The sequence below is a fragment of the Rhodococcus jostii NBRC 16295 genome (assembly GCF_001894825.1).
Lineage (GTDB): Bacteria > Actinomycetota > Actinomycetes > Mycobacteriales > Mycobacteriaceae > Rhodococcus_F > Rhodococcus_F jostii.
Window position 1 is genome coordinate 172,168 of record NZ_BCWY01000003.1, and the last position, 100,516, is coordinate 272,683.

A 100,516-nucleotide genomic window follows, 5' to 3' on the forward strand; every position below is an offset into this window, starting at 1 on the left:
TCGATGCTCCACCGGAACGAACCTGCAGTGTGGGGTAGGCCCGCGGACGGGCCCTTCGATTCGACGGCCCTCGCCGGACACGAATCCCGCGGCTACACGATCATCGAGGACGTACTGGACGCGGGCGAGGTGATGTCCTGCCGGGAGGAACTCGACCGGCTGTCCCGGGATCCGGGGATGCGCGAGAGCGGGCGCGTCATCACCGAACGCGGCACCGACGAGGTTCGATCCGTCTTCGACGTGCACCGGCGTAGCGCCGCGGTCGCCGAGCTGATCCGCGACGGCCGGATTCTCGACCGCGCGCGCCAACTGCTCGGCTCCGACGTCTACATCCACCAGAGCCGGATCAACTCGATGCCCGGTTTCAAGGGCACCGGCTTCTACTGGCACTCGGACTTCGAGACGTGGCACGCCGAGGACGGTCTGCCTGTCCCGCGCACCGTCAGCTGCTCGATCACGCTCACCGAGAACTACCCGTTCAACGGCTCGCTGATGGTGATGCCCGGTTCGCACAAGCGATTCGTCCAGTGCGTGGGTGCCACCCCCGACGACAACTACACGTCGTCTCTCGTCGCGCAGGAGGTCGGGGTTCCGCGTCGGGAGGACGTGACCCGGATGGCCGCGGAGTTCGGGATCGACCAGTTCACCGGCGCGGCGGGCACCGCGCTGTGGTTCGACTCCAACGTGATGCACGGGTCGGGCAACAACATCACGCCCTACCCGCGGTCGAATCTCTTCCTCGTGTTCAACAGTGTCGAGAACACTCTCGTCGAGCCGTTCGCGGCGGCACGTCCGCGGCCGGAGTACATCGCGTCGCGCGACTTCACACCCCTGTCCTGACGTGAGTGGCAAGGCGTGCTCCGGCACGCCTTGTCACTCACCTATGCGGGGAGCTCGTGCAGGGTGCGGGCGAGGTGGGCGAGCTCGGGCACCTCGGCGGCCCGGTCGAGTGCGGCTTCCAGGGTGGCGTCGTGGGTGGGGCGGGCCTCGTCCAGCGCCGCCCGACCCGCGGGTGTGAGCTCGGTGTAGATGCCGCGACGGTCGTCGTCGCAGAGAATGCGCGTGAGCAGTCCGCGGTTCTCGAGACGGTTCACCAGCCTGGTGGTGGCGCTGCTGCTCAGCGCCGCCGCGCGGGCGAGCTGGGCCATGCGCATGTGCCAGCCGTCCTGGCGGCTCAGCGCGTCGAGCACCGTGTACTCGACCACCGACAGGTCGTGGCCGCGCTGCAGAGCGCGTTCGAGTTCTGCCTCGAGCAGTCCGTGCAGGGCTGCGAGTGTGCGCCATCCCTGCGACCGGATCTCGACGGCGTCATCAGCGACTGCCACGGGCCACCTCCTGTGAATACGACTGCCTGGTCAGAATACCAGCTTGCGCACATAGCAGGCGTGTGCAACTATTTATGACGCGTCTGCAACTACTGCAAGCGCGGTATTCGAGCTAGCGCTCTTATCTCCAGTCTGTCTGAAAGGAGTGGCTGCGATGCCACTGGGTCTGCTCGCCCTCGCAATGGGCGGCTTCGGGATCGGTCTCACCGAATTCGTCATCATGGGACTGCTGCCGGAAGTGTCGGCCGACTTCCAGGTGAGCGAGTCGGTGGCCGGCTACCTCATCTCCGGCTACGCGCTCTCCGTTGCCGTCGGCGCGATCGTCATCACCGCGGCGGTCACCCGCTTCGACCGCAAACGCGTCCTCGAGTCGCTGATGGTGTTGTTCATCGGCGGCAACCTGTTGTCGGCGCTGGCCCCGACCTACGAGGTCATGATGGGCGGACGCGTCCTCGCGGCCCTGTGCCACGGCGCGTTCTTCGGTATCGGTTCGGTGCTCGCCGCCGACCTCGTGCCCGCGAGCAAGCGGGCCGGCGCGATCGCGACGATGTTCGCGGGGCTCACCATCGCCAACGTGCTCGGCGTCCCGTTCGGCACGTTCCTCGGTCAGCAGTTCGGATGGCGCTCCACGTTCTGGGCCATCACCGTCATCGGTGTCGTGGCGTTGATCGGTATCGCGACGCTCGTGCCGTCGGTGTCCCGCCCGGAGGATGCACCGGAATCCGGCGGTCTGCGTGGCGAACTGCGGGCCTTCCGGTCTCCGCAGGTGTGGTTCTCGATCGCCGTCACGATCCTCGGATTCGGCGGCATGTTCGGCGCTTTCACCTACATCGCCTTCACTCTCACCGAGGTCGGCGGATTCGCGTCGAGCAGCGTCCCGTGGCTCCTCGTACTCTTCGGCGCCGGCCTGTTCGTCGGCAACTTCCTCGGTGGACGCGCCGCCGACAAGGCGCTCACCCGCACCCTCACCGCGATCCTCGCCGTGCTCACCGTCGTACTCGTGGTGTTCGCACTCACAGCGGGCAGCAAGCCGATGACGATCGTCGCCCTGTTCCTCATGGGCGCGTTCGGTTTCGCGACCGTCCCCGGACTGCAGATGCGCATCATGAACTACGCGGCGCAGGCTCCGACCATGGCGTCCGGTGCGAATATCGCCGCGTTCAACGTGGGCAACGCGCTCGGAGCGTGGCTCGGTGGCATCACCATCGCCGCCGGACTCGGCTTCACGTCCCCGATCTGGATGGGTGCGGCACTGACCGTGGCCGCGCTCGCCGTTCTCGTCGTCGCCACCGCGCTCGATCGGCGGTCGGAAGATCGGTCGGTGGAGGAGGATCCGGCCGTGGTGTCGGTCTAGCGGCAGGACATTTCACTGGGTCCGCGAATCCGGGACTGCGCACCACCGAATGTGATGCCTGCCACTATCGGCCAGGTTTTCCCACGTCGCTGTGTCGCAGGACACGAGTACGCACACTCTTAGGCCAGGCATGCCTTATCTTTCTGCGGGTGACAACTCAGAGCTTCTCCCGCCTTCGCGGCCCCAGTGTCGACTATGCCGTCGCGGCTTTCCGCGTGGTTATCGGCTTCCTCTTCTTCTGCCACGGAACGTCGACGTTGTTCGCGTGGCCGACCGCACCTCACGGCGGGCATACCGCAGCCGTGGGCGCCTGGCCGAGCTGGTGGGGCGCGGTCATCCAACTCGTCTGCGGCGCAGCACTGTTCCTGGGCCTGGGCACGCGTGTCGCGGCCTTTGTTGCATCCGGTTCGATGGCATACGCCTACTTCTGGAGCCATCAGCCGGACGGCGCCCTTCCCATTCAGAACAACGGCGAACTCTCCGCCATCTTCTGCTGGGCGCTGTTCCTGATGATCTTCCTCGGCGGCGGGGCGCTCTCGCTCGATCGCCTCATCGTTCGCAGTCGGCGCACGGAACAGCCGAGCGACGACCACGAGGCCGCCGGCGATCTGTCCGAAGCGAAAGCATGACCACCACCTCGTAAATCCGGGGGCGCACTCGAATGGCCCCACGAACCGCGTGTGACGACCCCGGGCGACGTCGGTGACGCAACCGCTCCGGGCCCATCAGCGTCTACACAGATCTCATACTGCCTGGACGGCAGAGATGCATGTGTGTCACGGCCACGGCCACCCGCATCACCGTGCGGCGGTGCGGGTCGGACCGTGTCCCATACCGACGCTTGCGATGCAGGAACATGTCTGTTCGAATTCGTGCCCGGCTGGTGAGACGAGAGCGTGTGACGAGCTGCGTCGTACTCCCCGGGCGTAACCCGATGGACGTATTCGACCGACTCAGTCGGGGGCGCCAAAGCTCTTGTGGCCGGGTCGAATCGATCCGAGATCGATGCGATCGCGGCGTCGCGGCGTCGCGGTGTCAGGTAGTCAGCTGACTACGTCGTCCTCGGCGACGACATCCGTCGGCAGGTCGATGCGTCGTGGAGCGCCGGCTTCGTCGCAGATCACGGTGACGAACACGGGAAACACTATCCGCCAGGACCCGGCGACGGGCGACAGCGCGCTCGCGGCGAAGTCGGCCCACTGATCCGGCAGCAGGGTCACCGGTCCGTTCAAGTGCCATTGCGGCGTCGGAATGCGGCGGTTCTGTTCCTCCTCCGGGTCGATCACGAACCGAACGTTCGTCGCCGGTCCGGTTCCGACATTGCGGAGCCGGAACCGGTCGACCGGTCCGCGGATGCGCTGAACGTGGAAGTCGACGTTCTGCGGGACGGCCGCCCGGGCGGCCTCGACGAGCTGCGTCAGCGCCGCGACTTGCTCCAGTGCCGCATCGCGCTCGGCTTCCACCTGGAGCCTCGCCTGATCGGCACGGTTCGCCCGCCGCCACGCAGCGGCAGCGACTGCGCCGGACAGCACCGCAGTCCCGGCACTCACCCACGATGCGGCTCTCATGCGCGGAAACTTACCCGACCACCGCCGGGGCGCTCGGTGCGGACGTCCGGGCCGCCGCTCAGTCCCGATAGACGGCCGGGGGTGGGCCCGCGATCGGACCGAGTGGAGCGGCGAGCCATCGGTCGTAGAGCCGCATCCACGTGCCGTCGGCGCGCATGCGGTCGAGGGTGCCGTTGACGAACCGCACCAGGTCTTCCCTGGCCTTGTTGACGCCGACTCCCCAGTGCTCCTCCTCCAGTTGGGGTCCCACGATCTGAAAATTCAGGTCCTGGGTGGCGAGCCCGGCGAGGAGCGAGTCGGAGGTGCTGACGGCGTCGGCCTGCCTTTTCTGCATGGTGACGAGGCAGTCGTCCCAATCGGGGACCGCGATGATCGTGGCGTCCGGCGCGACCCGTTGGACGGTGGCGAGCGACGTGGTGTCGAGGAAGGTGCAGACCCGCTTTCCGGCGAGGTCCGCCGGTCCGGTGATGTCGGATCCGTGCGGGACGAGAATGCGTTGAAAGGCGCGGAAGTACTCGGTGGAGAATCCGACACGCTGTGCGCGTTCGCACGTCATCGAGGTGGCATGGACGACGACGTCGACGCCGTTGTTCTCGAGTGCCGAGAACCGGCCGGCGGAGGTGAGCAGCCGGAACTCGACTTTTGTCGGGTCGCCGAAGATGTCCCGGGCGATCTCCTTCGCCACGTCGATGTCGAACCCGTGCAGGGTGCCCGTGCTCGGGTCCCGGAAGCTGAACAGGTTGGTGTTCTGGTCGACGCCGACGATCAACCGGCCGCGCGAGGCGATCTCGGCGAGTGACCCACCGGGCGGCATCCGACCGGGCGGGGGTTGCGGGCCGGGTCGCAGGCTCGCGAGTGCCCCGCACGACTCGGGGAGCGGTGGCTCAGGCGGTGGATTGTTCGTCGGCGGGATGATCTGGGCGCCGTTTGTCATCGGTCGTGTGGTGTACGTGCCCGCGACGGTCGGGGTGAGAGGGTCGGGCGCGGCGCAGCCGGCGAGGACGGCGAGGACGGCGACGGCGAGTATTCCGACGAGGTGCCGGGCACGCGGTCTCAGCCCCGGTCCGAAAAGCCTCATCTGTGTCATCAGTGGTACTCGTTCAGTCGCGGCCAGATACCCCCGCCGACGGCGAATCCGCAGGACACGCCGATAACCATGCTACCGATGGCCAGTGCCGACATCGATCTGTAAACGTCCGTCACGGCGTTGGCCTCGTCGTCGCGAAGTCGGTCGATCGCGTTCCGGAGAGACTCGTCGAGGGCGGCGAACCGCGCCGCCGACGTGCCGGAGCCGGATCCCGCGGCGATCGCCGCGGCTGTCGGGTAGTCGCCGCGTTCGAGGGCGATCTCGATATCCCGGTGCGCGGCCAGCCAGCCGTCGCGGGCCGTCACGGCGTCGGCGAGGTAGGGCGCGGCGTCGCGACCGTGCGAACTGTCCAGCTGTCGGGTGAGCTCGTCGGACAACGCCTGGGAGTGCCGCGCGTAGTCGATCTCCGACTGGGTGTCGGACCCGCGTTGCAGAAGCGCGAGGGTCTCGTCGGCGCGGGCCTGCTGCGCCAGGATGCGAGCGCGAGCAACGGTGTTGATGGGTTGCGTCCCTTCGGTTCTCGCGTGTTCGCTTGCCGACGTCGACACCAGGCTCGCGGCGGTCAGCCACACCAGGAGTCCGGCCATGAGCAGGGTGGCGACAGCGAGGCCGGGGTTGAACCGGCGCCTGCTCTTCCGTACGAGGTACAGCTGAGCGAGGACGAGCGCGACGAGCGCGGCCGCGGTCGCCGCGAAGGCGGTCGCGGGCAGTTGGGCCGTGTGCGTCTGGGTCTCGGCGACCGCCTCGGCCTGGAGAACGTAGAGTCGCTCGGCCAGCGGGAGGATTGTGTCCTGCATGAGCGCGGACGCGTCGGCCAGATACGCCACCCCGACCGGATTGCCGGCCCGGTCGTTCGCCTGAGCCGTGGCGACGAGGTTGAAGTACTCGGCGAGGTTGCGCACGACGTCCGACAACAGCGCCAGCGATTCGGCGTCCTGCGACGACACCCCGTTGGTCGCCGTGACCAGCGCGTTCGACGCGTCCCCGATCGCCTGGGTGAACTGCTCCGCACCGGTACTCGCGTCGACGCCACCGCCACCGGAGATGAACGACGTGGTCGCGGCGGCGTCGGCGATCGACAGCGAGCTGTAGAGGGCCTGGGCGGCGTTCGCCAGCGGCTCGGTGTGGGTGCGCAGGGTCTCGACGCGCTGTTGCCGCGCCCCGACTGCCGCCGACGTGATCGCGCCCGCCGCGATGACCGCAGCGATGAGCGCGATCCCCAGCACGGTCAGCCGTCCGGGCGTGGACGTGAAGAATTCGACCCACGGGCGGCGGGCAGCGGGCTCGACGAGCAGATCCTCGTCGAGCGTCGGGCCTTCGGTGACGACATGGTCGCCGCGGTGGAACATCCGATCCTCCTGCACCGCCGACGCGGGTCCAGTAGGAGCACCGACCCCGGCCGCGTGGCTGAGTTCAGTGTGCGCCGCCAGGGTCGAGTCCGGCACGTCTTCTCGACGGCCTGGCGCTCGGAACGCCGGCCTACTGACCGAAGGAGTACCGGAGGTGGGCGTTGATCAGCTGGTTCAGACGTTTGCGGAGATGACCGAGCAGGGAGGGGTCTGGCCCGGGCTCGTCGACGAGGAGTGTCCAGCGGAGGTCGGTGCCCGCTCGGCCGTCGCAGGGGAGGTCGAATCGCAGCCGGGCGTCGGGTCGGGTGGTCCAGATCGAGGACCAGACCACCAGGTCCGGACTCCGGGCCTCGATCACGGTCGGTTCGATCTCGTCGTCCAGGAGAATCAACCACGGTCGAGTGGGATCACGGTGAGGGTTGGTGAGGGCCTCGAAGATGATGTGCGGCGGCGCCGGCTGGTTGCGTGCACGTGTGCCGACTTCGAGCATGAGCCGACCTTACCGTCGGCCGGCACGCGTGGTCGGTGCCGCGCGGTTGTTGCCGAATGCGAGGCGTCGTGTCATTCGTGTGGAGTATTGACCTGAGGCGTTGATACCCAACATCTTTGCTGCGCGCACGAGGGTCGTGTTTGTCTGCTATGTATTGGCCATGACTGCAGCACCGCCACCGCCCGGTTGGCATCCCGATCCGGACGGCCGCCCTCAGCTTCGTTGGTGGGACGGGTCCGATGGACATCGGCGACGCAGCCGATGGTCACCTCACCCGCTGATCAGTCGTCGCGCCCGGCGGCCGGTGGGCCGGCTCCGTCGGTGCGTCCGGTGTCAGTGTTCAACGCCAAGAAGCGGGCCCAAGAACTGCAGGTCGAGGTAGACCGGCTGCAGCGCCTGATCGACAGCATGGGACTGGGCGGGGTCGCCACCCTCGACGCCGAGACCACGCGGTTGTCCAACGAGGTCACCCGGCTCCGGACCGAGCACACCACGCTGACCGAGCAGATCAATGCCGGTCGCCTCGAACTCGTCGAGACACAAGCCCAACAGGAACTGCAAGCGGTCGGTCTGTATCGATACCACCACCCGGCTGAGTCGTCTGTGCGGCTCAAGGATGAACTTCTGAGGGTTCAGTCGGCGATCAAGCAGGCGGTGCGGGAGAATACTGCAATCACCGCGACCGCGAACTTCACCTTCAACGGTTCCACCGTCGAAGGTCGCAAGTTCGTCTCCGACATGTCCCGGATCATGCTGCGCGCGTACAACGCCGAGGCGGAGAATTGCGTGAAGACGGTCAAAGCGGGCAACCTACCGGCCGCGAGTCTGCGCCTGTTCAAGGCCGCCGATCAGATCGCCAAGCAGGGGCAGATGATCAGCCTGCGGGTGACCGACTACTACCACCGGTTGAGGTTGACTGAACTCGAATTGGCCGCCGACTTTCACATGAAGGTGCAAGAAGAGAAAGACGCCGAACGCGAACGCCGCGAGGAACTGCGTGAACAACGTAAGGCCGAACAGGAACTGCAGGCCGAGAAGGCGAAGCTGGAGAAGGAACTGGCTCACTACCGCAATGCGCTGAACGCGCTCGAGAGCAGCGGCGACACCGCGGGTGCGGAACGGTTGCGCGACAAGCTCGGTGACGTGCAGCGAGCTCTGGACGACGTCGACTACCGGGCCACGAACATTCGGGCCGACTTTGTCTACGTCATCTCCAACATGGGTGCGTTCGGAATCAACATGGTCAAGATCGGGATGACCCGGCGTCTCGAGCCGATGGACCGGGTGCGTGAACTCGGGGATGCGTCGGTGCCGTTCCGGTTCGACGTGCATGCGTTGTTCTTCGCCGACGACGCGGTCACGGTGGAGAACAAACTGCACCAGGCGTTCGCCGACCGCCGAGTGAACAAGGTCAACCCCCGACGGGAGTTCTTCTACGCCACCCCCGCCCAAGTCCTCGGCGTCCTCACACAGCACGTCGGTGAGGTCATCTCCTTCACAAACGCGGCGCCGGCGTTGAGGCCGAGGAGAAGAACCCGAAGCCGACGAGTATCTCGTCAGCATCGGCAAGAAGGACCCCACTTTCTAGCTGCACCGCCCAGTGCGGTTCGGCATCGTCCTGGCACCGACTATCCGGCGCGTTGTGCCGAGGTTCGCGGGCCGCGTGGCCGTGGACCGGGGGAGACCCCGAGTGCGGCGAGGGGGGCGCGCTCCTCGTCCGACAAGGCGTCGGCCCTCCATTTCTTCACCGCCCGGTAGAGCCACTGGCCCAGCTGTTCGCCGTCTGCGGTCACATAGTTCGCGGGAACGAGTGCGTCGCCGTGCTCTTCGCGATAGGCGGCGATGGCGGTCAGCATCCGGCGTCGCTTGCTGTCGGCCCGTGACACGGCAGGAAGTGGGACGTCGTCGTCGCTCCATACGAACCCGATGGCGTCGAGCTGCTCAATGCGTTGGGGCGGCAGGGTGCCGAGCATGCGGGCGACACGCTGGCGATCCTGCCAACGTCCCAGCCGGAAACCGCCTTCGGTGACGTAGTCGGCGGGAATCGCAGTTCGGGGGTGTCGCTGGCGGAAGGCGCGGTAGAGCTGCAGGGCGGAGGCTGTGGACCGGTTCTCTCGCATCGAGATCGCATCCTTGTGAAAGCCGTCTAACGTTGTCCGGATAGTCATTGACTCAAGTATGTCAACCTGTTTGACGTTCTGTCACGCAACTCGACTCGTGTCGGTGCGTAAATTGCAGGCAGATGCGGTGGTGATCGGTGCGCGAGGGGAGGAGAACGGATGGGTTCGGGGTGGAAGATGCGACGCGTCTGTCTGGCGGCTGCGGTGGGTTCCACCGCTGCCGGGCTGGCGGTATTTCCCGGCTCGGGTGTGGCAGCGGCGCAGTTGCCGTCGCAATGCGCTCAGTCCGGCAAGGCGGTGACCTGCACTTACACGGACAACAGCGGGGCAGTGTCCGATCCGGGAGGGGTGCAGGGTGTGCCGTTGACGATTCCGGACGGCGTCTGGAATGTGCACATCGAGGCGACCGGTGGCCGCGGCGGTGACAGCTGTTGCAGCACGGCCGCTCCCGGAGGCCCGGGAGCGGTGGCCGGTGGTGACGTGTGGCTCGTTCCGGGATCGACGGTGTACATCAGGGTCGGCGAGAACGGTCACGGCGGCGGCTCTGACGCGCTGACGCAGGTGGAGGGCGGGGGAGGTAGCGGAGGCACCACCGATTGGCGACGCAACACCACCCCACCGAACGTCAACGGCGGTGACGGGGGTGGCCTTTCAGAGGTCGTTCTCGATACCGGAAGGTCGAGCGTGCTGGTGCCGCACCGTATCGCATTGCCGCTGGTGATCGCAGCGGGAGGGGGCGGGGGTGCGTCGACGTCGAGCGGACTTCTTTCGCCGGGTGGCGATGCGGGACGGCCGGGTGCCGGCGCGCGCGGCGGCGGAACACCGGCCGGCTACGGCGCGTTCGGAGACGGCGGCGGGCAGGCGGTGTTCGGGTCCGACGGGTCCAGTCCGGCAGGTCTTGCCGGTGGGCCCGGATACGGCGGCAGTGCAGGAAGTTCCGGGGCCACGTTCCCGGTTGCCGTCGGCGACGGGATCGGGGGTGGGGGCGGCGGCGGAGCCGGCTGGTACGGCGGTGGTGGCGGCGCCGCTGGTGGGCGGATCGGCGGCCCGGGTGAGGCGAACGAGCCGCCGGGCGGTGGTGGCGGCGGTCTGTCCCTCGTACCGTCGGGCGGCACGATCGGACTGTCGTCGTCCGACTCGGCACCCTCCGTAGTCGTGACGTTCACGCCGGCGTAGCCGAGGTTCGGCCGCCCGCCTCCGACCTCTGCCGGGTCTTCTGCGCCAGCTCTCCCAGGCGGCGGGCACGCGCGATCTCGGCAGGCGTGAACGGCTCGTCCGCGGGCCGGACGAAGACGAGCGGTGCGTCGTCACCCGACGGGATCTCGACGCACGCCGCCGCGGTGGGATGATCGCCTACGCGCGAATCGACGTACTGGGCACCGAGGAGTTCCGCGATCGACAGGGGCAGTTCGGACGGATCGGCCGCCACCCGGGCCGCCAACGTGAGCGCCTTGGTCTGGCCGTCGATCAGGGCGAGCGCCGACGCGGGCCAGATGCCGACGCTGTGGCCGCCCCCGGCCCTGACGGCTTTCGACAGAGCGTCCGGCGACGTTTCCCGGCACGCTCCGACGATCAACTCGTCGAGAGAACCGCCGTCGAGGTGATGGACGTGCACGGTCAGGATGTTCGCGTCCAGCTCCGCCAGGTGGTGGGCCAGCGACTCGAGCTGTCCGGGGCGGTCGCTCACCCGGGCGCGGATGCGCCACAACGATTGCCCGGTCGTGAGGGGGCCGTGCTCCCCACCCGGCGGACCGTGCAGCCACCCGCCGAGCAGCCGCATCGCGGACGGCTCGACCACCCAGATCACCAGCACCGTCGTGGTGACCGTGAGGACCGTGACGGTGAGCAGATACGACGCGTGGAAATGGATGACCAAGGCGTGGAGCAACAGTTCGACGGGAAACACGGCACACAGCTTCGCCAGCGCCAGGCGGACGCGTCGGGGATGCGGAAGCCGGCCGCACGCCTCGCACGCGTTGACATGAACTCCGGGTTCTCTCACGGCATCGGTCATGCACCCACTGTCGCCCCGCCGTATTGCGAAGTGGTTTCCTCGCACGGTCGGTGGTGTGACGGGTCGACGTGAAATGCATTGGAGCGCAATGTGAATGTGGTGGGGGACACGGCGACGGCGGTGTGAGCGGGGGCACGTGCCCGAGGTCGATGTGTGCGCGGACATGGTTGCGCCGCTGCCGCCGGGGACTGACGCCCGGCAGCAGCGGCGTGTTCGGGGTGAGCTCAGCGCAGTGACGCGGCGTCGCTCAGATCCGTTCCCCGGGTTTCCGGGGCCATGAGGAAGCTGACGAGTGCGCCCACTCCGGCGATGCCTGCGGCGATGTACATCGTTGCGGAGAGGCCGAGGTTGGACAGCGCCCACGGGGTGGCGAACGTGCCGATGGCCGCGCCGATCCGGCTGATCCCCGTGCAGAGGCCGACGGCAGTGGCTCGCACCTCGGTGGGGAACAGTTCGTTGGGGTAGATCCATTCGAGGATGGAGGGTCCGCCGTTGAAGAGCGCGTAGATGGCGAACGCGAACGCGATCACCCACAGGCCTGCGTCCGGCTTGATCGCGAGGAAGAGCAATCCGAGACCGGACAGGACGAATCCCCAGATCAGGATCGGTCGCCGCCCGAGCCGATCGACGAGCAGCAGTGCGACGACGTTACCGATGAGGAAGAACAGGTTGATGAGGCCGTATCCGATGTGGGCAAGATTTCCGGAGCCGAGGTTGAAGAGCTCGAGGATCTGCGGACCGAACGCGTAGATGGCAAAGAGCGTCACGATCGTGCACGTCCAGAAGATCGAGATGAACACGACCCGCCGCAAGTACCCTCCGTGCATCAATCCGCGAATGGACGTGCTTCCTTCCTCGTCGGGCAGATCGTCCAGCGTTGCATCCTCCCCGATCGTCTTTCGCAACACCGTCAGTGCCTCGTCGGAACGTCCCTTGCTCAGCAGCCAGCGGGGCGACTCGGGGATGCTCGTGCGAGCGATGACGATCAGGGTGGCGGGAACCGCGGAGGAGAGCAGCATCCACTTCCAGCCGTCGGGATTGCTGAGCAGGAGGTAGCCCACGAACGCGGCGGCGGTTGCGCCAACGAACCACATGGCGTTGAGGCCGCCGACGAGTTTGGCGCGCCACGCCTTCGGTGCGAACTCCGTCACCAGCGCCGTCGCGATCGGGTAGTCGGCGCCGACTGCGATACCGATGATCAAGCGCAGGATGAACAGTTGCATTTCGTCCGCCGCGAAGAATTGCAGCACCGAGCAGACGATGATCACGATCAGATCGATGGTGTACATCAACTTGCGACCGATCCGATCGGTCACCGCGCCGAACACTGCACCACCGAGGAAGACCCCGATGAGAGCGGAGGATCCGATGAGGCCGGCCCACAGCGCGCTCATGTCCCATTGTGCCTGGATCTGCACCATCGCGATGCCGATGATGCTGAGGATGTAGCCGTCGAGGAAGGGGCCGCCAGACGAGAAGAGGGCGAGTTTGGCGTGAAAGCCGTTGAGCTTGGCACTGTCCAGTGTGACGCCCGATCGGGCGGTGACGGTGGTGTCGAGGTTCATCTGAGGAATCCCATCGGAGGTGTGGGCTTGAGGGTTGGTCCCCACGTGATGTGGTTGCTGCCACATTAGGAAGTGAATCGGCTTCGCGGAATTACCAATCTCCTACCAATTCATGCCCGGTGCTTATCAATTCGAGGGTCGACGGCGGCAATCCCGTCGATCTCGATCCGTTTGTCGCCGCGGAATCGCGCGACCTCGACAGTCGTTCGTGGAGGCAGCGGAATGCCTTCCAAGCGCTCGAGATAGGCGTCGTTGTATTCGTCGAACTCCGAGAGGTCGGCCAGGTACACCGTGGCCTTCAGGAGTGTGTGCAACCCGCCGCCCGATGCCTGGAGCGTGGCTTCCAGGTTGTCGAGTGCGACCCGGACCTGATCGCCGATCGCGGTCGGGGTCTGCCCGTCCGCCGTGGTGGGTATCTGCCCGCAGGCCCAGATGGTGTCGGCGAACACCGCAGCCCTCGCGTACGGTCTCGCGGTGCCGGCCGGGTGCGGGACGAGTTCACGCTGATCAGTCATGAGTTGCCTCCGGGACGAGGAATCGCCTGCCGAGTTCGTACGCCCGCGACCACGTCGCGGTGTCGACGAACAGTCCGTAGGAGACGGCGTGGCGATACCGCGTCTCCCGTTCGGCGGCGGTGTGGACGGGACGGGTGGTGTGCGCGGCGAGCGGCGCCGTCCGGACGAGTGTGCCTCCGCCGTACTCACCGTCGGTCGTTGCGCCGGCTGGGAGTGCCGCGGGGGAAACGCTGCGGTACATGTCGCCCGCGCCGGTCACGACAGTGGCGTCCGCCGGTTGCCCGCGGTCGTCGAGCGTGATCAGCCACAGTGTCGCACCGGACCGGGCGGCGGCGTGGAGGGCATACCAGGCGACGGCCTCGTGATCGACGATCCGAGGCAGGAGGACCGGACGCGATTGCGCCAGTGCCAGATCGACGGCCAGCGGGCCCATCAACAGGGCACTCCTTGGTGAGCGCTCGACGATGTCGGCTCCCGGCCCCCTGGTCAGGGTGGCGTCGGCGGGAGGCGAATCGAGTTCGGCGATCGTGTGCAGGAGCGTGTCGATACCGCTTCGGGCGTGGAGTTGCATCGAGGTCACGGTTTCGGCCGCGGCGCCGGCTTCGCCCGCGTCGACTCCCGCGGCGTACAGGGCGCGGAACGCGGTCTCGCGAACCTCACGCACTGCCAACCTGATTCGGTTTCCCGCAGGGGGTACGGTGTCGTGCTCGAGTTCGTGGGTGAGCATGTCGGTCATCGGCGTTCCTGTGTGTCGTGCAGTCCGGGGAAGACGTCGTCGAAGATCCGCAGCCAGTTCTCGCCGAGAATCTTCGCGACGGTCTCGTCGTCGAGGCCGACCTTCTGCAGGCATTCGGTCAGTACCGGGAAGTCAGACGGCCCCGAGAACCAGTTCGGCCACATCGGCCACTCGGGTTCGACGGGGTTCTGACTGGGCGGTCGCCAGCGCCCGTTGCGCAACCAGGCGACGTAGTCCTCCGACCAGTTGCGCGTGCAGTCACTCCCGATCGCGACGTGGTCAGGGCCGATCTGGTCGACGAGTCGCGCGACCATGACCGCGAAATCCGAACTGGAGGTGGCTTCGCCGCCCAGTACGTTGGGGTAGAGGCAGCAGCCGATCACGCCGCCACGCGCGGCCAGCGCGTTTATGACCTCGTCCGGCTTGTTGCGGGGACTGTCGACGAACCACGTCGGGTTCGAATGGGTGATCGCGACGGGCGTTCGGGAGGCCTCGATCGCGTCCAGGCAGGTGCGGTTCCCGACATGGGAGAGATCGACGAGCATGCCCACCCGATTCATCTCGGCGATCATGATGCGCCCGAACGCCGTGAGTCCCGAGTCGTGTTCGTCGTAGCAGGCGCCACCCGCCAGGTTCTGAATGTTGTAGGTGAGCTGGGCGACACGAACGCCCAGTCGGTGGAAGATCTCCACCATCCGGTAGTCGTCGCCGAACGGGGAGGAATTCTGAAACCCGAGGAGCACGGCGATTCGGTTGTCCCGCTTCGCGGTGCGGATGTCCTCGGAAGTTTCCGCGAGGGTGACGATGTCGTCGTTGTGGGCGGTGAGCTGATACCACTGTGCGACGGCGCCGAGCGTGTCGGCGGGGCCGTCCCACACCGCGCAGGTGGCGTTCACCCCGGTGACGCCGCCGGCCCGCAGTTCCTCGAGGACTTTCCGATCCCAGTTGTTGATCTGAAGTCCGTCCACCACCAGCAGGTCGGAGTGTGTGAGCGTGTGCACTAGGAGTCCTTTCGCGGCTTGCGGGTGAAGATCCAGTCGTCGTCCACCCCGGCGGCGACGTCGTCGGCCCGTGGGGCTCCCGAGTAGAGGGTCACCCGGAGCCAGTCGGTCGATTGCGGGCTGTAGTTGTCCATTCCGTACATCGCGAGTTGGAACCGCTGCAGATTCAGGGGGAGGAAGTTCCGGGCGAGCAGGTTGTCGCGCGCCTCCGCGTACGGGACGTCGGCGAGCGTCTGGACGCGGGCGACGATGCCGCGGTGCCGAGGATGCCCGACGAGAAAGGCGGCGACCGTGGCGTCGTCCGGAGCAGCCGCCAGATCGTGTTCCAGGGCGGCGACGGATCGGGCGACGTCGATCGGATGCTCGACGTTCTCGCCCGGATCGACTCCTCTGCGTCCGCGGCGCGGCTCCTCGTTGTTCTCGGAGGAGAACCAGAAATGGGCCTGCTCGTCGGGGTCGTCGAAATCGAAACTATGCACCCACGCATAGCCGTCCCGGAGGACGGCGCGGAGCTCGGCGCAGGTCTGCGCGGGTTCGACGGCCTGTCGCTGGTCGCAGTGCAGCAATTCCTCGACCTCGGTGTCGAGTTCCGGATGTACTTCGACGATCACGGAGTCCATCACGCCGCGGGCCTCCACCCCGATCGATGCGGCTCGGTCGTGCAGCGCCTTCCAGGCATGGGTGGTTCGCGTGCCTCCGATCGTCCCCGTGCCGATGTACTCGGACAGCTCGTCCCGGAGCAGGTCGAGGTGGGAGGAGAGCTCGCCACAGGTGACGAAGGGTGCCGTCGACAGGGCCGCTCGTTCGGCGAAGTAGTGCGTGGCCCGGTCGAGCAGGTCGCGGGCGGTGCGGATGCGCGGGTCGCGGGGTGCGGTCGTCTGCGCGAGTGCGTGCGCGAGCGGGAGTTCGCGTGTGGCGCACCAGGCGTCGAGTACCTGCGGATGGTTGACGACGTAGGGCACCATCCCGAGACCGGTTGCGTTGCCCAGCCCGAGGTAGCGTCGCCAGTCTCCGGACAACCGCGCCGACCGGGGGTTCCGGGATCGGGCACAGTGCTCGACCAGGTCGTAGCTGAGTTCACGCAGCAGCCAGGCGGTCAGCATGTGAGCCCGGTAGGGCAGTCGCAGGGGATGGTCGGCATCGAGCCGATCGAAATCCGCGAGCCCGAACTTGCCGTTGCTGTAGAACGCGGTGCTCCGCAGGATGTAGGCGGCGTCGCCCATCGTCGTGATGTCCGGTTGACTGCCCGCGGCCAGCCGGTCGACGACGTAGTCGAAGAAGCGGGCGCTGCGGTTTGCCCGGGTCCAGATGAGCGTTCCGTCGTCGGCCCGGCCCTCTTCCTGGCGCGGTACCTGCAATCGCAGTGCGCTCGAACGACTCTCGGTGAGCGGGCCCTCGATCAGGGCGCCGGTGACGTCCCACGCCTTTGCGATGACCCGGTCGGTGCGATCACTCTCGGCGAGGGTCGTCGAGAACACGACGAATCTCACCTCGCGCCTGCCGATGACGACGCGGTACACGACCTCGCCGCGACCGTCGGCGTCGACGTCCCACCGCTCGCGTTCGACCTGCCAGTTCTGCGCGGCCGCGGTCCGGAGGAACGAGCGGGCGAAGCTGTGACGGGTGTAGCGGGCGGCTCCCATGTCTGCCGGGTCCAGGACCTGCTCGGGTGAGCGGGCCGAGATCTGCGTCCGGCGGAGCAGTTCCGTCGGTCTCATGCCTCGCTCCTCGGTGTTCCGGTGCGGGCGTAGGCGATCTTGCTCCACGTGAAGAACTCGGCGCTCGTCGCCGCATTCTGCTCACGGGGTGCGGGGAAGGAGGAATCCTTGAGTCCGCCGAAGGGAGCGTGCAATTCGGAGCCGGTGTTGGGCGCGTTGACCTTGATCAGGCCGGCGTCGAGGTCTCGAATGCAGCGCCGCGCGGCCCGCTCGTCGCAGGTGAAGACTGCGGCGGTGAGACCGAACGGCGTCGCGTTCGCGATGTCGATGGCCTCGTCGAGGTCGTGGGCGCGCAGGATCGTGGTGACCGGTCCGAACACCTCCTCCCGGCTGATGGTCAGTGCGGTGGTGCCGGCGAGCAGGGTGGGGGCCACGAATGCCGCCCCCGAGGTGGGAAGTGACGCACGCGCCAGCAGTTCGGCGCCCTCGGACAACGCCTGTTCGATCGCCGCCGTCACTTCCTTTGCCGCGCGAGGCGAGACGAGCGGACCGACCTGGGACCCGGAGGCCAGCCCGTCGCCGACCACCAGTTCCTCGACGCGCGCGACGAGCTCGGGAACGAGGTCGTCGTAGGCGTCGCCGACAGCGATGATCCTTCTCGTCGCCGTGCATTTCTGGCCGGTGCTTCCCATGGCACCGGCAATCAGGACGGCTGCCGCCTCGCTCGGATCGACGTCGGGGAGCACTATTGCCGCGTTGTGCCCGCCGAGCTCCATCTGAACCTTTGCGCCGCGCGGGACCGCGGCCGCCTGGATCGACCTGCCCACCGGAACCGAACCGGTGAAGGTGACTCCCGAGATCTCCTCCCGGGCCACCAGTTCGGCGCCGATCGGGCCCGGGCCCAGGATCATGTTGACGACACCCGCCGGGACACCTGCTGCGGCAAGGACTTCGGCGAAGGCGGCGGCAACGGCCACCGTGTCGCTGGCGGGTTTCCACACCACCGTGTTGCCCCACAGCAGTGCCGGTGCCAGCTTCCACGCGGGAATCTGCAGCGGGAAGTTCCACGGGGTGATGGCGGCGACCACACCGAGCGGTCGGCGAACCGTGCGGATCACCTCGTCGGGATGCGAGGAGGGGAAGGTGGCGCCGTCGGCGTTCCGTGCCTGGGCTGCGTGGTAATACAGGGTCTCGACGGTGGCGCCCACCTCGGCTCGCGATTCGGGGAGCGTCTTGCCCTGCTCGCGGGTCATCAGAGTCGCGACGGCCTCCGCACGATCGGCGAGGATCTCGGCTGCCCGGCGGAGGACGAGTCCGCGCGCGATGATCCCGCGGTCGTCCCACTCGCGGCGTGCCGACAGAGCAGCAGCGACTGCCGCGTCGAGAAGATGTGTGTCGGCTTGGTGGTACTCCGCGACGACGGTCTCGTCGGACGGGTTGGTCGTCGCGGTGACCGGACCGTCGCCGTCCACCCATTGACCGCCGATCAGGTGGCGGAGACGATTGTCCGTGTCTGGTGCGGTGAGGTGGTGCTGCACTGCTGACTCCTCGAAGGCCTGGTAATTCGGTGCCCTCAACGCTAGGCCCGGCGAACACCGTGCAGAAGTACCTATTGTCAACCGACTGATAAGTTGCAAGTATCAATCGCGTGGAACTGCGGCAGCTTCGATACTTCGTGACGGTGGCCGAGGAGATGAACTTCAGGCGCGCCGCGGAACGCCTGCACATCGCGCAGCCCGCGCTCAGCCAGCAGATCAGCAAGTTCGAGAAGGAACTGCGCACCACCCTGTTCGAGCGCACGACGCGACGTGTCGAACTGACCGACGCAGGCCGGGTGCTCCTCGACGAGGGGCGGCGTGTCCTGGCGGAAGCCGATCACGCGCTCGCCGCGGTGGAACAGGTCGCGCACGGTGAGGTGGGGCTGCTGCGGATCGGCTTCGTCAGTTCCGCGGCGTTGAGGATCGTCCCCGCGACAGTCCTGGCCCTGCAGAAGGAGTGGCCCGGGGTTCAGGTGGAACTGTCCGAGTCGACCACCGACCGCCAGCTGTCCGCGATCGCGGACGGGACTCTCGACATCGGACTGGTCCGTGAAGTCGACCGTGCAGAGGGCATCGTGGTCCGGCCGCTGACCCGCGAGCCGTTACTGGTGGCGATGCACTCGTCGCATCCCTTCGCCGCCCGCGCATCGGTGCGGCTCGTGGAATTGCGCGACGAGCGGTTCCTCACGTTTCCCCGTGGTCAGGTGTCGCGACTGTACGACCACATCGCGGCCCTCTGCCATCACGCGGGATTCCGGTTGGAGGCCGCGCAGGAAGCCGTCCAATTTCCCACCCTCCTCGGGTTGGTCGCCGCCAATACCGGAGTCACCATCGTTCCGGCGAGTCTCCGTGCCCTGCACCTCCCGGACCTGCGGTACGTCGCACTCTCCGACCCGCAGGCGGCGTCGACGGTGTCGGTCGCGTATCGCGCCGACAGGCAACAGATCTCGGCGATCCGGCATTTCCTCGACGTGGCATCGTCCCTCGACCTGACGGACGAGATCCCGTAGGCGGCTATCCGACCTCGAATTCGTTCGACGTCCCGGTGAAGGCGGTGATCGCTCCGCCCGCGTCCCGGCTGTCTCCGTCGTGCTGCACGCGGTACTGTCCGGCGGGCGTGTCGTCCGGGATGTCCCACGTGATGCGCGCGACCGATTGGTGGGGCTCGGTGCGCGTCCAGTGGTACTTGGTCGACCAGTCGCCGTCGTCGGCGTGACGCAGCCAGTGGTCGCCGCTCCGGCGCTGGATCTCGAAGAACGTTCCACGACGGCGGGGGTTGTTCCCGGGATGTCCGGTGACGAATTCGACGGCGATCTGGTGGCCCGTCAGGGTTTTCGCTTCCGGCTGGGTCAGTACATCCCCGAAGGCACGGCCGGTGGGGGATTCGTCGCGGTCGATGCCCGGGCCGACGTACGGCTGGAACTGTGACAGGTCGCGTGGCGCCGGGCCGCGCGGGATTTCGCTGCCGGTGCGCAACGCGTCGGCGAGTGTCGCGAACCCCTGCTGGTATGCGGGCAGCGTGTATCGGCCGAACAGGGTCGACCCGCCCTCGTACTGCTGCGCGTCGTACTCCTGCGGGGTGGTGCAGTAACTCGCATACGAATTGGCGTAACCCTGAAAGATCACGTTCTCCAGCGGGACGCCGAGTCGGTCGGCGACGGTGCGGCGGATCCGCAGGCCGGACACGATCGTGAACTCCGCGGGGCCGCCCACGACGAACAGTCCGCCGATGCGGAGGATCTGAATCTTCAGGACGTGCGGAACCCAGCCGTCCGGGGGCAGCAGGCCGACGGCTACCAGCACGAGTTTCGGTGCCTGCGCGTCCTGCAACCACTGGGGGATCGGGGCATCCATCCCGCCGAGCGCGTCGACGAGCGGGTTGGTGGTGCCCTCCGGGAAGATCGGGATGGCCGGACCGTCCTCGGTGCTGCCCGCGCTCATGGCGGCACCGACACACGCGGGCGAGGTCCGGTACGTGCGGCCGTCGGGAGTGAACTCGCCGCCGACCTCCTGATTTGCCATGTCGAGGTACATGATTCGGCTGTCCAGGCTGCCGGTCAGGTTCTCCGATGCCGAGTCCCACGCGGCGCGCGCGGCCTCGACCTGCCGCTGCCCGATGATGCGGGTGTTCTCGAACTCGTCGTCGGTGGGCCCGTGGCCGGGCCGGAGGTCGAGGTTGGGGGACATGTCGCCGGTGTTCGTCTGCGGGAACGCGGCGACGAACTGCGGCGCGCCGTCGAGGTAGCGGACGCCTTCCCGGTCGTGCTCCCAGAAGTATGCGGCCGCTCCCTTGTTGTCGCCGGAGATCAGATGGTTCGTGTTGGTCAGCGACGCACCGTGGGTCGGGAACCAGTTGATCGCGCCGACGTCACTGCCGCCCTGCGTGATTCGCAGGACCCGCATCGACGTGTCGATGCCGAGGGGGTAGTAGTCCCTGTCCTCGGCGGGGTTGCGGTCGAACGCGATCCGCGATCGGTTGACGCTGGCATCGGTGAGTTCGCTGCGACCGTACGACAGTGAACCAGGGGCGAGGGAGTCGTGCGCGGCGGTGATCGCCTCGACGATGCCGCCGACCTCGGCGTCGAACACCTGACGATTGTGGCCGAGCACGGCGAGGTTGTAGGCGTAGTCGTGGGACGCGCCGCCGCACGCCGCGTGCGAGTGCACGGCCGTGAGCATCACGTTGCGCTCGGTGTACAGGTCGCCGTAGAGCTGCGCGAGTCGGGCGAGCACGGCGTCGTGCACGGACTGGAAGATCATGCAGACGTCGACGCACACGTAGATCACGCGCTGCGTCCCGCCCGACTCGGCGAACGCGAATGCCCGCGCACGGGTGCGCTGATGCAATCCCTCCGCGCGCTGTTCGAAGCTGGAATACCCCATCATCCCGACCTCGGCGACCGGGCCGGTGGCGTCGGAAATGCCGACGCCGACCAGGAATTCGCCGCCGTTATCGGGCCTCGCGGCCGCCGTCCCCGAACCGAGGGCGGCGACCGCCGGAGTCAGGGCCGCCCCCGCGAGCACGCTGCGTCGTCTGATCTGCACTACCGATCGTCCTTTCGGCGGCGAGCCCTCCGGGGTGCCACGAATTGGTCAAGCGTCCAGAACTGTAGCCGGTATTGGACCCCAGTTTGCTGGGCGACGCAACCCACCCCACGTGAGTGACAATGCGTGCCCGCGCACACATCGCCACTCACGTGCGGTCAGACGGGCTGCGCGTCCCCGAACGTCATCTTCAGATCGGGAATCGACGACGTGACGAGAGCCCGCTTCGGAAGTCCCAGCGACCGCAGTTCGTCGGCGATCGGATGGCTGCCCAGTTTCAGCTCCGCGCCACCCGGCCGGGTGCGGACCCCGCTGGGCTTCATGTCCCACGTGGTGAATCGGGTGAGTCCGTCGAGATGCGAGTAGGCGGCGAGCGACGTGCTCGCACCCGATCCCGGCACCGAAATGCCCGGTTTGACGCTCAACTGGACGATCAGCCGACCGTCCCGGCTCACCGACCCGCGTTTGATCGACCCGGCGTGGTCGACGTCGAAATCTGCGAGGACCTTCGGGAAACCCCAGATGCCGCGGCCGGCGGCCAGCGTGAAGTCGCCGTCGACCGGCAGGTGGTGGATCAGCGCACCCGCCCGGCCCCGGGCCAGCGCCTTCAGATCCTGCGGGACGGAGGTGCCGTCGGCCCGGTGATCTCGGACGAGGAACGACACCCCGAACTCGTTGTACGGGCCGAGGTCGCCGTCCACGTAGTCGACGAACACGAGGACGCAGATGCCGCGTCCCGGCCGGAACTGCAGGATCTCCAGGCCGGTGTAGTCGATCAGCGACTGCGCGGCGGCGGTCGGCACCGAATACATCGCCGTGAACGCCGACGCCGACCGGATCTCCACGGGCATGTCGACCTGCCTGCCCAGAACCTGGTGTGACGTCACGGCGCGACCACCCCGCGGAGGCCGTCGGCGCCGAACATGGGCTCGAACATCGACGTGAAGTCGGGGCCGCGACGCAGCATCTGACCGCCGTCGACGTTGATGATCTGCCCGGTGATCCACGTGGAGTCGGGGCCGAGGAGGAACTTGGCGAGCGCGGCGATGTCGGTGACCTCACCGACCCGAGCGATCGGGGTGTTCGCCATGTAGTCGTCCAGGACCGGGCCGCCGTCGGTGATGAGTGCGACGAGGTCGGTGCGGGTCAGTCCGGGCCGGATGCAGTTGACGCGCACGTTGCTGGCCCCGAGTTCGTCGGCGGCGAGTCGCGTCAGATTGTCGACACCCGCCTTGGACGGGCCGTACGCGCCGAACCAGCGGTGCGTGTTGCTGCTCGCGATCGAGGAGATGGTGACGATGGAACCGCCGCCCCCGGCGACGAGCGCCCGGGCGGAATGCTTGATCGTCAGCATGGTGCCGGTGACATTGAGGTCGACGGTTCTGCGCCAGGCGTCGACGTCGAGCTGGGTCACCGGGCCCACGGTTTCATTGCCGCCCGCGCACGCCACCGCGCCGTCGAGCCGGCCGGTGCGCTCGCTCGCCTTCGCGACCGCGCGGATGACGTCGTCCTCGTCGGTGACGTCGGCGACGACCGTGTCGACCGTGCCGGCGGGACCGTCGGTGGTGATCAGCTCTACCGCGCGCGCCAGCTTCTGCTCGTTGCGACCACAGATCGTGACGTGGACGCCCTCGGCGGCCAGGGCGGTGGCGACGCCCAATCCGATGCCACTGCCGCCGCCGGTGACGAGTACCGATGTCTTCGCGAGCCCGCTGTTGCCGTCGTTGGTGACCACGTACACCTCCAGGTGATAGAACTCGTGTCAATTCTTGAGTCGAAGATCTGTGGAAACTTGCCGCTATACCACTGCGTCATAGTAAGAACACGTTCTATTATCGGGGCACGATCGGCGGGATTCAACTGAGGAGCGTCTCGATGAAGGACAGGCCGGAATTCGATCTGATCGACGGACGGTTCTACTCGGGCGAACTGGGCGACCCGCGGCAGGCCTACGCGTGGATGCGGGCGCACGAGCCGGTGTATCGCGCCGACGGAATCCTCGGCGCCGCGTCGTACGAGGCCGTGCTCGCGGCCGAACGCGACCCCGAGTTGTTCTCCAATGCGGGTGGAATCCGGCCCGGGGTGGGACCGCTGCCGCAGATGATCGACATGGACGACCCGCAGCACCTGCAGCATCGGCGCCTCGTCAACGCGGGTTTCACCCGCAAGCAGGTGGAGGCGAAGATCGGCCGGATCCGGGAGATCTGCGATCAGCTCATCGACGCCGTGCTCGACAAGGACGAAGTGGACTTCGTCCGCGATCTGGCGGCGCCGCTGCCCATGGCGGTGGTCGGCGACATGCTCGGCGTCCGCCCCGAGGAACGCGCCACGTTCCTGCAGTGGTCCGACGACCTGATGAACGCCCTCGGCAGCAACGCCACGGACGAGGAACTGCTGGCGCAGGCGAACGCCTACGTGGCGTTCAACGAGTTCACGCTCCGCACCATCGAGGAGCGGCGGAAGAACCCGACCGAAGATCTCACCAGCATCCTCGTGCACAGCGAGATCGACGGGCACCGGCTGAGCGACGAGGACATCGTCGGCGAAACCCTGCTGATCCTCATCGGTGGTGACGAGACCACCCGGCACGTCCTGAGCGGCGGCATGGAACAACTGATGCGCCACCCCGCACAGCAGGCGCGTCTCGCGAGCGACCCCGACGGAATTCCGGCGGCGGTCGAGGAGATGCTGCGCTGGTCGTCGCCGATCAAGAACATGTGCCGCACCGTCACCCGCGACGTCGAATTCTTCGGAACCGACCTGCGTGAGGGCGAGAAGATGATGCTGCTGTTCGAATCCGCCAACTTCGACGAGGCAGTATTCGAGAATCCCGACGTCTTCGACATCGAGCGGTCGCCGAACCCGCACGTCGCGTTCGGTTTCGGCACCCACTTCTGCCTCGGCAACCAACTCGCCCGGCTCGAAGCGAAGATCATGTTCGAGCAACTGCTCTCGCGGCTGCCCGACATGATGCTCGTCGACGACGGCCCGCTGCGGCGGCGTCCCGCCAACTTCGTGTCCGGGCTCGAGGAGATGCCGGTGAAAGTGGCGTAGGCGTTCCGCCGCCCGTGCGTGGTGAAGGAGTCTCTGGACTCGTCAACCACGCACGGGCGGCGGAGCCGCCTACTCCGGTGCGCCGATGTTCAGCTCATCCGGGTGCGCGCCGACGCGGGTGCCGTCGTCCATCGTCTCGATCTCGCTGAGGTCCTGCTCGCTCAGTTCGAAATCGAACACGTCGATGTTTTCGCGGATCCGCGATTCGTGGACCGACTTGGGGATGACGATCAGCCCGCTCTGCAGATGCCAGCGGATCAGCACCTGCGCCGCGCTCTTGCTGTGCCGGTCACCGATGCGGGTGATGATCGGATCGGTGAGCAGGGTGTTCGGCTTGGACGCGTCGCCCCAGCCGGAGTTGCTGGTGCCGCCGAGCGGGCTCCACGACTCGACCGCGATGCCGTGCTCGACGGCGAACTCGCGGATCGGCTGCTGCGCCAGGTGCGGATGCAACTCCACCTGGTCGACCGCCGGGACGACGCCGCCCCGGTCGATCAGCAACTGCAGGTGGCGGGGCTCGAAATTGCACACACCGATCGCCTTGGCGCGACCCGACTCGGCGATCTTCTCCAGCGCGTCCCACGTGCGGAGGATGCGGTCGTCGTCCTGCAGCGGCCAATGGATCAGGTACAGGTCGACGTAGTCCACGCCGAGACGTCCGAGGCTCGCGTCGAACGCTTTCAACGCCGGCTCGTAGCCCTGGTCCGCGTTCCACAACTTGGTGGTGAGGAACACGTCCTCACGCGGGACTCCGGACGTCGCGATGCCGCGCCCGACGCCTTCTTCGTTGCCGTACGCGGAGGCGGTGTCGATGTGCCGGTAGCCCGCCTCGTCCAGGGCGAACCGGACCGCGTGTTCGGTCTCGTCGTTGCCTGCCTGCCACACTCCCAGGCCGAGCTGCGGGACGATGGTTCCGGAATTCAGCACGATGCTGGGTACTCGAGGACTCATGCTGTCCAGGCTATCGACTGCGGTGGCGTCGCGAGGGGTTCATGCGCAGCCTGGCATCATGCGGAGGTGACCCGAATTCGGCTATTGGCGACGGACCTCGACGGCACCCTGCTGCGGTCGGACCGCACGATCTCCCCGCGCACCGCACAGGCGATGGCGGACGCGCGCCAGTCGGGGGTCGAGGTGGTGTGGGCCACGGCCCGAGCCCGGCACTCCGTGCACGCGTTGGCGCAGTCGTGCGGGTTCCGCGGGAAGGCGATCTGCGCGAACGGTGCCGTGGTCCTCGACCTGTCCGACGGAACCCCGGTGATCACGGCGACGACGACGATCGCGATGGCGTCGGCTGCTGCGGCGATGGACCGGGTGCGGACGCTGATGCCGGGTGTCGTGTTCGCGAACGTCGGCCCGACGCGTTTCGTCGCCGAACCCGCGTACGCCGCGCTGTGCGAGTTCGCAGACCATCACCGGCACCCGCACGAGATGACGCTGTCGGAACTGCTGCCCGACATGGACGAGCCGATGGTGAAGATCGTCGCCCGGCACCCCGAGGTGCCCAGCGCGGACCTGTACCGGGCGGCCGTCGCTGCGGGCGTCGACGGCGTCGAACTGACGCATTCCGGTGCACCGTATGTGGAGATGGCGGCGTCCGGGGTGTCCAAGGCGAGCGCCCTGGCGCAGCTGTGCGCGGTCGACGGGATCTCGACGGCAGAGGTCGCTGTCGCGGGAGACGCCATCAACGACGTCCCGATGCTCACGTGGGCGGGGACGGCGCTCTGCCCGTCCAACGCGCTGCCGGAAGTCCTCGCCCTCGCCGATCGGGTGTTGCCGAGCAACGACGAGGACGGGGTCGCGAGCTACCTGGAGGGGCTGGTGGGCGCTCCGCGCCCGTGAGCACTTAGCGAGTCCAGAGACTCGTCAACCACGCACGGGCGGCGGAGCCGCCTACAGCCCGGCGGCGGTGGCGAGCTCGGCCAGGTACTCCCGCGGCTGCCCGAAGAGCTGCGCGCTCCCGTGCGCACGCTTGAAGTACAGCTGCGCGTCGTGTTCCCACGTGATCGCGATGCCGCCGTGCAACTGGATGGCCTCGGCCGCGACCTGTTGCAGTGCCTCCGAGCAGTACACCTTCGCGATGACGGCGTCCTCGTGCGTCCCCGACAGCGCCGCCGCGTACGACATCGACCGGGCCGTCTCGACGAGGGCGTACATGTCGGCCATGCGGTGCTTCAGCGCCTGGAACGATCCGATGGCCCGCCCGAACTGCTTGCGCGACTTCGCGTACTCGACCGTCTGCTCCAGCGCCGCTGACGCCGCACCCACCTGCTCCGCCGACAACGCGACCAACGCGACGGCGCGGATCTGCTCGGTGAGGTCGGTGGGGGAGACGAGCCGGCGCGCCGCGACCCCGTCGAACACGACCTCCGACAGTGGACGTGTCGGGTCCATCGCCGGGACGCGACGACGCGTCACGCCCTCGGCCGACGGGTCGACCTCGAACAGGCCCTCGGACGTGAGAACCAGCAGCACGTCCGCGACGTCACCGCCGAGCACGTACGACGCCGTCCCCGACAGCGCCTCGCCCGAAAAAGTGACCCCGAAGTCACGCCACCCGGACGGACCGGCCCAGCACAGCGCGGCCACCGACCCCGCCGCGATGCCGGGGAGGAGGCGGGCGCACGCGTCGTCGTCCCCCGACAGCACCAGCGCCTGCGCCGCGAGCACGGCGCTGCCCAGCATCGGCGACGGCGTCAGCGTGCGGCCCAGCTCTTCCTGCACTACATGGACTTCCAGCAGCGATGCGCCGACGCCGTCGTACTTCTCCGGCACGGCGAGCGCGGCGACACCGATCTGCTCGCACAACTTGGACCACAGCGCGTCGTCGTAACCGTGATCCGCGGTCGTCGCCCGGCGGACGGCGGCGGAGTCGGAATGCTTGCCCAGCAGGTCGCGGACGGATTCCCGCAGCGCGGCCCGTTCGTCGTTGTCGAAACTCACGACACACCTACCAGTGAATCGACGACGCGGCCGCGGTGGAACGCCGGCGTGCCCCAGGCCGTGACCAGCGCCCGGACCTTCGTCAACCACAGCGACAGGTCGTGCTCCTGGGTGTACCCGATGGCGCCGTGCACCTGCAGCGCGACCCGCGCGGCCCGGTACGCGGCGTCCCCGCACGCCACCTTGGCGGCCGAGACGTCGCGGGAACTGTCGGCCGACCCGTCCCGCACGGACAGCGCGGCGCCGTGCAGCAGCGGCCGTGACATCTCCAGACCGACGGCCACCTCGGCGAGGTGATGCTTGATGGCCTGGAACTGTCCGATCACCTTGCCGAACTGCTTGCGCTGCTTGGCGTAGTCGGTGGTGACGTCGAGCAGGGTCTGCCCGAGGCCCTGCAACTGTGCTGCGGTGGCGAGGGCGCCGAGGTCGAACGCGGGCGAAAAGTCCGCGTCGCCGAGCGCATCGGTCGCCGTCAGCGGGAACAACCGTCGCGACTGGTCGACCGAGTTCTGCACCGCACCGGGCGCGCCGACGTTCACCGTCGACTCGTCGACGAGCAGGACCAGATCGACTGCGTCGGCATCGACCGCGAACGGCACGTGCGGCGCGGCGGCCACGGTGGCAAGTGATCCGGATGCCAACGCGGACAGCCGGTCCGGTTCCGCCTGCGCGAGCAGGGCCGGTGCGACGGCGACGGTTTCGGCCACCGGGCCGGGTACGGCATGGCGTCCGAGTTGTTCGACGGCCACGACGAGGTCGACGGCGTCGGCGCCCAGACCGTCGTGCTCGTCGGCGATGAGCAGACCGTTGACGCCGGTCTCGGCGAGGCGCTGCCACACCTTCAGGCCGGGCCCGGTATCGCCGGTGTTCCACGACCGGATCACCGACGGCATGTCGGATTTTGACAGCAGCGCGTCGATGCTGGACGCGAAGTCCTGGTGGGAGGAGTCGAGTGTGAATCTCATCGATCCGCCTTCGGTAGGCCGAGCAGCCGCTCGGCGATCACGTTCTTCTGAATCTCGTTGGTGCCGGCGTAGATCGGACCGGACAGGGAGAACAGGTAGCCGTCCATCCAGTTGTCCGCGAATTCCGCCGAGGCGCCCTGCAATTCGAGTGCGGTCTCGTGTGTGGCGATGTCCCACTCTGACCAGAACACCTTGTTGATGGACGATTCGGCGCCCAGTTGCCCGCCGTCGGCGAGCCGGGTGACGGTGCCGAACGTGTTCAGCTGGTACGCGCGGGCGCCGATCCAGGCGTCGGCGACCCGGTTGCGCAGGGCGGTGTCGTCGGTGCGTCCCGTGGTCTCGAACAGTTCCACCAGCCGATCGACCGTCGCCAGGAACCGGCCCGGACTGCGCAGCGACAGCCCGCGTTCATTGGATGCCGTGCTCATCGCGACCCGCCAGCCCTCGTTGACGCCGCCGATCACTCCGGACTCGCCGGGGTTCGCGGGGTCGTCCGGGACGAAGACGTCCTCGAGGAAGATCTCCGCGAAACCTGGCTCGCCGTCCAACTGGTCGATCGGCCGGACCGTGACGCCCTTCGACCGCAGGTCGAACATGAAGTACGTGATTCCCTTGTGCCGCTGCGCGTCCGGATCGGACCGGAACAGCCCGAAACCCCAATCCGCGAAGCTCGCGCGGGAACTCCACGTCTTCTGCCCGTTCAGCACCCAGCCGCCGTCGACGCGCCGGGCCGTGGAGCGGAGCGAGGCGAGGTCGCTCCCCGACTCCGGCTCCGACCACGCCTGCGCCCAGATGTCGTCGGCGCGGGCCATCCGCGGCATGATGCGGGCGAGCTGGTCGGCGTTCGCGTGCTCGAACAGCGTCGGGGCGAGCAGGAAGATGCCGTTCTGACTGACGCGTCCGGGTGCGCCGGAGCGGTAGTACTCCTCCTCGAACACCACCCATTCCAGCAGCGACGCATCGCGTCCACCCAGTTCCTCCGGCCACGACACGACCGACAACCGGGCGTCCGCGAGAGTGCGTTCCCACTCGCGGTGCGCCTCGAAACCCTCGGCGGTGTCCATCGACGGCAGCGGCTCGGCCGGCACGTTGTCCTTCAGGAACGCTCGTACCTCGTCGCGGAACGCGAGAGTGGCGTCGTCGTACTCCAGATCCACTTACTTGGCCCCGTTCTCCGAGTTACGTGCGCTCTCCGCCATCGACTTGGCGTTCATGCCGCCGAGCGGATCGGTGTCGATCTCGGCGTTGTGCGCGTGCGCGAAGTGGTGCAGTCCGAAGACGGAGTCCATCCCGTTCCGCATGCCCATCTGGTCCTCGCACTGGTTGACGGCCTTCTTGGTGAGCGCGAGACCGAACCGCGGCATCGCCGAGATCCGGCCGGCGATCGCGAGTGTTTCCTTCTCCAGGTCCTCGCGGGGCACGACGCGGTTGACCATGCCCACCTCGTAGGCGCGCTGAGCCGTGAAACGGTCACCGGTGTACAGGATTTCCTTCGCGAACCGCGGTCCGAGCATCCAGGGGTGCGCGAAGTACTCGACACCGGGAATGCCCATACGTACGACCGGATCGGAGAAGAACGCGTCGTCCGACGCCACGATGAGGTCGCACACCCACGCCAGCATCAGGCCGCCGGCGATGCACGCGCCCTGCACCATCGCGATGGTCGGCTTCGGGATCTCCCGCCAGCGGCGGCACATCCCGAGGTACACCTCCATCTCGCGCGCGAACCGCTGGTCGCCGCCCGGCTTGTCGACGTGGTCCCACCACATCACGGCCTTGTTGTCGTACTGCACGTGATGGTCGCGGCCGGGGGTCCCGATGTCGTGTCCGGCGCTGAAATGCTTGCCGTTGCCGGCGAGGACGATCACCTTCACGTCGTCGTCCTCGACCGCACGCTCGAACGCGGCGTCGAGGGCATACGTCATCACCGAGTTCTGGGCGTTGCGGTAGTCGGGGCGGTTGAGCGTCACGAATGCCACGCCGTCGCGCACCTCGTAGGTGACGACGTCACCCTCGTCCGGAACCGTCATTTCTTCTCCTCACGCAGAACGTTTTTCATGACCTTCCCGGAGGGGTTCCGGGGGAGGGAGTCGACGAAGCGCACCGATCGGGGCACCTTGAAGTTGGCGAGGTGCTCCTTGCAGTACGCGATCACCTCGTCCTCGGTGACCGCGGTCTTGGTCACGATGTACGCGCGCCCGACCTCGCCCATCCGCTCGTCGGGCACACCGATGACTGCAGACTCGGCGACGCCGTCGAGTCGGGCAAGAGCGTTCTCCACCTCAGCGGGATACACGTTGAAACCGCCGGAGATGTACATGTCCTTGAGACGGTCGGTGATGTCGACGTACCCGCGGTCGTCGAGGGTGCCGACGTCGCCGGTGTGCAGCCAGCCGTCCGCGTCGACGGTCTTGGCGGTGGCCTCCGGATCGTCGAGGTAGCCGAGCATCACGTTCTCGCCGCGGACGAGGATCTCGCCCTGGTCGCCGATGCGGACCTCCATGCCGGGGATCGCCCGGCCCGACGTCGTCGAAACGGTCACCGGGTCGTCGTCGGTGCGGCACATGGTGACCACCACCGCCTCGGTCTGCCCGTAGGCGGTGAGGACGGCGTCGAAACTCAGTTCCGACTGCATGCGTTCGACGAGCGCCACCGGGACCGCAGCTGCGCCGGTGACGGCGACCCGCAGGCTGGACAGGTCGTACTTCGGGCGGTCGGGGTGATCGAGGATCGACTGGAAGATGGTCGGTGCGCCGGGCAGCACGGTGATCTGCTCGTCGTGCACCGTCGCCATCACCTTCGGGACGTCGAACACCGCCATCGGCACCACGGTTGCGCCGTTCAGGAGGCAGACCAGGAATCCGGCCTTGTATCCGAACGTGTGGAAGAAGGGATTGATGATGAGGTAGTTGTCCTCGTCGGTCACCTCCGCGCACTCACCCCATGCCCCGGCGATGCCGACCGTCTGCCGGTGCGCCGACATCACGCCCTTGCTGCGTCCCGTGGTGCCCGACGTGAACATGACGTCCGAGACGTCGTCGGGGGAGACGGCCTCGGCGCGTGCGTCCGCCTCGGCCCGGGTCTCCTCGTCGGCGAGGGCGAGGAAGTCGTCGTAGTCGTACACGCCCGGTGTTTGGACGTCGCCGCCGTCGACGGGTACGCGGACGACGGTCGGCACGTCGAGGGTGCTCGACGCATCCCGTAGTGCGGCGTAGCGGTCGGCGCCGAGGAACATGCCCGCGACGACCAGCGCGGTGGCCTTGGTGCGCTCGAGCAGGTCGGCCGCCTCGGTCGGTGTGTAGCGGGTGTTGATCGGCACCAGCGTCGCACCGGCGTAGTGGATGCCGAGTGCCGCGACAACCCAGTGGTACGTGTTGGGCGACCAGACGGCGACGTGCGCGCCGGGCTGCACACCCTGGGAACAGAGTGCGGCGGCGAAATCGCGGACACGGTCGTGCAGTTGTGTGAAGGTCAGACGGACGTCGCCGTCCGCCACGGCTGTGAGCTCGCCGAATTCACGTGCGGCCCGTTTCAGGGCGGACGGGGTGGTTGTCGGTTGTTCGGTCACTGGGCTCCCTACCTACCTAGCAAGTGCTTGGTAGGTTATCTTACAGACGTGGACCAGAGCGAGAGCCCGGACGGGCTGATCACCGACGACGACTTTGCGCAGACCGTCAGGACCTGGCTGGCAGACAACCTGACCGGGGACTTCGCGCGACTCAAAGGCAAGGGCGGACCCGGCAGCGAGCACGAGTTCTTCGAAGAACGCCTCGCCTGGGACCGTCACCTCGCCGCCGCGGGATGGACCTGCCTCGGCTGGCCGAAGGAACACGGCGGCCGCGGAGCCACGCTCGCCCAGCAAGTGGTCTTCCATCAGGAGTACGCCGAGTCGGGCGCGCCGGCCCGGGTCAGTCACGTCGGCGAGGAACTGCTCGGTCCGACGCTCATCGCGTTCGGCACCGAGGAACAGAAGCGTCGCTTCCTGCCCGGAATCAATACCGTGACGGAACTGTGGGCGCAGGGCTACTCCGAGCCGGGCGCCGGTTCCGACCTCGCGAACGTCTCGACCACCGCGCGCCGGGACGGCGACAAATGGGTGATCAACGGGCAGAAGGTATGGACGTCGCTCGCGCACGTCGCGCAATGGGCGTTCGTGCTGTGCCGCACCGAGCCGGGCTCGAAGCGGCATCAGGGCCTGAGCTTCCTGCTCGTCCCGCTCGACCAGCCCGGCGTCACCGTCCGGCCCATCCAGCAACTCACCGGCACGTCCGAGTTCAACGAGGTGTTCTTCGACGACGCCGTCACCGACGCGGATCTGGTGGTCGGGGACCCCGGCGACGGCTGGCGGGTCGCGATGGGACTGCTCACCTTCGAACGCGGCGTGTCCACGCTCGGACAGCAGATCGGTTTCGCCCGCGAACTGCAGGGCGTCGTCGACCTCGCGAAAGCCAACGGTGCCGCCGCCGATCCGAACATCCGCGAGAAGATCGCCCGCGCCTGGGTGGGACTGCGAGTGATGCGGGCGCACGCGCTGCGCACCCTCGAAGCGGTCGACGCCGGGACGTCCGGTTCGGAGGCGTCCGTCGCGAAACTGTTGTGGGCCAACTGGCACCGCGACCTCGGACAGCTCGCCATGGAGGTGCAGGGCGCGGCGTCGCTGCTCGCCCCGGTCGGGGCGTCGTCCGACATCACGGACCCCGAACATCTCGAACTGGGCGAATGGCAGCGGCTGTTCCTGTTCACCCGCGCCGACACGATCTACGGCGGATCCAACGAGATCCAGCGCAACATCATCTCCGAGCGCGTGCTCGGACTTCCCCGAGAGGCCCGTTCATGACCACTACTCCACTCGCCACCGCGCCCGTCGAGACCCCGGGCCACGACCTGCTGAAGGGCAAGAAGGTCGTCGTCACCGCGGCCGCCGGCACCGGCATCGGGTTCGCGTCCGCGCGACGTGCCCTGCTCGAGGGCGCCGACGTGCTGGTGTCCGACTGGCACGAACGCCGCCTGCTCGAGACCAAGGAGAAGCTGGCCGCCGAGTTCCCGGGGCAGGCGGTCGAGGCGCTGACGTGCGACGTGTCCAGCACCGAGCAGGTGGACGCGCTGATTTCCGGGGCCGCCGGCGCGCTGGGCCGGATCGACGTCCTCGTCAACAATGCCGGGCTCGGCGGCGAGACACCTCTCGTCGACATGACGGACGAGGAGTGGGACCGCGTCCTCGACATCACGTTGAACGGAACGTTCCGGGCCACCCGCGCCGCGCTGCGCTACTTCAAGGGGGTGGAGCACAACGGGGTGCTCGTCAACAACGCGTCCGTCCTCGGCTGGCGGGCCCAGCATTCGCAGGCGCACTACGCGGCGGCGAAGGCCGGGGTCATGGCGCTGACCCGGTGCAGCGCCATCGAGGCCGCCGAATACGGGGTCCGGATCAACGCCGTCGCACCGTCCATCGCGCGGCACGCGTTCCTCGCGAAGGTGACCAGTGAGGAACTCCTCGACAAACTGGCGTCCGGCGAGGCGTTCGGCCGCGCCGCCGAGGTGTGGGAGATCGCCGCCACCATCGCCATGCTCGCCAGCGACTACACCACCTACCTCACCGGCGAGGTCGTGTCGATCTCGTCGCAGAGGGCGTAGGCGGCTCCGCCGCCCGTGCGTGGTTGACGAGTGTCTGGACTCCTTGACCGCGCACAGGGCCGAAGGCCCTAACAAGCGCTTGGTTGATAGGATGGCACGATGACTCCACCCCAGGGCACCGACGATTCGGCAAACAAGTCCGGACGCAGGGCCGAACTCCTCGACATCGCGGCCACCCTGTTCGCGGAACGCGGCCTGCGGGCCACCACCGTCCGCGACATCGCCGACGCCGCAGGCATCCTGTCGGGCAGCCTGTACCACCACTTCGATTCCAAGGAATCGATGGTCGACGAGATCCTACGGGGCTTCCTCGACGACCTGTTCGGCAAGTACCGCGAGATCGTCGCGTCCGGACTCGACTGTCGCGCGACCCTCGAAGCGCTGGTCACCACGTCGTACGAGGCGATCGACGCGTCGCATTCGGCGGTCGCGATCTATCAGGACGAGGTGAAGCACCTCGTCGCCAACGAGCGGTTCGCGTACCTGTCCGAACTGAACACCGAGTTCCGGGAGCTGTGGATGGGTGTGCTCGAGGCGGGTGTGAAGGACGGCACCTTCCGGGCAGACATCGACGTCGAGCTCGCCTTCCGGTTCCTCCGCGACACCGCCTGGGTCGCCGTCCGCTGGTACCGGCCCGGCGGCTCGGTCACGGTCGACACCGTGGCCAAGCAGTACCTCTCGATCGTCCTGGACGGACTTGCGAGTCCCCACAACTGACTAGGAGTTTCACATGACCGAGGCCTACATCGTCGATGCCGTTCGCACCCCGATCGGCAAGAAGAACGGTGGCCTGTCCGGCGTGCATCCCGCAGACCTGGGTGCGCACGTCATCAAGGCGATCGTCGAGCGCACGGGCATCGACCCCGCCGGTGTCGACGACGTCGTCTTCGGTTGCGTCGACGCGATCGGCGGGCAGGCCGGCAACATCGCCCGCACCGCGTGGCTCGCCGCCGGCTACCCGGAGGAGGTCCCCGGTGTCACCGTCGACCGGCAGTGCGGGTCGAGTCAGCAGGCCGTGCACTTCGGGGCGCAGGCGATCCTGAGCGGCACCGCCGACCTGATCGTCGCCGGCGGTGTGCAGAACATGAGCCAGATCCCGATCGCGTCGGCGATGGTGGTCGGTCAGCAGTACGGATTCGACACCCCGTTCGGCGGGTCGACGGGCTGGACGGAACGCTACGGCGACCAGGAGGTGTCGCAGTTCAACGGCGCCGAACTGATCGCGGACAAGTGGGACATCAGCCGCGAGGAACTCGAGCGCTGGGCCCTGCAGAGCCACGAGCGGGCGAGGACGGCCATCGCCGAAGGTCGCTTCGACCGCGAGATCGTCCCGTTCGGTGACGTGACGACGGACGAGGGTCCCCGCGAGACCAGCCTCGAGAAGATGGCCGCACTGAAGACCCTCACCGAGGGCGGGCGTCTCACGGCGGCGGTCGCGAGCCAGATCTCCGACGGCGCGAGCGCGGTGCTGCTGGCCTCACCGGAAGCGGTCGAGAGGTACGGACTGACGCCCCGCGCCCGCATCCACCACCTCAGTGCCCGCGGCGCCGACCCCATCTTCATGCTCAGCGCCCCGATCCCGGCCACGCGCTACGCGCTGGAGAAGACGGGCCTCGGCATCGACGACATCGACCTGGTCGAGATCAACGAGGCGTTCGCGCCGGTGGTCCTCGCGTGGATCAAGGAGATCGGGGCCGACCCGGCGAAGGTCAACGTCAACGGCGGCGCCATCGCCCTCGGCCACCCGCTCGGCGCGACGGGTACCAAGTTGATGGCGACGCTCCTCAACGAACTCGAGCGCACCGGCGGCCGCTACGGTCTGCAGACCATCTGCGAGGGCGGCGGCACCGCGAACGCCACCATCATCGAACGCCTGTGAGTACTTGTTAACCGCGGGCGGTTAACAAGTACTCACAGGCTCAGGTGCGGGCATGACCGGCGATGTCCTCGGTGAACGCCTGCATCATCTCGGAGGTGAGAGTGGGACGCACCGTGCCGATCACGTCGAGGTAGTCCTGGGTGCCGGCATGGCAGCGTCCGCCCGAATCGACGCTGCACTCGAAGGTCGCCTGCGCAACGGTCCGCGCCGCATGCGCAACATCGGCGGGGGTGTAGCCCTCGGTCGCGCCGACGAGGGCAGACACGTCGACCTGTTCGTTGCCGAGATACCGCTCCCAGAGGGAGTACCGGGCCTCCGCGTCGGGGGCCCCGATCGGCAGCACGTAGTCGAAACGTCCGTGGCGCAGGAACGCATCATCCAGTGCGCGAACAGAATTGGTGGCGCAAACCAGTAGGCGTCCGCCGCGTTCGCGGAAGTTGACGATCGACTTCAGCAGTTCGTTCACGACCCCGACGGACTGCGATCCGGGCCGGCGACGTGCTGCCACCTCCTCGACCTCGTCGATGAACACGACGACGTGTTCGAGTTCGTCCATCGACGTGAATGCCTCTCCGAGGCCGGCGGCCAGACCGTTCTCGCTCGACGCGAGCCGTGACGGGAACAGTTCGACGAACGGCCAGCCGAGCCGGCTGGCGATGGCACGCGCGAAAGTCGTTTTCCCGGTGCCGGGCGGCCCGAACAGCACCACGGCGCGGGGTGCTGCGACTCCGTGGTCGGCCGCCAGCGACGGCCTCGACAGCGGGAGCACAATCTTGCGTTCTATCAGCGACTTCTCCCGGGTCATGCCGGCCACCTGTTTCCACAGTCCGGCGGGCGGCACCGCACCGCCGAGCGTCGCCAGGACCCCGGCGGTGCGGGGCGAGACCGTCTCCAGCTTCTCGTAGTACGTGACTCCGGTGCGGGCCGCGAATCCGGAATTGGTCAGAGCGGTCGCACCGGTCTCGCCATCGGGGAGGAGGGCCGTCACCCGCCGCACTCCTCTGGCCAGGAGCCGGTGCTCGAGCTGCGACAGCAGTTCGCTGCCGAGCCCTCTTCCTCGCCATTCGGGGTCGAGGGAGATGCGCATGATCCAGGCACGGTCTTCGTCGACGCGACTGACTGCCGTACCCACGATGCTCCCGTCCTTCACCGCGACGACGGCCGGATGACGGTTCAGCAAGCTCCCGACCACGTCCGACAACGCGAACAGGGGTGGTTGGTCCGTGGTGGTGGAACTGCTGTCCATGCGCACGACGGCCTCGAGATCCTCGGGTTCGAAGTCGCGGATATTCCAGGCGTCCACGCGCCCTCCCTGAAGTGGATGGCGGAAATCCTCAGCGTACGTCCCCTGTGAGTACTTATTAACCGCCCGCGGTTAACAAGTACTCACAGGCGCGAAGCGCTACGCTCGAATCGACAGGTGACGAGTCCTGAACGGGGCCGTGATGCACGAGTTGGCAATCACCCAGAGCGTCGTCGACGCCGTCTGCGAAACCGCCGCGGGACGGACGGTCCACAGCGTGCGCGTGCAGGTGGGTGCGTTGACAGCCGTGGTCGCCGATTCGATGCAGTTCTGTTTCGAGCTGGTCACCGAAGGGACCGTCGCGCACGGAGCCCGCCTCGACATCGACCACACCCCGGGCGGCGCGCACTGCCGAGAGTGCGGTGACGACTTCGTGCTCACCGACCTGGTGTTGCTGTGCCCGTGCGGAAGTGCGGACGTGGAGGTCACGTCGGGGCGGGAACTACGAATCCTCTCGATGGAAGTGAGTTGACGCATATGTGTGCCACCTGTGGATGCGGAGACGAGACCGGCACCAGGATCACGGTGCCCCACGACCACGAGCACCCCCACGACCACGACCACGAGCACCCGCACGACCACGAGCACACCCACGAACATCCGCACGAGCACGAGCACGAACATCCGCACGAGCACGAGCACACCACCGAGACGGTCACGCTCGAGCAGAAGGTGCTGGCGAAGAACGACGTCGCGGCGGAACGCAACCGGGGCTGGCTCGCGGGACGCGGGGTGCTCGCGCTCAATGTGATGAGCTCGCCGGGTTCGGGGAAGACGACGCTGCTCGAGCGGACGATCGCCGACATCGGCGGGCAGCGACGGGTCTCGGTGGTCGAAGGAGACCAGGAGACGATGCTCGACGCGAATCGCATCAAGGCGACGGGTTGTGCTGTGGTGCAGGTGAACACGGGCGCCGGTTGTCACCTCGACGCGGAGATGATGCGGGACGCGCTGACCGCCCTCGACCCCGAATCGGACTCGCTGCTGTTCATCGAGAACGTGGGCAATCTGGTCTGTCCCGCACTGTTCGACCTCGGTGAGAAGAGCAGGGTGGTGGTGATCTCGGTGACCGAGGGGACGGACAAGCCGCTCAAGTATCCGCACATGTTCGCGGCGGCGAACCTGGTGATCGTGAACAAGGCGGACCTGTTGCCGTACGTGGATTTCGACGTCGACCTCTGCGGAAAGTACGCCCGGTCGGTGAACCCCGACCTGCAGATGATCACGCTGTCGGCGACCACCGGTCAGGGCATTCAGCAGTGGTACGACTGGATCGCGACGCAATGAGGCCCTTACACGACCAGCCGGCCGCGCGCGTCACGACGCGCCGGGGACCGTTGACATCCGCTCGGCGGCGGAGCTAAATAAATATCAGCGCCACACAGGTGGGCCGACGGTCGACTCCGGTGGCGACAGGAGTTGTGTTCACTCCGGAAAGCGACCTGCTATGCCGACACAGGAAGCAATCAACGCCGAGGACACCCTGATTCACGTGCTGTGGATCAATGCGGGACTCAGTTGCGACGGCGATTCGGTGGCCTTGACAGCGGCGACGCAGCCCAGCGTCGAGGAGATTGCCCTGGGGGCCCTGCCGGGCCTACCTAAAGTGGCCGTGCACTGGCCGCTGATCGACTTCGAGAACGGCCCGGAGGGCGGCGCCGACGACTTCCTGGAGTGGTTCTGGAAGGCGGACCGCGGCGAGCTCGAACCCTTCGTCCTGGTGGTGGAGGGCTCGATCCCCAACGAGCAACTTCACGACGAGGGTTACTGGTGCGGTTTCGGCAACAATCCCGAGACGGGCCAGCCGGTGACGACGAGCGAATGGCTCGATCGTCTCGCTCCGAAGGCGACGGCGATAGTCGCGGCGGGAACGTGCGCCACGTACGGCGGAATCCACGCGATGGCCGGTAATCCGACCGGTGCGATGGGCGTTCCCGATTATCTCGGCTGGGACTGGAAGTCGAAGGCCGGCATCCCGATCGTCTGCGTACCCGGATGCCCGATCCAGCCGGACAATCTGTCGGAGACGCTGACGTATCTCCTCTACATGGCCACCGATCAGGCGCCGATGATTCCGCTCGACGACGCATTGCGTCCGCAGTGGTTGTTCGGGGCCACGGTGCACGAGGGCTGCGACCGCGCCGGCTACTACGAGCAGGGCGATTTCGCGACCGAGTACGGTTCGCCGAAATGCATCGTGAAGCTGGGGTGCTGGGGTCCCGTCGTCAAGTGCAACGTCCCGAAGCGGGGCTGGATCAACGGTGTCGGTGGGTGCCCGAATGTGGGCGGTATCTGCATCGGGTGCACGATGCCGGGCTTCCCGGACAAGTTCATGCCGTTCATGGACGAGCCGCCGGGCGGCAAGCTGTCCACGGTCGCATCCGGGCTGTACGGGTCGGCTATCCGGAGCCTGCGCAAGATCACCAAGCACACGTTGGACCAGGAACCGCACTGGCGCAGTCGCGGTACGAAACTGACCACGGGCGCCACACGCACCTGGTAGTCCCGCTCGGGGGCTCGGGCGGTAGTCCGCCGGCCTCGAACACTGAGAGGTACGTCGATGACAACGATCATTCCGGAACCTTCGCACAAGTCGGAATCCGACGGCCTGGTCGAGATGGCGTGGGATCCGATCACGCGCATCGTGGGCAGCCTGGGTATCTACACGAAGATCGACTTCAAGCAGAAGGAAGTCGTGGAGTGCCACAGCACCTCGTCGATCTTCCGCGGCTATTCGATCTTCATGAAAGGTAAGGATCCCCGCGACGCCCATTTCATCACGAGCCGTATCTGCGGCATCTGTGGTGACAACCATGCGACGTGTTCGTGTTACACCCAGAACATGGCGTACGGTGTGCAGCCCCCGCACATCGCTGAGTGGATCGTCAACCTCGGCGAGGCTGCGGAATACATGTTCGACCACAACATTTTTCAGGAGAACCTCGTCGGCGTGGACTTCTGCGAGAAGATGGTCTCCGAGACCAATCCCGGGGTGCTGGCGCAGGCGGAGAAGACCGAGGCGCCGCACGCGGGCGAGCACGGCTACAAGACCATCGCCGACATCATGCGCTCGCTCAACCCGTTCACCGGTGAGTTCTATCGCGAGGCGCTGCAGGTCAGCCGGTGGACGCGAGAGATGTTCTGTCTCATGGAAGGTCGGCACGTGCACCCGTCCACCCTGTATCCGGGTGGGGTCGGCACGGTGGCGACGATCCAGCTGATGACCGACTACACGACGCGTCTGATGCGGTACGTGGAGTTCATGAAGAAGGTCGTGCCCATGCACGACGATCTGTTCGACTTCTTCTACGAGGCGATGCCCGGGTACGAGAAGGTCGGCCTGCGCCGCACTCTGCTCGGTTGCTGGGGGTCGTTCCAGGATCCGGCGGTCTGCAACTTCTCCTACAAGGACATGGAGAAGTGGGGCCGGGCCATGTTCGTGACGCCCGGCATCGTGGTGGACGGCAAACTGATCACGACGTCCCTCGTCGACATCAACCTCGGTATCCGAATCCTTCTGGGCAGTTCGTATTACGACGACTGGACCGATCAGGAAATGTTCGTGAAGAACGATCCGCTCGGAAACCCGATCGATCGCCGGCATCCGTGGAACCAGCACACCAACCCGCACCCGCAGAAGCGCGACATGGAGGACAAGTACAGCTGGGTGATGTCGCCGCGGTGGTTCGACGGCACCGACCACCTCGCGCTGGACACCGGCGGCGGGCCGCTGGCGCGGCTGTGGAGCACCGCCCTCGCGGGGCTCGTCGACATCGGGTACGTGCAGTCGACCGGGCACAGCGTGAAGATCAACCTGCCGAAGACCGCCCTGAAGGGGCCGGTCGAGTTCGAATGGAAGATCCCGCAGTACGGCAGCAACACGATCGAGCGGGACCGGGCGCGCACCTACTTCCAGGCGTACGCGGCGGCGTGTGCACTGCACTTCGCGGAGAAGGCGCTCGCCGAGATCCGGGCCGGGCACACGAAGACGTGGGAGAAGTTCGAGGTTCCCGACGAGGGCATCGGCTGCGGCTTCACGGAGGCGGTGCGCGGAGTCCTGTCGCACCACATGGTGATTCGCGACGGCAAGATCGCGAACTACCACCCGTACCCGCCGACACCGTGGAACGCGAACCCGCGTGACAGCTTCGGGACACCGGGGCCGTACGAGGACGCGGTGCAGGGTCAGCCGATCTTCGAGGAGAACGACCGGGAGCACTTCAAGGGCATCGACATCATGCGGACGGTCCGCAGTTTCGATCCCTGCCTGCCGTGTGGCGTGCACATGTACCTCGGTGAGGGAAAGACACTGGAGAAGCTGCATTCGCCCACCCAGTCCGTGACCGGCGAGTGACGAGGGACGCATGGAAAGTGCTGGATCGGAGACGTGGGGGAGTGACGCAGTAGAGGAAGCCCCCGATCGGTGGCGGACAGCCGGCGAGCGAATCGACAGTCTGTTGGACGCGAGTTCGACAGGCGGGTCGGTGGCACGTGAGCGCGCGGAACAACTGGTCCGGGAGGTCGTAGAGCTGTACGGGGCCGGGTTGCAGCGGGTCCTCGAGATCATCGGCGACCGCGACGACGACCTCGTCGACAGGCTGGCCGCCGACGAACTCGTGGCCAGCCTGCTGCTGGTCAACGGGCTCCACCCGCACGGCGTCGAGACGCGGGTGGCCACCGCGCTCGACAGTGTCCGCCCCTACCTGGGCTCCCACGGCGGTGACGTCGAACTGCTCGGCGTGGTGGACGGGGTGGTGCGGCTGCGGCTGACCGGAAGTTGTCAGAGCTGCCCGTCGTCGGCGGTGACGTTGGAACTCGCCGTCAAGGACGCGGTCCTCAGCGCGGCCCCGGAAACCGTGGACATCGAGGTGGTGGGTGCGACGCCCGCGGCCGGGTCCGGACTGATAGCCGCGGAATCGCTATTCTCCCATGTGCATTCGGACGGATCGGACGGGTCGAGCGCTACCGGGACGTGGGTGTCGGTGCCCGAACTCGAGGAACTCACGCCGGGTGAGGTCGCCGGGTTCTCCGTGGCCGGGCTGCCGATCCTGGTGTGCCGGATCGGGGAGCAGCTGTTCGCCTACCGGGACCGGTGCGCCGCCTGCACCAATTCGCTGGCCGGCGCCACCCTGCAGCGGAAGGCGGGCGGGCAGGTCGGTGACGCGGTGCTGCGCTGTCCGTCGTGCCGGGCGCACTTCGACCCTCGCCGGGCAGGCCTGCGCCTGGACGGCGACGCCGACGCCGAAACGCTGGCGCCGCTTCCGGTGCTCGTGCGTGAGGGCGTCGTCTCCGTCGCGGTACCCGCCGCGGAGGTGGCGTGATGAGCACGTCGGGCAACGGGCTGCGGATTCTGCAGCGCATCGCGTCCGAGCGGCCGAAACCGGTGGTCGGGGAACGGTGCGACATGTGCGCCGAACCGATCGCCGCCGCGCACCAGCACGTGGTGAACGTGCAGGACCGGCAGCTCATGTGCGTGTGCCGCGGGTGCTATCTGCTGTTCACCGACGAGAGCGCCGAACTGCGCTTCCGGGCCGTCCCGGAACGCTACCTGTCGTTTCCCCGCTTCGAACTCGCACCGGGACGCTGGGACGAATTGGAGATCCCCGTCGGGCTCGCATTCGTGTTCCGGAACTCGTTGCTGGCCAAGACTGTCGCGTTCTATCCCGGACCGGCCGGGGCCACCGAATCGGAGCTACCGCTCGACGCCTGGGACGGGGTACTCGCCGCCAACCCGGCGCTCGGGCAGCTCGCCGCCGACACGGAAGCCCTGCTACTGCGGGTCCCGGAGCACGGTGAGGGCGACCCCGAATGCTATCTGGTCCCCATCGATGCCTGCTACCAGCTCGTGGGTGAATTGCGGCAGGTGTGGCGGGGATTCGACGGCGGCCAGGACGCGCGCCGGGTCATCGACACGTTCTTCGAGACGGTGCGTGCGCGTAGCCGCGTCGCGAAGGAGCCGACGTGACCGAGTTGTCGTTCCACGTGGAGGACGTGTTCCCGGAGCCGTTCGCGGTTGCGCCGAATCTCACTGCGCGCGTGGCGGTGACCGAGTCGACGGGTGCCGTGGTGCACGCGATGGCCGTCCGGTGCCAGGTGCGCATCGACCCCCAGCGCCGCCGGTACACGGACGGTGAAGGGGAGGGGCTCCTCGACCTGTTCGGTCCCCGCGAGCGGTGGACGTCGACGCTCAAACCCTTCCAGTGGATGCAGACCAGCACGGTTGCCCAGGGGTTCACGGAGTCGAGCGTGCTCGAGTTGCCGCTGCCGTGTACGTACGACTTCGAGGTGACGGCCTCGAAGTACCTGCACGCCCTGGACGAGGCCGGGTCGACGGTTCCGCTGGTGTTCCTGTTCAGCGGAACGGTGTTCACCCGGGGCGTCGCGGGATTCGGGGTGGAGCGGATCCCGTGGGACCGGGAATCGACTTTCGATCTGCCGGTCGCGGTGTGGCGCCAACTCGTCCAGGCGCACTACCCGAACACGGGGTGGGTGCGCCTCGACCACGACACCCTCGCCGCGCTGGCGCGGTACAAGGCGGCGCACGGGCTGATCGGCCTGGACGTCGCCATCGCAGACCTGCTGCAGGGAGCCGGGGAGGTGATCGCGTGATCTCCCCGGCGTCCCTGCAGCGAGTACGTGCCGTGGCCGACGCGGTGCTCTACGAGGGTTACCTGCTGTACCCCTACCGTGCGAGCTCGTCGAAGAATCAGTCGCGGTGGCAGTTCGGGGTGCTCGGACCGCCCGGGGCGGCGGAGTCGGGGGTCGGTGAGGACCCGCGGATGTCCTGCCAGACGCTGATGCGGCCCGGTGACCGTGCGGGGGTGAACGTCACCGTGCGATTCCTGCAGTTGCAGGTGCGCAGCATCGAACGTGCGGTCGACGGATCGCCGGACTTCGTTCCCGTCGACGAACTGACCGTCGCGGGGACGAGCTGGCTCAGCTGGGACGAGGCGGTGGAGCGCGAATTCGATCTCGGTCCCCAGCACCCCGGTGAGTGGACGGGCGAATACCGCCTCGACGTCCGGATCGAAGGCGGCACGGAGATCGAGGAACTCCGGGGCGGGGACGGATCGCTCGCCGGCCGCGCCGTCCGCACCCGCTGGCCCGCCCACGCGGTCGTGACGGTGGCGTGCGAGAGCATCGACGGGTTGAGCCGGGTGCAAGTGTCGGTCGAGAACGTGACCACCGCGCAGGACGCCGCCGACTGGGGCACCGAACCGCGGGACGCGGGAGTCTGGGGCAAGGACTCGGCGATCCGGCAGTCGCTGATCGGCGCCCACCTGATCCTGGCGGCCGAGAACAGCGAATTCGTCTCGCTCCTCGAACCTCCGGCCGGGGCGGAGCACGCCGCGGGCACGTGTGCGCAGGAGCGGTGCTACCCCGTGCTCGCCGGCCTGCCGGGGGAGACGGACCTCGTGCTGGTGTCGCCGATCATTCTGTACGACCACCCCGAAATCGCCGAGCAGAGCGACGGTGCTCTGTTCGACGCCACCGAGATCGACGAGATCCTCACCCTCCGGGTCATGACCCTCACCGAGGAGGAGAAGCGGCAGGCCCGCGCCACCGACCCGCTGGCCGCCCAGATCATCGACCGCTGCGAGCAGATGTCGCCGACCACCCTCGCCCAGATGCACGGCGTCCTCCGAAACCCGCACCTCCCCGACCCGCACCTGCAGGACCCGGGCCTCCCCGACATGGGGCTCGTCCCGGAATTGACCGACGACGTGCCGTGGTGGGATCCGGACGCCGACACCGCCGTGCGACCCGACGTCGACGGCGTCATCGTGAACGGGGTCCGGGTGGCGAAGGGCACCGTGGTGCGGATCCACCCGTCGCGCCGAGCCGACGCCCAGGACCTGTTCTTCGCCGGACAATTGGCTCGCGTGGTGACCGTGCACGCCGATGTGGACGGTGGCACACACGTCGGCGTCGTCATGATCGACGACCCGGCCTCGGAATTGCATGAGTGGTACGGACGGTATCTGTACTTCGCCCCGGACGAGGTGGAGCCCGTATCGGCAGACACCGGAAAGGAAGAACAGCCATGAAGATCCTTGGAGAGATGACCACTGCGGCGCTCGCGTTGGTTGCCGTCGCAGGCGTTGCGATCGCAGTCATCGCGATTCCCGACATCAGGCGGTATCTGCGTATTCGACAGATGTGAGCTGCACGTGACGGTGGACAGGCGGGTGCTGGTTGCCGGTGTGGGCAACATCTTCTTCGGTGACGACGGTTTCGGACCCGAGGTGCTGCGTGGTGTCGCGGCGAGGTCGCTGCCGCCGGGTGTCCGTGCTGTCGATTTCGGTATCCGCGGAACGCATCTCGCGTACGAGCTGCTCGACGGGTGGGGTGCGCTCCTACTGGTGGATGCCGTTCCGGATCGCGGTGAGCCCGGCGCACTGAGAGCGTTCGAGGTCGGCCCCGAGCCGGGGCCGGTGGCACCGCTCGACGCGCACAGCATGGACCCGGGAGCGGTGTTCGCGAGTCTGCGCGCCCTCGGCGGAACTCCGCCGCGCACCGTGGTGCTCGGCTGCCAGGTGGCGAACACCGACGAGGGGATCGGACTGTCGCCGCGGGTCGAGGCCGCCGTCGGACCGGCCGTGGACGCGGTGTTCGAGATCGTGCAACAACTGCTGGAGTCCGGCTCCACGGCAACGGTGCTACCGGACGGGACGGAGGGCTGAATCGTGTGTCTCGGTATTCCCGGTCAGGTGGTGCGCATGCTCGAGGGCTACGGAAACCAACTCGCGCTCGTCGACGTCGTCGGCGAACAGCGCAAGGTGAACGTCGGCATGCTGCCCGAGGACGTCCGCCTGGAGCCGGGCGACTGGATCGTCATCCACATGGGTTTCGCCATGGAAAAGGTGGACGAGGCGGGTGCGGAGAAGGCGATGGCGGGGCTGGAGATGATGGGCCGCTCGCGGACGGCCGACGAAGACTAACCCAGTTCTAACGCTGAGTCCCGGCGTGATGGGGGTCCGGTGGCCCGGCGACGAAGTCGCGTGCCCGGTTCCAGCGCGCGTGGTAACGCTCGTCGAAACGTGCCTCGGAGCGTTCCATCCGCCGCGGCCTTGTTGCGTAGCGGCGCACCGCCCACCAGGAATCGGGTTTGGCCAGGCGGATCGCGCCGACGATCGCGACCGGCTGGAACACGACCCCCACGATCCCCGTGACGAACTTGCCCTTGAGCAGGCAGATCACCGAGATGCCGAGCGTGACGAACAGGTAGCCGATCGACACCCACCATTCGGTGGTGCCGATCCGTCCGGTCACGAGTTCGGCGCCTCCGATCATCAGACCCGTGATCATCAGCGCGCAGAAGATCGCGTCCACCGACTTTCTGCCGGCAGTGCTCCAGTACACGTCGTCGAGGTGGACCCACAGCGCGAACTCGTCGAAGGTGAGCGCGAGGCCGACCCCGAACGCCGCCGCGAAGATGTTGAGCGCCGTGCCCTCCGGGGTGGTGGCGATGAGTGCTACCCCGGCGAGGGTCATGAGGAGGATCCCGAGAACCTGGTGATGGACGTGCACACCGCCGACGGTGATGTCGCCGATCAGACCGCCCTCCGGCTCGACCGCGTCGTCCGCCTCTCCCGTTTTCGCGCGGATTCGGCGGGTGATGGTCCGGGTGACGACGAACGTGACCAGGACCGCGATGAACAGCCACATCACCGGATACAGCACGACTACTCGGCTGTCGCCTTCGGTGTCCACGATGATCTCGGCGAGAACGGCCATCTCGACACTCCGTCAGGTGGGGGACATCATCCTCAATCTGGGTATACACCTCGTTCGCGGGCGGCGGACGAAGACGGAGCGTTCCGCTGCCGGACTGCACGACCGCGCCGCGGGTCACGGAGTCGAACTCGAGCGCCGCGGCGAGCCTTGACCCCGGCTGGGCGCAGGAGGAGCGTGAGGAGTCCCGGCTCAGGATGAGGTGATCGGTCGTGCGGAGATCTCGGCGGCCGTGGGTGGGGGTGCTCGTCGCAGTGTTGGTGGTCGTCTCGTCCTGTTCGTCGGACTCCGATGATGCTGCCACGCAAGACGTTGCCGGCCCGGTAGATATCGGCGGGGGCCGCAGTGTGTATCTGACGTGCAGCGGCGAGAGTCGCGACGGCGACCCGACCGTGGTCCTGGTCTCGGGGTATCACGATTCCTCCGATGTGTGGACGCAACCCGACCTGCTGACCCTGATCGGTCCGGCGACGGGGCCGCCGGTGTTCGAAGGCGTCGCCGCCTCGCAGCGGGTGTGCGCGTACGACCGGCCGGGCACCGTGCGTTACATCGAGGGCACTCCGCTGACCGACCGCAGTTCGCCGGTCCCGCAGCCGCGCACGGCCGAGGACCTCGTCGCGGAATTGTCGGCGGTTCTGAGCGCGGGGGAGGTGCCCGGGCCGTACATCCTGGTCGGGCATTCCCTGGGCGGACTGGTCGTTCGCCTCTACGCGCAGACCCATCCCGATCAGGTGCGCGGGGTCGTGTTCGTCGACGCGTTCAGCCCCACCGTTCCCGCGTTGTTCGGTCCCCAGTGGGCCGGCTACCGCGACGAACTGTTGAATCCCCCGATCGATCAGCTGCCCATACCGTCCATGCAGAGCCCCGAGTCCGAGCGCGTCGACCTGGACGCCAGTGTCGCGCAGGTGCTGGCCGCGCCCCCGCTACCTGCGATGCCGCTGGCGGTGCTGACGAAGACCGAATCGTTCGCGGGCCTCCAGTCGTTGCCTGGTCTCCCCGCCGAGGACGTGAACCGGGTGTACGAGAAGGCGCAGGACGACCTCGTCGCGTTGGCACCGGCGACGCCGCACACCTTCGCGACCGGTAGTGACCACTACATTCAGTTCTCACAACCCGATCTCGTCGTGAGCTCGACCGAACTGGTGGTCTCCCGCGCCGGGCAGTAGTGGCTACGGTCGGGACGGGAAATGGTCCATGGGACCGTGGTCGACGGTCGTACCCGTGGCGGCCCTGATGCGGCTCGGGTCGTACCAGTGGTCGCGGCCGATCAGGTCGAGGTGGCGTTCGGTCAGGCCGTGCCGCGTTCCGGCAGCCAGAGCTTGGTCGAAGGTGAGGCTGGTGGCCGGCAACCGAAGCCGGCCCGAGTCCGCGAGTGCGTGCCCGAGTTGACGGACGGTCACCGGGTCGGGGTGGCAGGCGTGGAACACGGCGCCCGGCTGCGCGGGGGTCCGCACGGCGAGGTCGGCGAGGAGCCGGGCGAGGTCGTTCACCTCGATGATCGAGACCCGGGATCGTCCCTCGTCGATCCAGGCTCCCAGCGTCCTGAGGATCCGGATCAGTCCGGGAACGAACCAGCGGTCGCCGGGGCCGTGGACCAACCCGGGCCGGACGACGCAGCCGCCCCGGGCGAGGGCCCGCTGTTCGGCTGTCAGCCTGCTCGCGCTCAACGCCGAGACGGGTGCGGGTACGGCCTCGTGCTCCCTGATTCCGCTGTGCGGCCCGAACCCGTAGACGCCGATGGTGCTGACATAGATCACCCGGCCGACCCCGTTTCGGGCCGCGGCGTCGAGGAGGTTCTCGGTGCCGTCGACGTTGACGGCGACACACTGCGCCGCGTCGTCACCTGTGTAGGAGGCGGCATGGATCACGACGTCGGCGCCGGCGAGCGCAGCTGCGAGGCTCACCGGATCGGTCAGATCCGCCCGCGCGGACGTCATGCCCGGAAGGTCCGAGCGCAGTGGGCCGCGGGCCACGCCGATGCAGCGGATCCCGGCCGACGCCAACGCCGTCAGAACGGCGGATCCGATGAAACCTGTAGCGCCCACGACCGCGACACGTAGGGGCGTGGACGGTGTTCGGCCGTTCTCCGTTGCGGTCGACGCTGGTACCGTCTCTCCGGGCACTGGGCGCGTGTTCCGTGCTTTCATCGTCATCGTTCTTCTCTCGTGCGGCAGGGAAAGGTGTGAACGTGGTTCAGCAGGCGCGTGCTGCGGCGACCCGACAGCAGATCGTCCGCGGGGCGGCGGAGATGTTCGAGAAGTCGGGGTTCGAAGGAGCCCGGCTCGGCAACATCGTCGAGAACGCCGGAATCACGAAGGGGGCCTTGTACTTCCATTTCCGTTCGAAAGAGGACCTGGCTCGCTTCATCATCGCCGAGCAACATCGGATCTCCATCGCGTCGGTCGAGGCGATCGGCCGTGAGCAGGTGTCGGCGATCGAGCAGATCGTGATGCTCTGCCACGAAATGGCCCGGCAGATCATTCACGATCCCGTGGTGCGAGCCGGTATCCGGATCACGCTCGAGCTCAGTGCCGACGACCAGGGACCCGCCGACCCCTATCTCGACTGGATCAACAGCTGCGAGATGCTCGCGAGGCGGGCCGTCGAGGAGGGCGACCTCCTCGCGGACATCGACCCGCCGAGGTTCGCGCGGTTCGTCATCGGCGCCTTCACCGGTGTGCAGACCGTCTCCCAGGTGCTGACGCAGCGCACGGACCTCGAGCAGCGCGTCGACGACATGTGGGGGTTCCTGCTCCCAGGAGTCATGCCGACGGCCCGGCACCAGGACATCGCTCGGATCCGCCGGGCGCGCTGGACACCCGTCGACGCCGATTAGACCCGCGGGCACGCGTTCACCACGGTAGGGACGGTGGCGGCCAGTGCCGCGGTTCCCCGGACGACCGCCACGCCGCTCTGCAGTATCGATCCCCGGACCGACGACGCGTCGTCGTCGACCACGTCCAGTCGGATCGTCGTCCGCTCGTCGAGTTCGGCGAACCGGTGGAAGGTGGCGTCGAGCGACTCGAGGCGCGCATCGGGCAGGCCGAGCCGGGCGCGGGCACCTTGCCGCAGCGCCTCGAGGATCAGCATCCCCGGAACGTGATCGCACGGATGGTCGAACAGGACGGGGTGCGCGGTGTCGACCCGCAACTCCCACTCGTTGCCCGCCACCTGCGGGCCCAGGACCACGTGCGCGTCGTCGAGATGACCGACCAGCCCGGGCCGGACGGGGTCGGGGAACCAGGGCGCCCCGACTGGTCGCGGTCCGCGCTCACCCCACCGGGCGCGTGAGTACGCGGCCGGCGGGAACACGGCCGCGTCACCGGTCGCGGTGCCGACCTCCCGCCCGCCGATCCGGAACCGCAGGTCCACCCGGAACGAGGACAGCGCCCCGCCGCGGTACGCGTGCCCGGACACGGCGACCTCGACGATCACGTCGGCAGCCGCATCCCCCACCTCGAGCGCGTCCGGCACCGCGGAAACCTGCAGGTGCTGCATGACGAACCGGTTGGGCAGCGGGACACGGTAGCGCGTATGTCCCAGGTAGATCGCGGTCTGCCGGAGCGTCTCCGCCAACAGCAGGGTGTCGTAGCACCCGCCCCGGGCCCGGTAGAAGCCGTGTAGGCGGGGCCACTGCGCGGCGACGACGAACCGATCCGGGCCCGGCAGCGGGACGCAGTCGGTGAGGAAGACCTCGGAGACGGACTGGCGATGCACATACCTGCGCGGCACCGTCCGCTCGAACGACATCGGGGGAAGCGCATCGGGAATCGGTCGGGAATTTCGCGCCACAACCCCACTCCCCACAGAACCGGTCGGCCCGATGCCGCGGACCGCCGAACTATAGAACACAGACCGGGTGGTCTGTGATGTGGGGAGTGCGCGGGGTACCTGTTACCGGGGTATCGGTTGGCGAGAGTGAGTGCGCAGCCACCGCGCCACATCGTGTCGGTACCCGTCGATGCCCTTGTACGCAGCGATCTCGTCGGGAAGTTCGGTGACGATGTCTGCCAGTTGCTCGGCCCACACCGGAATCGTGGCGATGTCGGACAGGGGCGCCAGGTAGGTGTGGATGTTGAACACCAGCGCACCGGTGAGCGGGAGGCGGATGAGGTGTTCCAACTCGATCCGCAGCTGCACGCGGCCGTAGTCCTCGTCCGCGAGGAGCCGGGGAAGGTCGTGTTCCCAGTGGGGCCGCGTTTCGAGGCTCGTGTCGCGTTGTGGGGAGCCGACAGCGGAGAACGTCCAGTTGACGCGTCGGAAGACGTGGTCGGTGGTCAGCCGACGCATGAACTGCTGAGCGCGGCCGGTGACTCCACCGCTGGTGAGTCCGGGAACCGGGCGGTGGATCTCGTTGAAGTTCATGCCGACGTCGAACTTGACCGACCAGTCGGCGGCGAACGTGACGAGCGCTGCGTCGAACCACAGCTGTTCCTGTCGCTCGGTGAGCAGCAGGATGTCGTCGGGTACCTGGCAACCGATGAACGTCAACGGGTCCTCGGGCAGCGTCGCGAGATCGCCGAGCACGAAGTGCTGGTCGATGCCGAGGAGAGTGTTGCGCCAGTGGTAGCTGTCGCCGCTGCCGGTGAGCTGCATGGTCTGCGGGTAGGAGTCGGACAGCTGCCGCATGAGGTAGAGCATCACGTCCCAGCAGGCCGGCATCATGTGGGGAAGGATCTGCACTCGGCCGGGGTCCCGCTGCAGGATCTCGCGTTTGAGTTGCATCATCGACACGTATTCGAGGCCGAGATCGACGATGTGCTCACCCCATCCGCCGGCGGGCGTGGGCGTGTAGCGGGGGGCGGGCTCGACGTTGACGGCGTAGCGGAAGGTCTTGTCGTCTTCCGAGAACGGCCACGGCAGACAGGCCAGGTCGCTTTCGAGTAGCTCGATCATGGTGTGCTCCAAAGAGTGTGGGTGACGGTCACGCAGGCGCGGTGAGCAGTGGTCGGCTCTACCCCACCGAGGCGAGGTACGTGGCGCGGTGGGAGGACGTGTGCGGACGAACCACCACACGGCGGGCGCAGCCGGAGCATTCGATCGTGGCGCCGGGCTCGACGACCGATCGGGTGGAGGTCTCGCAGTGCGCGCAGAAGACGCTGATGAGATCGGTGTGAACGACGTGGACCAGCAGTTCGCAGGGCAGAATGCCGGCGGCGCGGGCGAGGGCAACCGCCTCCATCACCTCGAGTTCGGGACCGGCGACGAGGAAGCGGTCGCCGACCGTGCCGGCTTCCATGATGTTTTCGACGTCGGAACTGTCGGTGAGCGTGTGTACCGTCGCGCTGCGTCCGGCGGATTCGAGTGCGCGTCTCCAATGGTCGAGCCTGGCCGTCGTCCTCGGGTCGTGGCCGATCGCGATCAGCTGGTAGTGCCTACCCGTGAGGTCCATGGTTGCCGCAGTGATTCCCACTGCCGCGGTGGAGGTCTCGGAGTCGTCGATGAACGTCACGGCCTGTCTCCTGTCCTGGTTTCCGAGGTGTTCACAGTTCGAGTTCGACTTCCGCTCCGGCCGCCCGGGACACACACGGCATCATGGCGTCGCCGGCGGCCTTCTCTTCGTCGGTGAGGTAGAGGTCGCGGTGATCGATCCGGCCGCCGCGCACGGGCAGTCGGCACTCCCCGCAGACGCCTTGGCGGCACAGGTTCGGCACGTCGAAGCCGTTGTCGAGCAACGCTTCGAGCAGACTCTCGTCCGCGTCGACGGGCACGGTCGTGCCGGTGCGACCGAGGCGCACCGTGAACGGTTTCCCGCCTGCGGCGACGCCGGAGGAGAACGGCTCCGAATGCACCCGCTGGATCGGCCAGCCCTGGCCGGTCGCGGCGCCGGCGACGGCGTCGATCATCGGCACGGGACCGCACGTGTAGAGGTGGGTGCCGATCGGTTGGCGACCGAGGGCCGGGGTCAGGTGCGCCCAGAACTCCTCCGGTGTCTCGACCGTGGTCAGCCGGTCGCCGCACAACTCGGCGAGGTCGTCCCGGTGCGCGCCGAATCCCGCACGGAAGGAGTAGATCACCTCGAACGAGCGGCCCCACTGCACGGCGGCGCGCACGTGCGACAGGACCGGTGTGACGCCGATACCGCCGGCGACGAGAAGGTGGTGTCGAGCATCGGGGACCGGTGCGAATGCGCTGCGCGGGCGGGAGACCGTCGCGCGCTCACCCGCGGACAGGGTGTGTATCCACTGTGAGCCGCCGTGTCCGGCGCGGTCCAGTCGCACCGAGATCGAGTAGTGGCCGGGCTCGATCGCGGGCCCGGTCAGTGAATACGAGTTGCGGTGACCCGGCCGCCACGTCACCGCGACGTGGCTGCCGGGTGTGAAGGACGGAAGGGTTCCCCCGTCGGTCGGTGCGAGCACGATCTGGCGGATGTCCTCGCACAGCATCGTGGTGTCGGCGACGACGAGGGACAACTCCGTCGCGGTAGCGGTTGGCGCGTCCCCCATCACAGCTGGTTCGGTCACCCTCACGTCCTCCGATCTGCCCATGGCGAGCGCCCATCGCGGTATTGCGATGAAACTGAGAGTAATGTCAGTAGACGCCAGTGAGGGTTACGCGTTCGTAAACACGTATGACGATCACGTGCCAGGGGCAGAAGTCGGGGGCGCGAAAAGGGAAGTGGTCGGGTGCGATCAGCTGCTGGAGAGCTGTTCCGAAGCCGGATCTTCCGCGGGATGTGTGGAGGTCAGCACTCCGGACGCTATGTCCGCCTGCACGCGGAATTTCTGTATCTTCCCGGTGGGCGTCATGGGCAGTGCGTCGGTGAAGTACCACAACGACGGTGTCTTGTGAGCGGCGATCCGCTCGCGACACCAGGCTTTCAAATCGGTCGCGTCCGGCGGATCGGCGGGGTCCGCCGGACGGACGACGGCGCCGATCTGCTCGCCCCATCTGGCATCCGGCACCCCGACGACCGCCACCTCGGCCACGTCCGGGTGCTGGAACAGCAGTTCTTCGATCTCACGTGGGTAGATGTTGAGTCCGCCGCGGATGATCATGTCCTTCAGGCGTCCGGTGATGCGCAGAAAGCCTCGTTCGTCCATCGTTGCGAGATCACCCATGTACAGCCATCCGTCGGCGTCGACCGTCGCGGCCGTTTCGTCCGGCATGTCGGAGTAGCCGAGCATCGTCTGGTAACCGCGACAGCATATTTCACCCTGCTCGCCGATCGGGAGAACCTCACCGGAGACGGGGTCGATGATCTTCACTTCCAGCTCCGGCAGGGGCTGTCCCACGGTCGTCGCCTGATCGGCGGGATCGTCGGTGACCCGGGTCTGGCTGATGACTCCGTGCATCTCGCTCTGCCCGAACAGGATTGTGAACTGGCAGTCGAGTTCCTCTATCACCCGCTCGACGAGCGTCTGGGGAACCGCGGCGGCACCGGACAGCACGGTGCGCAGACTCGACAGGTCGCGAGTGCTGCGATCCGGATGCTCGAGCAGTGTGATGAGCATCGTCGGAACCATCAATGAGTGCGTCCCGCGGTAGGTTTCGACCATTTCGAGTGTCAGTGCGGCGTCGAAGCCGGGCAGGACCACGTAGGTTCCGTGCGCGGCGAACGTCCCGAGTTCGGTCACGGCACCGCCTCCGATGTGATACATCGGCATCGCGTTGACGCAGACCACACGGTCCACCATTCCTGCCCTCTCGAACACGAAGGTGGCTTCGTTGACGATGCCCTTGTGATGCAGCAGAGCACCTTTGGGAAACCCGGTGGTCCCGGACGTGTACTGAATCTGCACCGGGGCGGTGGGTGCGACGGCAGGGAACTCCGTTGCCGGGTCACCGGCCGCGGCGAACGCTCGCCATTCGCTGGTCGGGACGACCTTGCGGAGGGCGGGCAGCGACGGCCGCACCTCCTCGAGAACGGCCGTGAGGTCCGCGCCGCGATAGCTCTCCCGGTAGAAGAGCCCGACAGCGCGGGACTGGCGCAGGATGTACTCGAGTTCGTGGGCACGGTAGGCGGGATTCACGCCGACCACCACCATCCCGGCCATCGCGATCGCCTGCTGGAGGATCACCCACTCGGCACTGTTGGGTGCCCAGATCGCGATCCTGTCTCCGGGTGCGAAGTGGGCGAGCAACGCCCTCGCCGCACCCTCGACGTCGGCGAGGAGTCGACGGTACGTCCATTCTCGCCGATCGGCCGGATCGGGAGTTCCGTCGACGAGGGCGAGACGGTCGGGTTCCGCTGTCGCGGCCTCTCGCAGCAGGTCGCCGACGGTGATGTCGCGGACTCCTGAGCTCGGTGTCGCCGGCCAGAGAGACTTTTCGAGGGGCATGATGCAATCCTGCCTTCGGGCTGTGCGGTGTGCGGGGGAGTTGGAGAGCTTGTGTGCGGAAATGCGGGTGGTAACCGATTGCTCATCCCGCCGAGATGCCGCCGTTCGGACTGACCACTTGACCGGTGATCCGGCGGGCTTGCGGGCTGCACAGGAACAACACGAGGTCGGCCACGTCGGCCGGTTCGGCGACCCCCAGCGACGCCAGCCCGGCGGCCTTCTCGAAGAGCTTCGCGCTGAACGGCTCGGCCATGACGCGATCGTAGGCGCCCGTGTCCCGGATGAGCGACGGCGTCACGGCGTTGACGCGGATACCGTCGTGTTTGGCTTCCATCGCAAGGGTTTTGGAGAACATCACGATGGCGGCCATCGCCGCGCCGAGGACGGTTTCTCCCGGGGTCGGATGCTTCGCCGCGTCGGAGGCGATGTTCACGATCACACCGCCGCGCTTCGTCCGCATGTGCGGCAGTACCGCGCGGCACATGTTGATCGGGCCGAGCGCCTGCTGCAGCAGGATGGACGGTACGGCCTCGGGTGGTGTGTTGTGGAAGAGCTGGGGCGAGTACACACTCGCGATGCTGTTGATCAGGATGTCGGCGGGGCCGAGCGAGGCGCTCAGTTCCTCGGTCACTCTCGCGGCTTCCGCCGGGTCGTTCACATCGCCTGCGGCGAAGAAGGCCCAGACACCCGACGCGAGTGATCGGACCTCCGTCGCTGCCTTCTCTCCCCGTTCGGTGTTGCGGCCGACCAGACCGATGCGCTGGGTGCCCGCCCGGACCAATTGACGGGCAACCTGCAGGCCGACTCCGTTCGTCCCACCCACGATGTAGACGGTCGCCTCGGACAGGTCTGGCACCCAGACTTCGTGTGTGTCTGTACTCATCGGATGTTCCTTTGCAGTTCGAGCGGCACCGGTTGACCGGTGCCGGGAGGGGACTGGCCGGGCGTGCCGTCGCAGTCCTGGCAATGGGGCGTACCGGCCGACTTGCTCGCCCGGAATTGTTCGTCCGTCGCGGCGTCGGACGACGTCGGGGAGGCCCTGCCGCCGGCGTAGTCGTCACGCGCCAGCAATCCGGCACCGTACGCGCCCGCGATCTGTGGTTGGTCGAGTACTTCCACCGGGTGTCCCAGCGCCCGCGACACGTGCAGACGCGCGGCCGGGTTCATTGCCACTCCGCCGGTCATCACCGTCGGCGTCGCCTTACCCACCTGCGCCACCAACCCGAGTGTGCGCGCCGCGACGGCTTTGTGCACCGACGCGGCGATGTCGGCCTTGTCGCGGCCCTGCGCCAGTAGTGAGATCACCTCGGTTTCCGCGAACGTGGCACACATGCTGCTGATCTCGAGGTTCTCGGAGCCGGCGAGGGCAAGTTCGCCGACTGCGCTGACGTCGACTTCGAGCGCCCGCGCGAGTACGTCGAAGAAGCGGCCGGTCCCGCTGGCGCACCGGTCGTTCATGGCGAACCGTTCCACGAGGCCGTCGTCGTCGACGATGATGGCCTTGCTGTCCTGCCCGCCGATGTCGATCACCAGCCGCACCCCCGGGTGCAGGGCTGCGGCGCCGCGGGCATGGCAGGTGATCTCGGTGAACGTGCGGTCCGTGCCGGGGACCAGCTTGCGCCCGTATCCGGTGCTGATGGTCCGCCGGATATCGGACTGCGAGACACCCGCCGCGGCCAGCGCACCGTCCATCGCGCGCGCGACCGCCTCACGGCTCACCGCTCCCATCTGGATCACGCTCGACCCGATCAGGGCGCCGCTCTCGTCGACGACGGCGGCTTTCGCGGTGGTCGATCCGAGGTCGACACCCATGACGCACCAACCGCCGGCAGTCGTCATTCTCGTTTCTCCGGACACCTCACCCATTCAGATCACGGACTTCATCCGTTGCACGTCGATGGCCTCGAGCATGGCCTCCAGGCGGCTGTCGAACAGTTCGTCGTTGTAGAACGACGCGTCGGCGACGTCGCCCTCGAAGAAGAACGACTTGACTCCGCGCTGCTCCTCGGCCGTGCGCGCCAGCATCGTCTGTGGATTGGTCATCGCCCGGCAGGTTCGGGTGGAGTGGAACGCAATCCCGTCGATCGCGTACTCGTCCAGGCGTCGGAGCAACAGTTCCTGCAGGTTCTTCAACCCGTGGTTCAGGGGGCAGAGGAGGTAGTGCTGCGCCATGCCCCGGAGGGGGTTGTCCACATCGATGAGCTGAGGCTCCTGCCAGAAGGACTCGTGGGTGTAGCGGCCGGCGACGACGGCAACGTCGTACTCGGCGAACTTCCGGGTGAGGAAGCCGAGCTTGTTCCAATTCATGATGCCGTCGAAATACACGCGGTAGCGCTCGTCCGGCAATGCACTGACCCCGTCGGCAACCCGCTGTTCGAGCTCGGTCTTCACACCGGCGAAGTAGTCGACGAGGGCCTGATTGCCGGGCAGGAAGTTGATCGGTGCGATGCTCGCGACCCAGTCCCAGTACGTCGCCGGGGTCGGTGCCTGTCTGCAGAGTGCCATTCCCTCGAGACGTAACTCGGAGGCGCGTTTGATGTAGGACATGCTCTCGCTGAGCGCATCCCAGTCGAACGGTCGTCCGGTCTGATACTCGAGGAAGGCGATCAGCTCGCGCAACTGACCCTCGACGTACTTGCCGACCTCGTTCCACTCCTCGCCCCGCATGTAGCCGGCGTCGGGTTTGTTGCCCCACAGCATGGGAATCGAGACGTTGAACAGGGGGAGCTTGCGGTCGAAGACTCGGTACGTCATGGCATCCCACTGCTGGCCGGTGCTGCATCCGGCGTAGCCGTTGACGAAGAAGTCCGGGGCCGGCAGCTTGCTTGCCAGTTCCTGCTGGTCGACCATGCCGACCACGCCGGTCTCTCGTTCGGCTGCCGATTGGTGTGTCAGCACGGCGCAACCGAGATGTGTTCGCGCATAGGAACACAGCTCACCGATGTAGCCGTACTCGGCGCCGGCTGCCTGCGCGGGTCCTTCGAGGTGCTGGGCGGCCAGACGGGCGGCGAACGCCTCGCCGTGACACCACTCCAGGCCCGCGGCCTGGAACAACGGGTTCAGCGCGGCGCCGTTGTACCAGACGACGTGCTTCCCACGTTCCCTGGCGGTGAAGATGTTCTCCCAGTAGTCGGCCACCATCTTGCCGCCGACCCGCGTGCTCGACAGCCGGCGGGCCTTTTCCTTGCTGGTCTGTTCGATCGACATGGCTAACTCCTCTGAGGGTGCGTCGAATTCAGGACGGAACGGGTGCGGGCAGACGGCGAATGCGCTCCACGAAGGTCTCGATCTTCGTGCGGAGCGTCTCGACGGGGTTGCCTTCGTGCTCGGTCTCGAGGAGCAGCAGAGGTATCCCGCGCGCGTCGAGCGCCTTGCGTAGTTCCGGGTAGTAGAGCATGTGGGGCTCGCAGAACTTCGCCATCAGGACGACGACACCGTTGGAGCGGCTCTCCTCGAGCGAGTCGATCAGGTAGGTGTCCCAGTCGACCCCGACGGTGACCCGTGTCGGGCACGGGGCGTTGTCGTTGCGGTCCAGGTACCACTCCGACAGTGCCGCCAGCGGGTCGCCGTTCTCGGGGACGTCGGTCGAGATGTACCGGAAGCCGGTGTACAGGTCGTCGTCGACGACGAGCACTCCGGATTCCTCGATCACATCGAGGACCTCCGGGCGCGGGGCGTGGCAGAAGTGACCGGAGAGGTGCAGTCGCACCAGATCGTCGGGCGCGTCGGCAGTCGGATCGAGCCGATCGAGAACACGGACGAGGGCGGCGTTGTGCTCTTCGATGTCCATCACCATGCTCGACTTCACCAGTGCCTGCATGTCGCTCGCGGTGATGCGCGCACGGCCGGTGCGACGCAGGTCGTAGAGCTCCCGAAGCAGACGCCGATTCGTGTTGAACAGCCGAATGCTCTCGGCGAGAGACTCATCCGTGATCGTCGAACCGACGACCTGTTCGATCTCGCTCCTCAGTTCGTGGATGCGGCCCGCCACCCGCGGCTTGGTCCACGGATCGTCCATCGCGCTGGTGAATTGCGCGAAGTGCACGGGTTTCTCGGGTCGTGCCCAGCGGATCACGTCGACCGCGCCGAGGAGTTGCACGCAGTGATCGGCGGCGACGAAGCCGTCGAAGACGTCGAGCTCACCGACTGCGGCCTGGTCGGCGACACTTCGGGTGTAGCCGCAGTAGAACTCGGCAAGCAGATTGCGTCCCTCCGTGATCGGGGTGCGGCTCTCCTGGACGATCACCGGCAACGCGCCGGCCGCGTGCACGATCTCGGACGGAAAGTTCATCGGAAAAGATCCGATCACGTGCTTCCCGTTCTTCTTTTTCCACGTTTGCGCATAGGTGACCGGGTCATCGGCGGTCGCTCGCAGCGACGACATGACGGTCGGATCCAGTTCGTTCACATCCAGCCTCTCGACTTCGTGGACTGATACACCGTGACGACTGACGAACTGCGCCGCGGCGACCTGATTGGAAATGTTACTTTATTTGATAGTGAGTATCCATACTTGTCAAACATTCGCTGTGGGAAACCCCGCGGCGCCGGCATTCGGAGGGTCCCGATGAAACGTGTGCTCGATGGACTGCGGGTGGTCGAACTCGCCGGGATCGGCCCGTCACCCCACGCCGCGATGCTTCTCGCGGACCTCGGCGCCGACGTCGTGCGAGTCGAACGTCCCGGAGGTGTGGCGCAGCTGCTGCCCGTGGACAAGGATGCGGGACTGCGGAATCGGCGCTCGGTGAACGCGGACCTCAAGGTTCCCGCCGACCTCGCGAAGGTGCTGACACTCGTGGACAGGGCTGATGTCCTCATCGAGGGCTATCGACCGGGCGCGGCGGAGCGACTGGGCATAGGTCCCGACGTCTGCCGTCAGCGCAACCCTCGGCTCGTGTACGCCAGGATCACCGGGTGGGGTCAGGACGGCCCGCTCGCCCCCTACGCCGGCCACGACATCAACTACCTCGCGCTCAGCGGCGCCCTGAACGCCATCGGCCGGGAGGGTGAACGGCCGCTCGCACCGCTCAATCTGGTCGCGGACCTGGGTGGCGGTTCGATGCTCGCGGTCATGGGCATCCTCGGCGCCCTGTACGCACGGGCGCAGAGCGGGGTCGGAGAGGTGGTCGACGTCGCGATGGTCGACGGGGTGAGTGCGCTCATGACGATGTTCTGGACCCTCACCGAGAACGGGCTCTGGTCCGATCGGCGGGGGACCAACGTCATCGACGGCGCAGCGCCCTTCTACGACACGTACGAGTGCGCCGACGGTCGGTACATCGCGGTGGGCGCGGTCGAGCCGGTGTTCTACGCCCAGCTGCTGGAGGGGCTCGGACTCGACCCCGAGGGTCTGCCGGACCAGTACGACGAGTCGGCATGGCCGATGCTCCGGAAGACCTTCGCCGACGTATTCGCCACGCGGAGCCGGGACTCGTGGGTGCAGGCGTTCGCGCAGCTCGATGCCTGTGTGACACCGGTGCTGGCCCTCGCCGAGGTGCAGGATCACCCGCACATCTCCGCGCGCAACACCATCGTGAGCGCATTCAGGCAGCGTCAGCCGGCCGCAGCGCCGCGTTTCGCGAGCACCGCCGCCGCAACATACGCGCCGCCCCGGACGCCCGGCTCCGACACCGAGGCCGTCTTCCGGGACTGGGCTGTCGATGACGATCACTGACCGGCACGGCGGGGTGTTGTGGCACCGGGCAGTCCCGATGCGCGACGATGGCACTCATGTCTGACTCGTCCGACTCGAACCAGGTACCCGCACCCGACAAGGAGGCGGCGTCGACCGGTAGCGCGCGGTCCGTCCTCGTCACCGTGCTCGGCGAGCTGGTCGAACCGTACGGGCAGCCGGTGCGGACAGCGGCGCTTCTCTACGTCCTCAAGGGGCTCGGGTACGGGGAGCATGCCGCCCGGCAGGCGATCGCTCGCACGGGTTCCGCGGGCCTGATCGCCGCGGACCGGAACGGACGCGAGACGCTGTGGACGTTGACGGACAAGGCCCATCGGCTCTTCACCGAAGGCGAACTCCGGGTGTTCTCCACCGACGTGGACACCACGCAGTGGGACGGTCGCTGGCTCGTCGTGAATGTGCCGATCCCGGAATCGCACCGCTCGACCCGCAAGAAGCTGTACGCCGCGCTGCGGTGGGCCGGTTTCGGGAATCCGACGCCCGGCGTCTGGGTCACTCCCCACGTCGACCGCGCGGCGGAAGCGGCGAGAACCATCGATTCTCTCGGATTGTCTCCCAACACGGTCTCGTTCGTCGGGGCGCTCGCCGTCCCCGGGATCACCGAAGACGAACTCGTCCGCCGCTCATGGGATCTGGACGCCGCCGAGAAGGAGTACGACGAACTCCTCGACCACTTCGACACCCACACGTTCGAAGCGGGCGACGAGTTACTGTTCGCGCACCTCCAGCTCGCGGACGCCCTGCGGCGCATGCCGTACATGGACCCCCGGCTACCCGAGGTGCTGCTGCCCGACTGGCGCGGGCTCGAGGCCGCCCGGCGGCTGCGGGACCTCCGCGCCGAGTGGACCCCCACCGCGCATGCGCGCTGGCGTCGGATCGCCGGTATCGACTGACGTCGGTCTGCCGAGGGCCTGTTCAGCGCGTGCTGCCGACTCGGGAGTACGGCTTCCGTGTCCGCACCGCGGGTGTGAGCTTCACCGTGCAGAGTTCGTCGAGCCGGCGCCGGACGGTGTCGTTGATTGTGGGGTGGCGGGTGAGGAGGCGTTGCAACCGGCGGTAGAACACGGCCGGGAAGATCCCGAATTCGGGGAGGATGTGTTCGTCGCCGCCGCCGAAGGGTGCCCATTTGACCGCGAAGCCGAGCATGGCGAGTTCTTCGTTGGTCACGACGTCTCCTTGTCTGTTCTCAGGTCTGGGTGCTCGGGTGCGGCCGTGCGGGGTGGCGCACGGCCGCACCCGCCGGGTCATCGCACGTCGAGGTAGATGCTCTTGAGCTGCTGGTAGCTCGCGAGGCCCTCGGGCCCGAGTTCGCGGCCGAGGCCGCTGCTCTTGATTCCGCCGAAGGGTGCGGTGGGGTCGTTGGAGTAGCCGTTGATGCCGACCGTTCCGCTGGCGACGCCCCGGGCGAACCGGGCGCCGCGGTCGGGGTCGGCGGTCCAGATGGAGCCGCCGAGTCCGTAGTCGGAGTGGTTGGCGATCGCGATGGCCTCGGCCTCGTCGGTGTAGGGGATGACGGAGAGGACGGGTCCGAAGATTTCTTCCTGGGCGATGGTGTGTCCGGTGTCGACGTCGGCGAACACGGTGGGTTCGACGAACCAGCCGTGGTCGGTGTCGGCGGGTCTGCGGCCGCCGGTGGTGACGCGGCCGCCGTCGGATTTGCCCTTTTCGATGTAGCCCTCGACGCGGTCGCGTTGCCGGGACGAGACCAGCGGTCCCATCTGGGTGGTGTCGGAGAGGGGATCGCCGACGGTCAGGCCCTTGGCGAGGTCGGTGATGGTGTCGACGATCTCGGCGTAGCGGGAGCGGGGTGCGAGGACGCGGGTGCCGAGCCAGCAGATCTGTCCGTTGTTGAGCAGGGTTGCGGCGTAGAAGGATTCGAGGTTCGCTGCCAGGTCGGCGTCGTCGAGGATGACGGCGGCGGATTTGCCGCCGAGTTCGAGGGTGACCGGGCGAAGTAGTTCGCCGCAAGTGCGGCCGATGGCGCGGCCGGCGGTGGTGGAGCCGGTGAACGAGACCTTGTCGATGCCGGGGTGGGCGACGAGGTAGGCGCCGAGGTCGCGTCCGCCGGGAACGATGTTCAGCACACCGGCGGGAAGCCCGGCCGCGATGGCGGCCTCGGCCATCAAGAACGCGTCGAGGACCGTCTCGGGGGAGGGCTTGAGGACGACGGTGCACCCGGCGGCGAGGGCGGGGGCGATTTTGAGGAACGTGATGGCCTGCGGCACGTTCCACGGGACGATGGCGCCGACGACGCCGATCGGGGAGCGGGTGACGAGGGTGGAACCGCCGAGCATGCCGGGCCGGATCTCGTCTTCCTGCTTTGCCGCCATCTCGCCGTAGTAGCGCAGCAGGATGGGCGGGAAGCCACCTTCGAACTGCCTGGCAAGGGTAATGGGCATGCCGTTCTGGCTGCTCACGCGGATGGCGGTGTCTTCGGCGCGGGATTCGAGTTCGTCGGCGAAGCGGCTGAGCACCTCGGCGCGCTGAGCGGCGCTCCACGATGCCCAGTCGGTGAGTGCGGCGCGGGCGGCGTCGACCGCGTCGTCGACGTCGGTCTCGATGCCCTCGGGTACCGAGCCGATCCGCTGCTCGGTGGTCGGGGAGATGACCGGGATGGTCGAGTCGCCGGACGGCCGTGCCCATCCGCCGCGGATGTAGAGATCTGGGTAGTCGATCGTCATCGGGTGTCCTTCGTGAGTAGTTCGGGAGTGAGTGGTCAGTCGTGGACGAGGACGGGTTTGAGGACCTCGCCGCGGTGCTGGGCGTCTATGGCGTCGTTGATTTTCGCGAAGGGGAAGGTGGTGACGAGCTTGTCGAGTGGGAACCGGCCGGTCTTGTACAGATCGACCAGTTCGGGGATGAACTCGTCGGGGACGCTGTCGCCCTCGATGATTCCGGTGATGGTCAGGCCCATGGCGAGGGAGTTGATGATGTTCAGCGGCACTGACGCCGCGGGGTCGGCAGGCACGCCGATGAGACCGATCTTGCCGTGGAACGTCATGGCGCCGACGAGGGATTCGATCACGGCGGGTACGCCGGAGGTGTCGATGGCGTAGTCCACCCCGGCGGGGATGATGGCCCGAACCTGCTCGGCGAGGGGGCCGGCGGCGGGGTCGAGGACGTGGGTGGCACCGAGTTCGAGGGCGAGGTCGCGCCTCGACTGGTGCGGTTCGACGGCGATGATGGCGCTGCAGCCCTGGACGACGGCGCCCATGACGGCGGCCAGCCCGACGGATCCGGCGCCGGCAATGAGGATCGCCGATCCGGGTCGGCAGTTCAGGGTGCGCATGACTGCGCCGGCGCCGGTTTGGATGCCGCAGCCCAGGGGTGCGAGGAGTTCGGCGGGGACGTCGTCGGGGACCTTCACGACGTTGCGTTCGAACGCGAGGCTGTGCGTGGCGAAGGAGGATTGTCCGAAGAACAGACCGGTCAGCGATTCACCGTCGGTGGTGGTGATCGGTCCGGTGCCGTCGTCGCGCACCCCGTCGTAGGCGAGGTGCATGAACTGGTGGCAGTACGAGGGCGCTCCGGTGGTGCACGACGGACAGGTGCCGCAGCTGTTGAAGGTGATGGCGACCCGGTCGCCGGGGGCGACCTTGGTGACACCGTCGCCGACGGCGCGGACGACACCGCACCCTTCGTGGCCGAGGACGGCGGGCAGTGCGGTGGGGAGGGCGCCGTCGCGGGCGGCGAGGTCGGTGTGGCAGATGCCGACCGCCTCGATCTCCACGAGTACTTCACCGGCCCGGGGGCCCTCGATGGTGATCGGTTCGAGGGTGAACTCGGTGTGCGGTTCTCGCGCGACTGCTGCGAGTGCTTCCATCATCAATACTCCAGGTGTCGTGGGCCGGCCCGAAAAGGGCCGGTTGAAATCGGATGATCAGAGAACGGTTTCCCGCAGCGGCGTCGCGGGATCGGCGAGGGCAGTGCGGTCGACCTTGGTGCGGTTGCCGATGAACTTCTTACCGGCCATGAATTCGCTTGCAGCATTCACGGTCTCGACGGCCACCGGTATCCCGTCGCTGTCGAGGTGGAACAGGGCGAACGAGGTGTCGGAGGCGTCGCCGCGCAGGACCGCCCGGGTGTCGGGACCGACCATGCCCGCCATCTTCATCTTCAGGTCGAACTGATCGGACCAGAACCACGGCACCTCGTGCGGCGGCATGGGTGCCTTCATGATGACGGCCGTCGCCTGCTTCGCCTGTTCGACTGCGCTGGGGATGCTTTCGAGTCGCACCATTTTTCCGAGCGTGTCGTGGAGGCGGTACGTCACGTCACCGATCGCGAGGACGTGCGGATCGCTGGTGCGTGCCGAACCGTCCACGACGATTCCCGCGAGGCAGTCGATGCCGGACTCCCGTGCGAGTGCGTCGTTCGGGATCGCACCGACGCCGACCAGAACGAGGTCACACGGGATTTCGGTTCCGTCGCCGAGGGTCACACCGCCGACTCGGCCTGCCGTCCCGGTGATCTCGCGGACCTCGGCCCCGGTGTGGATACGCGTGCCGCGATGTCGATGGAACTCGGTGAGGACGGTGGACAATTCGGGGCTTGCGACGCGCGCCAGCACCCGGTCTTCCCGTTCGATCACCGTGACCTCGCATCCGCGAGCGCGGGCCGACGCGGCGACCTCGAGCCCGACGTACCCACCGCCGATGATGGCGAGTGCCGATCCGGTGTGCACGGCGTCGCGCAGCAGGGTGGCGTCGGCGAGGGTGCGGAGGCTGAGTACACCGGCGAGATCGCTCCCCGGCAGCGTCAGGGTTCGCGGCGCGGCGCCCGTCGCGAGGACGAGCGTCGTGTACTCGAGGACTGCGCCGGACGCCGTCGTCGCGGTTCGGGCGTCGCGATCGATACGGACGACCGGATCGCCCAGCCGGGTTTCGATCTGATTGTCGGCGTAAAACGATTCCGGCTTGAGCCACTGGACGAACTCGTCCTCGGCGTACTTCTTCGACAGCGGCGGGCGGTGATACGGCGGATGAGACTCCTCGCCGCAGAGGACGATTCGGCCGTCGAACTTCTGCTGCCGCAGCATGCCGGCGAGTGTGCCGCCGGCATGCCCGGCCCCGACGATCACCACTGTGGGTGACGGGTGTGATGCGATCATCATGCTAACCGGTGAACTCGATCTTGACGGGCATGTTTTTCATCCCGCCGACGAAGTTCGTCTGAATCATCTTGGTTTCGTCCATCAACTCGAGCGACTCGATGTGGGGGAGCAACTCCTCGAACATGATTCGAAGTTCCAGCTTTGCCAGGTGCTGGCCGATGCACATGTGCGGGCCGTAGCCGAAAGCGATGTGCTTGTTGGGCCTGCGGGTGTAGTCGAAGCGGTCGGGATCCGGGATGACGTCCGCGTCGCGGTTTCCCGACTGGTACAGCAGCATGAAGCGGTCGCCCTTCTTGATGTCACGACCGCGGAGCGTGTAATCCTGGGTTGCCTGACGCATGAAGTGCTTGACCGGCGACGCCCAGCGTAGCGACTCGTTGACGATCTGCGGAGCCAGCGCCAGGTCCGCTTTCGCCTTCGCCAGCAGGTCGGGATGGCGGCCGAGTTCGAGCATGCCGCCGGCGAGGGTGCTCGACGTGGTGTCGTGCCCCGCGGTCGCGATCGCGATGAAATATCCGTAGGCCACCTCGTTGGGGTAGTACTCGCCGCTCTCGTCGCGGGCCACCGAGATGATCGTCGCGAGGTCGTCGCTGGGGTTGGCTCGCCGGTCCTGGAGCAGTCTCTCGAAATACGCGTAGAAGTCCTGGATCGTGGCCACCCACTGCTTCGCAGCTGCGTCCGGGGTCAGCGGTTCGACGTCCTCACGAACGGCGTCGGGATCGGCGGTGCCGAAGAACTCTTGCGTCAGCGCCATCATCCGGGGCTCGTCTTCCTCGGGCACCCCGAACAAGCTCATGATGACGTGCAAGGGGTAGTGAAGTGCGAAGTCCTTGACGAAGTCGATCCGCCCATCTGTCTCGCGGAGCCTTCCGACGGCGGCCTTGGCCAGGTCGCGGATGACTGTTTCCCACTTCGCGAGGTTGGTCGGCCGGAACCAGTCCAGCGCGATGTCCTTGATCGCGGTGTGCTCCGGCGGGTCGAGGTAGGTGAGGGTCTCCAGAATGCGGAGGCTGCCGTTGTTGATGCTCTTGGTGAACTGGTCGCCGGCCTGGTTCGCCAGGATCGGGTTGACGGAGCCCTTGTCCTCACCGCCCGCGCTGGTGAAGATGTCGGGCTGTCGTTCGATCTCCATGATGTCGGCGTGCTTGCTCACCAACCAGATGGGGTCGTATCCGTCCACCACGGCGCGGCCCAGGGGGTTGTTCTCCCGTAGCCAGCGGTAGGCCTCGAACAACGCGTCGTTGTCCCGGTGACCCTCGGGTAGAACGATCTGGCGGGCGACGGCGTCCGGAATCAGTTCCGTTACCTGCTCTGTAGTGCTCATCAATTCCCCTTCATGGTGCAGTGAGTTCCGGCGCCGTCTGTCGCGGCGCCTTCGCCGACTGGAGTGACTTCAGCCTGTCAGCCACGAGAGTGAGGCGCATCACACCATCGATCGAAAGTTGTCCACCTAACGGGGTATGTGTGCAGGGCCACCCCCGCGTCGCCGCCTGGATGTGCGGGAAGAATCACCCCATGGGAGGGGGGGAATCCGCCGAAGAGGTGATGCGCAGGATCAGTGACCCGCGACACAATTTTGGGTACAGAACGCGGCCGGACCCCGAGACGGCAACCAGCTCATGGAGACGGCCCGCGCAGATGTTCACCGAACAATCCGAAGGAGTAGCCATGCCCACCGTCGTATACCAGCTCCCAGACGGCTCGACGTCGTCCGTCGACGTCCCCGCCGGTCAGAGCGTGATGGACGGGTCGGTACGCAACAACCTTCCCGGCATCGTCGCCGAATGCGGCGGTAGCTGCTCGTGCGCCACGTGCCACGTGTACCTGGACGGGGACTCCGCACCGGCCTTTGAGGCGCCGACCTTGGAGGAACAGGACCTCCTCGAGTTCCTCGACGGTGTGCAGCCGTGCTCTCGCCTCGCGTGCCAGCTCGTGCTGACGCCGGACGTGGACACCATCACGGTGACCGTGCCGTCCTCGGACGCCTGACGTCTTCCGGCCGAATCACCGGGTGGAGGACTGATACTTCGCGATCAGTTCGGCGCGGTTGGTGGCGCCGAGTTTGCGGAGGATGCGTTTCACATGCGACTTGACCGTGTCGACCGTGATGACCAGTTCGGCGGCGATCGTGGAGTTCGACGCTCCGGTGAGAATCAGCCGGACCACGTCCGCCTCGCGTTCGGTCAGCGGGTCGAGCAGGCGCCGCTCGGCGTCGTCGTGCTCGGCGCCGGCCGGCGTGAGGTCGGCAGACCCTCGTGCGGTCACTGCGTCGAACGCGGTGTCGCTGCTCCACCGCTGGGCACTTTCCCGGAGGAGGACGTCCTGGCGGTCGCGACGGGATTCGAGCCCGACCCGCTCGAAGCATCCGCCGAGCACCGCGGCGAATGCTCCCAGAGCATGGCGTCGTGATCCGTCCAACGATGCCCCGACGTGAACGAGCGCAGCAGCAGTCCCGGCGACGACGACCGGCACGATGGTGAAACCGTTCGCGCCCAGCGCCTCTCGCAGCTCGGCGGGAACGTGGGAATCGACCGTGACCGTGTTCGTCTCGAGGGCGCGTGCTTCGGGCGAACCCTCCACGACCGCGAACTCCGAGGGAAGGGCGAGGGCCGTGTCAGGGTCGGCGCTGAACGAGGTGACGGGAACGATCCGGTCGCCGTCGAGGCGGGAGAGGACAACCTTGTCTGCGCAGCAGAGTTCGGCGACGCGCTCGCAGGCCCGCCGCATGAGTTCTGCACTCGAGGCGGCATCGTCGAGCGCGTGCACGGCGCGGTCGATGCCCCGTGCGATCGCCCCGATCTCGGCGGTGCGGGTCGCGGCAATTGCGTTCCTGCGGTCGAGGAGATCGACCAGACGCCGGCCGAGTTCGACGGAGTGCGCCGAAGTGGCCGTGCGCATTTCGGTGAGGGTGTCCGAGATGGCCAGATCGAGCTCGTCAGCCACCGGACACCGTCTTGGCATTGGCGCACAGCGCCGCCACCTCGGCTCGCGTCGACACACCGAGTTTCTTGAAGATCCGCTGGACGTGCGACTTGACGGTGCCGTCGGAAATGCACAGCCGCCGGGAAATGGTGGCGTTGGTCGCCCCCGTCGCCATCAGCGTCAGCACTTCTCGTTCGCGCGCGGTCAGCGCATGCGCGCGCGGAATGACCGGTGCCTGCGCAGTGTCGTTCGACGCGCCCGCCCGGGGGAGTTCGGATGCGGACAGTTCCGGCATCCTCACGGGTGCCTGCTCGAGGTGCCGCAGTGCCTGAGTGAGTCGTCGGATCTCGGCATCGACGTGCTCGTTGCGCGCAGAGATCTGCTGTCGCAGGTCGGCGCGCTCCTTCGACGAGGCGCACACGCCCGCCAGTGCCCCGACGATGTGGACGTCGGTGTCGGACAGGCTGTCGCTCTGGCGATCCACGTGAATCATCGCCACCGCACGCGAGTCGACGACGACGGGAACCGCGAGGTACCCCGCGGGACGCGACAGGTCGATGAGGGGGCGGTACGTGTGCCGGTAGGTGTCGGCGGCATCCACGGCATACGGCCGGCGGCGCCGGACCAGTTCGGCCTCGCGGGGCGCCTCGCGCAGCGAGATCTCCCGGCCGTCGATGGCGGTGATGAGTTCGTGGAAGTCTCCGCTCAGTTCGGGGTTGACCGCCAGCGCGATGGGAGACCAGGTGGAACCGCGAACCACGGAGAACATTGCCTTGCCATATCCCAGGCTCGTGCACAATTCCTGCGTCACGATACGGGCGATCTGGTCGGCTCCGGCATCGATCGCGCGGACCACTCGCTGCAAAGACTCGAACTGCTCGGTGTGCACGCGCAATCGGCGATCGATGTCGTCGCGGCCGGCGGTGTCGAGTCGTGTCACGAGTTCCGCGAGGCGAACGGCGTGCTCGGGTGAGTCGAGGCCGTCCCGCAGCTTCCGTGCCGCGAAGGCGCGGATCACCGTCAGATCGGGCTCGCCGTCCGCGAGGCGGATCAGGTTCGGCTCGCTCCCGAGCAACTCCCGCAACTCTGCGACTGCCTGCTCGGCAAGCTCGAACGAACTCGTCGAAATGACCACTCACCACTCCTTGCGCCGCGGCTGCCGCACCTGTGACACAACGCACAGTATAGAGAAGGTGTCACCTGGGCGTTCGTCACCGTCGGCAGCCTGAGTACCAATGTATATGGTCAGTCCAATCGCGTCACGCATTCCGGGAAAGTCCTTCGACTGAGTTCTTGTTCCCGACGCCAGGTCCGTACTAGGGTCGAATGGTAAGACCAAACTGAAAGGACCGGCACTATGGCGCACCCCGTGCGATACGACGTCGACGAGCACATCGCCGTCGTCACCCTCGATCGCCCCGAAACCCGCAACGCGCTGTCCGACGACATGCTGGACGAACTACTCGCCGCGCTCGAACGCGCCCGCGGGGACGACGACGTGCGGGTCGTAGTCCTGGCTTCGTCGCACGAGAAGATCTTCTCTGCGGGCGGAGACCTCAAGGCGTTCGCGAGCGAGACGCCCACGATCGTCAAATATGCCGGGCTGGATCGCTTCCCGCGGCTCTATCAACTCATCGGCGGCCTCGGGAAGCCGGTGATCTGCGCGGCCGGTGGCGACGTGCTGGCGGGCGCATTTGGGCTCGCCCTCGCGTGCGACTTCGTGCTCGCCAAGGAGTCGGTCCGGTTCGGGTGCCCGGAGATCAACGTCGGCGTCTTCCCGTTCATGATTTCCGCCCTCATCTACCGGAACGTCGGGCGGCTCAAGGCGAACGAGCTGATGATGTACGGCGAGCTCATCACCGCCGCGGACGCACTCGAGCTGGGGCTCGTGAATCGTGTGATTCCGGATGACGACTTCGAAGCGGAGGTCCGGGAGTGGGCGCGCCGGCTCGCGAGTAAATCGCCGCTTCTCCTGCGTCTCGGCAAGGAGGCGATCAACAACACCCGCGACATGTCGCTGCCGGACGCTCTGACGGCGCTGCAGTCTCAGCTCGCCCTCGCGTTCACGACCGACGACATCGTCGAGGGCGTCACCGCCTTCCGTGAAAAGCGTTCTCCCGTATGGAGCATGCGATGACGGAGAAAGTGCGAACTCGTTGCACTTTCGGTCCAACCATTATATCGTGAGGGCCAACACAGGTTTCTCATTCCCTCTCCACATCTGCGCTCAGAGGAAGGCTTCCCATGGCGTTCGCATCGGTCACCGATCGCTATTCGGACGAACAGATCCGAGAGTTCTATGCCACCGGACAGTGGCACCGCGACACCTTCTTCGACCTGCTCGAGGCTCAGGTGGCCGAGCGAGGCGACCGCGTCTTCCTGACCGACGACACCAGTGGCGGCATCACCTTCCGGGAGTTGCGTGACAGGGCCCTGAGTCTTGCGGTGGGCCTCCGCCGACACGGGATCGCGGCCGGTGACCGCGTCTCGGTGCAGGTTCCGAACTGGATCGAGTTCTCGATCATCGCCGTCGCCTTGTCGCGACTGGGCGCCGTCTTGGTTCCGATCATGCCGATCTACCGCCGGGACGACGTCGAATACATCCTGAGAAATGCCGGTGTCCGGCTTGCGATTACGCCGCAGGGTTTCAGGAAGTTCGACTACGCCGGCATGTACACCGAAATCCTGAGTGCGGTAGACACCCTCGAGGACGTCGTGGTCGTCCGGGGGAACGGCGACCTGCCGAACGGGTCGGTGTCGTTCGAGTCGTTGTCGGCGGACGTCGGCCCGGAGGAGGCAATCGCCGAACTCGGCCCCGGCGTCGGTCCGGACGAGCCGTTCGTCATCGTCTACAGCAGTGGCACGACGTCCCGGCCCAAGGGCTGCATCCACACGTTCAACACGCTGGCCTGCGGATCCCGGCTGCTGGCCAAGGGATTCGCGTACACGCCCGAGGACGTACAGTTCGGGCCCTCGCCGATCACGCACACCACCGGACTGGTCACCAGCATCATCCTTCCTCTCATGCACGGTGCGGCGTCGCATCTCATCGAGGTGTGGGAGCCGGTTCGCGGAATGGAGCAGATCAAGGAACGCGGATGCACGGTCGCGGTGAGTGCGACGACGTTCCTGCAGATGCTCATGGACGCCTACGACCCCGCCGTGCACGACATCGGCAGCATGCGCCTGTGGGTCGCCGCGGGCTCCCCGATTCCGGGAAGTTTCGTCACCCATGCCGCCGAACAGTTCCCGAATCTGCAGGTACTCAGCCTGTACGGTCGCTCGGAGAACGTCACCACCACCATGTGCATCGTCAGCGACGATCCCGAGCGATCGATCACCTCGGACGGTCGTCCGCTCCCGATGCAGTCGGTGAAGATCGTCGACGAACTCGGTGACGAGGTTCCGCGCGGCGAGGAGGGCGACATCGCCTACAAGGGCGCCATGCACATGCTCGCGTATCTCCACAACGCCGAGGAGACGGCCAAGCTGTTCACGCCGGACGGTTACTCCCGCTCCGGTGACCTCGGTCGGATGGACGAGGGCGGGTACGTTCGCGTCACCGGGCGCACGAAGGACATCGTGATCCGCGGCGGAATGAACATCAGTGTCCGCCAGGTCGAAGACCTCCTCGCAGCCCATCCCGCCGTCCGCGGTGTCGCGGCGGTCGCGATGCCCGACGACCGGCTCGGCGAGGCGGTGTGCCTCTACCTCGTCCCGGCGCCCGGGTCCGAGGACGTCACTCTCGAGAAGATCAAGAACTACCTCCTCGACCAGGGTGTCGCCATCCAGAAGGTCCCGGAGCGGCTCGAACTCGTCGACGCGCTGCCGACGACCGCGACGGGCAAGATCCAGAAGCATGTGCTTCGCGCCCGGATCGCGGAGAAGATCAAGGCCGACCAGGAACAGCGGGTGCAGACCGTCGGCTGACCGAATCGGAAAGGGGGCGAAGCCGAATCGGCTTCGCCCCCTTTTCGTGGGTCGAGGGAAGATCAGTCCGCTGTCACCACAACGGTCGCAGACCCGGTGACGACGGGGCCCTTGACCCCGGACGCGACGAGATCGACGGTCGCGAGTGACTGCCCGTCCGTCTCGGTGATCGTCGCCACCGTGCCGCCCACGGTCAGGGTGTCGCCGAGGAAGACCGGCGCGACGAACCGGACACCGAAGGAGCGCACGTGCTCGACACCGAACGTGTCGGAGACCCAGCCGGCAAGGATGCCCGCCTGCATCTGACCCATCGCGATCACGCCCGGGAAACCCGACGTGGCTACGAACTCGGGGTCGTGGTGCAGGGGATTGAAATCGCCTCCTGCGCCGGCAAATCGGACGATGTCGGTCTGGGTGACCGGGCCGACCGCCCGGGTGTCGAGGGTGTCGCCGACGCGGAGCTTGGCCGGTGTTCTCATCGCTGTTCTCCTCGTTCGATCAGGACCTCCTCGAGTCGCGCCACGGGCGCGCCGTCTGCGTCGACGTACTCGGTCTCCAGGGTGACGACGCGCATCGTCCCGCCCCGCTTGCCTTCTCGCTGTGCGTCATCGACGACACGGCGGGTGCCGACGACGTGGTCGCCGGCGGTGAGCGGTCGCAGGTACGTCCACGTGACCGAACCGACCACCACGCGTTCGAGGGCGAGGCCCAGCGAGTCGACGAAGGCACGCTGGTCGCGCTGGTGTCCGGCGACGACGGTGTGGGTGAGGGTGGCCGGTACGTCGTCGAATCCCGCTGTGCGCGCCGCATTCCGGTCGGTGTGTACGGGGTCGGTCGTGAACGTCGCGCGCGTGAACTCGCGAATCTTGCCGCGTTCGACGTCGTATTCGACGCGGTCTACGGCGCCGGCGGGGAGTGGTTCTGCCATCGAGTCCTCCTTTTTGGACTGACCTATAGTATCATTGAGCCTAAATCCGTGAGGAGGATGCAATGGAGCTCGCTGATTCCCCAGACGAGGCCACATTCCGTGCAGAGGTCCGGGAGTGGGCCGAGAAGGCGGTCCCGACACTGCCGTGGCCGGAACCCATCGATCTGGTCGACAAGGTGCCGTTCTGGCAGCAGTGGCAGCGACTGCTCTTCGACGCCGGCTACGGCGGGATGTCGTGGCCGCAGGAGTACGGCGGTCAAGCCGCCGACCCGATCCGCAAGTCCATCTTCACCGAAGAAATGGACCGGGTGGGAGCGCCGGAGCGGCTCAACACCATCGGCGAGGATTTCGCCGGCCCGACCATCATCGACTTCGGGACACCCGCCCAGAAGGAACGGTTTCTCCGGCCCATCCTGACCGGTGAGGAAATCTGGTGCCAGCTGTTCTCCGAGCCGGACGCCGGATCGGACCTCGCCTCGCTGCGCACCAAGGCCACGAAGGTGGACGGGGGCTGGAAGGTCAACGGGCAAAAGATCTGGACCAGCCGCGCGCATATCGCGGCGCACGCCATCCTGCTGGCCCGCACCGGCGGCGGCCCGCGGCACAAGGGCATCACGTACTTCCTGGTGCCCATGGACAGTGAGGGCATCACGGTGCGGCCGCTCGCGCACATGCTCGGCGAGGCGGAATTCAACGAGGTGTTCCTCGACGACGTGTTCATCCCCGACGAGCTCGTGGTCGGGGAGGTGGACGGCGGCTGGAAGGTGGCGATGGGCACGCTCGCGTACGAGCGGGTGGCGATCGCGACGGGCCGCGTCAACACCAAACGTGCCGTCGACGACATCGTGGCCGACATCGCCGGGATGACCGACGACGCGGGTCGCCCGCTCGGCGAGGATCCGGTGGTCCGACAGAAGGTCGCGGATCTGTACGGCCGGGCCCTCGTGCATTATCTCATCGGCCAGCGCGTCGTCACACTCGCGGCCAACGACGGTCCGCCGGGTCCGGTCACCTCCATCGGCAAATTGTTCTTCTGCCCCCTCGTCGAGGAACTGGCCGACTTCCGATTGTCGCTCGAACCGGTCGGCGGGCAATTCGCCCTCGACGAGGTGGGGCAGCGGACGGCGCGGTGGCAGCGGCTCGCCTATCAGGCCCGCGGCACCGCCATCGCCGGCGGTTCCACCTTCATCCAGCGCAACATCGTCGCCGAGCGCATGCTCGACATGCCGAGGAGCTGACAGTGTCCGACTACACCTGGCTACCGACCGACGAGTACGTCGAGAACGCCAACGTCACCCGGCTCGCCCGCGCCCACGGCCTCTCCGGTCTGGCCGAACTCCGCGCCCGCTCCGTCGCCGACGTGCGGTGGTACTGGGACGCGGTGGTCCGCGACCTGGGCCTGCCGTTCCAGTCGCCGTACCACGAAGTTCTCGACACCTCACGGGGAATCGAGCACCCGGACTGGTTCGTCGGGGGTAAGACGAACGTCGTCGACGCGTGTCTGGAGCGGTGGCTCGCCGACCCGGTGGTTGCCGATCGGGTGGCCGTCGCCCACGAGGCCGAGGACGGCACCGTCCGCAGCCTGTCGTATCGCGAGCTCGCGGCGGACGTCGAGCGGGCAGCCGCAGGACTGCGCGAGCTCGGCGTCGGCAAGGGCGACGCCGTCGCCCTGTTCCTGCCGATGATTCCCGAGGCGGTCGTGTCGGTGTACGCGGTCGCGCGGCTCGGCGCGGTCCTCGTTCCGCTGTTCTCCGGATTCGCTCCGAGCGCGATCGCGTCCCGCATCCAGGACGCGGACGCGAAGGTGGTGATCGTCGCCGACGGAACAGTGCGGCGTCGCAAGTCCGTCACGATGAAGCCCGCCCTCGACGAAGCCCTGGCCGCGTGCCCGACCGTGCAGTCGGTCGTCGTGGTCGAGAACATCGGTACCCCTGTCGATTCCGGAAGTCGCGACATCTCCTGGGTGAAGCTCCTCGGCAACGGCGGAGACCCGGGGCCGGTGGAGGCGATGGACGCCGCCGAGCCGTTCGCGCTGGCCTACACGTCCGGCACGACCGGCAAGCCGAAGGGCGCCGTCCACACGCACGCCGGATTCCTCGTCAAGACGGCCAGCGAGGTCGCGTACTCGTTCGATCTGCAGCCGGGCGGGGTGTTCTGCTGGATCACCGACATGGGCTGGATCATGGGACCGCTGTCGATCATCGGCACGCATGCCAACGGTGGCACCCTCGTCCTGTACGAAGGGTCTCCGGACGTACCGGACACCGACCGGCTGTGGCAGCTCGCGGAGCGTCATCGGGTGACAATGCTCGGCGTCTCTCCGACGCTGATCCGCACCCTCCGCGGGCGGGAGACGGATGTCGCGGCACGGTACGACCTGTCCTCGGTGCACACCATCGGGTCGACCGGTGAGCCCTGGGACCCGGATTCGTACGACTGGCTGGCGCGGGACGTGTTCGGTGGGCGCGTGCCGGTCATCAACTTCTCCGGCGGCACCGAGGTCGGTGGGTCGTTCCTCGCGCCGTACCCGGTGGAGCCGATTCACAGCTGCTCGCTGGGCGGGCCCTCGCTGGGCATGGACGTGGACGTCGTCGACGACGCGGGACGCTCGTTGCGCGGCGAACAGGGCGAACTCGTGTGCCGGCAACCGTGGCCGTCGATGACGCGCGGGGTGTGGAAGGACGAGGAACGCTATCTGGAGGCGTACTGGTCGACGTTCCCCGGCATGTGGCGGCACGGCGACTACGCGCTCGTCGACGACGACGGGCAGTGGTACATCCGGGGCCGATCCGACGACGTCATGAACGTGGCAGGCAAGCGTCTCGCCCCGGCGGAGGTCGAGGCCGTTCTGACCGCGCACCCGGCGGTGTCCGAGGCGGCGGCGGTCGGTGTGCCGGACCCGAAGAAGGGTGAGGCGGTCTGGGCGTTCTGGGTTCCCCGCGCGGACGCGGGCGGCGACACGGCGGACATCTCGGCCGAGTTGATCGCCCGTGTCGCCGCGGAACTCGGGAAACCGTTCGCGCCCAGCGTGGTTCATCGGGTGACGCGGCTTCCCAAGACCAGGTCCGCGAAGATTCTCCGCCGGGCGGTCCGCGCCGCCGCGCTGGGGACCGACCCGGGTGACCTGTCGGGTGCGGAAAATCCGGAGGCCGTCGACGAGATCCGTGCCGTGGTGGCGGGCGGTCGCGACGCAGCCTCGTGACTACGGCGAAGGCCCCACACTGGATGGTGTGGGGCCTTCGTGGTCGGAACGACCGAATGCTCGGCGGGACTACTCGTCCAGCAGAATGTCGGTGCGCTCCTCGAAATCCTTGATCGACTCGGCGTACGAGTGGACGTGCCTGCTCATGCGCCGTACGGCGGCATCGGCGTCCTTGTCGCGAATGGCCTTGGTGACCGAGCGGTGCGCCCGGACGGTAATTTCGCGGACCTTGTCGTCGATGAATCCTTCGTTCTCCGTTGCGGCATAGATGGCCCGTGAGAGCGAGATCATGAGGCCCGACAATAGTTCGTTGTGACTGGCGCTCGCCACGGCGACGTGCCAGTCGATGTTCGCCTGAAGGAAGGCGTCGAGGCTGTCACCTGCGCCCGCGATGTCGTCGTTGGCGGCGTCGAGACGCGCGAGATCCTCGTCTGTGCGATGACGGGCGGCGAGTTGGGCGCAGAACGGCTCGATCGCCTCGCGGGTCTCGAGCAGCGCGGCGAGACGGATCTGACGACCGCGGATGAGCAGAGCCACCGTGTCCGCCATGGACTGTTCGCCCGGCCGCTGAACGAAGGCGCCCCCGGCTCGGCCCGCCTTGATGCGCACGAGTCCCTGCACCTCGAGGATGCGGAGTGCCTCGCGGACGGTGGTGCGGCTCATCTTCGTCTGAACGACGAGTTCGCGCTCCGGCGGCAGCGGTGTGCCTTCGACGTAGTCCCCGCTGAGAATCCGCTCGCGCAGCTCGTTCGCGAGGACGTCCGACGCCTTCGGTACCGCCATCGGTGTCAACTGGATGGAGGAACGTCCGTTCCGGGTGGTGTTCGGCACGGCTGATGGCATGGCTCCCCGCCCTCTCTGGTCTAACGGTCAGACCTAATATACCATTGGGTTCTCGCTGCGTTCGTCTTGCAGCCTATTCTTCGTCTCATCGAGAGGGCCAGTTGTATGCGCTGGGAACTGTCAGAAGAGCAGGAAATGTTCACCGAAGCCCTCGACGGCTGGCTCGGGCGGTTCGCCGCTCCGGCAAATGTCCGCAAGTGGGGTGAATCGGGTGATCCTGCCGAGTTCGAACAGAAATTCGTCGAGGAAGGCTGGTTCTCCGCCGGACTCGCCGAGGACATCGGTGGTCAGGGCGGTGGGCTACTCGAATTGGCGTTGACCGCCGAGGCGCTGGGCCGGTACGCCGCGCCGTCGAGTGCCTGGACCGCGTCCGTCCTCGCCGCGCCCCTGCTGCCCGCCGACGTCGCCACCGACGTACTGGCAGGGGGTGGTTTTGCAGCCGTTGCCGTCGACGCGACCCGTCCGTTCGGCCTCGCCGATTCGGTGCGCGCCGACGCGGGCGGCGCACTCACCGGCCGTGTCGCGACGGTGCTCGGCGCCGAACGGGCAAAACTGCTGGTCGTCCCGGCGAAAGACGCCGACGGAACGGTGTCCCTGTACCTCGTCCGAGTCGACGACCCCGGTGTCACGGTCGAACCGCGGCGTCTCCTCGACCCGTCTCGCGCGGCCGCGGATGTCCGGTTCGACGACGTCGCCGGGCAGCGCCTCGACATCGAGGCGGCGACGGCGCTCGACGACGCAGGACTCCGGGCGGCCGTGCTCGTGTCCGCCGACTCGCTCGGCGCGATGGACCGCATGCTCCGCCTCGCCGTGGACTACAGCAAGCAGCGGCAGCAGTTCGGAGTCCCGATCGGGTCGTTCCAGGCCGTGAAGCATGCTGCGGCAGGCATTCTCGTCTCCGTCGAGGCGGGACGGTCGATCGCCTATTACGCCGCCGCGTCGGTCGACCTGGGCCTCGACGACTGCGCGGTGCACGCCGCGGTCGCCAAGGCGCAGGTGACGCGGAATGCGGTGCAGGCAGCCGACAGTGCCCTCGTGATGCACGGCGCCATCGGCTACACGTGGGAACACGACCTGCACCTGTACTACAAGCGCACCAAGCTCGACGAGAAGCTGTTCGGCGGTCCGGACGTGTGGAACGAGCGCCTTGCGCGGGACCTTCCGCTGCTGCCCGCCGCCGGATGATCGACCGTTGACTTTTTGGTCTGTCCTTTAGTAACTTAAGTCCAAACGGTTTCTACGACGACGGGACGTGCTGTGGACTTTGATCTGACCGAGGATCAGGCGACGATCCGAGATGCGGTGCGCGAGCTCGCAGGTAAGTTCGACGAGCAGTACTGGGTGGAGAAGGACAGTGAGCACGAGTTCCCCACCGAGTTCTACGACGCGTTCGCCAAGGGCGGCTGGCTCGGCATCACGACGCCCGAGGCGTACGGCGGGCACGGCATGGGAATCACCGAGGCCTCGATCCTGCTGGAGGAGGTCGCCGCGTCCGGCGCGGGCATGAACGGTGCGAGTTCGATGCACCTGTCGATCTTCGGGATGCACCCGGTGATCGTGCACGGATCCGAGGAACTCAAGCAGCGCACCCTTCCGCGGATCGTCGACGGCGACCTGCACGTCTGCTTCGGAGTCACCGAGCCCGGCGCCGGTTTGGACACCACCAGGATCACCACCTTCGCGCGCCGGGAGGGTGACAAGTACATCGTCAACGGCCGCAAGGTCTGGATCTCGAAGGCGATGGAGTCGGAGAAGATCCTTCTCCTCACTCGCACAACGAAGTTCGAGGATGCGAAGAAGAAGACGGACGGTCTGACGCTCTTCCTCACCGACCTCGACCGCTCGAAGGTCGACATCCGCCCGATCAAGAAGATGGGGCGTAACGCGGTCACGTCGAACGAACTGTTCATCGACAACCTCGAGATCCCCGTCGAGGACCGCGTGGGCGAGGAGGGCAAGGGCTTCAAGTACATCCTCGATGGCCTCAACCCGGAGCGCATGCTCGTGGCGTCCGAGGCTCTCGGTATCGGCCGGGCCGCTCTCCGTCGCGGCGTCCAGTACGCCAACGAGCGTGAGGTGTTCGGCCGCCCCATCGGCATGAATCAGGGCCTGCAGTTCCCGCTCGCCGATTCGCTCGCCCGCCTCGACGCGGCGGAACTCGTCCTGCGCAAGGCGACGTGGCTCTACGACAACGGAAAGCCGTGCGCCCGCGAAGCCAACATGGCCAAGTACCTCTGCGCCGACGCCGGTTTCCAGGCCGCGGACCGCGCCCTGCAGACCCACGGCGGCATGGGCTATTCGGAGGAGTACCACGTGGCCCGCTACTTCCGCGAAGCCCGCCTGACCAAGATCGCCCCGCTCAGCCAGGAGATGGTTCTCAACTACCTCGGCGAGCACGTCCTCGGCCTCCCCAGGAGCTACTGATGTTCGAACTCACCGGAAAGTCCGCACTCGTGACCGGTGCCGGCAGCGGAATCGGCGCCTCGGTCGCGCATGCCTACGCACGAGCAGGCGCGGCCGTGCTCGTCACCGATGTCGACGGCGATGCCGCGGCGGCCGTGGCCGCGGAGATCACCGCGGCCGGCGGTTCGGCGAAGTCCGCGGCCCTCGACGTCCGCAACGGCGATCAGGCGGCCGCCGCGGCGGAGCAGGCCGCCGCGTTGAACGACGGCACCCTCAACATCCTGGTCAACAACGCGGGTGCCATCGCACCGGCGATGTTCCCGAACCTCGAGGAAGAGGACTTCCGCCGCATCGTCGACATTCATCTCGTCGGCAGCTTCGTCTGCAGCAAGGCCGTCCTCCCGTACCTACCTTCCGACGGCAGCGGCCGCATCATCAACGTGACGTCCGCCGCCGGGCTCCAGGGCACCATCGGGCAGGCAAACTATGGTGCCGCGAAGGCGGGCATCATCGGACTCACGAAGTCGCTGGCGCGGGAACTCGCCAGGAAGCAGGTGACGGTCAACGCGATCGCGCCGCTCGCCGCCACCAAGATGACGGAGAACATCCGCAGCAACGAGAAGCTCGCCGCCAAGACGCTCGCGCGGATCCCGTTGGGCCGCTGGGCGGAACCGGACGAGATCTCGTCCAGCTTCGTGTTCTTCGCGTCCGACGGTGCGTCGTACATCACGGGCCAGGTTCTGCCCGTCGACGGCGGAACGGTGATCTGATGGCCGAGAAGCGCAACCCCTTCCAGCGTTCCGCGCGCGAGGTCGTCATCGCGGAAGCGGCCCGCACTCCCATGGGCAAGTCGCACCCCGAGCGCGGCTGGTTCCGCGACACCCACCCCAACGACATGCTCGGCGCGGTCTACACGGACCTGATCCGCCGCAGCGGCCTCGACCCGGCCGTCGTCGAGGACCTCGTGATCGGCTGCACCGCACCGTTCGGTGAGCAGTCTCGCAACATCGGTCGCAACGCCTGGCTGCAGGTGGGTTACCCGCCGGAGGTGCCGGCAGTGGTGCTGGACCGCCGCTGCGGGTCCGCTCAGACGGCCGTCGAGATGGGCGCCGCGCTGGTCGGTTCCGGCACGCACGACGTCGTCGTTGCCGGCGGTGTGGAACACATGGGCCACGTGCCGATCACCTCACCCGCGAAGATCTCCGAACTGTACGGCGACCCGTGGCCGGAAGCACTGCGCGACCGCTACGACTTCGTGCACCAGGGCGAGAGTGCCGAACTCATCGCGGACCGCTGGGAGATCTCCCGGCAGGAGATGGACGAGTTCGCCGTCCGCTCCCATCGTCTCGCGACCGAGGCGATCGAGGCGGGCCGCTTCGACGCCGAGATGATCCCGCTCGACCTCGCCGGCGAGACTCGGACCACCGACCAGACCCTCCGTCCCGGAACGAGTCTCGACAGCCTCGCCGGGCTGAAGACGGCGTTCCGGGAGAACGGCCGCATCACGGCGGGCAGTTCGTCGCCGATCTCCGACGGGGCCGCCGGTGTCCTGCTCGCCTCCCGGGAGGCGGTCGACGCCCACGGACTGCGGGCCCGCGCCCGGATCCTCGATCAGACCACCGTCGGGGTCGACCCGATCATCATGCTGACCGGTCCGATCCCGGCGACCCGGAAGTTGCTCGACCGCAACGGGATGAGCATGAGCGACATCGACCTGTTCGAGGTCAACGAGGCGTTCAGCTCGGTCGTCCTCGCGTGGGAGCGGGAACTGAAGCCCGACATGGACCGGGTCAACGTCAACGGCGGCGCGATCGCCCTCGGGCACCCGGTCGGCGCGACCGGTGCCCGGCTCATCGCCACGATCGTCGCGGAGCTCGAACGGCGCGACGCCGAAATCGGTCTGGTGACCATGTGCTGCGGCGGCGGCCTGGGAACGGCGACCCTCATCCAGCGGATCGACTGATGATCGACCTGACGCCGCACATCCGGCCCGGTGACGGGATCTGGTGGAGCCAGACCAGCGCGGAACCCACCCCGCTCGTCCACGCCCTGCTCGATCAGGCGCCGTCGATCGGTCCGGTCCGGGCATTCGTGGGGCTCACCTGGAATCGGCGACTGACGAGCGAACTGCCCGACGAGGTTTCCGTCGTCTCCTACGGCGGACTCGGCGAACTCCGCCGCCTCGCCCGCCTGGACGTCGTGCCCTGCCATTACGGTGCCCTGCCGCGGCTGTTCGCCGAACGACGGCTGCCTTGCGACGTCGGCTTCGTGCAGGTGTCGCCGCCGGACTCCGCCGGGAACTGTTCGCTCGGCGTCGGTGTCGACTACATCGCGGACGCCCTCGATCACACACCGGTCCTCATCGCCGAGATCAACCGGCGCATGCCCGTCACTCTCGGCGCACCCCGAATTCCGCTGTCGCGGTTTGCCGCGGTGGTCGAGACCGACCGGCCGCTGCTCGAGGCACCGGACCGCGCGCCCGCGGCGGCGGAACTGGCGATCGCGCGGAACGTCGCCGATCTCGTGGCAGACGGAGACACGATCCAGATCGGCGTCGGGACTCTGCCGTCCGCCGTCCTCACCGAACTCGAGGGGCACAGGGACCTCGGACTGCATTCCGGCATGATCTCCGACGCAGCGCTCCGGCTGATCGACCGAGGCGTACTCACCGGGGCGCGGAAGGAGATCGACCCGGGACTGCACGTGACGGGAGCCGCGCTCGGAACCGCGGCGCTGTACGACAGGCTGCCGGGCCTCCCGGTGGCGTTCCGCCCGGCGAGCTACACCCATGCGCCGCACGTCCTCTCGCAGCTACGATCGTTCGTGTCGATCAACTCGGCCATCGAGGTCGACCTGACCGGGCAGGTCGGCGCGGAAATGCGCAACACCACCTACGCAGGCGCAGTCGGGGGCCAGGTCGACTTCTCGCGGGCCGCGGCGATGACCGGCGGCCGCTCGATCATCGCGATGCGCGCGGATTCCCGCGGCGAGTCGACGATCAAGACGGCCCTGCAGTACGGCGCGGTCACCACCGCCCGTGCGGACGTCGATTTCGTGGTCACCGAGCACGGTGTCGCGGCCTTGCGCGGATGTTCCCTCGGGGAGCGTGCGCGTCGCATGATCGCGATCGCGGCGCCCGAGCACCGCGGCACACTGGAATTCGATCTCGAGGAATACGACCTTGCTTCCGCAGCGGAGTGAGGGAAAGGAGTCGACGCCATGACGCGTCCCCAGCAGGTTCACATTCGGGAGGTCGGACCGCGTGACGGTTTCCAGAACGAGCCGGAGCACATCCCTACCGACGACAAGGTGCGGTTGATCAATGCACTGGGGCGGGCGGGATTCACCCGGATCGAGGTCGCCAGTTTCGTGCGACCCGACGTGATCCCGCAACTCGCGGACGGGGTCGAGGTCCTGTCGCGTATCGAGGTGCCGGACGAGACGAGGCTGATGGTCCTCGTTCCCAACAGTAAGGGCCTGGACAACGCGCTGAAGGTGCGCGACAAGTTCCACGAGGTCGCGATCTTCGTCAGTGCGTCGGAGACCCACAACAAGAAGAATGTCAACCGCACCGTCGACGAGACCATGGCCGACAACGACGTCATGGCCAAGCGGATCGTCGCGGAGGGCCTCGACTGCGCCGCCGTGATCGCGACGTCGTTCGGCTGCCCGTTCGAGGGCAAGGTCGACTTGACCCGTGTGCTCGACCTGGCCGAACGATTCGCCGAGGCCGGTGCCACCGAGATCGGTTTCGGCGACACGACGGGAATGTGCAACCCGGCGTATGCGTCGGAGTTCTTCACCGCCGCGCTCGAACGACTGCCCGGCGTCGAGGTCACCGCCCACTTCCACAACACTCGCGGACAGGGTCTCGCAAACGCGTACGCCGCGCTCGAGGCCGGATGTGCGAGCTTCGAATCGAGCTTCGGTGAACTGGGTGGCTGCCCGGTTCCGGTGGGCTCGACCGGGAACATCGCCACCGAGGACCTGGTGAGCATGTTCCACGAGATGGGGGTCGAGACCGGTCTCGACCTTCCCCGCGTCATCGACGCGGCGCGGGAAGCGCAGACAGTGCTCGGCCGCAAGCTCACCAGTCACTCGATCATTGCGGGCCCGATCGAATGGGCCTCGAGCCTGCGCTGACAGTTTTCGACATCACTTCACCACGAACACACAAGACGGAGAAGAACATGAGTAATCGAGTCGCATTCGTGACGGGCGGTGCACAGGGCATCGGCAAGGGCATTTCCGACGCCCTCGGGGCCGCGGGCTTCCGCGTGGCGGTCGCCGACCTCAACCTGGAGGTCGCCGAGGAGACCGCCGCCGGTATCCGCGACGCCGGCGGACAGGCGATCGCCGTGCCCGTCGACGTCACCGACACCGCGTCCGTGCAGGCCGCGGTGAAGCAGGTCGCCGAGCAGTTCGGCCCGGTCGAAATCGTCGTGAACAACGCCGGCTGGGACGACTTCATGCCGTTCCTGAAGACGGACGAGGCGTTCTGGGATCGGATCCTCGACATCAACTTCAAGGGCCAGCTACGGGTGATCCAGGCGACGGTCCCGGGCATGGTCGAGCGCGGTTTCGGCCGGGTCATCAACATCGGGTCGGACGCCGGTCGCGTCGGCTCGTCGCTCGAGGCCGTCTACTCGGGTGCCAAGGGCGGCATCATCGCCTTCACCAAGACCCTCGCCCGGGAGGTCGCGACCAAGGGCGTCACCGCGAACACCGTGTGCCCCGGCCCGACCGACACTCCCGCACTGCGCAAGTTCGCGGATACCTCCGGCCAGGACGCCGACAAGGTGATCGGCGGCATGACCCGCGCCGTGCCGATGAAGCGGCTGGGCCAGGCGGAGGACATCGGTGCCGCGGTGGCGTACTTCGCCTCCGACGCCGCAGAATTCGTGACCGGCCAGACCCTGTCCGTCAGCGGTGGCCTGACGATGTCCTGACGGATACTCGGATACACGGATACGAAGGTGCGGCTCGGTTTCCGGGCCGCACCTTCGGCATTCGCGGAGTCCGGACGGTAACGATCGTTTGCGTGTGTGCCTATGATCGCTTCATGACGAACAACGGTGATTCAACGGAATTCGTGTCCTGGACAGCGGTCGGTGAGTTCGAGGACATCCGGTACGAGCACAGCGGCGACGGGATCGCGAAGGTCACGATCTGCCGGCCGGAGGTGCGCAACGCGTTCCGTCCGCAGACGCTGATGGAGATCTCCGAGGCGCTGGTCGATGCCCGCGAGGACTCGTCGATCGGTGTCATCGTGCTGACGGGTGAGGGGCCGGACGCGTTCTGCTCGGGCGGCGACCAGCGGGTGCGCGGCGACACCGGTTATCTCACCGAGCCGGGCAAGGCGGGCGGTGTCGGCCGTTTCCACGTCACCGATCTGCAAATTCAGATCCGGCGCCTTCCGAAGCCGTTGGTGGCCATGGTCGCCGGCTACGCGATCGGCGGCGGTCACATCCTGCACCTGGTCTGCGACCTCTCCATCGCAGCGGACAACGCCCGGTTCGGTCAGGTCGGCCCCAAGGTCGGTTCGTTCGACGGTGGCTACGGCGCGGGGTTGCTCGCCGAGCTCGTCGGGGTGAAGAAGGCCAAGGAGATCTGGTTCCTGTGCCGTCAGTACGACGCCGAGCAGGCCCGCGAGATGGGATTGGTCAACACCGTTGTCCCCCTTGCCGACCTGGAGCGGGAAACCGTGCAGTGGTGCCGCGAGATGCTCCAGCTCTCACCGTTCGCGCTGCGGTTGATGAAGGCGAGCTTCAATGCCGCGGAGGATGGCATGGCCGGCATTCAGCAGCTCGCTCACGATGCGAATCTGCTTTTCTACTCGACGGACGAGGCGAAGGAAGGCCGGGAGGCGTACAAGGCCAAGCGGCGACCGGAGTTCGAGAAGTTCCCGCGTCGGCCCTGATCTTCCATTTCGGTCCGACAATTAGTATGGTTGGGTCAATACCTCACGTGAGTGGCGCGGTGTGCCGGCGCACGCTTTGCCGCTCACGTAAGCCAGGACCGAGAAGGATGGTGTGCATGTCGGAAACCACAACGCCCGCAGTCACGTGGAGCGACGTCGAAGCTGGGGTCATGACGATCACGCTGCAACGCCGCCCCGCGAACGCGCTGGGCCTGCCCATCATCGACGGTGTGAACGCCGCACTCGACGCGGCGGACGCCGACGGTTCGGTGAAGGTGCTCGTCGTCCGCTCGGACATTCCCGGCTTCTTCGCGGCCGGCGCCGACATCAAGCACATGTCGTCCGTGGACGCGGAGTCCTTCACCGCGTACGGCGATCGACTCCGTGGGGCGCTCGACCGGCTGGCGTCGGCCGACCGCATCACGATCGCCGCCGTGGACGGCCTCGCGCTCGGAGGCGGCCTCGAACTCGCCATGGCCTGCACGCTGCGGGTCGGCGGGGCTGACGCGAAGTTCGGACTGCCCGAGGTGAAGCTGGGGCTGATTCCCGGAGCCGGTGGTACGCAGCGACTTCCGCGCCTCGTGGGCCGCGGTCGTGCGCTCGACATCATGCTGAGCGCCCGTCAGGTCCTCGCCGCCGAGGCGCACGCGATCGGCCTGATCGACCGTCTGGTCGACGCCGGCGCCGCAACGGATGCGGCGCAGGCTCTCGCGGCCGAGTTGTGCACGATGTCGCTGCCCGCGCAGCGCGCCGTCATCCGCACGGTCGACGCGTCGTTCGACACGCCGATCGAGGAGGGCTTCCGATTCGAGGTGGCGCAGGAGCAGGACCTGTTCGAGAACGGAGAGGCGAAAGAGGGCATCACCGCCTTCCTGGAGAAGCGCGCTCCGCGCTTCTCCTGAGCGTCGTGTCAGGGGATTCCTCCGCGAACCGTTTCAAGGTATTATTATCAGACCAAAGATCGACGGGAGGCGGGTAGATCGTGCGTGACACCGCGAAACGCTCGTTCACCGGGCCGCTGTCGGGGCTGAAGGTGGTCGAGATCGGCTCGATCGGACCGGGCCCCTTCTGCGCCATGCTCCTTGCCGATCTGGGTGCCGACGTTATTCGCGTGGACCGCGCCACCGGTTCGGGGCTCGTGGGGCCGAACGCCGACTTTCGGACGGAATTGCTGCACCGCGGACGCCGCTCGCTCGCCGTAGACCTCAAGCATTCCGACGGTGCCGCGGTGGTGCTGTCGCTCGTGGAGGATGCCGACGTCCTGATCGAGGGTTTCCGCCCCGGGGTTGCCGAGCGACTCGGCATCGGACCGGACGACTGCGCGCAGCGCAATTCACGGCTGATCTACGGCCGCATGACCGGTTTCGGGCAGGACGGGCCGCTCGCTCAGCACGTCGGCCACGACATCAACTACGTGGCACTGAGCGGAGCCCTGTCGCTGATCGGGCGTCACGGTCAGCCGCCCACCCCGCCGCTCAGTCTGATCGGTGACTTCGGTGGCGGAGGAATGCTTCTCGCACTGGGCGTGGTGTCCGCTCTGTTCGAAAGACAACACTCGGGCCTCGGGCAGGTGGTCGACGCCGCGATGGTCGAGGGCGCCGCGCTCCTCGCGACACCCTTCTTCGGGTTCGCGCAGACCGGGGTGTGGGGCGAACGCGGCACGAACATCGTCGACAGCGGTGCGCCCTACTACGACGCCTACGAGACCGCAGACGGCAAGTGGCTGGCCGTTGGCGCGATGGAACCACACTTCTACGCGGACCTCGTCGCGCTGCTGGAATTGCCCGATGACCTGCCGGACCAGAACGACCGCTCGCAATGGCCGCAGATGAAGAAGATCTTCGCCGACGCCGTGCGCAGCCGCACGCTCGCGGAATGGCTCGACGCCGCAGAGGGCCTGACGCCGTGCATCGCGCCCGTCCTCGACGTCGACGAGGCGCCGTCGCACCCCCACCACGTCGCCCGCGGCGCGTTCGTCGAGGTCGACGGACTCGTCCAGCCCGCGCCGGCGCCGCGGTTCAGCCGCACGGCAGCCACGGTGGATCGCTGTCCGCCGATGCCGGGCGAACACACCACCGAGATCCTCACCCACTGGGGAATCGACTCCGACCGCGTCGATGACTGGCTGCGCTCGGGTGCGGTGCGCGAGGCCGCCGCGGCGACCTGAACTGCCGGGCGCTCGGCGTCCGGACCACCACGACACTTGCGGCGATCACCTGGGATCGTCGAACTGAGAAGGAGTGAACTCGTGACCGAGCCCACGACATGGGAAACGTTCACGCTCGAGCGGCCGGAACCCGGCATCGCCGTAGTAACGTTGAATCGCCCCGAACGGATGAACTCGATGACGAACACCATGTTCGTCGAACTGGAGAAGGTGGCGCTGCAACTCGATCACGAGCACGACCTGCGAGTCGTGATCCTCACCGGCGCCGGTAAGGCATTCTGCGGTGGATTCGACCTCGACGATGCCGACGGGCTGTCGTCGATGACGCCGATGGGCATGCTCGACCAGCAGGAACTGGCCGCGCGGGCGCTCTCGGCGATCCGCAGCATCCGGGTCCCGGTCATCGCGGCGGTCAACGGTGCGGCCGCGGGCGGTGGACTGTCGCTGTCCCTCGCCGCCGACATCCGGATCGGCTCGCCGGCGGCGCGGTTCAACGCGGCGTTCGTGCGGATCGGCCTGTCCGCCGGCGACCTGGGTGCGTCGTGGCACCTGCCCCGGCTCATCGGTCCGGCGCGGGCAGCGGAATTCGCCTACACGGGCCGCTTCATCGAGGCCGTCGAGGCCGAGTCCCTCGGACTGCTGAACGCGGTCGTTCCGGCAGAGTCGCTGCTCGACGAGGCACTCGCGATGGCCCGCCTCATCTGTGCGAATTCGCCTGCCGGAGTGCAGCTGTCGAAGCGTGCGCTGCACGCGAACATGGAAGTGTCCTCGTACGCCGCCGCGCTCGAACTCGAGAACCGCGGGCAGGCGCTGCTCACCCGCGGCGACGACATGCCCGAAGCCCTGGCCGCGTTCAAGGAAAAGCGCAGCCCCCAGTTCACGGGACGGTGATCCACATGACTCAGACGGAAACGCGGGAGACTACAGCGGTGCTGAGCAACTACGCGCCGCCCCAGCTGGAAACCCTCGCCCTCGAGGTGCTCGAGGGCAAGATCGTCGTCCTCACGATCGACCGGCCCGACCGGATGAACTCGATGACTGTGAAGATGTTCGAGGAGTTCAACACCGTCGCCTACGCCTTGCGCGACACCGATGCGCGGGCCCTGATCATCCGGGGTGCGGGGGACCGGGTGTTCTGCGCGGGCTTCGACCTCGACGAGATCAGCGTGATCACCGAAATGGGTGTGCGCGAGTTCCTGAGATTCCAGGAGACCGCGACCGGTGGGCTGGCGGCGCTGCACCACCTGCCCTTCCCGGTGATCGCGGCGATCCACGGTGCCGCGTCCGGTGGCGGCATGGCGTTGGCGCTCGCCGCCGACATCCGACTCGTCGCTCCCACTGCGAAGTTCAACGCGGCGTTCGTCAAGGTCGGACTGTCCGTCGGCGAACTCGGCACGTCGTGGCAGCTGACCCGGCTCGTCGGGCCGGGCAGGGCCGCGGAGATCGCGTACACGGCGCGTTTCGTCGGTGCCGAGGAGGCCGCCCGGATCGGGCTGGCGAACCGGGTGGTGCCGAGCGAAGACCTGTTCGACGAGGCCGTCGCGGTGGCCGAGGCGATCGCGTCGAACTCCCCGGGCGGCGTCCGGATGTCGAAGCGTGCGCTGCAGCGGAACCAGGAAGTGACCTCGTACGCGGCCGCGCTGGAGTTGGAGAACCGGGGGCAGGCGCTGCTCACCCGGTGCGCCGACATGCCGGAGGCGCTCGCCGCATTCAAGGAGAAGCGGGCGCCGCGCTTCACCGGGCAGTAGGAGTCGACGAATGACGAGATGGATGGAGGCGAGCACATGACCTGGGAGTGGACACCCGACACGCTCGGTGCGCTGGAGTCGTTCCTGCGCGACCGTGGGATCACCGAGGGCCCGCTGACGACCGCCCGGATCGGCGACGGGCATTCCAATCTGACGTTCCTCGTGTCCGACGGGGTCCGTCAGGTGATCGTCCGCCGACCGCCGCCTCCGCCGGTTCCGCCGGGCGCCCACGACATGCTGCGGGAGGCGCGTCTCGTCGGCGGCCTCGCGGGCAGCGGCGTGCCGGTGGCGGACGTCCTCGCCGTCGGTCAGACCGGTGACGTTCTCGATGTTCCGTTCTACGTGATGGACTACGTCGCCGGTCCGGTGGTCACCATCGAGACACCACCGGCGTTGAGCGCGCCCGCGGACCGCCGCCGGATCGGTGAGGCGTTGATCGACACCCTCGCCGCACTGCACGCGGTGGACTGGCAGGCCGCCGGATTGGGCGATCTGGGCCGTCCGGACGGATTCAACGAACGTCACCTACGCCGCATGGGCAGGTTGGTGGCAGCCGAGGACGGGACACCGCCGCCGGAGTTCGCGGACATCGACGTGTGGCTCGGGGCCAACGTGCCCGCCGAATCCGGGGCGGCGATCATCCACAACGACTACCGCATCGGCAACGTCATCCTCGCCCCGGACGCGCCGGGACGTATTGCCGCAGTGCTGGACTGGGAGCTCGCGACGATCGGTGACCCCCTGTTCGATCTCGGCTACTTCCTCGCGTCGTACCCCGTCGCCGGCGAACAGCGCACACCGACCGAGGACCTCGGCATCGCGGTGCTCGAGGACGGCTACCCTACCCGCGACGAACTGGCGCAGCGGTACGCGGCCGCCACCGGCGCCGACCTGTCGAACCTGCACTGGTACACGGCTCTGGCCTTGTGGAAACTGGCCGTGCTGTACGAGTACGGGCGTCGCCGAGCCGTCGCCGGAGTCGGCGACGAGTACTACCGCGACGGCGCACTCGTGCGTTCATTCCTCGACGCCGCCCACCGCGCGGCAGGGCTGGCGCAGTCGGTGGTCTGACCTTGCAGACGGAGCCACCACCGGGGCGGCCGCGGTGGTCTGGCAGACACCGACGGATACCATCAATCAATGACAATTCGGTGGCGCTCACTGATGCCGCCGACCTGGAGTCGGCTTGGGATTGCAACCTCCGAACACGGAGCAAGGACTTGCGCGGAGAGATTGTCAGCAGACCGGACATGATCGACTGCGTAACTGGCGATCGCCCGAGGCCCGTGGCGCTCGCGGATGTCCGCGAGTGTGGCGGCGATCTCGTCCATTGCCTTTTCGGCCGGGAGTCGAACGTGGCCGTCAGGTGTCCGCACCAACGAGTGCAGGAGACGATCGGAGTGGCGGAGGTATTCGTGCTGTGATCGTCCTTTGACACAGGTGTAGCCGCCGTACACCTGATTGCGGCTGTTCCCGTGGATTGCGGTGGCGACCCCGTCGTCGACGTCGACGAGTATCGAACAGTGATTGATGCAGATCCTGCAGAAAGAGTTTCGCGTATGCTTCACAAGTCTCCCTACATCGGGGGACAGAACTCGATCGCCGAGGTGTCCTGGAGCGGCGATGGTCTGTTCAGCGGGCTGATTGTGGCCGCGTCATGACATCCGTACGGTCGGCATGTGCAGTTCGGTCGAGCCATCACAGTTCCCGCACGAGTGCGCAGTCTGTCCGGCAGGCGAGAGCTCGACGTCCGGTCGTGAAACCACGGTGCCGGACGTCTCGAGCGCGAGAAGCGCTGCACCGTAGGCCCCGGTGATCTGCGGGTCCGGCGGCACGTCGACGCGGACCCCCAGTGCCGAGCTCAAGAAGTGAACAGCCGCAGCATTCTTCGCGACCCCACCTGTCATCACCACCGGTGTCTTCTTGCCTACCTGAGCAATCAAACCGAGTGTCCGAGCCGACACCGCTCGGTGAACGGAAGCGGCAATGTCTGTCCGCTCGGACCCGCTTGCGAGCAACGACACGATCTCGGTTTCGGCGAAGGTTGCGCACATGCTGCTGACCTCCAGGTTCTTGTCACCCGCCATGGCGAGGCCGGCCAGTTCGTCGACCTCGCATTCGATCGCCCTCGCGAGTACCTCGAAGAATCGCCCTGTGCCGCTGGCACATCGGTCGTTCATCGCGAAGTCGTCGACGAGCCCATCTTCGTCCACGGCGATGACCTTGCTGTCCTGCCCACCGATGTCGACGATCAATCGGACACCCGGGCACAGTGCTGCCACACCGCGCGCGTGACAGGTGATCTCGGTGAACGTGCGCCCGGTGTCCGGGACGAGTCTGCGACCGTAGCCGGTGCTGATGGTGGCCGTGAGCTGCGACAGCGTCACAGAGGCCCGGTCGAGTGCGTCGTCGATGGCCCGACGCATTCCGGCTCGGCTCACGGCCCCCATCTGGATGGCGCTCGCGCCCAGGAATGCTCCGGACTCGTCGAGGATGACGGCTTTGGCGGACGTCGATCCCAGGTCGACGCCCATGAAGTAATCCGTCACGTCGATCAGACCCGGCTTCGGCGAACGTCGATGCCTTCAAGCATGGCTGCCAGCCGGCTTTCGAGGATCTCGTCCTTGTAGAACGACGCGTCGGCGACGTCACCTTCGAAGAACATAGAAGGGATGCCGAGTTCTTTCTGCGCCGACTTCGCGAGCAGATGCTGTGGGTTGGTGAACGCGCGGCAGGTACGGGAGGCGTGGAAGACGATTCCATCGATTCCGTAGTCGACGCAGTCGCGGTTGGTGAGGTGCTTGAGCGTCTTTACGCCGTGGTTCGTCGGGCACAGCAGATAATGCTGAGCCATTCCGAGAATCGGATCGTCCGTGTCGATGAGGTGCGGTTCTTGCCAGAACGCATTGTGCGTGTACCTTCCGCATACCACGGCGACATCGGCGTCGGCGAACTTGCGCGACAGCCAGCCGAGCTTGTTCCAGTTCATGATGCCGTCGAAGTACAGACGGTAGCGCTCGTTGCGGACGCCGGGGATGGCGTGGTCGAGACGGTACTGCACTTCGGCTTTGACGTCGGCGAAGTACTGGACCAGTTCCGGCCCGGCGGGCATGAAGTTGATGTGCGCGATGCTGGCGATCCAGTCCCAGTAGGTGGCCGGTGTCGGGGCGGCGCGGCACAGCGCCATTGCTTCGCGCCGCAGTTCCGAGGCGCGCTTGATGTAGGACATGTTCTGTCGTAGGGCATCCCAGTCGAATGGTCGGCCTGTCATCGTCTCCAGGAAAGCGATGAGCTTGTGCAGTTGATCGGCCACATAACGCGACGCCTGCTCCCACTCCTCACCGCGAAGGTAGCCGGCGTCGGGCTTGTTGCTCGGCAGGAAGGGGAGGGAGACATTGAAGATCGGCACCTGTTTACCGAAGACGCGATACGAAATTTCGTCCCACTGCTGGCCGGTGCTGCATCCCGCGTACGCATTGACGAAGAAGTCAGGTGCAGGCAGGCGTGAGGCGAGCTGCTGTTGGTCCACAAGACCGACGATGCCGTTCTCGTCCTCGGACCTTGCCTGTTTGGTGAGTACTGCACAGCCGAGGTGCGTTCTCGCGTATGAACACAACTCACCGATGTACCCGTACTCCTCCCCGGCGAGCTGAGCCGGCTTCTCGAGCTGTTGTGCGGCCAGGCGTGCCGAGAACGCTTCTCCGTGGCACCACTCGAGGCCGGCGGCCTGGAAGATCGGGTTCACGGCTGAACCGTTGTACCAGACCACCTGCTTACCGCGTTCCTTCGCCGTGAACAGGTTCTCCCAGTAGTCGCCCACCATGTTGGTAGCGGTCGGGATGACTATCTTGTTGGAATTGCCGAGCGTGGATGCTGACACAGTAGTTTCCTCCGAAGGTAGATGTGGGTGCTAGACGGTGGACAGTTGCTTGCGTCTGATTCGCTCCACCAGCGCTTCCACTCGGGTTCGGATGGATTCCATCGGCAGACCCTCGTGTTCTGTTTCGATCAGCAATAGTGGAATCGACTTGGCTTCCAATGCTTTCCGTAGCTCGGGATAGAAGAGCATGTGAGGTTCGCAAAATTTCGCCATCAGCACGATGACGCCCTGCGCGCCGCTCGCGTAGACGGAATCGACGAGGAAGCGATCCCAGTCGGCTTCGTGCTGAACCCGTGTCGGGCAGGGTACGGCGGTGTTGCGCCGGAGGTACACCGATGCGAGGGCTTCGAGTGGGTCGCCTATGGCGCCTATATCCGTTGATACGTACCGCGTTCCGTGGAAGAGATCGTCATCGACAACGATGGCTCCGCAGTCCTCGATGAGGTCCAGCAGTTCCGGTTTCGGGGCGTGGCAGAAGTGTCCGGACAGGTGCACGCGGATGCGATCGTTGCGGGGCACGAAGTTCAAGCCTGCAGTCACCTGGCGCAGCAATTCCGAGTGCTCCTCCTTGTCCATGATCATGCTGGACTTGACGAGAACCTGGAGCTGGGCGGATGTCAGCGCTGCATCGCCCGAGCGCCTGTTCTCGAAGATTGCCCGCATCAAGCGACGATTGGTATCGAATATGTCGATGCTTCGCGCGAGATCCGCGTCGGAGATCGTACGATCCGCGAACTTCTCGAGCTCGCTGCGAAAATCTTTCATCTTGCCCAATACCTGCGGAAAGGCCCAATCATCACTCATCGATGACATCAATTGGCCGAAGTAGACAGGCTTGTCCGACTCGTCCTCGCGCACCACATCGATTGCACCCAGCAACTGGATGCAGTGGTCCGCGTGGAAGAAGCCGTCGTAGACATCCAATCGTCCGAGTGCCGCCTGATCGGCGACGTTGCGGGTGTACCCGCAGTTGAACTCGCCCAACAGATTTCGTCCGACAGTGATCGGCTCACGGTCTTCTTGGATGATCACGGGAAGTACGCCTGCGGCGTGCGCCAGTTCGGAAGGGAAGTTCATCGGAAACACTCCGAGTGCTTTTCTCCCGGTGCGTCTTTTCCACTGTGCGACATAGTCGGTCGGACTATCGGCTACGGCACTCATGGTGAGCATGGCCTGTGTGAACGTCGACGGCATGTTTCTCGCCCGTCCTTCTCTCGTGTAGCTCATGGGGCTGGACCCAGGTACGTGTGTTCGGCTGTGACGTACCCGACAGAAGTGATCATGCATCCAATTTGCACAACTTGCAACTAAATGTGTCGGAAAATGTACAACGTTGCAGCTAGGTGGGGTACTGTAGCGAGAGTAGGGCGGTCAAAGTCAGGGTGAGCGACCTGAGGTCGTGAAAGGTGAGTGCGGTGTGCGGTCACTGGGTCCGCGGGTAGAAATACGTGGAAGATGCTGGTGCCCAATGGACCTCGTCGGAACTCCTGTGAAATACCCCTTGACGAGATCCACATCACACTTTATGGTCGTACCATTCACAGCTCGGCCCACAAGCGATGCCGCGGTCGATCGCGCCGCGACCCGTCCTCTTCCAAGAGTTCCAGGAGAAGAAATGTCTTCGTCCCCGCCTCTCGACATAGTCACGCAACCATCGAAAACCACATCCCGACGCGCGTCTCTCGCTGCCTTCTCGGGATCGGCGATCGAGTACTACGACCTTGTCGCCTATGGAACTGCCGCAGCCCTCGTCTTCGGCGACCTCTTCTTCCGCGACGTCAGCACGCACGTCGCACTGCTGCTGTCTTTCGCCACCTTCGCCGCAGGATATGTGGCTCGCCCACTCGGCGGGTTGCTGTTCGGCTACATCGGTGACAAGTACGGTCGCCGGACCGCAGTGCTACTCACGATTTCCGTGATGGGCACGGCGACCGTGTGCATCGGTTTGCTGCCGACATACGACTCGATCGGTTCGTTCGCCCCGGTCCTGCTGGTCGTCCTACGAGTCCTGCAGGGACTCGCGGTCGGCGGTGAACTGGGCGGGGCGGTCCTGATCTCGGTCGAACACGCCCCGAAGAACAAGCGTGGTTTCTATGGCAGTTTTTCCACCGCAGGCGCGCAGGGTGGCACCCTCCTCGCGACGATCGTGTTCGCGATCGTCACTCTGATGCCGGATGATCGGTTCAGTTCGTGGGGCTGGCGGATTCCATTCCTACTCAGTGCCGTCATCGTTCTCGTCGGCATGCTGATCCGCCGCGGTCTGGACGAGACACCCGACTTCAAGCAGAGTCAGGCCGACCGTGCTACCGCGTCTGCGGTCAAGCACAATCCGATTCGTGACGCGCTGTCCGAGCACCCGATGACGATCCTCGGTATCACGTTCATCATGGCAGGGATGATGTCCATCTGGTACGTCATTACCGTGTACAGCCTCAGTTACGCCGTCAACCAGTCGGGAATCCCGCGAACGAGCATGCTGTGGGTCGTCTCCGCGGCGACGCTGGTCGTAGTCCTCATGAACCCGGTGTGGGGAGCACTCTCCGATCGAGTCGGTCGAAGTCGCCTCATCGTCTTCGGTCTGCTCAGCGAGGCCGTACTTCTGTTCTTCTACTTCGCAATGCTCGGCGTCGGCAACCTCGCTCTGGTGTTCGTCTCGCTGATTCTCGTTGCCGGTCTCGGGCACGCAGTGGTCAACGGAATCTTCCCGGCCTTCGTCGTCGAGAGCCTGCCCGCCGCTGTGCGATACACCGCAGGATCATTCGGAATGCAGCTGGCTGCACTGGTTGCCGGCTTCGCACCGCTTGTTGCCACGGCTCTCGCGCCGACCGCCGGCGGCGTCTGGACGGTCAGTGCGCTGTGCCTCGCACTGTGCACGCTGGGCGCATTCAGTGCAATCTACATCGTCAAGATCTATGCTCCGCGACAAAACTCGGCGATCACGGAGTCAACTCAGCCCTCTTCAAAGGAAACGAGCAGCGTTAAATGACTCACTCATCCGATATACCGCAGCCGTCCGCGCAGGGCGGATACGACTTCTCCGGTTCAGGCGTCCTCATTGCGGGTGGGACGTCCGGCGTGGGTCTCGCCACTGCGCGATACTTCGCCGACGCCGGAGCGACGAAGCAGGTACTGGTCGGCCGCAACGAACTTCGCGGTAAGGACGCACTCGCTCGACTCGGAGAGACCAATCCCGAATGCGACGTAGTGTTCGTCGCCGCGGATATCAACGAGGCCGGTGCAGCGGACGACGTCGTCCGGCAGGCGCAGGAGCATCTGGGTGCAGTCGACATTCTCGTCAATTCGACTGTCGCGCAGTACCAGCCCACGTTGCTCCACGACATCGAGCCCGAGAAGTTGATCGATATTTTGGTACAGCAGGCAATCGGGCCGATCCTGATGAGCAGGGCCGTCGTTCCCGTGATGCGTTCTCTCGGACACGGCTCCATCATCTCGATCGCCTCCGATGCAGCGAAGGTCCCGACACCCGGCGAGACCGGAATCGGTGCCGCGATGGCAGCGATCGTGACGTTCTCGCAAACGCTCGCCGTCGAAGCCAAGAGGTACGGCGTTCGCGTCAACGTTCTGACGCCGTCGCTCATCGTCAACACTGGATCGTACGACCGGGCCATGAATGCCGAGTTCAGCAAGAAGATCTTCGACAAGATCGTCTCGCAGGCTCAGCTGGGTCTGACCGAGCCCGAGGATCTGGCCAATGCGATTTTGTTCCTTGCGTCTCCGCTCTCGCGCAGAATCACAGGACAGGTGATCAGTGTGAACGGAGGTATCTCCGTTGTCTGAGGTCAGCGTGCGGGGGCCATTGGTGCGCCATCGGGTCCGGTCGCGCGAGGACATTCTCGACGTGGAACAGCAGCGGCACGAGCACCTGCTACCCGGCGCGACGATCCACGCGTGTATTGCCGAATCGGCTCGTCGGCACCCGAACAAGAGCGCGATCCTGCACCTCGAAGCCCCGGACTTCATGACGCCCACGCGAGAGGTCACCTACCGCGAGCTGCTCATAGCCGTGAATGCGTCGGCATCGGTGTTCCTCGAGCGTGCTGCGGGTGCGCCGAGTGTGGTCGCAGTGATGGTCCCGATGTTACCCGAGGGATTGTTCGCCACCTGGGGTGCTCAACGGGTGGGCACGGCCGTGCCGTTGAACCCATTCCTGGAACTGGCTTCGCTAGTCACTATATTGAATCGCACTGCCGCGACCGTTCTGGTCACGACCGGCGAAATCCTTCGGGAACGCGGGGTAGATGCGGGTGCGGTACTCGCGAGTGTTCCGACGCTGAACGATGTCCTTCTCGTCGACGGTGACAACAGTACGTTCAACGCAGCGTTGGCAGAACATCGTGGCCGCGTCGTGGATGTCGAGGACGACCCCCAGCGGGATGCAATGGTCATGCCCACCGGCGGTACGACGGGCGCGCCGAAGTTGGTGCGCATGTCGCAGTGGGGCCAGCTCGTCATTGCGTGGAACGTCGGAGCGCTGATGGGCTCCGAGGAAGACACTGTCATCGGCCACGGAATGCCGAACTTTCACTGTGGCGGAAGCATCGCGCTCGCCCTGAGGTCGGTCGTCTACGGACAGACCCTGCTGACATTGACGTCCGGAGGCTTCCGGTCGCGGGACGTTGTCGAGAACTTCTGGGCCATCGTCGAGCGATACCGCATGACGTCGACGATGGCCACGCCGACGACGGCATTCGCGATTCTGAACGCGGCGACCGCACCCAACAGCCCGCCGACGTTGACGGACTTCAACGTCGGCGGTAGCACGGTGTCGACTGCTCTGATCCGGGCGTTTCACGCCCGGTTCGGAGTATGGTTGCGCGAATGTTGGGGAGGCACAGAGTTTCACGGCACGATCACGGGCCACCCGAACGATGGCGTCGAACCGCGCGCGGGTTCGGCCGGTCGGCCCTTGCCGCATTCTGAGGTGCGCGCTGCCGTCCTCGACATCGACGGTCGGTGGAGCCGCGACTGCGAACCGGGCGAGCACGGAGAATTGCTGATCGGTGGCCCGACTGTAAGTCCTGGATATCTTGATGCGCATCTCGATGCCGGATTCTCAGTGGTCGGTGTGCCCGGAGGGAGTGTGTGGGGACGGACGGGCGACCTCGGCACCGTGGACGACGACGGATTCGTGTGGGTGTCCGGGCGCAGCAAGGATCTGATCATTCGTGGGGGTCACAACATTGATCCCCGTGATATCGAGGAGGCGCTGGGCTCGCATCCGGCGGTCGAAATGGTGGCTGCGGTGGGTCGGCCCGACCCGGCGAAGGGGGAGATGCCGGTCGCTTATGTTCAGCTCAAGGTGGGGTCTGTCGCCGAATCTACCGAGCTGTTGCAGTTCTGCCGAGAACATGTACAGGAGAAAGCGGCTACTCCGGTCCATGTCACGGTGCTCGATCGGCTGCCGTTGACCCCGGTCGGCAAAATATCGAAGCCCGCGTTACGAGCACTTGCTCTGAAAGAGGAAGTGCACAAGGTCGTCTCGAGCTCGAGCCGGGTGCAGGTAGCCTGTGATATCGCGCTCGATGACACCGGTTTGCGCCGAGAAGTCACCGTGACGCTGACGCCCGAGTCGGCGTGGAGCGTCGACATCGAGTCGTTGGAGGACAAGTTGGGGGCCTACGAGTTCTTCTCGCGGGTCGAAGTGAGTACATTTGTTGCGAGACAGTAGGAGGATTCGTTGATAGTGTCCAATCGACTCGCTCAGCAGCCACTGCCGCCGCCGAGTGCGCGGTCGATGCTGTTGACGGTCATTGGTGAATTTCTGTACGACTCCGAAGAAGGCGCCTGGACGGCCGCGCTGATGAAGGTGCTCGGCGGCATGGGAATCGAGGATCACGCCGCACGGCAATTACTCTCGCGTGCCGCGTCCGCCAAGTGGATCGAACGTGAGCGCATCGGTCGCGGGGTGCGCTGGCATCTCGCAGACCACGGTCGCGCGTTGGCGGCCGACGGCATCAAACGGTCGCATGCGTTCCTTGACGGACCGACGCCATGGGACGGCGAATGGCTCGTGCTGACGATCACGGTGCCGCAACGCAAGAACTCGGTTCGTAACCGGCTCAATGGAGGTCTGACCTGGCTGGGGATGGGCAATCCCACTCCAGGAGTGTGGGTTACACCGCATGTCGACAGGGCGCGAGAACTGAGCGAATTGGTTTCGACGCTCGGTCTGTCCGAATCGGCACTCATTCTCACCGGCAATCTTCGCCCGGGAGGGCTGGGCAACCACGAGATCGTCGATCGAGCGTGGGACCTGACCGACCTGGCCGACAGTTACCGAACACTGCTCACACAGGACGGCGCATCCGAGCCGCGCGACGACGATGAACTGCTACTTTCCTACATCGAACTGGTCAGTCTGCAACAGCGGTTCATGAGGCTTGATCCACAACTGCCCAAGGAACTGTTGCCAGAATGGATCGGTCGCGATGGCGCTGTGCTGTTTCAGCGACGCCGCGAACAGTGGTCAGCGAAGACCCACGCGCACTGGCTCAGGGTCGTCGAGGCATCCGCACCGAAATAGCCGAAAAGTCCGTCATCTGTCGACTGCGCCCTGCCGAACGACCCACGCAGCGTGCGGTCGACTC

General features: G+C 66.8%; 96 protein-coding genes and 1 pseudogene (1 of these 97 cut by a window edge). 49 read left to right on the forward strand and 48 right to left on the reverse strand.

Going from position 1 to position 100,516, the window contains the following annotated elements; translation table 11 throughout:
- Positions 1-840: the 3' portion of an ectoine hydroxylase gene (gene thpD, locus RJ1_RS03535; protein ID WP_073358507.1), read on the forward strand. 75 nt of this gene lie to the left of the window's left edge; 840 of the gene's 915 nt are visible here — the last part of the coding sequence; its start codon lies off the left edge, out of view; it ends in the stop codon at positions 838-840.
- A gap of 41 nt (positions 841-881) precedes the next feature.
- On the opposite strand, the gene RJ1_RS03540 is transcribed toward thpD, so the two are convergent.
- Positions 882-1,325 carry a MarR family winged helix-turn-helix transcriptional regulator gene (locus RJ1_RS03540; protein ID WP_072939140.1) on the reverse strand — a complete coding sequence of 148 codons (444 nt, stop codon included), beginning with the start codon at positions 1,323-1,325 and terminating at the stop codon, positions 882-884.
- 154 nt (positions 1,326-1,479) lie between these two features.
- On the opposite strand from RJ1_RS03540, the gene RJ1_RS03545 reads away from it, so the two are divergent.
- Positions 1,480-2,679, forward strand: coding sequence for an MFS transporter (locus RJ1_RS03545; protein WP_073358508.1), 1,200 nt, complete (start codon positions 1,480-1,482; stop codon positions 2,677-2,679).
- A 149-nt stretch (positions 2,680-2,828) separates the two neighbouring features.
- Positions 2,829-3,308 carry a DoxX family protein gene (locus RJ1_RS03550; protein ID WP_073358509.1) on the forward strand — a complete coding sequence of 160 codons (480 nt, stop codon included), beginning with the start codon at positions 2,829-2,831 and terminating at the stop codon, positions 3,306-3,308.
- 414 nt (positions 3,309-3,722) lie between these two features.
- Here RJ1_RS03550 and RJ1_RS03555 read toward each other — a convergent pair whose 3' ends face one another.
- From RJ1_RS03555 to RJ1_RS03570, 4 genes are all read right to left on the reverse strand, one after another.
- Entirely contained in the window at positions 3,723-4,247 is a 525-nt protein-coding gene (locus RJ1_RS03555) for a DUF8453 domain-containing protein (RefSeq protein ID WP_073358510.1), read from the reverse strand.
- Between the two features lie 58 nt (positions 4,248-4,305).
- Complete coding sequence (locus tag RJ1_RS03560) at positions 4,306-5,334, reverse strand: glutamate ABC transporter substrate-binding protein (RefSeq protein WP_073358511.1); 1,029 nt, start codon at positions 5,332-5,334, stop codon at positions 4,306-4,308.
- The gene (locus tag RJ1_RS03565) at positions 5,334-6,683 is read right to left on the reverse strand and encodes a GlnX family signal transduction membrane protein (protein WP_240320014.1); all 1,350 of its coding nucleotides are present in this window, start codon (positions 6,681-6,683) and stop codon (positions 5,334-5,336) included. The genes RJ1_RS03560 and RJ1_RS03565 overlap by 1 nt, the downstream gene beginning before the upstream one ends.
- A 130-nt stretch (positions 6,684-6,813) precedes the next feature.
- On the reverse strand, positions 6,814-7,173 hold the full coding sequence (locus tag RJ1_RS03570) for a hypothetical protein (protein WP_073358513.1): 360 nt from the start codon (positions 7,171-7,173) through the stop codon (positions 6,814-6,816).
- 408 nt (positions 7,174-7,581) lie between these two features.
- Here RJ1_RS03570 and RJ1_RS03580 point away from each other — a divergent pair.
- Positions 7,582-8,580 (forward strand): annotated as a pseudogene (locus RJ1_RS03580) (SNIPE associated domain-containing protein); the annotation flags it as partial.
- 221 nt (positions 8,581-8,801) lie between these two features.
- Here RJ1_RS03580 and RJ1_RS03585 read toward each other — a convergent pair.
- A complete protein-coding gene (locus RJ1_RS03585; RefSeq protein WP_073358515.1) occupies positions 8,802-9,293 on the reverse strand; it encodes a helicase associated domain-containing protein in 492 nt (163 codons plus the stop codon).
- Between the two features lie 159 nt (positions 9,294-9,452).
- On the opposite strand from RJ1_RS03585, the gene RJ1_RS03590 reads away from it, so the two are divergent.
- Positions 9,453-10,469 carry a hypothetical protein gene (locus RJ1_RS03590; RefSeq protein WP_073358516.1) on the forward strand — a complete coding sequence of 339 codons (1,017 nt, stop codon included), beginning with the start codon at positions 9,453-9,455 and terminating at the stop codon, positions 10,467-10,469.
- On the opposite strand, the gene RJ1_RS03595 is transcribed toward RJ1_RS03590, so the two are convergent.
- The 7 genes from RJ1_RS03595 to RJ1_RS03625 all read right to left on the reverse strand — a co-directional run bounded on the left by RJ1_RS03595 (position 10,456) and on the right by RJ1_RS03625 (position 18,320).
- On the reverse strand, positions 10,456-11,307 hold the full coding sequence (locus tag RJ1_RS03595) for an ACT domain-containing protein (protein WP_073358517.1): 852 nt from the start codon (positions 11,305-11,307) through the stop codon (positions 10,456-10,458). The two genes, RJ1_RS03590 and RJ1_RS03595, sit on opposite strands and share 14 nt — an antisense overlap.
- 224 nt (positions 11,308-11,531) lie before the next feature.
- On the reverse strand, positions 11,532-12,872 hold the full coding sequence (locus tag RJ1_RS03600; RefSeq protein ID WP_073358518.1) for an MFS transporter: 1,341 nt from the start codon (positions 12,870-12,872) through the stop codon (positions 11,532-11,534).
- A 110-nt stretch (positions 12,873-12,982) separates the two neighbouring features.
- Positions 12,983-13,387, reverse strand: a complete 405-nt coding sequence (locus tag RJ1_RS03605) for a RidA family protein (RefSeq protein WP_073358519.1) — start codon at positions 13,385-13,387, stop codon at positions 12,983-12,985.
- Entirely contained in the window at positions 13,380-14,123 is a 744-nt protein-coding gene (locus RJ1_RS03610; protein WP_073358520.1) for a hypothetical protein, read from the reverse strand. The genes RJ1_RS03605 and RJ1_RS03610 overlap by 8 nt, the downstream gene beginning before the upstream one ends.
- Positions 14,120-15,124, reverse strand: coding sequence for a membrane dipeptidase (locus RJ1_RS03615; RefSeq protein WP_073358521.1), 1,005 nt, complete (start codon positions 15,122-15,124; stop codon positions 14,120-14,122). Before RJ1_RS03615 ends, RJ1_RS03610 begins: the two co-directional genes overlap by 4 nt.
- Positions 15,124-16,842 (reverse strand): hypothetical protein, encoded by a 1,719-nt coding sequence (locus tag RJ1_RS03620; protein ID WP_073358522.1) that lies wholly within the window; start codon positions 16,840-16,842, stop codon positions 15,124-15,126. Before RJ1_RS03620 ends, RJ1_RS03615 begins: the two co-directional genes overlap by 1 nt.
- Entirely contained in the window at positions 16,839-18,320 is a 1,482-nt protein-coding gene (locus RJ1_RS03625; protein WP_073358523.1) for an aldehyde dehydrogenase family protein, read from the reverse strand. Before RJ1_RS03625 ends, RJ1_RS03620 begins: the two co-directional genes overlap by 4 nt.
- A gap of 110 nt (positions 18,321-18,430) precedes the next feature.
- Between RJ1_RS03625 and RJ1_RS03630 the strand changes: the two genes are divergently transcribed.
- On the forward strand, positions 18,431-19,330 hold the full coding sequence (locus RJ1_RS03630) for a LysR family transcriptional regulator (protein ID WP_073358524.1): 900 nt from the start codon (positions 18,431-18,433) through the stop codon (positions 19,328-19,330).
- A 4-nt stretch (positions 19,331-19,334) separates the two neighbouring features.
- Here RJ1_RS03630 and RJ1_RS03635 read toward each other — a convergent pair whose 3' ends face one another.
- From RJ1_RS03635 to RJ1_RS03645, 3 genes are all read right to left on the reverse strand, one after another.
- Positions 19,335-21,365, reverse strand: coding sequence for a neutral/alkaline ceramidase (locus tag RJ1_RS03635; RefSeq protein WP_073358525.1), 2,031 nt, complete (start codon positions 21,363-21,365; stop codon positions 19,335-19,337).
- A 158-nt stretch (positions 21,366-21,523) separates the two neighbouring features.
- The gene (locus RJ1_RS03640) at positions 21,524-22,252 is read right to left on the reverse strand and encodes an acetoacetate decarboxylase family protein (RefSeq protein ID WP_073358526.1); all 729 of its coding nucleotides are present in this window, start codon (positions 22,250-22,252) and stop codon (positions 21,524-21,526) included.
- A complete protein-coding gene (locus RJ1_RS03645; protein ID WP_073358683.1) occupies positions 22,249-23,100 on the reverse strand; it encodes an SDR family oxidoreductase in 852 nt (283 codons plus the stop codon). Before RJ1_RS03645 ends, RJ1_RS03640 begins: the two co-directional genes overlap by 4 nt.
- Before the next feature lie 140 nt (positions 23,101-23,240).
- Between RJ1_RS03645 and RJ1_RS03650 the strand changes: the two genes are divergently transcribed.
- A complete protein-coding gene (locus RJ1_RS03650; RefSeq protein ID WP_073358527.1) occupies positions 23,241-24,419 on the forward strand; it encodes a cytochrome P450 in 1,179 nt (392 codons plus the stop codon).
- Between the two features lie 69 nt (positions 24,420-24,488).
- Here the strand turns inward: RJ1_RS03650 and RJ1_RS03655 are convergent, their stop codons facing one another.
- Entirely contained in the window at positions 24,489-25,370 is an 882-nt protein-coding gene (locus RJ1_RS03655; protein WP_073358528.1) for an aldo/keto reductase, read from the reverse strand.
- Between the two features lie 66 nt (positions 25,371-25,436).
- Here RJ1_RS03655 and RJ1_RS03660 point away from each other — a divergent pair, with 66 nt between their 5' ends.
- Entirely contained in the window at positions 25,437-26,261 is an 825-nt protein-coding gene (locus RJ1_RS03660) for an HAD family hydrolase (RefSeq protein ID WP_073358529.1), read from the forward strand.
- A 51-nt stretch (positions 26,262-26,312) separates the two neighbouring features.
- Here the strand turns inward: RJ1_RS03660 and RJ1_RS03665 are convergent, their stop codons facing one another.
- From RJ1_RS03665 to fadD3, 5 genes are read right to left on the reverse strand one after another with little or no spacing between them, the layout of a single operon-like run.
- Positions 26,313-27,362, reverse strand: coding sequence for an acyl-CoA dehydrogenase family protein (locus RJ1_RS03665; protein ID WP_073358530.1), 1,050 nt, complete (start codon positions 27,360-27,362; stop codon positions 26,313-26,315).
- Positions 27,359-28,327: an acyl-CoA dehydrogenase family protein gene (locus tag RJ1_RS03670; protein ID WP_073358531.1), complete on the reverse strand. Its 969-nt coding sequence runs from the start codon at positions 28,325-28,327 to the stop codon at positions 27,359-27,361. The genes RJ1_RS03665 and RJ1_RS03670 overlap by 4 nt, the downstream gene beginning before the upstream one ends.
- Complete coding sequence (locus RJ1_RS03675; protein ID WP_073358532.1) at positions 28,324-29,484, reverse strand: acyl-CoA dehydrogenase family protein; 1,161 nt, start codon at positions 29,482-29,484, stop codon at positions 28,324-28,326. Before RJ1_RS03675 ends, RJ1_RS03670 begins: the two co-directional genes overlap by 4 nt.
- The gene (locus RJ1_RS03680; protein WP_073358533.1) at positions 29,485-30,357 is read right to left on the reverse strand and encodes an enoyl-CoA hydratase; all 873 of its coding nucleotides are present in this window, start codon (positions 30,355-30,357) and stop codon (positions 29,485-29,487) included.
- On the reverse strand, positions 30,354-31,895 hold the full coding sequence (gene fadD3 / locus RJ1_RS03685; RefSeq protein WP_073358534.1) for a 3-[(3aS,4S,7aS)-7a-methyl-1,5-dioxo-octahydro-1H-inden-4-yl]propanoyl:CoA ligase: 1,542 nt from the start codon (positions 31,893-31,895) through the stop codon (positions 30,354-30,356). The genes RJ1_RS03680 and fadD3 overlap by 4 nt, the downstream gene beginning before the upstream one ends.
- Positions 31,896-31,943: 48 nt before the next feature.
- On the opposite strand from fadD3, the gene RJ1_RS03690 reads away from it, so the two are divergent.
- The 4 genes from RJ1_RS03690 to RJ1_RS03705 all read left to right on the forward strand — a co-directional run bounded on the left by RJ1_RS03690 (position 31,944) and on the right by RJ1_RS03705 (position 35,840).
- On the forward strand, positions 31,944-33,164 hold the full coding sequence (locus RJ1_RS03690; protein WP_073358535.1) for an acyl-CoA dehydrogenase family protein: 1,221 nt from the start codon (positions 31,944-31,946) through the stop codon (positions 33,162-33,164).
- Positions 33,161-33,961, forward strand: coding sequence for an SDR family oxidoreductase (locus tag RJ1_RS03695; protein ID WP_073358536.1), 801 nt, complete (start codon positions 33,161-33,163; stop codon positions 33,959-33,961). The genes RJ1_RS03690 and RJ1_RS03695 overlap by 4 nt, the downstream gene beginning before the upstream one ends.
- Before the next feature lie 99 nt (positions 33,962-34,060).
- Positions 34,061-34,678: a TetR/AcrR family transcriptional regulator gene (locus tag RJ1_RS03700; RefSeq protein WP_073358537.1), complete on the forward strand. Its 618-nt coding sequence runs from the start codon at positions 34,061-34,063 to the stop codon at positions 34,676-34,678.
- A 13-nt stretch (positions 34,679-34,691) separates the two neighbouring features.
- Complete coding sequence (locus RJ1_RS03705) at positions 34,692-35,840, forward strand: acetyl-CoA C-acetyltransferase (RefSeq protein ID WP_073358538.1); 1,149 nt, start codon at positions 34,692-34,694, stop codon at positions 35,838-35,840.
- Between the two features lie 40 nt (positions 35,841-35,880).
- Here the strand turns inward: RJ1_RS03705 and RJ1_RS03710 are convergent, their stop codons facing one another.
- The gene (locus RJ1_RS03710; protein WP_073358539.1) at positions 35,881-37,143 is read right to left on the reverse strand and encodes an ATP-binding protein; all 1,263 of its coding nucleotides are present in this window, start codon (positions 37,141-37,143) and stop codon (positions 35,881-35,883) included.
- Between the two features lie 142 nt (positions 37,144-37,285).
- Between RJ1_RS03710 and RJ1_RS03715 the strand changes: the two genes are divergently transcribed.
- From RJ1_RS03715 to RJ1_RS03760, 11 genes are all read left to right on the forward strand, one after another.
- A complete protein-coding gene (locus RJ1_RS03715; RefSeq protein WP_072938989.1) occupies positions 37,286-37,615 on the forward strand; it encodes a hydrogenase maturation nickel metallochaperone HypA/HybF in 330 nt (109 codons plus the stop codon).
- A 5-nt stretch (positions 37,616-37,620) separates the two neighbouring features.
- Positions 37,621-38,430, forward strand: a complete 810-nt coding sequence (gene hypB / locus RJ1_RS03720; RefSeq protein WP_073358540.1) for a hydrogenase nickel incorporation protein HypB — start codon at positions 37,621-37,623, stop codon at positions 38,428-38,430.
- A gap of 160 nt (positions 38,431-38,590) precedes the next feature.
- On the forward strand, positions 38,591-39,646 hold the full coding sequence (locus RJ1_RS03725) for an NADH-quinone oxidoreductase subunit B family protein (RefSeq protein ID WP_073358542.1): 1,056 nt from the start codon (positions 38,591-38,593) through the stop codon (positions 39,644-39,646).
- Positions 39,647-39,703: 57 nt separating this feature from the next.
- Positions 39,704-41,497 carry a nickel-dependent hydrogenase large subunit gene (locus tag RJ1_RS03730; protein WP_073358545.1) on the forward strand — a complete coding sequence of 598 codons (1,794 nt, stop codon included), beginning with the start codon at positions 39,704-39,706 and terminating at the stop codon, positions 41,495-41,497.
- Between the two features lie 10 nt (positions 41,498-41,507).
- Positions 41,508-42,464: a NifU-related iron-sulfur-binding protein gene (locus RJ1_RS03735; protein ID WP_073358547.1), complete on the forward strand. Its 957-nt coding sequence runs from the start codon at positions 41,508-41,510 to the stop codon at positions 42,462-42,464.
- Positions 42,464-43,108, forward strand: a complete 645-nt coding sequence (locus tag RJ1_RS03740) for a DUF5947 family protein (RefSeq protein ID WP_073358550.1) — start codon at positions 42,464-42,466, stop codon at positions 43,106-43,108. Before RJ1_RS03735 ends, RJ1_RS03740 begins: the two co-directional genes overlap by 1 nt.
- Positions 43,105-43,752: a DUF6084 family protein gene (locus tag RJ1_RS03745; RefSeq protein ID WP_073358553.1), complete on the forward strand. Its 648-nt coding sequence runs from the start codon at positions 43,105-43,107 to the stop codon at positions 43,750-43,752. The genes RJ1_RS03740 and RJ1_RS03745 overlap by 4 nt, the downstream gene beginning before the upstream one ends.
- Positions 43,749-45,191 (forward strand): hypothetical protein, encoded by a 1,443-nt coding sequence (locus RJ1_RS03750; protein WP_073358556.1) that lies wholly within the window; start codon positions 43,749-43,751, stop codon positions 45,189-45,191. Before RJ1_RS03745 ends, RJ1_RS03750 begins: the two co-directional genes overlap by 4 nt.
- Complete coding sequence (locus tag RJ1_RS49215) at positions 45,188-45,307, forward strand: DUF6893 family small protein (protein WP_378379854.1); 120 nt, start codon at positions 45,188-45,190, stop codon at positions 45,305-45,307. The genes RJ1_RS03750 and RJ1_RS49215 overlap by 4 nt, the downstream gene beginning before the upstream one ends.
- Positions 45,308-45,314: 7 nt before the next feature.
- Entirely contained in the window at positions 45,315-45,827 is a 513-nt protein-coding gene (locus tag RJ1_RS03755) for a hydrogenase maturation protease (RefSeq protein ID WP_073358558.1), read from the forward strand.
- Between the two features lie 3 nt (positions 45,828-45,830).
- Positions 45,831-46,085: a HypC/HybG/HupF family hydrogenase formation chaperone gene (locus RJ1_RS03760; RefSeq protein WP_073358561.1), complete on the forward strand. Its 255-nt coding sequence runs from the start codon at positions 45,831-45,833 to the stop codon at positions 46,083-46,085.
- 7 nt (positions 46,086-46,092) lie between these two features.
- Here the strand turns inward: RJ1_RS03760 and RJ1_RS03765 are convergent, their stop codons facing one another.
- Entirely contained in the window at positions 46,093-46,881 is a 789-nt protein-coding gene (locus RJ1_RS03765; RefSeq protein WP_073358564.1) for a hypothetical protein, read from the reverse strand.
- 209 nt (positions 46,882-47,090) lie between these two features.
- Between RJ1_RS03765 and RJ1_RS03770 the strand changes: the two genes are divergently transcribed.
- On the forward strand, positions 47,091-48,044 hold the full coding sequence (locus RJ1_RS03770; protein WP_073358566.1) for an alpha/beta fold hydrolase: 954 nt from the start codon (positions 47,091-47,093) through the stop codon (positions 48,042-48,044).
- A 3-nt stretch (positions 48,045-48,047) separates the two neighbouring features.
- Here the strand turns inward: RJ1_RS03770 and RJ1_RS03775 are convergent, their stop codons facing one another.
- Positions 48,048-49,031: an NAD-dependent epimerase/dehydratase family protein gene (locus tag RJ1_RS03775; RefSeq protein ID WP_073358568.1), complete on the reverse strand. Its 984-nt coding sequence runs from the start codon at positions 49,029-49,031 to the stop codon at positions 48,048-48,050.
- A 35-nt stretch (positions 49,032-49,066) separates the two neighbouring features.
- Between RJ1_RS03775 and RJ1_RS03780 the strand changes: the two genes are divergently transcribed.
- The gene (locus tag RJ1_RS03780; protein ID WP_073358684.1) at positions 49,067-49,714 is read left to right on the forward strand and encodes a ScbR family autoregulator-binding transcription factor; all 648 of its coding nucleotides are present in this window, start codon (positions 49,067-49,069) and stop codon (positions 49,712-49,714) included.
- Here the strand turns inward: RJ1_RS03780 and RJ1_RS03785 are convergent.
- The 9 genes from RJ1_RS03785 to RJ1_RS03825 form a co-directional block, all read right to left on the reverse strand.
- Positions 49,711-50,670: a ScbA/BarX family gamma-butyrolactone biosynthesis protein gene (locus RJ1_RS03785; protein WP_073358570.1), complete on the reverse strand. Its 960-nt coding sequence runs from the start codon at positions 50,668-50,670 to the stop codon at positions 49,711-49,713. The two genes, RJ1_RS03780 and RJ1_RS03785, sit on opposite strands and share 4 nt — an antisense overlap.
- Positions 50,671-50,772: 102 nt before the next feature.
- Positions 50,773-51,774: a heme-dependent oxidative N-demethylase family protein gene (locus RJ1_RS03790; protein ID WP_073358573.1), complete on the reverse strand. Its 1,002-nt coding sequence runs from the start codon at positions 51,772-51,774 to the stop codon at positions 50,773-50,775.
- 58 nt (positions 51,775-51,832) lie between these two features.
- Positions 51,833-52,330 carry a dimethylamine monooxygenase subunit DmmA family protein gene (locus RJ1_RS03795; protein ID WP_073358576.1) on the reverse strand — a complete coding sequence of 166 codons (498 nt, stop codon included), beginning with the start codon at positions 52,328-52,330 and terminating at the stop codon, positions 51,833-51,835.
- 31 nt (positions 52,331-52,361) lie between these two features.
- On the reverse strand, positions 52,362-53,324 hold the full coding sequence (locus tag RJ1_RS03800) for a PDR/VanB family oxidoreductase (protein ID WP_073358579.1): 963 nt from the start codon (positions 53,322-53,324) through the stop codon (positions 52,362-52,364).
- A gap of 186 nt (positions 53,325-53,510) precedes the next feature.
- Positions 53,511-55,160, reverse strand: coding sequence for an AMP-binding protein (locus RJ1_RS03805; RefSeq protein ID WP_073358582.1), 1,650 nt, complete (start codon positions 55,158-55,160; stop codon positions 53,511-53,513).
- Positions 55,161-55,242: 82 nt separating this feature from the next.
- Positions 55,243-56,043 (reverse strand): SDR family NAD(P)-dependent oxidoreductase, encoded by an 801-nt coding sequence (locus RJ1_RS03810; RefSeq protein WP_073358584.1) that lies wholly within the window; start codon positions 56,041-56,043, stop codon positions 55,243-55,245.
- Entirely contained in the window at positions 56,040-56,999 is a 960-nt protein-coding gene (locus RJ1_RS03815; RefSeq protein ID WP_073358685.1) for an acyl-CoA dehydratase activase, read from the reverse strand. The genes RJ1_RS03810 and RJ1_RS03815 overlap by 4 nt, the downstream gene beginning before the upstream one ends.
- 27 nt (positions 57,000-57,026) lie before the next feature.
- Positions 57,027-58,367 carry a 2-hydroxyacyl-CoA dehydratase subunit D gene (locus RJ1_RS03820; protein WP_073358587.1) on the reverse strand — a complete coding sequence of 447 codons (1,341 nt, stop codon included), beginning with the start codon at positions 58,365-58,367 and terminating at the stop codon, positions 57,027-57,029.
- Between the two features lie 28 nt (positions 58,368-58,395).
- A complete protein-coding gene (locus RJ1_RS03825) occupies positions 58,396-59,568 on the reverse strand; it encodes a 2-hydroxyacyl-CoA dehydratase subunit D (protein ID WP_073358589.1) in 1,173 nt (390 codons plus the stop codon).
- A gap of 159 nt (positions 59,569-59,727) precedes the next feature.
- Here RJ1_RS03825 and RJ1_RS03830 point away from each other — a divergent pair, with 159 nt between their 5' ends.
- Positions 59,728-60,834: a CaiB/BaiF CoA transferase family protein gene (locus RJ1_RS03830; RefSeq protein ID WP_073358592.1), complete on the forward strand. Its 1,107-nt coding sequence runs from the start codon at positions 59,728-59,730 to the stop codon at positions 60,832-60,834.
- A gap of 47 nt (positions 60,835-60,881) precedes the next feature.
- A complete protein-coding gene (locus RJ1_RS03835) occupies positions 60,882-61,745 on the forward strand; it encodes a PaaX family transcriptional regulator (protein WP_073358594.1) in 864 nt (287 codons plus the stop codon).
- 22 nt (positions 61,746-61,767) lie between these two features.
- Here the strand turns inward: RJ1_RS03835 and RJ1_RS03840 are convergent, their stop codons facing one another.
- From RJ1_RS03840 to RJ1_RS03860, 5 genes are all read right to left on the reverse strand, one after another.
- On the reverse strand, positions 61,768-62,019 hold the full coding sequence (locus RJ1_RS03840; protein WP_073358597.1) for a hypothetical protein: 252 nt from the start codon (positions 62,017-62,019) through the stop codon (positions 61,768-61,770).
- A gap of 77 nt (positions 62,020-62,096) precedes the next feature.
- Positions 62,097-63,533, reverse strand: a complete 1,437-nt coding sequence (locus tag RJ1_RS03845) for an aldehyde dehydrogenase (RefSeq protein WP_073358600.1) — start codon at positions 63,531-63,533, stop codon at positions 62,097-62,099.
- A gap of 35 nt (positions 63,534-63,568) precedes the next feature.
- Positions 63,569-64,675, reverse strand: coding sequence for an NAD(P)-dependent alcohol dehydrogenase (locus RJ1_RS03850; RefSeq protein WP_073358686.1), 1,107 nt, complete (start codon positions 64,673-64,675; stop codon positions 63,569-63,571).
- Positions 64,676-64,732: 57 nt separating this feature from the next.
- Positions 64,733-65,962 carry an NAD(P)/FAD-dependent oxidoreductase gene (locus tag RJ1_RS03855; protein ID WP_073358687.1) on the reverse strand — a complete coding sequence of 410 codons (1,230 nt, stop codon included), beginning with the start codon at positions 65,960-65,962 and terminating at the stop codon, positions 64,733-64,735.
- 4 nt (positions 65,963-65,966) lie between these two features.
- On the reverse strand, positions 65,967-67,289 hold the full coding sequence (locus tag RJ1_RS03860) for a cytochrome P450 (protein ID WP_073358602.1): 1,323 nt from the start codon (positions 67,287-67,289) through the stop codon (positions 65,967-65,969).
- 344 nt (positions 67,290-67,633) lie between these two features.
- Here RJ1_RS03860 and RJ1_RS03865 point away from each other — a divergent pair, with 344 nt between their 5' ends.
- Positions 67,634-67,954, forward strand: a complete 321-nt coding sequence (locus RJ1_RS03865; protein WP_073358688.1) for a 2Fe-2S iron-sulfur cluster-binding protein — start codon at positions 67,634-67,636, stop codon at positions 67,952-67,954.
- Between the two features lie 15 nt (positions 67,955-67,969).
- Here the strand turns inward: RJ1_RS03865 and RJ1_RS03870 are convergent, their stop codons facing one another.
- The gene (locus RJ1_RS03870; protein WP_073358604.1) at positions 67,970-68,908 is read right to left on the reverse strand and encodes a helix-turn-helix transcriptional regulator; all 939 of its coding nucleotides are present in this window, start codon (positions 68,906-68,908) and stop codon (positions 67,970-67,972) included.
- Positions 68,901-70,022 (reverse strand): LuxR C-terminal-related transcriptional regulator, encoded by a 1,122-nt coding sequence (locus RJ1_RS03875; RefSeq protein WP_073358607.1) that lies wholly within the window; start codon positions 70,020-70,022, stop codon positions 68,901-68,903. Before RJ1_RS03875 ends, RJ1_RS03870 begins: the two co-directional genes overlap by 8 nt.
- Positions 70,023-70,244: 222 nt before the next feature.
- Between RJ1_RS03875 and RJ1_RS03880 the strand changes: the two genes are divergently transcribed.
- Both RJ1_RS03880 and RJ1_RS03885 read left to right on the forward strand, forming a co-directional pair.
- Positions 70,245-71,024, forward strand: a complete 780-nt coding sequence (locus RJ1_RS03880; protein ID WP_073358610.1) for an enoyl-CoA hydratase/isomerase family protein — start codon at positions 70,245-70,247, stop codon at positions 71,022-71,024.
- A 107-nt stretch (positions 71,025-71,131) separates the two neighbouring features.
- Positions 71,132-72,817, forward strand: a complete 1,686-nt coding sequence (locus tag RJ1_RS03885) for an AMP-binding protein (protein ID WP_073358612.1) — start codon at positions 71,132-71,134, stop codon at positions 72,815-72,817.
- A 62-nt stretch (positions 72,818-72,879) separates the two neighbouring features.
- Here the strand turns inward: RJ1_RS03885 and RJ1_RS03890 are convergent, their stop codons facing one another.
- Positions 72,880-73,296: a MaoC family dehydratase gene (locus tag RJ1_RS03890; protein WP_073358614.1), complete on the reverse strand. Its 417-nt coding sequence runs from the start codon at positions 73,294-73,296 to the stop codon at positions 72,880-72,882.
- The gene (locus RJ1_RS03895; RefSeq protein ID WP_073358616.1) at positions 73,293-73,745 is read right to left on the reverse strand and encodes an FAS1-like dehydratase domain-containing protein; all 453 of its coding nucleotides are present in this window, start codon (positions 73,743-73,745) and stop codon (positions 73,293-73,295) included. The genes RJ1_RS03890 and RJ1_RS03895 overlap by 4 nt, the downstream gene beginning before the upstream one ends.
- Before the next feature lie 62 nt (positions 73,746-73,807).
- Between RJ1_RS03895 and RJ1_RS03900 the strand changes: the two genes are divergently transcribed.
- Positions 73,808-74,983 carry an acyl-CoA dehydrogenase family protein gene (locus RJ1_RS03900; protein ID WP_073358618.1) on the forward strand — a complete coding sequence of 392 codons (1,176 nt, stop codon included), beginning with the start codon at positions 73,808-73,810 and terminating at the stop codon, positions 74,981-74,983.
- Positions 74,984-74,985: 2 nt separating this feature from the next.
- Entirely contained in the window at positions 74,986-76,947 is a 1,962-nt protein-coding gene (locus tag RJ1_RS03905; protein ID WP_073358620.1) for an AMP-binding protein, read from the forward strand.
- Between the two features lie 69 nt (positions 76,948-77,016).
- Here the strand turns inward: RJ1_RS03905 and RJ1_RS03910 are convergent, their stop codons facing one another.
- Positions 77,017-77,778: a FadR/GntR family transcriptional regulator gene (locus RJ1_RS03910; protein ID WP_174694938.1), complete on the reverse strand. Its 762-nt coding sequence runs from the start codon at positions 77,776-77,778 to the stop codon at positions 77,017-77,019.
- 117 nt (positions 77,779-77,895) lie between these two features.
- Between RJ1_RS03910 and RJ1_RS03915 the strand changes: the two genes are divergently transcribed.
- From RJ1_RS03915 to RJ1_RS03975, 13 genes are all read left to right on the forward strand, one after another.
- Positions 77,896-78,975, forward strand: coding sequence for an acyl-CoA dehydrogenase family protein (locus tag RJ1_RS03915; RefSeq protein ID WP_073358625.1), 1,080 nt, complete (start codon positions 77,896-77,898; stop codon positions 78,973-78,975).
- A gap of 72 nt (positions 78,976-79,047) precedes the next feature.
- Positions 79,048-80,214 (forward strand): acyl-CoA dehydrogenase family protein, encoded by a 1,167-nt coding sequence (locus tag RJ1_RS03920; RefSeq protein WP_005250871.1) that lies wholly within the window; start codon positions 79,048-79,050, stop codon positions 80,212-80,214.
- Positions 80,214-80,963 carry an SDR family NAD(P)-dependent oxidoreductase gene (locus RJ1_RS03925; RefSeq protein WP_073358628.1) on the forward strand — a complete coding sequence of 250 codons (750 nt, stop codon included), beginning with the start codon at positions 80,214-80,216 and terminating at the stop codon, positions 80,961-80,963. Before RJ1_RS03920 ends, RJ1_RS03925 begins: the two co-directional genes overlap by 1 nt.
- The gene (locus RJ1_RS03930) at positions 80,963-82,156 is read left to right on the forward strand and encodes a thiolase family protein (protein ID WP_073358630.1); all 1,194 of its coding nucleotides are present in this window, start codon (positions 80,963-80,965) and stop codon (positions 82,154-82,156) included. The genes RJ1_RS03925 and RJ1_RS03930 overlap by 1 nt, the downstream gene beginning before the upstream one ends.
- A complete protein-coding gene (locus RJ1_RS03935) occupies positions 82,156-83,394 on the forward strand; it encodes an acetyl-CoA hydrolase/transferase family protein (protein ID WP_073358633.1) in 1,239 nt (412 codons plus the stop codon). The genes RJ1_RS03930 and RJ1_RS03935 overlap by 1 nt, the downstream gene beginning before the upstream one ends.
- 18 nt (positions 83,395-83,412) lie before the next feature.
- Positions 83,413-84,336 carry a hydroxymethylglutaryl-CoA lyase gene (locus tag RJ1_RS03940; RefSeq protein ID WP_073358635.1) on the forward strand — a complete coding sequence of 308 codons (924 nt, stop codon included), beginning with the start codon at positions 83,413-83,415 and terminating at the stop codon, positions 84,334-84,336.
- A gap of 47 nt (positions 84,337-84,383) precedes the next feature.
- Entirely contained in the window at positions 84,384-85,142 is a 759-nt protein-coding gene (locus RJ1_RS03945) for an SDR family NAD(P)-dependent oxidoreductase (RefSeq protein ID WP_007299653.1), read from the forward strand.
- Between the two features lie 113 nt (positions 85,143-85,255).
- Entirely contained in the window at positions 85,256-86,113 is an 858-nt protein-coding gene (gene menB, locus RJ1_RS03950) for a 1,4-dihydroxy-2-naphthoyl-CoA synthase (RefSeq protein WP_073358637.1), read from the forward strand.
- 116 nt (positions 86,114-86,229) lie between these two features.
- Positions 86,230-87,015 carry an enoyl-CoA hydratase-related protein gene (locus RJ1_RS03955; RefSeq protein ID WP_073358639.1) on the forward strand — a complete coding sequence of 262 codons (786 nt, stop codon included), beginning with the start codon at positions 86,230-86,232 and terminating at the stop codon, positions 87,013-87,015.
- Positions 87,016-87,092: 77 nt separating this feature from the next.
- On the forward strand, positions 87,093-88,280 hold the full coding sequence (locus RJ1_RS03960) for a CaiB/BaiF CoA transferase family protein (RefSeq protein ID WP_073358642.1): 1,188 nt from the start codon (positions 87,093-87,095) through the stop codon (positions 88,278-88,280).
- An 81-nt stretch (positions 88,281-88,361) separates the two neighbouring features.
- Positions 88,362-89,171 (forward strand): enoyl-CoA hydratase/isomerase family protein, encoded by an 810-nt coding sequence (locus tag RJ1_RS03965; protein WP_073358644.1) that lies wholly within the window; start codon positions 88,362-88,364, stop codon positions 89,169-89,171.
- 5 nt (positions 89,172-89,176) lie between these two features.
- Positions 89,177-90,028: an enoyl-CoA hydratase/isomerase family protein gene (locus RJ1_RS03970; RefSeq protein ID WP_073358689.1), complete on the forward strand. Its 852-nt coding sequence runs from the start codon at positions 89,177-89,179 to the stop codon at positions 90,026-90,028.
- 36 nt (positions 90,029-90,064) lie between these two features.
- On the forward strand, positions 90,065-91,099 hold the full coding sequence (locus RJ1_RS03975) for a phosphotransferase family protein (protein WP_073358690.1): 1,035 nt from the start codon (positions 90,065-90,067) through the stop codon (positions 91,097-91,099).
- A 62-nt stretch (positions 91,100-91,161) separates the two neighbouring features.
- On the opposite strand, the gene RJ1_RS48775 is transcribed toward RJ1_RS03975, so the two are convergent.
- The 4 genes from RJ1_RS48775 to RJ1_RS03995 all read right to left on the reverse strand — a co-directional run bounded on the left by RJ1_RS48775 (position 91,162) and on the right by RJ1_RS03995 (position 95,102).
- Positions 91,162-91,596 carry a hypothetical protein gene (locus RJ1_RS48775; RefSeq protein ID WP_073358646.1) on the reverse strand — a complete coding sequence of 145 codons (435 nt, stop codon included), beginning with the start codon at positions 91,594-91,596 and terminating at the stop codon, positions 91,162-91,164.
- An 87-nt stretch (positions 91,597-91,683) separates the two neighbouring features.
- Positions 91,684-92,562 (reverse strand): acyl-CoA dehydratase activase, encoded by an 879-nt coding sequence (locus tag RJ1_RS03985; protein ID WP_073358648.1) that lies wholly within the window; start codon positions 92,560-92,562, stop codon positions 91,684-91,686.
- 20 nt (positions 92,563-92,582) lie between these two features.
- Positions 92,583-93,908 (reverse strand): 2-hydroxyacyl-CoA dehydratase subunit D, encoded by a 1,326-nt coding sequence (locus RJ1_RS03990; protein ID WP_083400527.1) that lies wholly within the window; start codon positions 93,906-93,908, stop codon positions 92,583-92,585.
- 30 nt (positions 93,909-93,938) lie between these two features.
- The gene (locus RJ1_RS03995; RefSeq protein ID WP_073358651.1) at positions 93,939-95,102 is read right to left on the reverse strand and encodes a 2-hydroxyacyl-CoA dehydratase subunit D; all 1,164 of its coding nucleotides are present in this window, start codon (positions 95,100-95,102) and stop codon (positions 93,939-93,941) included.
- 421 nt (positions 95,103-95,523) lie between these two features.
- Between RJ1_RS03995 and RJ1_RS04000 the strand changes: the two genes are divergently transcribed.
- Genes RJ1_RS04000 through RJ1_RS04015 form a run of 4 tightly spaced genes read left to right on the forward strand, consistent with a single transcriptional unit; the run spans position 95,524 to position 100,452 of the window.
- A complete protein-coding gene (locus RJ1_RS04000; RefSeq protein ID WP_073358653.1) occupies positions 95,524-96,894 on the forward strand; it encodes an MFS transporter in 1,371 nt (456 codons plus the stop codon).
- Positions 96,891-97,706, forward strand: coding sequence for an SDR family NAD(P)-dependent oxidoreductase (locus RJ1_RS04005; RefSeq protein WP_073358656.1), 816 nt, complete (start codon positions 96,891-96,893; stop codon positions 97,704-97,706). Before RJ1_RS04000 ends, RJ1_RS04005 begins: the two co-directional genes overlap by 4 nt.
- The gene (locus RJ1_RS04010; RefSeq protein WP_255284866.1) at positions 97,699-99,597 is read left to right on the forward strand and encodes an AMP-binding protein; all 1,899 of its coding nucleotides are present in this window, start codon (positions 97,699-97,701) and stop codon (positions 99,595-99,597) included. Before RJ1_RS04005 ends, RJ1_RS04010 begins: the two co-directional genes overlap by 8 nt.
- A gap of 15 nt (positions 99,598-99,612) precedes the next feature.
- Positions 99,613-100,452: a PaaX family transcriptional regulator gene (locus tag RJ1_RS04015; protein WP_240319795.1), complete on the forward strand. Its 840-nt coding sequence runs from the start codon at positions 99,613-99,615 to the stop codon at positions 100,450-100,452.
- Positions 100,453-100,516 lie beyond the last annotated feature (64 nt).

Bases quoted from the DNA above. Each gene is read 5' to 3' on its own strand.
- RJ1_RS03545 (WP_073358508.1), top strand. From the start codon at position 1,480: ATGCCACTGGGTCTGCTCGCCCTCGCAATGGGCGGCTTCGGGATCGGT.
- RJ1_RS03555 (WP_073358510.1), bottom strand. From the start codon at position 4,247: ATGAGAGCCGCATCGTGGGTGAGTGCCGGGACTGCGGTGCTGTCCGGC.
- RJ1_RS03560 (WP_073358511.1), bottom strand. From the start codon at position 5,334: ATGACACAGATGAGGCTTTTCGGACCGGGGCTGAGACCGCGTGCCCGG.
- RJ1_RS03565 (WP_240320014.1), bottom strand. From the start codon at position 6,683: ATGTTCCACCGCGGCGACCATGTCGTCACCGAAGGCCCGACGCTCGAC.
- RJ1_RS03570 (WP_073358513.1), bottom strand. From the start codon at position 7,173: ATGCTCGAAGTCGGCACACGTGCACGCAACCAGCCGGCGCCGCCGCAC.
- RJ1_RS03585 (WP_073358515.1), bottom strand. From the start codon at position 9,293: ATGCGAGAGAACCGGTCCACAGCCTCCGCCCTGCAGCTCTACCGCGCC.
- RJ1_RS03590 (WP_073358516.1), top strand. From the start codon at position 9,453: ATGGGTTCGGGGTGGAAGATGCGACGCGTCTGTCTGGCGGCTGCGGTG.
- RJ1_RS03595 (WP_073358517.1), bottom strand. From the start codon at position 11,307: ATGACCGATGCCGTGAGAGAACCCGGAGTTCATGTCAACGCGTGCGAG.
- RJ1_RS03600 (WP_073358518.1), bottom strand. From the start codon at position 12,872: ATGAACCTCGACACCACCGTCACCGCCCGATCGGGCGTCACACTGGAC.
- RJ1_RS03605 (WP_073358519.1), bottom strand. From the start codon at position 13,387: ATGACTGATCAGCGTGAACTCGTCCCGCACCCGGCCGGCACCGCGAGA.
- RJ1_RS03610 (WP_073358520.1), bottom strand. From the start codon at position 14,123: ATGACCGACATGCTCACCCACGAACTCGAGCACGACACCGTACCCCCT.
- RJ1_RS03620 (WP_073358522.1), bottom strand. From the start codon at position 16,842: ATGAGACCGACGGAACTGCTCCGCCGGACGCAGATCTCGGCCCGCTCA.
- RJ1_RS03650 (WP_073358527.1), top strand. From the start codon at position 23,241: ATGAAGGACAGGCCGGAATTCGATCTGATCGACGGACGGTTCTACTCG.
- RJ1_RS03655 (WP_073358528.1), bottom strand. From the start codon at position 25,370: ATGAGTCCTCGAGTACCCAGCATCGTGCTGAATTCCGGAACCATCGTC.
- RJ1_RS03670 (WP_073358531.1), bottom strand. From the start codon at position 28,327: ATGAGATTCACACTCGACTCCTCCCACCAGGACTTCGCGTCCAGCATC.
- RJ1_RS03680 (WP_073358533.1), bottom strand. From the start codon at position 30,357: ATGACGGTTCCGGACGAGGGTGACGTCGTCACCTACGAGGTGCGCGAC.
- RJ1_RS03695 (WP_073358536.1), top strand. From the start codon at position 33,161: ATGACCACTACTCCACTCGCCACCGCGCCCGTCGAGACCCCGGGCCAC.
- RJ1_RS03700 (WP_073358537.1), top strand. From the start codon at position 34,061: ATGACTCCACCCCAGGGCACCGACGATTCGGCAAACAAGTCCGGACGC.
- RJ1_RS03705 (WP_073358538.1), top strand. From the start codon at position 34,692: ATGACCGAGGCCTACATCGTCGATGCCGTTCGCACCCCGATCGGCAAG.
- RJ1_RS03715 (WP_072938989.1), top strand. From the start codon at position 37,286: ATGCACGAGTTGGCAATCACCCAGAGCGTCGTCGACGCCGTCTGCGAA.
- hypB (WP_073358540.1), top strand. From the start codon at position 37,621: ATGTGTGCCACCTGTGGATGCGGAGACGAGACCGGCACCAGGATCACG.
- RJ1_RS03725 (WP_073358542.1), top strand. From the start codon at position 38,591: ATGCCGACACAGGAAGCAATCAACGCCGAGGACACCCTGATTCACGTG.
- RJ1_RS03730 (WP_073358545.1), top strand. From the start codon at position 39,704: ATGACAACGATCATTCCGGAACCTTCGCACAAGTCGGAATCCGACGGC.
- RJ1_RS03735 (WP_073358547.1), top strand. From the start codon at position 41,508: ATGGAAAGTGCTGGATCGGAGACGTGGGGGAGTGACGCAGTAGAGGAA.
- RJ1_RS03740 (WP_073358550.1), top strand. From the start codon at position 42,464: ATGAGCACGTCGGGCAACGGGCTGCGGATTCTGCAGCGCATCGCGTCC.
- RJ1_RS49215 (WP_378379854.1), top strand. From the start codon at position 45,188: ATGAAGATCCTTGGAGAGATGACCACTGCGGCGCTCGCGTTGGTTGCC.
- RJ1_RS03765 (WP_073358564.1), bottom strand. From the start codon at position 46,881: ATGGCCGTTCTCGCCGAGATCATCGTGGACACCGAAGGCGACAGCCGA.
- RJ1_RS03775 (WP_073358568.1), bottom strand. From the start codon at position 49,031: ATGACGATGAAAGCACGGAACACGCGCCCAGTGCCCGGAGAGACGGTA.
- RJ1_RS03790 (WP_073358573.1), bottom strand. From the start codon at position 51,774: ATGATCGAGCTACTCGAAAGCGACCTGGCCTGTCTGCCGTGGCCGTTC.
- RJ1_RS03800 (WP_073358579.1), bottom strand. From the start codon at position 53,324: ATGGGGGACGCGCCAACCGCTACCGCGACGGAGTTGTCCCTCGTCGTC.
- RJ1_RS03805 (WP_073358582.1), bottom strand. From the start codon at position 55,160: ATGCCCCTCGAAAAGTCTCTCTGGCCGGCGACACCGAGCTCAGGAGTC.
- RJ1_RS03810 (WP_073358584.1), bottom strand. From the start codon at position 56,043: ATGAGTACAGACACACACGAAGTCTGGGTGCCAGACCTGTCCGAGGCG.
- RJ1_RS03815 (WP_073358685.1), bottom strand. From the start codon at position 56,999: ATGACGACTGCCGGCGGTTGGTGCGTCATGGGTGTCGACCTCGGATCG.
- RJ1_RS03820 (WP_073358587.1), bottom strand. From the start codon at position 58,367: ATGTCGATCGAACAGACCAGCAAGGAAAAGGCCCGCCGGCTGTCGAGC.
- RJ1_RS03830 (WP_073358592.1), top strand. From the start codon at position 59,728: ATGAAACGTGTGCTCGATGGACTGCGGGTGGTCGAACTCGCCGGGATC.
- RJ1_RS03835 (WP_073358594.1), top strand. From the start codon at position 60,882: ATGGCACTCATGTCTGACTCGTCCGACTCGAACCAGGTACCCGCACCC.
- RJ1_RS03845 (WP_073358600.1), bottom strand. From the start codon at position 63,533: ATGACGATCGACTACCCAGATCTCTACATCCGCGGCGGATGGGCACGG.
- RJ1_RS03850 (WP_073358686.1), bottom strand. From the start codon at position 64,675: ATGGAAGCACTCGCAGCAGTCGCGCGAGAACCGCACACCGAGTTCACC.
- RJ1_RS03855 (WP_073358687.1), bottom strand. From the start codon at position 65,962: ATGATCGCATCACACCCGTCACCCACAGTGGTGATCGTCGGGGCCGGG.
- RJ1_RS03860 (WP_073358602.1), bottom strand. From the start codon at position 67,289: ATGAGCACTACAGAGCAGGTAACGGAACTGATTCCGGACGCCGTCGCC.
- RJ1_RS03865 (WP_073358688.1), top strand. From the start codon at position 67,634: ATGCCCACCGTCGTATACCAGCTCCCAGACGGCTCGACGTCGTCCGTC.
- RJ1_RS03880 (WP_073358610.1), top strand. From the start codon at position 70,245: ATGGCGCACCCCGTGCGATACGACGTCGACGAGCACATCGCCGTCGTC.
- RJ1_RS03885 (WP_073358612.1), top strand. From the start codon at position 71,132: ATGGCGTTCGCATCGGTCACCGATCGCTATTCGGACGAACAGATCCGA.
- RJ1_RS03890 (WP_073358614.1), bottom strand. From the start codon at position 73,296: ATGAGAACACCGGCCAAGCTCCGCGTCGGCGACACCCTCGACACCCGG.
- RJ1_RS03895 (WP_073358616.1), bottom strand. From the start codon at position 73,745: ATGGCAGAACCACTCCCCGCCGGCGCCGTAGACCGCGTCGAATACGAC.
- RJ1_RS03900 (WP_073358618.1), top strand. From the start codon at position 73,808: ATGGAGCTCGCTGATTCCCCAGACGAGGCCACATTCCGTGCAGAGGTC.
- RJ1_RS03915 (WP_073358625.1), top strand. From the start codon at position 77,896: ATGCGCTGGGAACTGTCAGAAGAGCAGGAAATGTTCACCGAAGCCCTC.
- RJ1_RS03925 (WP_073358628.1), top strand. From the start codon at position 80,214: ATGTTCGAACTCACCGGAAAGTCCGCACTCGTGACCGGTGCCGGCAGC.
- RJ1_RS03930 (WP_073358630.1), top strand. From the start codon at position 80,963: ATGGCCGAGAAGCGCAACCCCTTCCAGCGTTCCGCGCGCGAGGTCGTC.
- RJ1_RS03935 (WP_073358633.1), top strand. From the start codon at position 82,156: ATGATCGACCTGACGCCGCACATCCGGCCCGGTGACGGGATCTGGTGG.
- RJ1_RS03940 (WP_073358635.1), top strand. From the start codon at position 83,413: ATGACGCGTCCCCAGCAGGTTCACATTCGGGAGGTCGGACCGCGTGAC.
- RJ1_RS03945 (WP_007299653.1), top strand. From the start codon at position 84,384: ATGAGTAATCGAGTCGCATTCGTGACGGGCGGTGCACAGGGCATCGGC.
- menB (WP_073358637.1), top strand. From the start codon at position 85,256: ATGACGAACAACGGTGATTCAACGGAATTCGTGTCCTGGACAGCGGTC.
- RJ1_RS03955 (WP_073358639.1), top strand. From the start codon at position 86,230: ATGTCGGAAACCACAACGCCCGCAGTCACGTGGAGCGACGTCGAAGCT.
- RJ1_RS03970 (WP_073358689.1), top strand. From the start codon at position 89,177: ATGACTCAGACGGAAACGCGGGAGACTACAGCGGTGCTGAGCAACTAC.
- RJ1_RS03975 (WP_073358690.1), top strand. From the start codon at position 90,065: ATGACCTGGGAGTGGACACCCGACACGCTCGGTGCGCTGGAGTCGTTC.
- RJ1_RS03985 (WP_073358648.1), bottom strand. From the start codon at position 92,562: ATGGGCGTCGACCTGGGATCGACGTCCGCCAAAGCCGTCATCCTCGAC.
- RJ1_RS03995 (WP_073358651.1), bottom strand. From the start codon at position 95,102: ATGCCGTCGACGTTCACACAGGCCATGCTCACCATGAGTGCCGTAGCC.
- RJ1_RS04000 (WP_073358653.1), top strand. From the start codon at position 95,524: ATGTCTTCGTCCCCGCCTCTCGACATAGTCACGCAACCATCGAAAACC.
- RJ1_RS04005 (WP_073358656.1), top strand. From the start codon at position 96,891: ATGACTCACTCATCCGATATACCGCAGCCGTCCGCGCAGGGCGGATAC.